Raw genomic sequence first — 111,284 nt, 5'->3', positions numbered from 1 at the left:
GGGGGGCCCCCGACCCCAGCGCGGAGACCGGGACGGGCGGATCGGGCGATCCGCCGTCAGGCATCCCCGCGCCCGTGTCCCGCGGCGGCCCGGACGGGGCCGCCGATCCAGGGCGGTGCGGGCCTGGCCGCCTCAGGCCGCCTTGTGTCCGAGCTGGATCGCCTTGGCGATCTCCGAGCGCTTGGCGGCGTAGCCCGGGGCCACCATCGGGTAGTCGGCCGGCAGGCCGTACTTCGCCCGGTAACGCTCCGGCGTGAGGCCGTGCGCCGTGAGGTGACGCTTCAGGGTCTTGTAGGACCGGCCGTCGATGAAGCTGATCAGGCCGTCCTGCTGGATCGAAGCCTCGATCTGCGCCGCCGTCGGGCCGGTCCAGCCGGGACCGGATCCCGAGCCGCCGCCCTGCAGCACCGATATGGCCGTGTGCACCTGGTCGATCAGAACCGGCAGGTCGCCCACGCCCACCGCATTCCGAGACACGTAGGCCGCGACCAGTGATGCCGTGCACTTGATCAGGTCTGTGTTCAGGTCCGAGGTCTTTTCGTTCAGATCGATGGTGTTCATGAATCCCCCAGTACCGAAATTCGAGGCATGAAAACCGGCGCATCGATAAAACTGAGGCTAGGATCAGCTTTTACCGCCAAACCATGCGCCGAATTGCTTCGAGTATGCCAAGATTGGCGCGTAACTATACAAAAACTGTCTATTTTGTCTATACTTTATCTTAGGATGTTCTTTGAACATTTTCTGTTCTTGCGAAGCAACATGAGGTTGCCAGGCCGGCGGCGTCTCGCAAACAGTGCGCAGTTTCGGCCTCCGGTCCGTGAGGCTGTCCGCGATGACTGCGAACGGCCGCGCGATGACGGGCTGCAGGGGCGCGAATCAGCGGCGGAGACAGGGACGGATCGCGGATGCCGCCCGGTTACGGGTCGATCGGACCGCGGCCCGCGTCCCTGCTGACCATCGGTCGGGCGGCGCGCGACGGGATCCCGGGGGCCGTGGCGCTTCTCCACGGCCTCTCCGCGGGCGCTGGCGCCGCGACCGGGCCGCGATTAACAAAGTTCTCAGGCAAGGCGTGGATCGTGCGCGCCGGGCGCGTCGCGAAACGCTCGCGCGTCGGGAGCCTCGTTCCGGCCGTGACGGCACGGCGGCATCCGTGCGAGAGGCCCGTCGACGCGCGCTATCGAGGGCGACCCCTATGTCCGGACCCTGTGCGACCACTATCCCGCGCGCGCTCTCCGCGCTCGAAGCGCCCGGACCGGGCGCCGCGGACGCGGTCGGCGGCCGGATGCCGCCCCTCTGGATGCTGCTCGTCGGCCGGGCCGCGGTCCGCCGTCACTGGCACCTCATCGCCGCCACCGGCCTGCTGTGGTCGTCGCTCGGCCTCCTGGTGGTGATCGATTCCCTCGACGGTGCGCTCCACGTCCCGGACCGGTGGTTCGGCCTGATCCTCCTGGCCGAGGGCGTGAGTTCCCTCCTCGTCGGCGCGTCCGCGATCGGCGCCGCGCGCCGCCTGCGCCTCGCCAAGGGCGCGCTGCTGTCGGTCATGGCCGTGCTGATCATGATGGCCACGAAGCACAGCACCTTCCTGCTCGCCATGATCTTCGGCGTCGCCTTCGTGGTCGACGGCCTCGTCCGGATCACGATCGCCGGCCTGCTGAAATTCGCTGGCTGGCGGATGTCGGTCGCCCTCGGCGGCCTCAGCATCGCCTTCGGCCTGTTCCATCTCCAGCCCTGGCCGACCTGGTACGCCGGCACGGTCGGCTACTGCATCGGCATGTTCCTGATCCTGAACGGCGCCAACCTCGCGCTGGTCGGGCTGCGCACCCGGCGCTTGGGCACCGCCGAGCCGGCCGTGTCGGTCGTGTCGGTCGGCGGCGACGAGCCCGGCAGCCTGACGGTCTATGTCTGGACGCCCACCGGGCAGGCGACCACCCCCGCCGGCCAGCGGCTGATCCGGCGCTACGTCGCCTCCGTCGACAAGGCCGGGCGCTTCTCCACCGGCCACGCGGCCCTGCAGCAGGGCGACGACCTCTACGTCAGCCACTACCCCGCGGTGGAGATCGACCGCTCCCCCGCCAACCTGCGCTCGAGCCTGCGCGCGGGCCCGGAGAACGACGTGCCCGGGCGCTTCCTGCCCTCGCACGCCGCGGAGGTGGCGGACTGGTGCCCCGCGACGGTGGCGGTGACGCTGAACGGCATCGACGCCGCCCGGCTGCGGGCGTTCTGGGCGCAGTACAGCCGCGACACCACCTACAACTTCATCAGCCGCAACTGCTCCACCACGGTGGCGCGGGCGCTGGACATCGCCGTGGAGGGCGCGTTCAGCCGCGGCGGGCATCCCTGGCGGCGGCTCGCGGCGGCGCTGACCACGCCGGAGTTCTGGGCGGCGGCCTTCCTGCGCAACGGGGCGCGGTCCATGACCTGGACCCCGGGCCTCGTGCTCGATTACACGCGGGCGCTGAGCGCCCTCGTGGATCCGGCCTCGCCGGTGCCGTCGATCGCCTGGAAGCGGGTCGGCTGGCGGCTCCTGCGCAACTGGCGGGCGCGGGACCTCGCGCCCCTGAGCCCGATCGCCCGGCAGCCCTCCGTGCCGGGAGCCGGCCCGACAGAAGCCTGATCCCGGCCCGATCCCGGCCCGATCGGGACTCGGGACCGCGGTCGCCCGCTCAGGGGTCCTTGCGGGCGGCGGGGCGGCCGGCGGCGAGGTCGCCCGCGATGGCCTGCATCACCGCCAGCGTGTCGACCTCGTCCTGCTCGGCGCCGTGGTCGCTGAGCTTCACGATCACCGTGCCGGTCGCGCGGTTCACGTAGATGTACTGGCCGTAGACGCCGATCGCCGAGATGTCGTCGTCCTCGCCGCCCGGGGCGTGCCACCACTGGGCCGAGTACTGCCAGCCGTCGACGTCGCGCCGGGCCGGCGTCATGATCCGCTCGATCCAGCGGCCCGGGATGATGCGGTGATCGCCCGACCGGCCCTGGTCGGCCACCAGAAGGCCGAGGCGGGCGAAGTCGCGGGCCGTCGCGTTGATGCAGCAGAACGCCTTCTCGATGCCGCCGGGCCGGTCGAGGTTCCAGGTGGCGTCGGCCTGGGCGCCCATCGGCTTCCAGATCCGCTCCGAGAGGATGTCGGCCAGCGGCTTGCCCTCGACCCGGGCGAGGATCAGGCCGAGCAGCTCGGTGTCGATGCTGCGGTAGCGGCCCTTGGTGCCGGGCTTGAACGCCAGGTGGGCGTTGTCGCGCACGAAGGCCGTGAGATCGCGCGTCAGGTACATGCCGGCGGTGCCGGTCAGGGGATGCCGGGGGTCGTAGTTCTCCGGCACGGCGATGCCGCTCGCCATGTCGAGGAGGTTGCGCACGGTGATCTGGCCGAAGACCGCGCCGTTCCGCAGCTCGGGCAGGAGGGTGGAGACCCGGTCGGTCTCGGCGAGCTGACCCCGCGCCACCGCGGCGCCGACCAGCAGCGAGACGATGGACTTCGCCACCGACCACGAGGGGAACAGCGTCTCCGGTCCGGTGCCCGCGCGCTGCCACTCGTGGATCAGGACGCCGTCCTGCAGCACCAGGAACGCGTTGGTGTGGGTCGCCTCCAGCACCGTCATCAGCGGGACCGTCTTCCCCTTCCAGGGGACGCGGTCGAGGATCGGGCGCGGCCGCGCCGGCAGGTCGCTCGCCCGGGCCGGGGCCTGGACGATCCGGCTCGGGAACCACGTGCCCACCGACGACGGCTCGATGACCGCGAGCGCCGTCAGGGTGACGGGATCGGGGACGTTGATCAGCGCGGCCGCGGTCCAGGCGCAGCCCGCGATCGCGGCGCCGCCCGCCGCGGCGATCGCGCCCCAGCGGCGGCCCCGGCGCGCGCGGGCCGGGGAATCCGGGATCGCCAAGGACGCGGTCATGCTGGATCTGTGTCGCTCTGGATCGTCGCTGTCGCGCGGCCGGCCCCGGGGCGGGACGGCGCGCGGTCACCATGATCAGCAGGCCTTAACGAAAGCCCCAATCGGCCCCGGCGCCGGGCCGGTCCGTCGCCCGCGAAGCGGCGAGCCGCCGGTTCGGAAATGTTCACGGATCTGTGGCCTTGTGTCCGGCGGCCGCCGACGTCCGCGGCCGTTTCGACGCGGATCCGGGCCGGCCCAGCGCCGCCCCGTCCGCGCGGGCGTCCGATTCGAACCTGGTTCTACACGCCTCGACCGCCCGACTCACCCAGCCCGCGCAGCCCGAAAGTCCGCCGTGCCATGAATCCGTACCTGATCCTCGGGCTCGCCATCGGCGCGGAGGTGACCGCCACCCTGGCGCTGAAGGCCGCCGACGGCCTCACCCGCCCGGGGCCGACGGTGATCGTGGCGCTCGGTTACGGCACCGCCCTGTGGCTGATGTCGACCAGCATGGACATGCTGCCGATCGGCGTGGTCTACGCGATCTGGTCGGGGATCGGCATGATCGGCGCGGCGCTCGGCGGCGCGTGGCTGTACGGCGAGGCGCTCAACCCGACGATGCTGGTGGGCATCGGGGTGATCGCCCTGGGCGTGACCGTCCTGGCCGCGGGCCAGGGCCAGCACTGAGGCTCCCGGTCCGGTCCCGAAACGGGACAGCCTCGCCACATCCTCGCCGCGAACGTGCCGTCAAGCTTGGCCTTCGTCCGGCCGGAGCGGAACACCGCCCGGCTGGTCAGGCTGGAGGAGCACGGAGCGCGGATGCATGCGGGGTAGCGAGAGGACGAAGGTCGGTCCTGCACTGATCGTTCTGGCGGCGGCCGGCGGCCTGGGGGCCTGCAACACCGCGTCGCCGGTGCTCACGACGGGATCGATCCCCGACCGCAAGCCGCCGATGGTCGTCAGCGACGCCGAGCGCGATTGTCTGGGCCGCGCCATGTACTTCGAGTCGAACAGGAGCGACAGCGACGGGCTGGTCGCCGTCGGCACGGTCGTGATGAACCGGCTCGAGAACGCGATCTTCCCGGGCGGCATCTGCGCGGTGGTCGGGCAGCCGGGCCAGTTCGCGCCGGGCGTCCTCACCAAGCCGATGCAGGAGAAGGACCTGCAGAAGGTCGCCGACGCCGCCGACGCCGTCCTGGCCGGCGAGCGGCACCCGAAGGTCGGGAAGGCGATGTTCTTCCACACCGCGGGCCACCGCTTCCCCTACACGAACATGCACTACGTGGCCGTCGCCGGCGGCAACGCCTTCTACGAGAAGCGCGACAGGCGAACGGCCAAGCTGGAGAAGCCGGAGAAGCCGGCTCAGCAGGACAGGCCGGCCACGCCCGCCCTGCCCGCGACGGCCCTGACCTTCGCGGCCGTACCCGCGCCGCCCGCCGCGGGCCCCTGATCGAGACGGCCCGATCCGACAGCCGCGTCCCGGATCTGCGCGCGGTGAGCTCCGGTCAGCCGGCCGCCGCGTCCTCGGCGCGGCTCGCCCGCAGGGTTCGGGCCTCCTGCCGGGCGGCGGCCAGCACCCGCTCCCGGCGCACCGGCTCCCGCAGCGATTCCCACAGACGGAGCAGCTCCAGCGTCGGCAGCGCGTCGCAATCCGGCGACGCGTCCCCGGATGTGCGCCCGGTCGCCGGCGCGCATTCGGCGAAGAAGATCTCGACCGGGCTCCCCAGGGCCTCGGCCAGTCTCCCCAGGAGCGCGTCGGCCTGGACGGTCGGGATCATGGGAAATCCTGTTTCTGCGCGGGCGGTCGAACCGGATCCTTACCTTTAAGTTGTATGCTCGGCATTCAACCAGGTTACTGCACCGCCATGTCCGACGACGACGGTTTTGACCGCATGGTGGAGGCGACGATCCTGGCCCATCAACTCGTGGCCGCGCACGGCACGGCGACGATGCAGCTCCTGTCCCGATTGCTGCTCATGGAGATCGGTACGGAGATCGCGGCGCGGCGCGATCCCGATCCGGCCGCCAACGACAATCCGGACGCCCTGGAGGATTAGAGCGCGCTTCGCCGGCATTCCGGTCGGATCGGGTCTCGGCGGAAGAACCGGCCTGGCCCGTAATCCTTGGCGCGATGCAATGGAGCGGGCGGCAAATCTGTTGATCGGCCCATCGATCCGAGCAGGCGGCATTTACAAGGATGGATAACGGTCTAGCTTCTGGGTAGAAACTACCCACGAATCACGGATCCCTCGCCGATGATCGCCGAACGGGTAGCGCTTGCTGGTGCGCTCCTCCTGCTGAGCATCACGCCCGCGGTCCCCCAGCTGCGCCGTCCGATGACGTGTACGGTGGAGGCGTCGACCAGTCTCGATGTCGCCGCACCCGAAGGCGCCAAACCGCAATCCCAGAAGGCCCGGACATTCTCGCTGGTCTCCAGCGGCGGCCTGCTGACCGTGATCTCGGCCGGGCGCTCCGACTATTACGAGTGCCAGACGGCCTCGCCGCGGCTGAACGAGCGCACGCCGCGCAACGCGATCAAGTGTCAGAACGGCGTCTACTTCCTTCTGATCGACCTCAACAAGATGAATTTCGTCGAGGCGCAGCTCAATCCCGAGGAGCGCAACGACGTCAAGGTCAGCTACGGGAATTGTCGGACCCTGTAGGGGCGTCGCCGGGCAACCTAGTCCATGTGGATCAGGACGTAGGCGGCGGCGGCAACGGCCGTGAGAGTGAGGACCACCAGCAGCGCCGTTTTCCCGGGCGGTCCTTCCGGCGGGTCTGGGGCGTCGGTCATGCGGCTCCTCCGGGCCGGTGACGGGGCCTCTGCCGAAAGGGCCCGGTCCTTCGGTTGGTTCCCTGGCCGGGCCCGGTCCGCATTCTTCCGCCCCGGCCGGGACGATCACCGGCAGAAATGCGCCGCGGCCGGCGTCCACTGGCCGAAGCCCGTGGCGACCATGTTGGCCACGACCCGGCAGATGTAGATCTTCTGCGCGGCGTTGTTGTGCGGGCCGGCATGATAGCGCGCCACGGCCATCGTCCAGCTGCCCTCCCGCCGCTTCAGATCCCGAAGAAATTGCGTCGCGTAGTCCACGTTCGCGCGCGGGTCGATCATGGCCTCGACCGAGGCGAACTTTTCGCCGTGATAGTGGTGGTTGATCTGCATGCAGCCGAGATCGATCAGGCGCGCGCCCCGGCGGCGCGCCGCGGCGAAGTGGGCCAGCACGTCCTGGGGCCCGGTCGCGAAATAGGCCGCCCCTTCGATGTTCATGGCGTAGGGCTGGAGCGAGCCGCGCTTACCCGTCTCCGTGAGGCCGACCGCGTAGAGCACGCCGAGGGGCACGCCGTAACGGGCCGCGGCACGGCCCATCTCGGCCTCGCACACGGTCCCGGCGACCGGGGCGGCGCTACAGATAAACGCCGCCGTCGCGAGGACGTACCGTCTCATCTGTCCGCTCCCCGTCGCGCCTGCCGAGCGTCGGCCGCTGCGCCGCGCGCTGGTCTGCCTGCCGCTGCCCGTCCCCGCCGTGACCCGGCCGGGCGCCGCCGTCGGTGAGCCCGGATTGGCCCTGGGACGGTGATCCGCCCGCGGAGAACCCGGCGTCGCCGGGGCGAACCGGCTCGACAATGATCTCGGGCCGGTAATGCGCGTGCTTGAGCAGTTCGGTGAGGATCGCCGAATCCCGCTGCAGCATCGCCGCCGTCTCGGGACGCGCGGCGCGCAGATGGGTCTCGAGCTGACCGTCGACGAGCCGCAATTCCACCGTGACGATCCCGAGGCTCTCCGGCCGGAGCTGGATCTTGAGCACCCGGAGCGGCCCGTCCTGAGCCGCGGGGATCGCCGGATCGGCGCCGACGCGACGCTCCGGTCCGGCCGCGGTCGCGCGCTCGATCTCCTCCGTGATGGCCGCCGCGATCGTCGGCAGGACGGCGGCGAGTCGGGCCGGCTCGGTCCCGGATCCGTTGCCGGGACCCGGGATGGGGACGCCCGCCGGCCCCTGCCGGCCGGTGGGGGCGAGGAGGAGTCCGGCGATGCCGGAGCGGGGACGGTTGTCCTCGCGTGCCGTGAAGCCCCCCGGCCCATCGATCCCCGTCGCGGTGCGGGCCGACGCATCGGCGCGGGCCGACGCATCGCCGGCTCGAGGCTCGGGATCGGTCGCGAGGGCGACCGTCGCCTTCGGCGGCGCTGCGTTCACCTTCCCGGCGACCGTCCCGGCGATCTGGGTGGCGACTTGCGCGGCAATCTGGGCGGCCGGCGCGATCGGAGCGGGATCGGGCCCGGCGACGGCCGGAGCCACCGGTCCGGGGCGGACGGGTCGAGGCTGAGCGTCCGCCGCGTTCGGGACGGCCCGCAACGGGGACGTTGCCGCTGCGGCGGCCGGGAGGGCGTGGCGGGCCGCCTCGGGCAGGACGGGCTTGAAGTGAACCGCCCGGTCGAGGACCTCGACCTGCGGGGGGCCGCCCTGCAGCAGGGTGCCCGGGCTCGGCCCGGCGCGCGGCGACGCGTCCGCGCGGGCTGCCTCGAGATTTCCCACGAGGCTGGTCTCCGGGGCCGCGTCGGGGCCCGCCGGGGATGCGGCGGATGGGGCCGGTCCCGGAGCACCGGTTCCGTGTCCCGCGGGCAGTTCCGGACGGGCCGACAGGACGGCCGCGCTCAGGATCTCGGCGAGCGCCGCGGCGGCGCTGCCGGGATCGCCCGGTGACGGCGGCGGCGCGGGCGATGCGCCGGCTTCGGGCCGCCGATCCTCCCCGGTCGCGCCCTCCGGTTCGTCCATCTCACCCCCGTCGGTCTCGGGTCGGGCCGCGGGAGTTCCCCCTGAGACCGCGCGCAGGACCAGGTCGAAGGCGCCCCGCACCGCCGGATCCGGCAGCGCCTGAAGGTCGGCCGCCGGATGCGGGGACGGTGCGACATCCCGATCGGGTTTGGGGACGGGTTTCTGGACCGCGGTGGAGATCGTGTTCACGGGGTCGCCTTGCTGAGCATCAGATCGATCCGGTCGATCGTGGCCTGCGCCTTCGGGATCAGGCTCGCGGGCCCGTCGGCGGGATCCGGCGCCGCCCGCGCCGGCTTCGCGGCGGCGTCGGCCTCCGGCAGGCCGGGCCGGCCGGCGAGCCCGCGTCCGATCGCCTCGGCGGTCGAGAGGGCCGTCTCGAGGAGGGGCATGTCGCGGGCCGTGAGCTTGGCCCTGTCGAGCGATCTCAGCGTCCGCGACCCGGACTCGAACGTCGCCAGGCTCACGATCTCGGCGGCAGCCCGGTAGAGCTGGCCCCGGGTCGCCTCCGCGCTTCCGGGCGCGCACAGCGCGAGGGCCTTCTCGCTGGCGCGGAGCGCGGCGGCCGTCTGACCCGCCTGGATCGCCGTCTGGGCGACCACCAGATACAGGTCGCGCCGGCTCTCGGGACCGAGCTCGTCCAGGATCCTGTTGAGGGTCGCGAAGCGCTCCGCGTCGTGGCCGATATCGAACTGCGTCAGCTGATAGGCCAGTCGCTGCCGGAAGTTGCCCGCGTAGATCGAGTGCGGGAAGCGGCGCAGGTACTGGATCGCCAGCGCCTCGAACGTCTTCAGGTCGCCGATCTGACCGAGGGTGAAGATCTCGCGGCGCAGGGCGCCCTCCTCGGTCAGCGTGCCCGGCAGCAGCACCCGGACGCGGTCGAGCAGGGCGATCGCCCGGATCGGCTGGTCGGGCACGGCGAGCGACGCCTGCGTCAGGCCGATGGCGCCCGCGAGCGTCGGCGGCAGATCTGTCGTGTCGACGTCCTGGAGCAGGCGCCGCGCCTCGGCCTCCCGCCCCTCGACATAGGCGAGCGCCCCGCGCGCGAGCGTCGCTTCGGGCTCGCCGAGGCCGTCCTGCGCCGTCAGCCGGCGCAGGACGGAAGGACCGCCGCCGCTGAGGGCGAACGTGATCGCGGCCCGGATATTGCTCCGGCGGCCCCAGATCTCGGGCGGGACGGCCAGGAGATCCGCGTTGATCCGGGCGATCAGCAGCGGCTGGCTCTCGTGGGCGGCCCGGGAGCCGGCGGCGACCCGATCCTGCAGCAACTGGAGCGTGCGCACCCACTGCACCGGATCGCCCGTCGGCGCCTGCGGCTCTGCGGCCGGGGCGGCGGGAGGGCCGCCCGCCGGTTCCGCGGCGACGGGGGCGGCCCTCCCCGCGATGAGCAGGCCGAGGGCGGCCGCCACGATCCGCCCGGTCCGGGACACCTTCATCCTGGAGATCCCTGCAGGAGAATCTCGATCCGCCGGTTCTCCGGAGCCTTCGGATCCGCGGCGTTGCGCGGCGTCCGGTCCGCGGCGCCCTCGACGCGCCAGATCCGCGCTTCGTCGATCCCGGCCCGGGTGAGCATGTACGCCGCTCGATCTGGGACCGCATCTCCAACGGGTCCGAGACCGCCCTGGCGGGCTACCTGATCAAGGAGCATCCTCAGACCGCGGCGCTCGTGCTGTCCAAGGTCAAGCCGGCCTGCGCCGCCAAGGTGATGGCGCAATTGCCGGCGCCGCTGCGCAACGGCGTCATGCGGCGGATGCTGACGTTCAAGCCGATCGTCGACGCGACCATGAAGATGATCGAGCAGACCATCCACGAGGACTTCATGATCAACCTGGCGCGCAATGCCGCGGCGGATACCCACTCGCGCATGGCCGACATCGTCAACAAGATGGAGCGCCAGAGCATGGAGGAGGTCCTGGACAACCTCACGCAGACGCGCCCGAAATCGGCCGAGATCCTGAAGAGCCTGCTCTTCACCTTCGACGACATCATTCACATGACGCCGCGGGCGCGGACGACGCTCTTCGATCAGGTCCCGCACGAGAAGGTCATCCTCGCCCTGAAGGGCACGAACGGGCCGTTGCGGAACGTCGTGCTCAGCGCGCTGACCGCCCGCGCCCGGCGCCTCGTCGAGCACGAGCTGGAGGGAGGCGAGCCCGCCGCCCAGCGGGACGTGCTCGACGCGCGCCGCGCGATCACCGACCAGGCGCTCGAGATGGCGTCGCGCGGCGAGATCGAACTCACCCCGGCCGACTCGGATGAGACCTACTTCCGCTAGCACCGTCCCCGGTCGGGGACGGCTCCGGGGCGCCGCTCCGGCGGACGCGTCCCGCCGGGCCGACCGGGGCGGTGCCGTCGGCGGCCCGAGTTCGGGGCGCCGCGATGTCTGAGGACAGGGAGAGCAAGACCGAGGCGGCGAGCGAGAAGAAGATCAGCGACGCGATCGCGGAAGGAAACACGCCGTTCTCGCGGGAAGCGCCCGTCTTCGCCTCCATCCTGGGACTGCTGATCTTCCTGGTCTTCGTGGCGCGGGATCAGGGGCTGCCGCTGGTGCAGAGGCTCGCGCTGATCTTGGAGCAGCCGCGCAACTTCAGCGTGGAGACGAGCCACGACGCGATGCGCCTCGTCCACGCCCTCGCCCTGGAGATGGGCCGCTTCCTGCTGCCGGTCCTGGTCATCCTGCTCGTGGCCGGCATCGCCGCCTCGATCTTCCAGAACGCGCCGCGCGTGGTGTTCGATCGGATCCAGCCGAAATGGTCCCGCATCTCCCCCGTCGCCGGCTGGAATCGGCTCTTCAGTCTGCAGGGGTTCGTCGAGTTCGGGAAAAATCTGTTCAAGTTCTTCGCGATCGGCGGCATGTCCTACATGGTCCTGCACGCGGATCGCCACGAGATCGTCAATGTCATGTTCGTGGATCCAGTCGGGTTGCCCGAATTCCTGCTGACCCTGTCGGTGCGCCTCGTCTCGGCCGTGAGCGTCGCGACGATCGCGCTGGTCGCCGGCGACCTGGTCTGGACCCGCGTGCGCTGGCAGCGCGACCTGCGGATGTCGCGGCAGGAGGTGAAGGACGAGTTCAAGCAGCTCGAGGGCGACCCGCTCGTGAAGGCGAAGATGCGCTCGCTGGCGCAGGACCGGCTGCGCAAGCAGATGATGGCGGCGGTGCCCCGCGCCACCATGATCCTGGCGAACCCGACGCACTACGCGATCGCGCTGCGCTACGACCAGAGCGAGAACGACGCCCCGACGGTTCTGGCCAAGGGCGCGGACCTGATCGCCCTCCGCATCCGCGAGATCGCCGAGAAGCACCGGATCGAGGTCGTCGTCGACAAGGCGCTCACCCGGGCGATGTACGACCATGTCGAGGTCAACCAGGCGATCCCGGCGGAATTCTACCGGGCGGTGGCGAACCTGCTGGTCTACGTGATGACGCGCAAGCGCCGCTGACCGGCGCGGCGTGGCCGAGGCATGGCAGCGGCTTGGCAGCGGCGTTGACCGGTCGGCCCGTCCCGACCGGCAGAGGCCGCGGACCCTGGCAGATCCGCGGCGCGGCGTTTCAGGCCGCACAGGCCGTCGGCCGGCCCGGGGCGGTCTTGGGGCGGTCTCGGGGCGGTCTCGGGGCGCTGCGCGTCCGGGATCCGGGAGCGGCCTCAGGCCGCCCGTACGCGGGCGTCCAGCCGCTTCGCCTCCCGGCGGAACCGGTGCAGCACGAACTCGGTGTAGCCGTTCGGCTGGCCGGCGCCCTCGAAGACCAGGGCCTCGGCGGCGCGGAAGGCCGGCCCGTCGAAGCCCGGGGCCATCGGCCGGTAGGCCCGGTCGCCGGCGTTCTGGCGATCGACGACCTCGGCCATGCGCCGCAGGGCCGCGGCGACCTCGTCGCGGTCCACGATCCCGTGGCGCAGCCAGTTGGCGATGTGCTGGCTGGAGATCCGCAGGGTGGCGCGGTCCTCCATCAGCCCGACCTCGTGGATGTCCGGCACCTTGGAGCAGCCGACACCCTGGTCGACCCAGCGGACCACGTAGCCCAGGATCCCCTGGCAATTGTTGTCGAGCTCCTCCCGCACCGCCTCCGGCGCGAACGCGCCCTCGGCGAGGGGCAGGGTCAGCATGGCGGCGCGGGTCGCGGGCGCCCGGCCGGCGAGCGCCGCCTGGCGGGCGCGGACATCCACCTGATGGTAGTGGAGCGCGTGGAGCGTCGCGGCGGTCGGCGACGGCACCCAGGCGGTGTTGGCGCCCGCCTCCGGGTGGGCGCCCTTGGCGTCGAGCATCGCCGCCATCCGGTCGGGGGCGGCCCACATGCCCTTGCCGATCTGCGCGTGGCCGGGCAGGCCGCAGGCGAGGCCGGCATCGACGTTGCCGTCCTCGTAGGCCTGGATCCAGGCGGTCGCCTTCATGGCATCCTTGCGGACCACGGGGCCGGCCTCCAGCGAGGTGTGGATCTCGTCGCCGGTCCGGTCGAGGAAGCCGGTGTTGATGAAGAACAGCCGGTCCGACGCCGCGGCGATCGCCGCCTTGAGGTTGAGCGTCGTGCGCCGCTCCTCGTCCATGACGCCGATCTTGAGCGTCCGCTGCGCGAGGCCGACCAGCGCCTCGACCCGCCCGAACAGCGCCACCGCGAAGGCGACCTCGTCGGGACCGTGCAGCTTGGGCTTGACCATGTAGACCGAGCCGGTCCGGCTGTTGCGGAGCGGACCGGTGCCCTTCAGGTCGTGCAGGGCGATCAGCGCGGTGACGGCCGCGTCGAGGATCGTCTCCGGGATCTCGGCGCCGTCGAGGGTCACGGCGTCGGTGTACATGTGGTGGCCGACATGCCGGACCAGCATCAGCGACCGTCCCGGCAGGGTCAGGCGCCCGCCATCGGGGGCCGTGAAGGTCCGGTCCTCGGCGAGCCGCCGCTCGACCGTGCGGCCGCCCTTGGACAGGGTGGCGGTCAGGTCACCGCGCATCAGGCCGAGCCAGCTCCGGTAGACCGCGACCTTGTCGGCCGAGTCCACGGCCGCCACCGAATCCTCCATGTCCATGATGGTCGAGAGGGCGGCCTCCAGCACCACGTCGGCGATGCCGGCCGGGTCGGTGCGGCCGATCGGGCTCGCGCGGTCGATGACGACCTCGATGTGCAGGCCGTTGTGGCGCAGCAGGAGCGCGGTCGGCGCCGCGGCGTCGCCGGTGTAGCCCGCGAAGGCGGACGATCCGGTCAGGCCGGCGCTGCGGCCGGCGCCGAGATCGGCGGCGAGGCGGCCGTCCGTCACCGAGAAGCCCACGGCATCCGCCCAGGAGCCGACGCTGAGCGGCGCGGTCGCGTCGAGGAACGCCTTGGTCCTGGCCACGACGGCGGCGCCGCGGGCCGGGTTGAACCCGGCGCCGGGCGCGAGCTCGCCGTCCTGCGGGATCGCGTCGGTGCCGTAGAGGGCGTCGTAGAGGCTGCCCCAGCGGGCATTGGCGGCGTTCAGCGCGTAGCGGGCGTTGGAGATCGGCACCACGAGCTGCGGCCCGGCGATAGCGGCGATCTCCGCGTCCACGTTCTCGGTGGTCACCCGCACGGTCTCGGGCTCCGGCTGCAGGTAGCCGATCCGCGTCAGGTAGGCCGCGTAGGCCGCCGGGTCGTGCGGCGCTCCGCGATGGTCGCGGTGCCAGGCATCGATGTCGGCCTGGAGGCCGTCGCGCCGGTCGAGCAGCGTCCGGTTGTGCGGTGCGAGATCGCGGACGATCGCGGCGAAGCCCGACCAGAACTGGTCGGCCGAGAGACCGGTCCCGGGCAGCGCTTCCTCGGAGACGAAGGTGCGGAGATCCTCGGCGACGACGAGCTTCGACATGGTGATCCTCGGGGATGCGTGCGACGCGCGTCAGAAAAAATCGAACGCGCCGTGAAAAATTTTTGATGTCCCCTCGATAGATCGCTTGGCATCCGCGAGAAAGGCGGCAAAAGGGATTTGATTTTTTCCGCAGCGTTGACAATGCACGACCAGAGCGACCTGGAGATCTTCGCCCGGGTGGTCCGCACCGGCAGCCTCACCCAGGCCGGCTCGGAGCTCGGCCTGTCGGTCGCGGTGGTGTCGAAGCGGCTGAAGCGGCTGGAAGAACGGCTCGCCGTGCGCCTGCTGCATCGCACCACGCGGCGGGTGGCGCCCACGGATGTCGGGGCGGCCTTCTTCGAGCGGATCGCGCCGATCGTCGACGCCATCGCGGAGGCCGAGAGCCTCGTGTCGCAGACGGCGACGCGGGCGCGGGGGACGCTCCGGGTCACGGCGCCGAGCTCCTTCGGGCGCCTGCACATCGTCCCGCACCTGCGGGCCTTCTTCGCCCTCCATCCCGGCATCGTGCTCAACTTGGAGCTGAGCGACGATTTCGAGTCGATCGTCGAGCGCGGCTACGACCTCGCGATCCGGGTCGGCGCGCTGGAGAGTTCCGGGCTGACGGCGGTGCGCCTCGCGCCGGTGCAGCGGGTCCTCTGCGCGCGGCCGAGCTACCTCGACGCGGCCGGGCGGCCGCGGAGCCTCGACGACCTGCGCGGCCATGTCTGCCTCGCCACCGAGAACCAGAATCCCTGGCGGCTGGTCGGGCCGGAGGGCCCCTGCACGGTCGGCGCCTCGGGGCCGCTGCGCACCCATTCCAACGAGGTGGTGCGCGAGGCCGTGATCGGCGGCCTCGGGATCGCGCTGCGCTCCACCTGGGACGTGCACGCGGAGCTGCGCGACGGCCTGCTGGAGGTGGTGCTGCCGGCCTACGCGGCGGCGGCCTCGGCCGGCATCTTCGCGGTCTACCCGAGCCGGGCCTTCGTGCCGGCCAAGACCCGGGCCTTCATCGCGTTCCTCAAGCAGACCTACCGGTCGAGCGGGGCCTGGGCAGACGGGTGAGGTGCGTGCTGCGGCGTCTCGCTCCTGCTGAGCGGGAGACGCCCGCTCGACGTCTCACGCCGTCGCCGATCGCGGCACCGCCGTCGTTGCGGGTGGAGCGAAGCAGTCCGGTCGGCGTGACGAGGTCGGACGTCGCGCTGCCCTGGGTCGCTTCGCCGCGCTCGCGATCACGGAGAGCGGCGCATCGACCGAACGGCTCAGCCGGCGGCCGTGCCGCCCTCAGCCGTTCGCGAAGAAATCCGGATCCGTCCGCGCCAGCATCCGCTTGAACGCCGCCCACTCGTTGTCGGGCGCCCCCTGGACCACGACGCGGTCGTAGCCGGCGGCGTACTGCCCGGCGGTCTTGGTGGCGATGGCGGAGGAGGGCCGGATCACCGGCGCGCCCGCCGCCTGGATCGCCAGCTGCGCCCGGCACGAGCGCTCCATGTTGTGCATCAGCCGGAACGCCTCGCCGACCGTGCGGCCGCAGGTCAGCAGGCCGTGATTGCGCAGCACCATCACGGGCTTGTCGCCGAGATCGGCCACCAGCCGCTCCCGCTCGTCGAGGTCGAGGGCGATGCCCTCGTAGGCGTGGTAGGCGACGCGCCCCGTGAACTGCATCGACCACTGGTTCAGGGGCAGGAGCCCCTCCTCCTGGCAGGAGACCGCCACGCCCGCGACCGTGTGGGTGTGCAGCACGCAGATCGCGTCGTGGCGCGCGGCGTGGATGGCGCTGTGGATCGTGAACCCGGCCGGGTTGATGCCGAGCCCCATCGGATCCTCGAGCACCTTCCCGTCGATGTCGACGGTGACGAGGTTCTCCGGCGACACCTCCTCGAAGCGCATCCCGTAGGGGTTGATCAGGAAGCGGTGCCCGGCGCCCGGCAGCCGGGCCGAGATGTGGGTGTAGATGCTGTCGTCGAGGCCCAGCCGGTGGATCAGCCGGTAGGCGGCCGCGAGGTCGACGCGCATCGCGCGGATCGCGGCGCGATCGGCGGGGTCCGTATCCCGGTCCGCGACGGTCGACGGTGTGGCTGCGCTCATGCGACGGCTCCCTGCCGGTCGGCCCTGTCGGCCCTCCGGGATCGCCGCCCGGCGCAGGCGGTCCCGCGATCCCCGGGCGCCCGAGGCGGGGGCTCGGGGCGAGGTCCGGGAATCGCCGGCAGGGTGCACCAGGGCGGGCGGCCCGGCAATCCGGTGGGATGCGGCGGGACCTCCGGGGGAGCGACGGCCGCGTCCCACCGGATTGCCGGGCCGCGCGGGCGGTCGCCCGAGCCGTCTTCCAGTCCCTTACTTGGACGGGCGGTCGCCGGGCGGAAAGAGCGCGAGCGCCTCCTCCGCCAGGACGCCGCCCGTGATCGCGATCGGGCGGAACGCCGACCGGTCCGCGACCTCCGTGCAGGTGATCATGATCTGGTCGATCTTCGTGGCGAGCTGCTGCAGCGAGGCGGCGAAGACGACGCGCGAGATCCCGCACCAGACGATCGCGCCCATGCACATCGCGCAGGGTTCGCCGGACGTGTAGCGGGTCGTCCCCCGCAGCGCCTCCGGCCCGTGCTCCGCGAGGAAGCGGCGGATCGCCACCATCTCGCCGTGCGCCGTGGGATCGCGCTGCTGCTTCCCGAGATTCAGGCCCCGGGCGCGGATCTCGCCCTCCGCGACGATGACGGCGCCGAACGGGAAGTCGGCGCGGCGCGCCTCGGCGATGGCCGCCCGCATGAAGGTCTCGTCCGCGGCCGTGGCCGGCGCGGCGGTGGTCGCCGACGCGGGGCGCGCGCCCGTCGTCAGCGCCACGCCGAGCGCCGCGGCCCCGAGGAACGCGCGCCGGCCCGCATCGGGCGCGACGGGCGGTGCGTGGCCGTGCTGCCCGGTGCCGCGGAGCTTGCTCGTCATGATCGGTTCCGCTGAGCTGTCTCGAGGGGCCGTCCCGGCGGCCGCGACCGCGGCCCGGGGCCGTCCTGGAAGCGCTGCCTGGAAGCGCTGCCTAGAAGCGCTGATCGGTGCGGCCGGGGTTGGGGCCGCGGCCGTGATAGGACGCCATGCACAGGTGCCAGATCTGCGAACCGAGGTCGTAGAGGCTGAGGTTGTTCGGGTTGGGGTAGCTGAAGATCTGGGCCCGCGCCTGCTCGCGGCAGGCGGCGTCCTGCGGGCTCTGGATGGGTGGCTCCGGCACGGATTGCGCCGCCGCCCCCGTGGTCAGGGCAATCGCGGTCGCGAAGGCAATCAGCGGGAGGCGCATCGTCACAGGTCTCCGAATACGGCGCCGCGGTGGCCGCTGTCCGGCCGGCCGCGGATCTGGGAAGCGGTATGTGGGGCCGGCGGCGCTCCGGGCGAGACCGTCCGGAGCGCCGCCGGCGCGTTCGTCAGCGGCGACGCCAGTGGTAGCTGCGATGCCAATGATAGTTGCGGTGCCAGCGATAGTTGCGATGCCAGCGGTAATTGCGGTGCCAGCGATAGTTGTAGGTCCGGTAGAAGCGCCGGCCTCCGTAGTAGCGGGCTCCGTAGAAGGCCGGGCCCGGGCCGTAGAACCGGCGGGCGTTCGGGACGCACCGGCCCCACGGGTTGAGGTGGAATCCGGGCCCGCACCAGTAGCCGACCCGGGTCAGCCCGCTCGCGTCGCCGGCCAGCGGCGCCGGTGAGAGCGGGGCCGCCGACGCCGGGCCCGCCAAGCCCAGGCCGCTCAACACAAGGGCCACGAGCCCCATCATCCGCATGAAATGCACGGCGTGATCCTCCCGCGACCGGCGCGCTGTCCGCGTCCGGATCGTGCATCATGCTGCTTGCGAGCCAAGATTAATGTCAATGGCCCGCATTCAGTCAATACCTGTATCAACTACGCATCATCATTTATGAGCCGCGCGATTTCCGTTCTGTATTCAGTGTTCGTCAATGCATCCGTTCCAATCTGACGCACCCGGCGCGCCGGTGACGGATCGGGAGGAGGACCATGAACAGCACGGATCGTCGGGCCGGCGGACGGTCTCGACCCATCGTGACGGCCGGCCTCGCCGCCCTCGTCCTCGCGCTCGCCGCCGGTCCCGGCGGCGCGCAGGACGGCTTCGGTGAGGGGGCCGGGCGCCCGGCCGACCTCGCGGCCGGCGCGGAGGTGGACGCGCTGCGGCCGGTCGTCGAGCGCTTGGCCGGCGCCTGGGTCGCGCGCGGGGCGATCCCGGGCCTGATCGTGGGCGTGAGCCACCGGGGGCGGCGCAGCTACTTCGGGTTCAACGGGGCCGGCGGCGCGCCCTACCGGTCCGACACGATCGTGGAGATCGGCTCGATCACCAAGGTGTTCACGACCGCACTGTTCGCCGAGGCCGTCGATGCGGGCCGCCTGCGTCCCGACACGCCGCTGCAGGAGCTGTTGCCGAACCTGCGGCTCCGGCCCTGCACGGCCCAGATCACGCCGCTGCAGCTCGCCGACTTCACCTCGGGGATGCCGACGCTGCCGGGCGACCTGCCGCGTGCCCTGGCGGAGCGCAGCGTCCGGACCTACCCGCCGGAAGCGTTCCTGGCCTGGGTGTCGCGCTGGAGCCCGGAGGGATCCGAGGCGGGCGGCTGCGCCCTGCCCGCCCCCTACCGGTACTCGAATGCCGGCATCGGCCTGCTCGGCTACGTTCTCTCCGAACGTCTCGGCGCGCCGTGGGAGAGCCTCGTGCACGAGCGGATCACCGGGCCGCTCGGGATGACCAGCACGGCGGTCACCGTGAAGCCGGCCGACCGCGCGCGTCTCGCGCAGGGCTACGGGATGGAGGGCCAGCCGGTCATGCCCTGGCCGGTCTTCGCGTGGTACGCCGCGGGAGCGCTCCGCTCGACCGCCACCGACATGCTCGCCTTCGGCGAGGCGGCGCTCGGGCACGAGGCGGTGAACGGCGCGCCCGTGCCGCCAGCGCTCACCCGGGCGCTGCGCGAGGCGATGACGCCGCTCTACCAGCCGGAGGGACAGACCTTCCGGCAGGGCATGGCCTGGATCGAGGAGATCGGCGACCCGGACGCGGGCCAGCGGCCGGTCTTCCTGAAGGTCGGGGGGACCGACGGCTTCAACAGCGTGGTCGTCGTCAATCCGGGCAAGGATCTCGTCGTCTTCGTGGCCGGCGGCCAGCCGAAGATCGGCGCGGAGCGCCTCGGCGTGGCGCTGTCCCGCCAGATCCGCTGAGCGGGCCCGGGCCGCGCGGGGCGCTCACCCCGCCAGCGCGGCCTCGATCCCGGCCCCGATCGCCAGGAGCCGGCGGTCCTGTCCGTGCCGGGCCAGCAGCATCAGGCCCGCCGGCCGGGGCAGGCCCGGCATCGGCAGGGACAGGCCGGTGAGATCGAAGAAGTTGCCGAAGGCGGTGTTGCGCAGCATCAGGCGATTGGCCGCCAGGAAGGCCGCGTCGTCCGCCGCCACCGGGGCGGTGAGCGGCGCCGTCGCGGCGGTCGCCGGGAGCGCCAGCACGTCGAGCGGGGCGAGGTGCCGGTCGAAGGCGGCGATCAGCGCGGCCCGCCGGCGCATCGTCCGGATGTAGCCCGCGGCCGTCGCATTCCGGCCGGCCACGATGCGGCGATGCACCCGCGGGTCGTAGCGGCCGGCCGCGCTGTCCAGCCAGTCGGCGTGGATCGCCGCGGCCTCGATCGCCGCGAGGGAGCCGTCCGGGAGCGCCGCGTCCATGGCGGCGAGGTGGTCGTCGATCGGGTGATCGGCGATCCGGGCGCCGGCCCGGGACAGGCGGGACAGCACCCGCTCGAAGGCCTCGGCGACCGGCGCCTCCGTCTCGGTGAACAGCAGGCCCCGCGGCACGCCGATGCGCAGGCCGGCGACGGCGAGCGCCTCCAGCGGCGCGGGCTCCTCGCCCGCCATCACGGCGTCGGCGGCCGCGCAATCCGCGACCGTCCGGGCGAGCGGCCCCAGGGAATCGAGGGCGTAGGACAGCGGGAACGCCCCCTCCAGCGGCACGCGGCTCGCGGTCGGCTTGAAGCCGACGACGCCGTTCAGCGAGGCCGGGATCCGGACGGAGCCGCCCGTGTCGGACCCGATCGCGATGTCGCTCGTCCCCTGCCCCACCGAGACCCCGGCGCCGGAGGACGAGCCCCCCGGGATGCGCGCCGGATCGGCGGCGTTGCCGGGGGTGCCGTAATGCGGGTTGAGGCCGAGCCCCGAGAAGGCGAACTCGGACATGTTGGTCTTGCCCAGGATCACCGCGCCGGCGCGGCGCAGGCGGGCGACCACCGGGGCGTCGGACCGCGCCGGCGCCGCGTCGGCCAAGAGGACCGAGCCGGCGCGCGTCGTCTCGCCCGCCACGTCGAACAGGTCCTTGATCGAGACCATCGCGCCGTCGAGGGGGCCGAGGGAGATCCCGTCCCGGCGGCGCGCATCGGCGGCGTCCGCCGCCGCGCGGGCCTGCTCCGGGTAGAGGCGGGTGAAGACCGCCGGGTCCCCCGCGGCGATCCGGGCCAGCCGGGCCTCGAGGGTCTCGCGTACGCTCATGGTCCTCACCGCATGATCTGATCCGGCCCTGCAAGCGGAGGGCCGGTCGGGCCGGTCCGCGTCAGAACGTGCCGGGATAGGCGCCGCCATCCATCAGCAGGTTCTGCCCGGTGATGAAGCCCGCCTGCTGGCTGCACAGGAACGCGCAGGCGGCGCCGAACTCGTCGGGGTGGCCGAAGCGGCCGGCGGGGTTGTCGCGGGCCCGCGCCTCCAGGAACGCCTCCACGGAGGTGCCGGCCTTGGCGGCCCCCGCGACGGCGTTGCCGCGGATCCGGTCGGTGTCGAAGGGGCCGGGCAGCAGGTTGTTGATCGTCACGCCGTGCCGCACGGTCTTGCGCGCCAAGCCGGCCACGAAGCCCGTCAGCCCCGAGCGGGCGCCGTTCGACAGGCCGAGATGCTCGATCGGCGCCTTCACGGCGCCGGAGGTGATGTTGACGATCCGGCCGAACCCGCGGTCGATCATCCCGTCGACCGTCGCCTTGATGAGCGCGATCGGCGCCAGCATGTTGGCGTCGAGCGCCCGGATCCAGGCGTCGCGGTCCCACTCGCGGAAATCGCCGGGGGGCGGGCCGCCGGCATTGTTGACCAGGATGTCGGGCTCGGGGCAGGCGGCGAGCGCGGCGGCCCGGCCGGCCTCGGTGGCGATGTCGCCCGCGACGGCGGTGACGGTGACGCCCGTCGCGGCGCGGATCTCGTCCGCGGTCCGCTCCAGCGTCTCCGCGGTGCGGGCCGTGATCGTCACCGCGACGCCCTCCCGGGCGAGCGCCAGGGCGCAGCCCTTGCCCAGTCCCTTGCTCGCCGCGCAGACGAGCGCCCGGCGTCCGCTCAAGCCGAGATCCATGGGAAGCCTCCGTGAGCCGGCCCTCGCCGCGAGGGCGTCCGGCGCGTCATAGCGCGCCGGGTGCCGTCCCCGGAAGCGGCCCGGGACGGGGCGCGGGACCTCTCGGGGTCTCTCCGCCTCCGGAGGGCCGGTTCGGCGGGCGCCTCACGGCCGGAACCGGGATCCGGCGCTCACCACGTGCGCAGGTCGCGGGCGCCGGGCACGTCCGGACGCTCCTCCCGCTCCGGAGCGACGAAGCCCGCCCACAGCAGGGCCACCGCCCCGGTGAGGAGCGGAAGGGACGTGCTGAGGACGAGGCTGAGGGTCACGGCGATCCTGCCAGGCGGACGGTGTCGAGGCGACGAGATCAGAATTCCATATCCTGAGAATTGTTTTCGACGACTTAAGGCGAGTGCTCGTAATTGCGGGACCCCGGAGGAGATCTGCGCGGCCGGCCCGCGTCGCGGCGGCCATCGCGCGTCATGGTGGCGTCGGACGCTCGGCCGAGGCCGACGCATCGCGGGTCCGCGCGATCCCGGCCGGATGTCCGGGCGACCGGGGCCGGCGCGCGCCGGCTCAGGGCTGATCCGCCGCTCCGGACAGGGCGCCGAACTCGTTGACCATGCACTCGTGCATCCGGCGCAGCCACGCCCGCGCCTCGGCCCGCTGGGCCTCCGCCCGTTCGGCCCGCTCGTCCGACGCACGGGCCTGCGCCTCGGCCCGCTCGGCCCGGGCGAGCGCCGCCTGCAGGAGCGCCTCGGCGTGGCGGGCCCGCTCCTCGGCCGCGCGGAGCGCCGTCTCGGCCGCCCGCACGGAACTCTGAGCCTCCCGGACGGAGTCGCGGGCGCTCGCCTGCAGGGCGCGGACCCGCGCCGCGGCGCCGCGCACGGCGGTCAGGGAGGTCGACCAGTCGTCCTCGGCCGCCGGGGAGGCGGGCGCGGGGGATGCGGCCGCGGCGCCGGAGAACAGCGCCACGACCCGGTCGATCGGGTCGGCGTGGCCGTCGCGCGGCAGGGCCGGGTCGGACAGGGGATGGGGCGCCGTCGGCTCGGCCCACGCGCGGGCGGCGCTCATGCCGCGGCCTGCTCGGTGAGGTCCGAGAACTCGGACAGGATCGCCTGCTGGACACGGTCCAGCCAGTCCTCGGCCTGCCGGGCCCGATCCTCGGCGGCGCGGGCGCGGGCCTCCGCCGCCTTGGCGCGCTCCTCGGCGGCGACGACCTGCGCCTCGGCGCGCAGCTGGGCCTCGCGCGCCTGCATCTCGGCCATCCGGGCGCGCTCGTTGGAGGCGTGGACCTCCTCGCGGACCTGATCCAGCACCTGCTCGATCCGCGCCTCCCGCTCGCGCGCCTGGGCCTCGATCACGCGCGCTTGGCGGGCGGCGGTCTGCACCCGGTGGATCAGCGCGTCCCAGTCCCTCGGCGCGGCCGGCGGTGTCGGGGACTCGGCCCGCGCGTGCAGCGACGCGACGGCGCGCAGGACGTTGCCGAGGTCGGGTTCGGACGCGGCGCCGCGCTTGGCCTTGTCTGCGGGCCGGAACCGAGGATCGCTCAGAAGCCTCTGCAGCTCGCTCACGGATCCCCTGCTCCCTGTGTACGCGATTCTGACCCGACTAAGCTGTTTAGAATGGTTAACGAAGGATTAAACGACGGACGATCGGGTATTGGACAATTGATGACGGCGGCCGATCCGCGCGCGGCGGCCACGGCCGGGCGGGCCTCGCGCCGGGCCCCGGATCGCCGGATCGAAGCCGGCGGCAGGATTGCCGGCGCGCTCGCCGGATGTGCTGTTTGATACGGAATTCGCGCCCGGAATGACCGCGTATTCAGCTTATCGGTACGGGCTGAAATGGTTGTTCTGCAGGAGATCGCGATGGCCGGGAACCGCATGGAAGAGGCCTGGAGGCCGGCCTTCAAGACCGGACAGATCTTCTTCGGGCACCCGCAGGAATGCTGTGACTGCCTGATCTGGGAGCTCAGGACATCCGGCGCGCGGATCGAGGTCCAGCCGGAGGCGGTGCCACCGCAGGCCGTCCGGCTCGTCTCGATCGCCCTGCTGCTGAACCAGCCCTGCGAGGTCGTCGCGCGCGAGGGCCGGACGATCGAGCTGAGGTTCTCCCCCCGTCCGGAACCCGCGGGCGGTGCGCCCGACGCGACGCGGCCCGTGCTCGGCCGCACGCTGTTCCCGCCGCACCGGCCATAAGTCTCCCGCATCACCGCGAAGCACCCGAGGAGGTGCGTCATGACCGCTCCGCAAGTCATCGCAACGATCTTCTTCCTGGTCTCGGTCGGTTCGGCGACGACGTTGGCCCTCATGGCGGCGGCCTCGGCCGTGCTGGACACGGTCGCGAAGACCTGCGACCGCGCGCGGCCGGACGCGGGACGGGACCGCTCGCGCCGTGTCACGGAGGCCGCCTGTCGGCTGCGCCGCGCGGCCCTCGCCCGCGCCGCGATCCCGTAGGATCCCGGTCCCGCCGACGGGTCGGGCATCGGTTCTGCTCGAGCCTCGTCGTCTCGCCACGCGAGAGGAGGCACGAGCGACGCCGTCAGGGAGGAGCGGGCAGGCGCGATGCCGGAGGCCGCGACGGGTTCGGAGAACCCCTCTCGGTGGGCGATCCTGCCGTGACGTCAGTCTGGGGCGTTCAATCTGGAGACGGGCCGGGAGTCACGGCGTCGAATGGTGGAGACGACAGGGATCGAACCTGTGACCTTTCCCATGTCAAGGGAATGCACTACCGCTGTGCTACGTCTCCGTATCGACCGCGATCAGGTTCGACGAACCTGCAAGCCATCGAAATAGTCCAGACTGCTCAGTAACTTATGAGAGTGCCGACTACCGTGTCAAGGTAGTGCTCTCCCGCCGAGCTGCGCGTCCGGGCCGGCGCCGTTCGGGCTCCGGTGGGCGGGGCCTATAGCGGCTGCCCGGCGAGGGCGCAAGCGGAACCTGCGTGACCAGGCCGATCGATCGCGTCCCTCAATGGTCCGGCCGCGGCGCGCGCCGACCCGATCGCCCCGCGCCGCGCGCGGATAGCGCATTCTGCGTCAATGGCTTAGAGACGGGTAGAACGAGCCGGCGGGGGCAACCCGCCGGGATCCGTCTCCGGGCCGAACGCGCCATGGTGCACGCCGACGGGAAAATGCGCTATGGCCCTGCCGCTCGGCATCCGGCCGCGCCGCGACACATGGCGGACACTCGGCGCCGGCATGCCGCCGCCTCACGCTTCAGGACATGCGCTACTTCATCGACCACGATCAGGGCGACTCGATCCGCGGCTGGATCGTGCCGGACAATCCCCTCGCCATCAGCCGGGTCGTGGTCGCGGTCGACGGCCGACGCGTGGCCGAGGTCCCGGCCAGCGTCATCGACGAGGCGTTCAAGCGCAACGGCTGGCACGCCACCGGGCAATGCACCTTCGTGGTCAGCGAGGCCGAGGTGCCGGGCCTGTCCGAGATCCCGCGGCTCGAACTCTACGATGCCGACACCAACGTGCTGGTCTACCGCCGCATGCCGGTCGAGGGTCAGATCCGGCTGCGGACCATGCTGATCAACACCGGCATCGAGCCCGAGACCGTCCTCCAGACGGCGCTCTTCCCGTATTTCCAGCACTGCTACTTCGGCATCCACAAGCTGCCGGACGAGATCCTGAGCTGCGTCCTGGCCGGCCCGGCCGCCCCGTCGGCCTTCCTGTCGGGCGCCGTGACCATCCCGCGCTACGAGAACTTCATGACGCCGGACCTGATGGTCACGGCCATTCTGCTCCAGGAACCGCAGATCGAGATGGCGGCCCGGATGCGCTGGCTGAAGGCCCGGGCCGCGGATGCGGCCGATCCGGCGCGCAGCTGGCGCCTGGGGCCGCTGGCCGAGGCCGCCGCCTTCGCGGACGGGTACGACTTCTCCGACGTGAAGAGCCTCAAACGCTTCTTCCGGATGCTGCCCGAGCCCGCCTACCGGCTGCTCTACAACCCCCTGACCCGCCAGCTCGGGACCCGCATGCCGGACGACCGGCTGCATCCGGGCAACTCGATCGCGGCGATCGAGATTCTCGCCCGGGTCGGGATCGTCGGCCACAAGACCCGGTTCCCCGCCTTCGCGTCGACGCTGTTCGACCGCCTCGGGATCGGCGCGCCGATCCCGACGCTGCCGCCGGTGCCGGCCGAGACGCTGGCGCTGGCCGAGCGCCTGAAGAGCGTCAAGGCGGTCGAGGACATGATCGTGTTCGACGTGGCCATGTCGGATGCCGTGAAGGCCTCGGTCGACAAGAGCTGGAGTTGATGGTGCGTTCGACCGGGCCGGCGGTGCCCGAATTCCGCCTCCCGACGGCGCAGGTCACGGGGCTCTGGGGCAAGCGGCGCGCCCTCCCGGCGCGGGCGGGCTCCGACGGGTTGCGCGTCGCGCTGCCGGATCTCGCGGGCCGCTGGGTCGAGATCATCCTGTCCAACGACCCGGCCGAGGCCCGCGACACCCTCCCCGACATCAGCTTCGTCGGTCCCGACGGACGGGCGGGCACGCTGCTGCCGCAGGAGGCCCGGGGCGGCGGCGCCTTCGCGTGGATCGGCTGCCTGCCCGAGGACGTCGTCGAGCTGCGCGTCGCCGACCCGGCCGGGCGCGTCCCGGTCCGGCTGCGCCGGATCGCCGTGCGCCGCCTCGCCCGGCCGGTCCTGGCCGCCCGCGGGCTCCTGCGCGATCCCGGCCTGACCGTGCAGGCCTTCACTTGGCGGATCCTCGGCAAGAAGGTGCGCGCGCGGGGCTTCCTCGGCCGGGCGCTGCGCCACCGGCGCGTGAGCGGCTACGAGGCCTGGCTCGGGACCCACACCCTGCGCCGCGCGGAGCGGGACGGGATCGCCGCCGAGATCGCCGCCTGGACCGATCCGCCCCTGATCTCCGTGCTGATGCCGGTCCACGATCCGGACCCGAAGGTGCTGCGCGCGGCCCTGGCCTCGCTGCGCGCGCAGCTCTACCCCCACTGGGAACTGTGCGCCGTAAACGACGCCTCCACGCGCCCCGAGATCCCGCGGATCCTGAGCCGGGCGGCCGAGGCCGACCCGCGCATCCGCGTCCTCGCCCGGACGGAGAACGGCCACATCGCCCGGGCGACCAACGACGCGCTGGGCATGGCCCGGGGGGCGGTCTGCGCCTTCATGGACCACGACGACGCGCTCACCGAGGACGCCCTCTACGAGGTCGCCCGGGCGCTGCGCCGCGACCCGGGCCTCGTGCTGATCTACAGCGACGAGGACAAGATCGACGGGCGCGGCCGGCGGTTCGACCCGCACTTCAAGTCCTGCTTCGACCGCGAGCTCCTCTACGCCCAGAACTACATCAACCACCTCACGGTCGTGCGCACCGAGGCGCTGCGCGCCGTCGGCGGCCTGCGCCCCGGCTTCGAGGGCAGTCAGGACCACGACCTGCTGCTGCGGCTGACCGACGGGCTCGACCCCGCCCGCATCCGCCACATCCCGCGGGTGCTCTATCACTGGCGCGCCGCGCAGGGCTCCGGGACCTTCTCGGACCGGGCGCTCGCCCGGGCGGAGGCCGCGCGCCTGCGCGCCCTGGAGGAGGTCGTGGCGCCCTGGGGCGGCCGCGCGGAGCGCGGTCCCGGCGGCTTCAACCGCCTGGTCCGGCCGCTGCCGGCGTCGCCGCCGCGGGTCTCCGCGATCATCCCGACCCGCGACCGGGCCGAGATCCTGTCGGTGACCCTCGACGGGCTGCTCGGCGCGACCGACTACCCCGACATCGAGGTGATCATCGTCGACAACGACAGCCGCGAGCCCGAGACCGCCGCCCTGTTCGCCCGCTACCGGGACGATCCGCGGGTGCGCGTCGTGCCGGTGCCGGGGGCGTTCAATTTCTCGGATCTGTCGAATCGCGGCGCCGCCGCGGCCACCGGCGCGGTGCTCCTGTTCCTCAACAACGACATCGAGGTGCTCGAGCCCGGCTGGCTGGCCGAGCTGGTCCGCCACGCCGTGCGGCCGGAGATCGGGGCCGTCGGGGCCAAGCTCCTCTACCCGGACCACACGATCCAGCACGGCGGCATCGTCCTCGGGATCGGGGGCGTGGCCGGCCACAGCCATCTCGGCGTCGCGGACGCGGATCCGGGCTATTTCTGCCGCATGGTCATCGCCCACGAGGTCTCGGCGGTCACCGGCGCGTGCCTGGCCATGCGGGCGGACGTGTTCGCCGAGGTCGGCGGCTTCGACGCGCAGGCCCTGAAGGTCGCCTTCAACGACGTCGACCTCTGCCTGAAGATCCGCCGGTCCGGCTACCGGATCGTCTGGACCCCCTTCGCGAAATTGATTCATCACGAGTCGAAGAGCCGCGGGGCCGAGGACACGCCGGAGAAGCAGAAGCGCTTCGAGGGCGAGGTGCTGACCATGCTCGACCGCTGGGGCCCGGAGCTGCGTGCCGACCCCTATTACAACATCAACCTGTCACGGAATTCCGCCCATTACCGCGTGTGAGCGGTCCTCACCAGGTGGCGACACCGGTGGTCGCGACCGCGCGGTGCTATGCATGCGTCAGTGGGTAAACTTGCGTCCGGAGCCGGTTGCGGTACCTCTGGACATGCCGCAAGAGGCAGTTCCGGCCAAGGCGTCCCCACGGGCGCGCGGCGAGGGCGACAATCAGAGATGAGTGCGAACACCCCTACGGTCGCGGGCCTGGAGCGCGACGCCCAGCAGGCGATGGGAGACCACAAGGTCCACCCCAACGAGATCGCTATCGGCGTGGTGATCGGACGCGCGTCCGAATACTTCGACTTCTTCGTGTTCGGCATCGCCTGCGTGCTGGTCTTCCCGAAGGTGTATTTCCCCTTCGTCGACCCGTTGAAGGGCACCCTCTACGCCTTCTCGATCTTCGCCCTCGCCTTCATCGCCCGGCCGCTCGGCACCGTGCTGTTCATGGCGATCGACCGGCGCCACGGCCGCAGCGTCAAGCTGACCACGGCCCTGTTCCTGCTCGGCGGGTCGACGGCGGCGGTGAGCTTCCTGCCGCGCTACGACAGCATCGGCATCTCGGCGGTCTACATCCTGGCCGGCCTGCGGATCCTGCAGGGCCTCGCCCTCGGCGGCGCCTGGGACGGCCTCGCCTCGCTGCTCGCCATGAACGCCCCGCGGGAGCGCCGCGGCTGGTACGCGATGATCCCGCAGCTCGGCGCGCCTCTGGGCTTCATGGTGGCGAGCGCCCTGTTCGCGTTCTTCATCGTCAATCTCGACGAGGCCGATTTCATCGACTGGGGCTGGCGCTTCCCGTTCTACTGCGCCTTCACCATCAACGTGGTCGCGCTGTTCGCCCGGCTGCGCCTCGTCGCCACCGACGAGTTCGCCCGGATGATGGACCTCGACCGGCTGCGCCCGGTCCCGGCCCTGGAGCTGTTCCGCCACCACGCCGGCGACGTGGTCCGCGGCGCCTTCGTGCCGCTCGCCGCCTTCGCGCTGTTCCACCTCGTGACGATCTTCCCGATCGCGTGGCTCGCGCTGAACAGCACGACCCGCTCGCCGGGCGAGTTCCTGATCGTGCAGTTCTCCGGCGCGATCGTGTGCGCCGGCGCGGTGGCGGCCTCGGGGCTGATCGCCGACCAGATCGGCCGCCGCAACTGCCTGATCATGAGCAGCTCGCTGATCGGCTTCTTCGCCGTCGGCAGCATCATCGCGCCGCTCCTGTTCGGCGAGAGCGCCATCGGCCAGACCATCTACGTCACGATCGGCTTCATGCTGCTCGGCCTCGCCTACGGCCAGACCGCGGGAGCGGTGAGCGCCCGCCTCGGCAACCGCTACCGCTACACCGGCGCGGCGCTGACCTCCGACTTCGCGTGGCTGATCGGGGCCGGTTTCGCGCCCCTGGTGGCCCTGTTCCTGTCGCAGCGCTACGGCCTGGCGATGATCGGCGTCTACCTCCTCTCCGGCGCGGTCTGCAGCCTCGTGGCCCTGTTCACCGACCGGTCGGAACTGCGCCAGATGTGAGTCGGCGGCCGGCGGCGCAGGCCGCCCGGCCCGCCCGTGAGCTGACTGGAACGCCGCCTCGCGCGGCACGGCAGAAGCGCCGCGGCAGCGGCATGGCAGAAGTGCCGCGGCAGCGGCCTGGGATGACGAGACGCGTGCTGTGACATCCACGATCCATCGACCGGACAGGACCGACACCGCGACCCGCCGAGGCGGTCGCGCTCGGCGCCTCCTGCCGCTCCTCGCCCTGCCGCTCCTGACCCTGCTCGGCGGCTGCAACTTCGTGGTCCTGCACCCGGCTGGCTACGTCGCCGAGCAGCAGCGCAACCTCGTGCTGGCGGCGACCGGGCTGATGCTCCTGATCATCGTCCCGGTGATCGCCTTCACGCTGATCTTCGCGTGGCGCTACCGCGCCAGCAACCAGGACGCGGTCTACGATCCCGAATGGCACCACTCGACGCAGCTCGAGGTGCTGATCTGGACGGCGCCGCTGATGATCATCATCGCCCTGGGCGCCCTCACGTGGATCGGGACCCACACCCTCGATCCGTTCCGGCCGCTCAGCAAGATCGACCCGAAGCGCGACGTCCCGGCCGGGACGGTGCCGCTCGAGGTCGAGGCCGTGGCCATGGATTGGAAGTGGCTGTTCCTCTACCCGCAATACGGGATCGCCACGGTCAACGAGCTGGCCGCGCCGGTGGACCGGCCGATCCGGTTCAAGATCACCGCCACCGACGTGATGAACACGTTCTACGTGCCCACGCTGGCCGGCATGGTCTACGCGATGCCGGGCATGCAGACCCAGCTCCACGCGGTGATCAACCGCGAGGGCGCCTACGAGGGCCGCTCGGCGCATTACAGCGGCGCCGGCTTCTCCAACATGTTCTTCAAGTTCCACGGCCTGACCACCGACAAGTTCGACCAGTGGATCGCCAAGGCCAAGGCCGAGGGCGGCGAGCTGACCCAGGAGGCCTACCTGAAGCTGGAGGAGCCGAGCGAGGCCGAGCCGGCGCGGTTCTACAAGTCCTACATGAAGGGCCTGTACGACCGGATCATCGGCATGTGCCCCCGGCCCGACCAGATGTGCGTCGGCGAGATGGCGAAGATCGACGCGCAAGGCGGCGCCACCGGCGCGGAGGCCGCGGAGAACTACGCGCGTCTCCGGTACGACAACCGCCTCGCCGAGCGCGGCGTCGAGGGGCCGGGCGCGACGGCGCCGGCCTCCGGAACGGCGCCGCACGGCCAGACGCAGCCGCAGGGCATGCAGCCGCGACCCGACATGGGCAACCCGGACGTCCGGGGCCAGACGACGCCGCCCGACGCCACGGGCCAGGGCTCCGGCGGGGGTCGGAGCGGGGGCATCCAGATCGCCCCGAAGCAGCTGAACCAGTGAGGCCGCGCGTGCTGACAGCGGACTCCACACACACAACCGGCGGTCGCCGTCGAACCCACTGAACGGGCCGATCCCATGTTCGCAAACCTGGACCTACAGCAGCTGCTCGTCGGGCGATTCACGATCGAGCAGATCCCCTATCACGAGCCGATCCTGCAGGGGACGTTCGCCGGCGTGGCCGTCGTCGGCCTCACCGTGCTCGGCGTCATCACCTACTACCGCTTCTGGGGGCCGATGTGGCGTGACTGGATCACGTCGATCGACCACAAGAAGATCGGCATCATGTACTGCATCTTCGCGGGCATCATGCTGCTGCGCGGCTTCGCCGACGCGATCCTGATGCGCTCGCAGCAGGCGGTCGCGTTCGGCGACCAGCAGGGCTTCCTGCCGCCGCACCACTACGACCAGATCTTCACCGCCCACGGCATGATCATGATCTTCTTCGTGGCGATGCCGTTCGTCACGGGGCTCATGAACTTCGCCGTGCCGCTGCAGATCGGCGCCCGCGACGTCGCCTTCCCGTTCCTGAACAATTTCAGTTTCTGGATGACGGTCGCCGGCGGCATGCTGGTGATGGTCTCGCTGTTCGTCGGCGAGTTCTCCCGCGCCACCTGGCTGGCCTACCCGCCCCTCTCGGGGGCGGCGATGAGCCCCGGCGTCGGCGTCGACTACTACATCTGGGCCCTGCAGATCGCCGGCATCGGGACGCTGCTCTCAGGGATCAACCTGATCGCCACCATCGTGAAGATGCGGGCGCCCGGCATGACCATGATGAAGCTGCCGATCTTCGTCTGGTCGTCGCTGTGCACCAACATCCTGATCGTGGCCGCCTTCCCGATCCTCACGGCCGTTCTCGCGATGCTGTCGCTCGACCGCTACGTCGGCACGCACTTCTTCACGAACGACCTCGGCGGCAACGCCATGCTGTACTTCAACCTGATCTGGATCTGGGGTCACCCGGAGGTCTACATCCTGATCCTGCCGGCCTTCGGCGTGTTCTCGGAGATCACCTCGACCTTCTGCGGCAAACGCCTGTTCGGCTACACCTCGATGGTCTACGCGCTGGTGGTGATCACCATCCTCGCCTACCTCGTGTGGCTGCACCACTTCTTCACGATGGGCTCGGGCGCGGACGTGAACTCGTTCTTCGGGATCACGACCATGATCATCTCGATCCCGACGGGCGCGAAGATCTTCAACTGGATGTTCACGATGTACCGCGGCCGGATCCGGTTCGAGGTGCCGATGCTGTGGGTGGTGGCGTTCATCGTCACCTTCGTGATCGGCGGCATGACCGGCGTCCTGCTCGCTGTGCCCCCGGCGGACTTCGTCCTGCACAACTCGCTGTTCCTGATCGCGCACTTCCACAACGTGATCATCGGCGGCGTGCTGTTCGGCATGTTCGCCGGCGTGACCTTCTGGTTCCCCAAGGCCTTCGGCTTCAAGCTCGACGAGTTCTGGGGGAAGATGGCCCTCGTGTTCTGGGTGACCGGGTTCTACGTCGCCTTCATGCCGCTCTACGTGCTCGGCCTGATGGGCGTGACCCGGCGCATGCAGCACTTCGACGACCCGTCGCTGCAGATCTGGTTCGTGATCGCGGCCATCGGCGCGGCGCTCATCGCCTGCGGCATCGCCTCGCAGATCATCATGTTCGTGGTCTCGATCCGGAACCGCGACAAGCTGCGCGACCTCAGCGGCGACCCGTGGGGCGGCCGGACGCTGGAATGGTCCACCTCCTCGCCGCCGCCGGACTACAACTTCGCCTTCACGCCGGTGGTCCACGATTCCGACGCGTGGTGGGACATGAAGAACCGCGGCTTCGACCGCCCGCTCAAGGGCTACCGGCCGATCCACATGCCCAAGAACACCGCGGCCGGCGCGATCCTGGCGGCGCTGAACTTCACCTTCGGCATCGCCATGGTCTGGTACGTCTGGTGGCTGGCGATCCTCAGCTTCGTGGCGATCTTCGTCGTGGCGATTGCCCACACCTTTAATTACAATCGCGACTACTACATTCCCGCCGACGTCGTCAGTCGGACGGAAGGTCAGCGGACGCGCGAACTGGAGATGGCGTGATCCGATGATGCACGCGGAGACTGCACCCCCCGGCGCCGCGGCGCCGGTCTTCTACCAGACCGACGAGGAGGGCCATCATTCCGAGGGCTCGACCATGCTCGGGTTCTGGCTCTACCTGATGAGCGACTGCCTCATCTTCGCGACCCTGTTCGCGACCTACGGGGTGCTCGGGCGCAGCTACGCGGCCGGCCCCACCCCGAAGGAGCTGTTCGACCTGCCGGGCATCGCGGTGAACACCGCCATGCTGCTGTTCTCGTCCATCACCTACGGCTTCGCCATGCTGGAGATGGACCGGGACCGGGTGAAGCAGACGCAGATCTGGCTCGCCATCACCGGCCTGTTCGGCGTCGCCTTCGTGGCCCTGGAGATCCGGGAGTTCGTCCACCTGTTCCACGAGGGCGCGCCGCCCTGGCGCAGCGCGTTCCTGTCCTCGTTCTACACCCTGGTCGGGACGCACGGCCTGCACGTCTCGATGGGCATCCTGTGGCTCGTCGTGCTGATGGTGCAGGTCAGCAAGCGCGGCCTGATCGTCGAGAACAAGCGCCGGCTGATGTGCCTGTCGATGTTCTGGCACTTCCTCGACCTGATCTGGATCGGCGTCTTCACCGTCGTCTACCTGATGGGAGTGCTCGAATGAGCGCCGACGTTCACAACGCCGCCGCCGGGCACGGCCACCACGACGCCCACAGCGAGGGCGGGCACGGCACCTTCCAGAGCTACATGACGGGCTTCGTCCTGTCGGTGATCCTGACGGTGATCCCGTTCTGGCTGGTGATGGGCAACGTGCTCGACAACAGCCTCGTCACCACCCTGGTGATCCTGGCGCTCGGCGGCGTCCAGATGGTCGTGCACGTCATCTACTTCCTGCACATGAGCACGAAGTCGGAGGGCGGCTGGACCTTCATGGCGCTGATCTTCACCATCACGCTGGTGGTGATCATGCTCGCCGGCTCGGTGTGGGTCATGTACCACCTCAACCACAACATGATGCCGATGGATGCCCACGACGTCATGAAGAACGCCCGCTGAGCGCGCGTTCGGTTTCGAGACCCGCGGGGTCGGGAGGGGGGTCCGATCCGGGCCCCTCCCCGGCCCCGCTCTCGTTGCTGCGGCGCGCCGTGTTCGGCGCCGGCGCGGGCCTCGTCTTCCTGGTGCTGCTGGGGCTCGGGACCTGGCAGGTGGAGCGGCGGGCCTGGAAGCTCGACCTGATCGCCCGGGTCGATGCCCGGGTCCACGCGCCGCCCGTACCGGCGCCCGGCGCCGCCGCGTGGCCGCGCGTCGGCTCCGACGACGCCTACCGGCATGTCCGGCTCTCCGGCACCTTCCTGCACGATCGCGAGACCCTGGTTCAGGCCGTCACCGAGATGGGCGGCGGCTTCTGGGTGCTGACGCCCCTGCGGCGGCCGGACGGGACCGTCGTGCTGGTCAATCGCGGCTTCGTGCCCGGCGACCGGCGGGACCCGGCGACCCGGGCGGCCGGGCAGGTCGCGGGCGAGACCACGGTGACCGGCCTCCTGCGGCTGACCGAGCCCGGGGGGGCGTTCCTGCGCTCCAACGATCCGAAGGACGGCCGCTGGTATTCCCGCGACGTGGCGGCGATCGCCGCCGCCCGGGACCTGACCGAGGTCGCCCCCTACTTCGTGGACGCGGACGCGACACCCAATCCGGGCGGCCTGCCGGTGGGCGGCCTGACGGTGATCGCCTTCCCCAACAACCACCTCGTCTACGCGATCACGTGGTACGGGATGGCGCTGATGCTCGCCGGCGCCGTGATCTACCTGCTGCGGCGCGGCCCGGGGGACCGGGACGCCGAGACGCGCTGAGGCCTGCTGGGGCGCCGGCGCCGCGCGGCCTCCGCGCGAGGCTTGACCGATAGGGGAGTAGCCCGCTCCGAGCGGGTCCCTATAATGGCGTGACAAACGCCACAACGAGTCAACGCCATGACCTCCCGCATCCCGAACTTCGCCGAAGTCCCGTTCTCAGGCGAATCGCTCGCGGTGTCGGCCCCGGCGCTCGGCGAGCCCTGGATGACGCCGGAGGGCATCCCGGTGAAGGGCCGCTACGGGCCGGAGGACCGGGAGGGCATCGAGTTCCTCGACACCTATCCGGGGATCGCGCCGTTCCTGCGCGGCCCCTACCCGACCATGTACGTCACCCAGCCCTGGACGATCCGGCAATATGCCGGCTTCTCCACGGCCGAGGATTCGAACGCCTTCTACCGCCGCAACCTCGCGGCCGGGCAGAAGGGCCTGTCGGTGGCCTTCGACCTCGCCACCCACCGCGGCTACGATTCCGACCATCCCCGCGTCTCGGGCGATGTCGGCATGGCGGGCGTGGCGATCGACTCGATCTACGACATGCGCACGCTGTTCTCCGGCATCCCGCTGGACGAGATGACCGTGTCGATGACGATGAACGGCGCCGTGCTGCCGATCCTCGCCCTCTACATCGTGGCCGCCGAGGAGCAGGGCGTGCCGCCGCAGAAGCTCGCGGGCACGATCCAGAACGACATCCTCAAGGAGTTCATGGTCCGCAACACCTACATCTATCCCCCCAAGGGATCGATGCGGATCATCTCGGATATCTTCGCCTACACGTCGAAGAACATGCCGAAGTTCAACTCGATCTCGATCTCCGGCTACCACATGCAGGAGGCCGGCGCCACGAACGACCTGGAGCTCGCCTACACGCTCGCCGACGGCGTCGAGTACATCAAGGCCGGGCTGGCGGCCGGGCTGACCATCGACCAGTTCGCCCCGCGCCTGTCGTTCTTCTGGGCGATCTCGACCAACTTCTTCATGGAGGTCGCCAAGATGCGGGCCGCGCGCCTGATCTGGGCGAAGCTCGTGAAGGGGTTCGATCCGAAATCGGAGAAGTCGCTCGCCCTGCGCACCCACTCGCAGACGTCGGGCTGGTCGCTCACCGCCCAGGACGTGTTCAACAACGTCACCCGCACCAACATCGAGGCGATGGCGGCGACGCAGGGCGGCACGCAGTCGCTCCACACCAACGCGCTGGACGAGGCGCTGGCGCTGCCGACCGACTTCTCGGCCCGGATCGCCCGCAACACCCAGCTGTTCCTCCAGCAGGAGAGCGGCACCACCCGGATCGTCGATCCCTGGGGCGGCTCCTACTATGTGGAGAAGCTCACCGCCGACATGGTGGCGCGCGCCTGGGAGCACATCCGCGAGGTCGATGGGCTCGGTGGCATGGCCAAGGCGATCGAGGCCGGCATCCCGAAGCTGCGCATCGAGGAGGCCGCGGCCCGGGCCCAGGCCCGGATCGATTCCGGCCGCCAGACCATCGTGGGCGTGAACAAGTTCCGGGCCGACGACGAGATGGCGATCGAGCTGCTGCGGGTGGACAACGGCAACGTCCGCCGGCTCCAGATCGACAAGCTCAAGCGCCTGCGCGCCGAGCGCGACGAGGCGACGGTCGCGGACCGGCTCGACGCGCTCACGAAAGCCGCCGACGGCACCGGCAACCTGCTCGAACTCGCCGTCGACGCGGCCCGCGCCAAGGCGACGGTGGGTGAGATTTCCGAGGCCCTGGAGAAGGCCTGGGGCCGGCACCGCGCCGAGATCCGCTCGATCTCCGGCGTCTACAAGCGCGAGGTGGGGGGCATGTCGCCTGTGGTCGAGGAAGTCCGGGCGCTGGTCGAGGCGTTCGAGGAGAACGACGGCCGCCGGCCGCGCATCCTGGTCGCCAAGATGGGCCAGGACGGTCACGACCGCGGCCAGAAGGTGATCGCCTCGGCCTTCGCGGATCTCGGCTTCGACGTGGATATCGGGCCGCTCTTCGCTACGCCGGCCGAGGCCGCCCGGCAGGCGGTGGAGAACGACGTCCACATCGTCGGCGTCTCGTCGCTGGCGGCCGGCCACCTGACGCTGGTGCCGGAGCTGAAGGCGGCGCTCACCGAGCAGGGCCGCGACGACGTGATGATCGCCATCGGCGGCGTCATCCCGCCGGGCGACTACGAGGCGCTGACGGCGGCCGGCGCGGCGGCGATCTTCCCGCCCGGCACGGTGATCGCCGAGGCGGCCGCCAAGCTGATCCGCGCGCTGAACGAGCGGCTGGGCTACGCGGCCCGGCAGGCGGCGGAGTAGGGCGAGCCTCCCGCGGCGGCCGGGCTGGCCGCCGCGGACCTTGTGCCGAGGCGCCTCAGTTCAGCGCCTGCGGGTCCGCCTCCGTGAGGAACGCCCCGACGGCGTGGAGGAACTGCATGCGGTTCTTCTCCATCATCACCGTGTGGGTGCCCTCCCCAAGCTCGACGAAGCGCTTGTACGGGGCGTGGGTGAGCTTGGTGAAGTATTCCTGCGCCTGGTAGCTCGGCAGGTCGGCGTCCCACTCGGCGTGGATGATCAGCACCGGCACGCGGATCTCGCCCGGGTCGTAGAGCGGCTTGCCGGCCGCCCAGTAGGCGTCCTTGTCGGCGACCGTGCCGTTCGGCGCGCGCAGGACCGGCGGCGACCGCTTCGCGCCGGCCGCGTCGGTCGCGAAGGTCGCGTCGGCCCACTGGTCGAACCAGCCCGCCGGGATCAGGTCGGCCTTCTTGTCCTCGGGCACCCCGGTCAGCCAGCGGGCCCGGGCGCTGTCCCGGCTGACGGTGCGGTAGGCCCCGACCTTGCCACCGCCGCCGATCAGGCCCGGCGTGCGCGCGAGCCATTGCGGCGCGTAGAGGACGAGGCGGTTGACGCTGTCGTTGTGGGTGCTGGTGTAGAGCCCCATGGTGGAGGTCCCCCAGGACCAACCCATCAGGTCGATCTTCTCGACGCCGTGCCGCTTCTTGATGAAGTCGACGACCTGCCCCACCACCTTGGCGGCGTCGGGCGTGCGCATCAGCGGCGGGTTGTCGTCCGGCGGCGCGTCCATGGCGGCCGGGCGCCCCGACAGGCCGTACCCCGGCAGGTCCACGCAGTAGACGTCGAAGCCGAGGCCCGCGAGGTAGTCCATGGCCGACATCCCGCCGAGCGGCAGGTCGAAGGCCGTGGAGGACGGGTAGGTCGAGCCGTGCACGTAGAGCAGGATCCGGTCGCCCGGGAACGTGTCGGTGCCGGCCGGGCGCTTGTTGCGCACGTAGATGTCGACGCCCGGCTCGCTCCAGGGCAGGCGGAACTCTTCCGTGGCCAGCCGGGCCGCGGGAGCCGCGACGGCAGGGGCCGCCGCGGCCGCGACCGCCGCCCCGGCGGCGAGCGCCCCGACCAGCTCGCGCCGGGCCAGGCCCCGGCCCGGTCGTGCCCCGTTCGGATCTGTCCGCATCGGTCTGTCCGCCATGGTTTCCTCCGGTCCGCCTTGTCCGGCGGCTCGGGCGATTGAACCGGCGGGTGCCGGCGGGCGCAACGCTCCGGGGCGGCCGGCGGCGGACAGGCGGCGGGTTCCGTCGCCCGATCCGGCGAAACCGCGTGATAAAAGCCCGCCCCTGTCGCCGGGGCTGGTGACGCCGCGCCTCCGGGCGGGCATTGAGGCGCAGGATCCCGGGAGACGCCCGCTTATGACGACTCCGACCACTGTCGCCACTACGCCCTTCCCCGACCAGAAGCCGGGCACCTCCGGCCTGCGCAAGAAGGTGCCGGTGTTCCGGCAGCCGAACTACGTCGAGAACTTCGTCCAGGCGATCTTCGACACCCTGCCCGACAGGGCGGGCGCCACCCTGGTGCTCGGCGGTGACGGCCGGTTCCTCAACCGCGAGGTGGTGCAGAAGACGCTGCGGCTGGCCGCCGGAAACGGCTTCGGCCGGGTCCTGGTCGGGCAGGGCGGCCTGCTCTCGACGCCGGCCGCCTCCTGCGTGATCCGGAAGGCCAAGGCGCTCGGCGGCATCGTCCTCTCGGCGAGCCACAACCCAGGCGGCCCGGAGGGCGATTTCGGCATCAAGTTCAACGCCGCCAACGGCGGCCCGGCGCCGGAAACCGTCACCGACGCGATCTTCGCGCGGGCCAAGGCGCTGACCGAGTACCGCGTCGTCGAGGCCCCGGACCTCGACCTCGACACGCTCGGCGACACCCGCCTCGGCGCCATGACGGTCACGGTGATCGACCCGGTGGCCGACTACGCCGAGCTGATGCGCACGCTGATCGACTTCGACGCGGTGTCGCGGCTGTTCGCCTCCGGCTTCCGCATGCGCTTCGACGCCATGAGCGCGGTGACGGGGCCGTACGCGACGGCGATCCTCGAAGGGATGCTCGGCGCCCCCGCCGGCACGGTGGTCAACGCCGTGCCGAAGGAGGATTTCGGCGGCCACCACCCGGACCCGAACCCGGTCCACTGCCACGACCTGTTCGACCTGATGCAGGGCCCGGCCGCGCCGGATTTCGGCGCGGCCTCGGACGGCGACGGCGACCGCAACATGATCGTGGCGCCGGGCCTGTTCGTGACGCCGAGCGACAGCCTCGCCCTGCTCGCCGCCCACGCCCACCGGGCGCCGGGCTACGCCGGCGGGCTCGCCGGTGTCGCGCGGTCCATGCCCACGAGCCGCGCCGCCGACCGGGTCGCCGCCGCCCTCGGCATCGAGGCCTACGAGACACCCACCGGCTGGAAGTTCTTCGGAAACCTGCTGGATGCGGGCCTCATCACCCTGTGCGGCGAGGAGAGCGCCGGCACCGGCTCGAACCACGTGCGCGAGAAGGACGGGCTCTGGGCGGTGCTGCTCTGGCTCAACATCCTGGCCGCCACCGGCGAGCGCGCCGACGCGCTGGTGCGGGCGCATTGGCGCGCCTACGGGCGCGACTACTACGCCCGCCACGATTACGAGGAGGTCGATTCCGACGCCGCCAACGGCCTGATGGACGCGCTCCGCGAGAAGCTCGCCGGGCTGCCGGGCACGCGGATCGGCGACCTCACGGTGTCGACGGCCGACGAGTTCGCCTACCGCGACCCGGTCGACGGCTCGCTCACCGAGCGCCAGGGCATCCGGATCGGCTTCGCCGAGGACGCGCGGGCGGTGTTCCGGCTCTCGGGCACCGGCACCGCCGGGGCGACGCTGCGGGTCTACCTGGAGCGCTACGAGAACGCGCCGGACCGGCTCGACTTGGCCGTGGCCGAGGTGCTGGCCCCGGTGGCCGCCGCAGCCCGCGCGATCGCCGAGATCGCGCCGCGCACCGGAAGGCCTGAGCCGAGCGTGGTGACCTGAGGGGAGCCGGCAGACGTCCCGTCTCTGCGTGGGGAGCGAAGCGACCCAGAGGCGCCATGCTCGACGGCGGCGCGACTCCGGGTCGCTTCGCTGCGCGCGCGATGGCGGCAGGGCCGGCGCCGATTTCCTCAAACCAGGTCCTTCACCATGTGCACGGTGACGTCGTCGTCGCGGGTCCGACCCGGTCCGTCGTAGAGCTCCTCCCGCTCCACCCGGTAGCCGAGTGCCCCGTAGAGGCGCAGGTTCGCCGTGTACTTCTTGTTGGTGTAGAGGCGCAGTCGCGTCAGCCCGGCCTCGCCCGCGACCGCGTCGGCGCGTCCCATCAGCCGGCTGCCGAAGCCCCGGCCCTGGAAGGCCGGATGCACCGCGACGTTGACGACCAGAAGGTGATCGGCCTCGGTCCGCGTCTCGATCAGGCCGGCGAGATCCGGGCCGGCCACCAGCAGGTCGAAGCGGTGGTCCCGCAGAGCCTGCGCGTAGTCCGCCCGCATGGGGATCGGCAGGCGGCCGATCACCGGGATCCACTTCGTGTAGGCCGCCTCCACCAGCGCCCGGATCGCGTCCGCGTCCGCGGGCGCACCGCGCCGGAGCGCGACTGACTCGTTCATCTGACCTCTCCCGGTTGACCGCGGCGCGTCCGTCCCCTAAAGACCCGCCCGTCGATGGGGCTCCGCACGGGGCCCCGTCGCGTTTTCACGCGCACCCGTGGGCGGGATCCTCCCGCCCTGTCGTCCCGGACCGCGAAGGGCCGGGAAAAGGAGGGCGCGTTCCTCATTCTCGTCACGAGAGGACGCGGAAGATATGTCGAAGCGGATTCAGGCGAAGCACAAGCTCGACCGCCGCATGGGCCAGAACATCTGGGGCCGCCCGAAGAGCCCCGTCAACCGCCGCGAGTACGGCCCCGGCCAGCACGGCCAGCGCCGCAAGGGCAAGATGAGCGACTTCGGCACGCAGCTGCGCGCCAAGCAGAAGCTCAAGGGCTACTACGGCAACATCACCGAGAAGCAGTTCCGCCGCTACTACGCCGAGGCGATCCGCCTGCGCGGCGATTCCGGCGAGAACCTCGTCGGCCTGCTCGAGCGCCGCCTCGACGCCGTGGTCTACCGGGCGAAGTTCGTCGCGACCCCGTTCGCCGCGCGCCAGTTCGTCAACCACGGCCACGTCAAGGTGAACGGCGTCCGCGTCAACATCCCGAGCTACCAGGTGAAGGCCGGCGACCTCATCGAGGTCAAGGAGTCGTCCCGCCAGCTCGAGATCGTCATCGTGGCGACGCAGCTCTCCGAGCGCGACGTGCCGGACTACATCGAGGCCGACCACGCCAAGATGACCGCCCGCGTCACCCGCATCCCCAGCCTGTCCGAGGTGCCCTACCCGGTGCAGATGGAGCCGAACCTCGTCATCGAGTTCTACTCCCGCTGATCCTGTCGCCCCGGCGACCGATGGAGGGGCTGCCCGTTCGGGCGTCCCCTTCGCGTTTCGATACCCTCGTCCCGAAGGCCGGCCTCCGGCACCCGGGACGGGGCGCGGGCCTCAGCAGCCGTGGCAGATCGAGCCCATCGTGTGCCGCATCTTGCTGTCCCAGGCCTTCGAGCGGGCCTCGGCGGCCTTCTGAGCCTTGATCATCTCGGCCTGGCTCACGGGCTGCGGCAACCCGGTGGCCGCGGCGTTGCCCGTCGGCTTGGTCTGGCTCATGGGGGTGACCCGGCGGCCGCCCACGATGGGGCCGGCCGGGGCGGCGGGGCCTGGGCCCGCGCCCGGAGCCGGGCTCTGGGCCAGCGCCGGCGTCGCCCCGAGCAGGAGGCCGAGAAGCAGCGCGGGACGAAGAATTGCCATGGACGTGATCTCCCCGGCGGAGGATCCTGTGCCGGCCCCGCCTCATCTGGCGGCGATCCTACCCGATCACACCTTTAAAATCATGCCGACGGCAGATCCCCGGTGAGCGCCGGTCCGCCCCTGAACCGCCGGGAGGCCGTCGCCGCGGCCCTAGCCCGCCTCGCCCCGCGCCTGCCGGATTTCGAGGCGGAGGCCGCCCTCGACCGGGCGCTGGCGAGCCCCGGCCTCCGCCGGGCCGCCCCCGAGACGGCGGCCCGCCTCGCCTTCGTGGCCTACGCGCGCCACGTCTTCACGGATTACGACGAACTCCTCGCGGAAGGCTACGACCGGGACAGCGCCCGGCACTTCGTCCTCGAAGACCTCAACGCCGCGCTCGCCGCCTGGGGCGCCGCGCCGGTCCCCGAGGACGAGCCCGGCGCGCCCGGGGCCGATCCGCGCTGAGGCGGTCGCGCCGGGCTCCGCCATGCTGTAGGAGACCGGCCCGGGGCCGCCCCGCGGCCCGTTCCGGTGCCGCTCGTGGAGATTGGCAGAAGACCATGAAGATCAGCGCGCGCAACGTTCTCAAGGGTACGGTCGTCTCGGTGGAGAAGGGGGCGACCACCTCCCACGTGAGGATCGAGATCAGCCCCGGCCAGGTGGTCACCGCCTCGATCACCAACGAGGCCGTCGAGGCCCTCAAGCTCGTCGCCGGCGGTCCCGCCTACGCGGTGATCAAGGCCTCCGACGTCATGGTCGCCGTCGACTGACGACGGCTCGCGCGCCGCCCTCCTGGACGGAGGGCGGCGCGCATCCACCACGCTCCGGGTCCGGGCGGGGACCGGCCGCCTTCGCGCCGCCGCCGCCGCCGGATAGGATGAGCCCGGACCAAGGAGTTCCGCGCGTGCAGAAGACCGTGCTCGGCATCGAGACCACCTGCGATGAGACCGCCGCCGCGGTGGTGTCGGTCGACGAGGAGGGGGGCGCTCAGATCCGCGCCAACGAGGTGCTCAGTCAGATCGCCGAGCACGCGGCCTACGGCGGCGTCGTGCCGGAGATCGCCGCCCGCGCCCATGTCGAGGTGCTCGACCGGCTGATCGCCCGCGCCCTCGACCGGGCCGGGACCGGCTTCCGGGACCTCGACGGCATCGCGGTGGCGGCCGGGCCCGGGCTGATCGGCGGCGTGCTGGTCGGCCTCGTCACCGCCAAGACCCTGGCGCTCGTGACCCGCAAGCCCCTGCTCGCCGTCAACCACCTGGAGGCCCACGCCCTCACGGCGCGGCTCACCGACGGCATCGCATTCCCCTACCTGCTGCTCCTGGTCTCGGGCGGCCACACCCAGCTCGTCGCCGTGCGCGGCGTCGGCGACTACGTGCGCCTCGGCTCCACCGTCGACGACGCCATCGGCGAGGCCTTCGACAAGGTCGCCAAGCTCCTGGGCCTCGGCTATCCCGGCGGCCCCGAGGTCGAGCGCGTGGCCGAGGCCGGCGATCCCGAGCGCTTCGCCCTGCCCCGGCCGATGCTCGGCCGCCGCGAGGCCGACTTCTCCCTCTCGGGCCTCAAGACCGCCGTGCGGATCGAGGCCGAGCGGATCGCCCCGCTGGCCGAGCGCGACGTCGCCGATCTCTGCGCGAGCTTCCAGGCCGCCGTGGTCGACGTGGTGGTGGACCGCGCCCGGGTCGCCCTGCGCGCCTTCTCGGACGTCGCCGGACGCCCGACCGCCCTGGTGGCGGCGGGGGGCGTGGCGGCCAACGGCGCCGTCCGGCGGGCGCTCGCGTCCCTCGCGGGCGAGGCGGGCCTGAGCTTCGTGGCCCCGCCCCTGCCCCTCTGCGGCGACAACGGCGCGATGATCGCCTGGGCCGGGCTGGAGCGCCTGCGCCTCGGGCTGGTGGACGACCTCACCGCCCCGGCGCGGCCCCGCTGGCCGCTGGCGGCCGCCCCGGCCCGCGCGGCGGTCCCGGCCGGATGAGCGCGGCGGACCGGCGCGCCCACTGGCGGGACCTGGTGGAGCGCCGCCTGCCCGGGGCCGCCCGGCCGGGCTGGCCGGTGCGGCTCGACCATTGCTTCGCCCGCATCCTCCTGGACCACGCCTGCGGCGGTGCCTGGCGCGACCATGTCCGCCCGCCCGCCCACGCCACCATGCCCCTCGCGCAGCTGGAGCTGGCGATCGCGCTCGGCGAGGCGGTGCTCGCGGGGCGCGCGGATCTCGCCCTCCTCAACCGCCGCTCGCTCGCGTGGCGCGGCAAGATCGCCCTGGCGCCGGTGCCCGCGGCTCTCCGCGACGGCGACCTGACCCTGCGCCGCTGGCGCCCGGAGGACGCGGCGCCGTTCGCGGCGCTCAACGCCGATCCGGCGGTGATGGCTCACTGTCCCCGGACCCGGACCGCGACGGAGAGCGAAGCCGAGGCCGGCCTCCTCGACCGCCGCTTCGTGGCGGACGGGTTCGGCCCCTGGGCCCTGGAACACGCGGGCCGGTTCGTCGGCTTCGCCGGCGCGATGCGAATCCTGCGGCCCCTGCCCTTCCCGGGCGGCGACCGGCCCGGTTCGACGGTCGAGCTGGCCTGGCGCCTCGCGCGCGACTCCTGGGGCCGCGGCCTCGCCACGCGCGCCGCGCGGCTCGCCCGCGCCGACCTCGCGGAGCGCTGCGGGATCCGCAGCGTCGTGGCCTTCACGGCGGCCGGCAACGGCCGCTCCCGCGCCGTGATGGAGCGCCTCGGCATGCGCGCGGCCGGGACATTCCCGCACCCGGCGGTGCCGGAGGGGCCGCTGCGCGAACACGTGCTCTACCGGCTGGACTGCGCCGACAGGGAGGAAGCGGCATGAGCGCCGAGACCCCGATCAACGTCGTCGGCGGCGGGGCCTGGGGCACGGCGCTGGCCAACGCCGCCGCCGGGGCCGGCCATCCCGTCACCCTCTGGCTGCGCGACGCGGGGGCCGCCGCCGCCCTGCAGGCCCAGCGGGAGAATCCGCGCTACCTGCCGGGCGTGCCGCTCCACCCGGCGATCCGGGCGACGGGCGAGGCCGCCGACCTCGCCTGTGCCCGGGCGACGCTCCTGGTCGTGCCCGCCCAGACCGTGCGCGGCGTGCTGGAATCCCTGCGCGGACCCCTGGCGACGGCCGGGCCGGTCATCCTCTGCGCCAAGGGGATCGAGCGCGGCAGCGACAGCTTCCTCAGCGCGGTGGCCGAGCAGGTCTTGCCGCCGGGAACGCCCGTGGCGGTCCTGTCCGGCCCGAGCTTCGCGATCGACGTCGCCCGCGGCCTGCCCACGGCCGTGACCCTGGCGGCGGCCGATGCCGGCCGCGCCGCCGCCCTGAGCGCGCTGCTGTCGGGACCGAGCTTCCGCCTCTACCACACCGACGACGTGCGCGGCGTCGAGATCGGCGGCGCCGGCAAGAACGTGCTCGCCATCGCCTGCGGGATCGTGGCCGGGCGCGGGCTCGGCGAGAGCGCCCGGGCGGCGCTGATCGCCCGGGCCTTCGCCGAACTGATGCGCTTCGCCCGCACCTTCGGGGGCCGGCCCGAGACGCTGATGGGGCTCTCCGGCCTCGGCGACCTCGTGCTCACCGCCTCCTCGCCGCAATCGCGCAACTTCGCCTTCGGCCAGCGCCTCGGCGCCGGGGCGAGCCCGGCCGAGGCCGCGGGCGGCAAGCTCGCCGAGGGGGCGTTCACGGCCGCGGCGCTGGCCGGGCTGGCCGCCGCCAGGGGCATCGAGATGCCGGTGGCGGCGGCCGTCGCCGCCATCGTGGCGGGCACCGCCAGCGTCGACGACGTGATCGCCGGCCTGCTGGCCCGTCCGCTGCGCGGGGAGACCGACTGACGCCGGCCCCGGCCCGCAACCCGCGTCACGCCACCGAGGCCGCCGGCACAGCGTGGCCTTGTCCTTGTCCTTGGCCGTGGCCGTGGGTGTGGGCCGCGAAGCGCGCGATCGGCGCCGGCCGACCCAGCAGGTAGCCCTGAGCGAGGTGGCACTGCTCGCCGGCCAGGAAGGACAGCTCCTCGGCGGTCTCCACGCCCTCCGCCACCACGGCGAGCCCGAGGCCGCGCCCCAGCCCCAGGACGGAGCGCACGATCGCGGCCCCCTGCGGGTTGCTGTGGACCGCCCTGATGAACGAGCCGTCGATCTTGATCCGGTCGAACGGGAAGGCGCGCAGGTTCGACAGCGACGAGTAGCCGGTGCCGAAATCGTCCATGGCGATCCGCACGCCGAGGGCCTTGAGCTGGCGCAGGGTGAGGAGCGCCCGGGCCGGATCCCGGATCAGCGCGGTCTCGGTGATCTCGATCTCCAGGCGCTCCGCCCGCAATCCGGATTCGTACAGGGTCCCGTGGACGAACGGGACGAAGTGCGGGTTGTGGAGCTGCACCGCCGAGACGTTGACGGCGATCGCCAGCGGGTTCGGCCAGCCGGCCGCCGCCCGGCAGGCCTCCCGCAGCACCCAGGCGCCGATCTCGAGGATCGCCCCGGTCTCCTCGGCGATCGGGATGAACACGGCCGGCGAGATGCCGCCCCTGTCCGGATGGTGCCAGCGCAGCAGCGCCTCGAAGCCCGTGACCGTGCCGGACTCGATCTGGCTCTGCGGCTGGTAGACGAGCTCCAGCTCGCCCCGCGCCACCGCGTGGCGGAGGTCGTGCTCGAGCTGGCGCCTGTCGCGGATCTCGGCGCCCATGCTGGCGTCGTAGCGCCGGCAGGTGCCGCGCCCCTCGCTCTTGGCCCGGTAGAGGGCGGCGTCGGCGTGGCTCAGGAGCGCGCGCAGGTCCGCGGCGTCGTCGGGATAGACCGCGATGCCGATGCTGGTGGCGATCACCGGGCCGGAGGCGGCCGGTACCGCCGCCAGGGTGGCGAGGATCCGCTCGGCCAGCCGCTCCGCCTGTCCCTCCGCCTGCGGCGTCAGGATGGCGAACTCGTCGCCGCCGAGCCGCGCCATCAGCTGCTCGGGATCGAGGAGACCGCCGACCCGCAGCGCGAGGTCGCGCAGCATCGCGTCGCCGGCGGCGTGCCCGAACAGGTCGTTGACCTCCTTGAAGCGGTCGAGGTCCAGGCACAGCACCGCGAGCCGGCCGCCCTGGGCGTCCGCGGCGCGCATCGCGCGCTCGAGCCGGGCGTGGAAGCTCGTGCGGTTGGCGAGGCCGGTGAGCGCGTCGTGGTGGGCGAGGTAGTGGATCTCGCTCTCGGCCCGGCGCCGCGCGCGCAGGTCGCGCACCGCCACGGCGTGGTGCGGCAGGCGCCCGTACTCGGCGACCGGGCGCATGATCACCTCGACGGGAATGGGGGCGCCCGCCGCCGGGACGAGTTCGGTCTCCAGGGGCTGGTCGGCCGTCCCTGAGCCGGGCACGAGGTCCGGCAGGTAGGTGCTGAGGCTCCGGCCCGTCAGGAGGGCCGCCTCCAGGCCCGCGAGCCGGGCGAAGGCCTCGTTGGCGCTGACGATCTCGCCGCCGCGGCAGACGACGAGGCCCTCCACGGCCGCGTTGGCGAGGCTGCGCAGGCGCTCGCGCTCGAGGTCGGCGCGGCGGCGCTCGCGCAGGTCGACCACGAGGGCGGCGCCGGCGAGCAGCAGGATCAGGCAGCTCGCCACCGCCACGGCCGCGGCGAGCCACCCGCTCCGGATCGCGCCCGAGGGGATCGCCACGGTGGGGTCGGGATGCAGGGTCACCGCGCCCATGCCGGCGAAGTGGTGGCCGCAGATCGCCAGGATCAGCAGCGCGGCGCCGCCGTACCGGCCCCGGAACGTGGTGGCCGACAGGCCGACCACCAGGGCGGCGGCGCCGAGCCCCGCCCCGAGGCCGACCGAGACCACGACCAGCGCGGGAGTCCAGGCGAGGTGTCCTGCCACCTGATAGGCTGCCATGCCGGTGTAGTGCATCGTCGCGATGCCGCCGCCGACCACGGCGCCGCCGAGGCCCGCCTGGACCGCCCGGCCGGAGACGGCCAGGGCGAAGCCGAGCCCGGTGATCGCGACGGCGTCCACGTAGGAGAGGAGCGTCAGCCCGACGCCGTAGCCCGACGGCAGCCCGGGCTCGAAGGCGAGCATCGCCAGGAAATGCGTCGCCCAGATCCCCGATCCCCCGGCGGCGGCGGCCACCGCGACCCAGACGTAGCGGCCGCGGCCGCCGGTCCGGCCGGCATGGGTGAGGAGCTCGATCGCGGTGCCGCTCGCCAGCGCGCAGACCAGGGCCGCGAGGCCTACCAGCCACAGGTTGTGTTCACCGATAAAGCAACCGATGACTGAGATCATGTATGCAACCGGCGATTGGTGCGTGACGCGCTATACGGCTATTTGCATGCAGAATTTAATATTTGCCCAAGGCTTGCGATAGCAGAGCTGCGGCGTTCTACGCGGGTTCTGCTTGACCGCCGGTCCCGCGCGCGGCCGGGGCCGGACCGGCCTGTTCCTGGGAGGCGAAGCTGGGCTATGGCGGGGCGCGCCGCCCGGCCGGGCGGTCTACTGGGACTTCAGCGATGGCGTACTGGCTGTTCAAATCCGAGCCCGCGACCTGGTCGTGGGATCAGCAGGTCGCGGCCGGGGAGGCCGGCACGCACTGGAACGGCGTGCGCAACCACCTCGCCAAGAAGCAGCTGATGGCCATGCAGGTCGGCGAGGAGGGCTTCTTCTACCACTCGAACGAGGGCAAGGCGGTGGTGGGCATCGTGGCGGTGATCCGCGCCTACTATCCCGACCACACCGACGAGACCGGCCGCTTCGGCATGGTCGACGTCAGGGCCGTGCGGGCGCTGCCGAGCCCGGTCACGCTCGAGGCGATCAAGGCCGACGCGGCGCTCGCCGACATGGTGCTGGTCAACAATTCCCGGCTGTCGGTGCAGCCGGTGACCGAGGCCGAGTGGGCGCGGGTCTGCGCCCTCGGCGGGCTCGGCTGAGCCGGGGCGCGCGGCCCGACGGGCCGCTCAGGCGGCGCGGTTGAGGGGGCCGCGCACGGGGCCCACGAAGTCCGGCTCGACCTCGACCGGCGGCAGCGTGTCCATGACCCGGGCGGCCGGCAGGGTCACCACCACCTCGGTGCCCTCGCGGGGCTTGGAGGACAGCTGGAACTGCCCGCCGTGCAGCTCCACGAGGCCCTTCACGATCGGAAGGCCGAGGCCGGAGCCCTGCTCGGCGGTCTTGATCGCGAGCGAGCCGCGCCCGAACGAGGACAGGACCGTGCCGAGCTCGTCCTCGGGGATGCCCGGGCCGCTGTCCTTCACCGAGACGTACTGCCCGCCCGAGGCGGTCCAGCCGACCTTCAGCCAGATCTCGCCGCCCGGGGGCGTGAACTTCACGGCGTTCGACAGGAGGTTCAGGACGATCTGGCGCAGAGCCCGCTCGTCGGCCCAGAGCCGCGGCAGCGAGCCGTCGACGAGGTCGTGGAAGGTCTGGTTCTTCGCCTTGGCCCGCAGGCCCATCATGTGGCGGCACTCCTCGACCACGTGGGCGAGCTGCACCGGCTCCTCGTTCAGCTCGTAGCGCCCCGCCTCGATCCGCGACAGGTCGAGGATCTCGTTGATCAGGTTCAGGAGGTGCATCCCGCTGTCGTGGATGTCGTGCGAGTACTCGCGGTAGGACGGCGCCGTATGGGTGCCGAACACCTCGTTCTTCATCACCTCCGAGAAGCCCAGGATGGCGTTGAGCGGCGTGCGCAGCTCGTGGCTCATCGTGGCGAGGAAGCGCGACTTGGCGAGGTTGGCCTCCTCGGCCCGGCGGCGGGCCTCGTCCGAATTGGCCTTGGCCTGCTCCAGCTCGCCGAACACCGCGTCCTTCTCGGCGCGGGAGCGCAGGGCGCCCACCGTCGAGGTGTAGAGGCGGCGGGACAGGCCGAGGAAGAAGACCTGCGCCCCGCCGGCCATGACCACCAGCATCAGCAGGTCCATCCCGCGGGAGAAGGCCGCGAGCGAGGCGGTGGCGAGGGCCAGCGGCACCAGGGCGGCGACGGCGGCGAGCGGCACCGTCGCGGCCAGCATGGTGGTGACCGCGGAGGCGATGACGAGGCCGAACAGCGCGAAGGTCCAGCCGCCGGTGGTTCCGAGCCCGATCATCGCGGCCCACGACAGGCTCTGCAGCACCTCGCCGACCAGGAAGCGGCGGCGCCAGCGGGCGAGCGGGATCGTCGCCGGGTCGGCGCGGAGGAAGCGCCGGCTCAACGTCGTGTTGAGCGAGATCATCAGGACCACGCCGAGCGCCCAGATCGCCGCCACCGGCGGCGCGATCCAGAAGGTCGACGCCGCGGCCAGCACCGCCGCGAACCCCACCAGCGGGATGCCCGCGCCGACCCGGTACTGGGCGTAGTGGCGCAGCAGCTCGTAGTCGAAGGCTCGTTCGAGGCCGGTCCGCGAGGTCAGCTTCTCCCGGGCCGAGCGGATTTCCCGGGCGACCCCGCGGCGGCGCGCCGCCTCCTCCGTCGAGGGGCCGCGACCGCGCTGGACCATCTCGACGGTGAGATCGGACATGCGCGTCTTCAAACTCGGCTCGAATGCGCGGACGGGCGGCGGTGGCGGGGAAGCACTCCGTTAGGATGGGGCGGATATGTTAAGAAGCGGCTGCCGACATCCCTGCAATCTTAAGCATCGCGGGCTGTATCGAGACTGTCGTGCCGCCGGATCGACGTGCGGTGCCGCACATCGTGTCGGGGCCCGCGCCCGCTAGTTTCGGGTGGAGGCCCGCCGGCCCGAGCGCGGTCGCACGCCGCGATCCGGGGCGCCCGGACACGCGCGTCGAGTAGAGGGTCGCCGACCATGCCGAATCTCACCGTCAACGGCGTCGCGCACGCGATCGACGCCGATCCCGACATGCCCCTGCTCTGGGTGCTGCGCGACCGGCTCGACGCCACCGGCACCAAGTACGGCTGCGGCATCGCGCAGTGCGGCGCCTGCACGGTCCACCTCGACGGCCAGCCGGTCCGCGCCTGCCAGACGCGGCTGGGCGATGTCGGCGCCGCGCAGGTGACGACCATCGAGGGCGTGTCGGGCCGGGTGGCCGAGGCCGTCCAGGCGGCCTGGCGCAAGCTCGACGTGGTCCAGTGCGGCTACTGCCAGTCCGGCCAGATCATGTCGGCGATCGGCCTGCTCTCGGGCAACGCCAAGCCCACCGACGCCGACATCGACGGTGCCATGGACGGCAACATCTGCCGCTGCGGCACGTATCAGCGCATCCGCGCGGCGATTCACGAAGCCGCGCGCAGCCTCGCCTGATCCGTCCCGGCGCCCACCTTCCCGCCCTCCCCCGCGGTCCCGACCGGAGCCTCGCCGCCATGCTGAACGCCCGTCGACCGAACCCCCTCCCCGTCCGTCCGAGCCGCCGCGGCCTGCTGGCGGGCGCCGGCGCCCTCGTGGTCGCGTTCCGGCTCGACCCGAAACCCGCCCGCGCCGCGCCCGGCCCGAACCTCGCCGACGTGAAGGCGCAGCCCAACGCCTTCGTGCGGATCGGCGCGGACGACACCGTCACGGTGGTGATCAAGCACCTCGACATGGGCCAGGGGAACACGACCGGGCTCGCCACGATCCTGGCCGACGAGCTCGGCGCCGACTGGCGACACGTCCGCACCGAGTTCGCGCCCGCCGACGCGGCGCTCTACAACAACACCCTGATGGGCCCGATCCAGGGCACCGGCGGCTCGACCGCGGTGGCCAATTCCTGGTTCCAGCTGCGCAAGGCCGGCGCGGCCGCCCGCGAGATGCTGATGGCCGAGGCCGCCTTCCGCTGGAAGGTGCCGGTCTCCGAGATCACGGTCGCCGACAGTCTCGTGCGCCACGCCCCGTCCGGTCGGCAGGCCCGGTTCGGGGAGCTCGCGGCCTCGGCCGCCTCGCTGCCGGTGCCGTCCGAGCCGCGGCTCAAGGATCCGAGCGAGTGGACGCTGATCGGCCAGACGGTGCCGCGCCTCGATTCCGTCGCCAAGACGAACGGCACGGCGGTCTACTCCCTCGACATCCGCCGCCCGAACCAGGTCACGGCCCTCGTCGCCCGGGCCCCGCGCTTCGGCGCCACCGTGAAGAGCTTCGACGCCGCGGCCGCCCGGAAGGTCGCGGGCGTCCTCGACGTGGTGCAGGTGCCGACCGGCGTGGCGGTGATCGCCCGCGACACGTGGTCGGCCATGAAGGGCCGCGAGGCGCTGACCGTCGCCTGGGACGACAGCACCGCCGAGACCCGCTCGTCCGACGCGATCCTGGCCGAGTACCGCGAGCGCGCCAAGGGTCCCGGCCTGACGGCCTCCGAGCGCGGCGACCCGCAGGCGGCGCTCAAGGGCGCCGCCAAGGTCGTCGAGGCCGAGTTCACCTTCCCCTACCTCGCCCACGCGGCGATGGAGCCCCTGAACGCCACGATCGAGAAGGGGGCCGACGGCGGCTACGACGTCTACGCGGGCTTCCAGTTCCAGACCGTCGAGCAGGCCACCATGGCGGCGATCCTCGGCGTGACGGCCGACCGGGTCCGGCTGCACAGCAACTGGGCCGGCGGCTCGTTCGGGCGCCGGGCGACGCCCACCGCCGACTACCTCGCGGAAGCCGCCACCGTCTTCAAGGCGTCCGGCGAGAAGGCCCCGCTCCACCTCGTCTGGACCCGCGAGGACGACATGGCCGGCGGCTATTACCGCCCGACCGTGCTGCACAGGGTCCGGGCCGGCATCGACGGCAAGGGCGCGGTGGTCGGCTGGGACCACGTGATGGTCGGCAAGTCGATCATGATCGGCTCGCCCTTCGAGGCGATGATCGTCAAGAACGGCATCGACGCCACCACCGTGGAGGGCGCCTCCGACACCGCCTACGCGCTGCCGGCCTACCGGTTCGGCGTCCATAACGGCCGCGAGGGCGTGCCGGTCCTGTGGTGGCGCTCGGTCGGCCACACCCACACGGCCCACGTGATGGAGGTGATGATCGACGAGCTGGCCCACGCCGCCAACGTCGATCCGGTCGCCTACCGGCTCTCCCTCCTGACCCAGGCGCCGCGGCTGTCCGGCGTGCTCAAGCTCGCCGCCGAGAAGGCCGGCTGGAGCGCCAAGCCGCAGGACCAGGGCCGCGGCCTCGGGGTGGCGGTCCACGAATCCTTCGGCTCCTACGTCGCCATGGTGGCCGACGTCACGGCGCACGACGCCGCGATCCGCGTCAACCGGATCGTGGCGGCGGTGGATGTCGGCGTTCCGGTCAACCCGGACGTGATCCGCGCGCAGGTCGAGGGCGCGGTGGGCTTCGCCCTGTCGGCGGTGCTGCGCAACCGCATCACCCTCAAGGACGGGCAGGTGCAGGAGCACAATTTCGACGCCTACGAGCCGACCCGGATGAGCGAGATGCCGAAGGTGGAAGTGCACATCGTGCCGAGCCAGGCGGCGCCCACCGGGATCGGTGAGCCGGGCGTGCCCGTGCTCGGGCCGTCGATCGCCAACGCGGTCTTCGCCGCGACCGGCCGGCGCCTGCGCTCGCTGCCGCTCGACCTCTCCGGCGTGAAGGGCGCGTGAGGAAACGCACGTTCCGCCGGCCCGGATCGGCGTAGGAAGGGTGGGCCTTCCCCCCAAGGCAAGAGACCCGACTGACGACGGCGCGGCGCGACACCGCGCCGTTTCTTTTTCGGGCGCCGCGACGCCATCTCCGGGCCATGCCCGCCTTCGACGACACCGCCGCGCGCCTGCGCGCCTGCCGCCTCTGCCGCGACACGCCGCGCTACGGGCCGCCCCTGCCCCAGGAGCCCCGGCCGATCGTCCAGGGCTCGGCCACGGCCCGCCTGTGCATCGCCAGCCAGGCTCCCGGTACCCGCGCCCATCGCACCGGGCAGCCCTTCACCGACCCGTCGGGCGTGCGGCTGCGCGCCTGGCTCGGCCTCGACGCGGCGCGGTTCTACGATCCCGCCCGGGTGGCCATCGTGCCGATGGGGTCGTGCTTCCCCGGCCTCGACGCCAAGGGCGGCGACCGGCCGCCCCGCCGGGAATGCGCCGAGCGCTGGCGGGCGGAACTCTTCTCCGGCCTGCCGGACCTGGAGCTGATCCTGGTGATCGGCCAGTACGCGCAGGGCTGGCACCTCGGACGGATGGAGGGCGGCCTCACCGGGACGGTGCGGCGCTGGCGGGAGATCCTGGCCGAGCCGCGCCGCCCCCGGGTCCTGCCCCTGCCCCACCCGTCCTGGCGCAACAACGGCTGGCTGAAGCGCGAGCCCTGGTTCGAGGCGGAGCTGCTGCCGGTGCTGCGCGCCGAGGTGGCGCGGGTGATGGCGGGGTGATGGCGGGATGAGGGGCCATCGGGGCCTCGTCCCGACAGCGACGACATGCGCATCCCATATCCCTCGGGACTGAAGGGTCGCGCCCGTCTTTGCGAGCGCAGCGAAGCAATCCAGCGACACATCAAATCCGAGACCGGCGCGCCGCCCTGGATTGCTTCGCTGCGCTCGCAAGGACGGCGCGCGGGTCGGGGCGCGCACGGCGGGTCGGGGACGGCGTCGCCCGGACCCGCCCGCATTGACAGGCATCGCCGGCGCGTGATCCGTGCCGCGACCCCCGAAGGACGCGCCGATGACCGAGATTGCCGACCCCCGCGACCGCCTGATCGTGGCCCTCGACCTGCCGAGCGTGCAGGCCGCCGAGGCGCTGATCGACCGGATCGGCGACGCCGCGACCTTCTACAAGATCGGCTACCAGCTCGGCTACGCGGGCGGCCTCGCCCTGGCCGAGCGGCTGGCGGCCCGCGGGCTCAAGGTCTTCCTCGACCTGAAGCTCCACGACATCGGCAACACCGTCGAGGAGGGCGTGCGCTCGGCCTCGGGCTCCGGCGCCACCTTCCTCACCGTCCACGCCTACCCGCAGACCATGCGGGCGGCGGTCCGCGGCCGGGGCGCGGGACTCAGGATCCTCGCCGTGACGGTGCTCACCTCCTACGACGACGCCGACGCCGCGGAGGCCGGCTACGGCCTGCCGGTGGCGGAGCTCGTCGCCAAGCGCGCCGCGCAGGCGGCCGAGATCGGCATCGACGGCCTCGTCTGCTCGGCCGCCGAGGCGGGCGCGGTCCGGCGCGTCGTCGGTCCGGACCGGCTGATCGTCACCCCGGGCATCCGCCCGGCGGGCGCCGCGGCCGGCGACCAGAAGCGGGTCATGACGCCGGGCGACGCCCGCCGGGCCGGGATCGACCACGTGGTGGTCGGCCGCCCGATCACCGGCGCCGCCGACCCCCGCGCGGTGGCGCGGGCGATCGTGGCGGACCTCGCCTGATCCGAGCGGGATTGCCTTCGGGCGGAGCGGTCCCACTTCGCTCCGCAGGGCAGGAGACGCAGCATGACCAAGGGCTACTGGATCGCGCGGGTCGATGTCCGCGACGCGGAGGCCTACAAGGACTACGTGGCGGCCAACGGCGCGGCCTTCGCCAAGTTCGGCGGCCGGTTCCTCGTGCGCGGCGGCGCCCACGAGGCGGTGATGGGCCCGGCCCGGTCCCGCAACGTGGTGATCGAGTTCCCGAGCTACGCCGACGCCCTCGCCTGCTGGAACTCCGACCTCTACCAGGCCGCCAAGGCCAAGCAGCGCGGCGGCGTCGAGGCCGAGATCCTGGTGATCGAGGGCTATGACGGGCCGCAGCCCAGCGCCTCCGAGCCGGCGCCGGAGGCGGGACCGGCCTCCGAGTAGGCGGCGCGCTACGGGAGCGACCCGCGCGGCGCGAGGCTCCGCAGCAGGAACGCCGTCATCGCCGCCATGGGCGGCACCGGCTGGAGGGTGGAGCAGCCCACCAGCAGCGGGTGGGTGTAGCGGGCGATGGCGACGTGGACGCAGGCGGCCGCCTCGGCGGGATCGGCCGCCTCGAACTCGCCCCGCGCCACCCCGTCGCGGATGATCCGCTCGAACCCGGCGGTGATCCGGGCGACGTGGTGGCGACAGACGTCCCAGCTCTCCGCCATCGCCGCCTCGATCATCTCGTGCAGGCGGGGAAACGTCTCGCAGCGCCGGGTGGAGTCGCGATGCAGGGCCTCGATCGCCGCCGCGAGGCGCGCGGTGGCGTCGAGGCCCGGCCGGTCGGCGATGCCGAGGATCACCGCCTCGCTCTCGCCGATCAGCCGCTCCAGCACCGCCTCGTTGATCGCCTTCTTCGACTCGAAGAAGCGGTAGACGTTGGCCGGGCTCATCTTCAGCGTCCGGGCGATGTCGGCCACGGTCGTCTTCTGGTAGCCGATCTCGCGGAAATACGTGCCCGCCGTCGCGAGGATGCGGCTCCGCGTGTCGGGCGCGCACTCCTCCGCGAGCGAGCGGGTCGTATCTTCGAGGGACATGCGACCTCACTAGGCCATGCGGCGGCGGGGCGTCAAAGACGCGAACCCGGATCGGGTTCCCCTGCGGCGGCTGCGCGCGCCCGGAACCGGCCCGGGCGGCGCCCATTGCCCAGGCACCCCGCCGCGACGGCGGCGTCAGCGAGAGATCCGCGATGCGCTTCACCGACACCCGCGCCCTGGTCACCGGGGCCGATTCCGGCATCGGGCAGGCGACCGCGGAACTGCTCGCCCGCGCGGGCGCCGACGTGGCCATCACCTATCACAGCGACGCGGAGGGCATCCGCGAGACCGCCGCGCGGGTGGAGGCCGCGGGCCGGCGGGCGCTGGTGCTCCAGCTCGACGTCGGCGACCCGGCGGCGGTGACGGCGGCCTTCGACCGCATCGGCAGCGAGTTCGGCACCCTCGACATCCTCGTGGCCAATGCCGGGCAGGCCATGAGCGGGATGCCGGTCGCCGAGATGGACGACGCGGTGCTGGAGCGGATCCTGCGGGTGAACCTCATGGGACCGCTGTTCTGCGCCCGCCCCTTCATCCGGATGCGCCGGGCCCAGGGCGGCAACGGAAAGATCGTGTTCGTCTCCTCCGTGGCCCAGCACCTGCCCACGCCGGAGAGCGCCCCCTACGGCATGTCGAAGGCCGGGCTCGGCTCCCTCTGCCGGTCCCTGTCGCGCGAACTCGCGGAGGATCGGATCAACGTCAACAGCGTCGCCCCGGGCCTGATCGAGACGCCGATGACCGCCGACCGGTTCGAGAAGCCGGAGGTTCTCGACGAGTCCCTGGAGCGGATTCCGTGGCACCGGGCCGGCCAGCCCGAGGAGATCGCCCGGGCGATCCTCTACCTCGCCTCGGAGGACGCCGCCTACGTCACCGGCCACACCCTGGTGGTCGATGGCGGCCTGACGATGCAGTGGGGCGGCGCCTGAGCGGCGCCCGGAACGACGAAGCGCGGCGCAGGGGTCACGCCCGGCGCCGCGTCGAAGGGTCTGCGATATGCGGCTCGCGCGTGACCGCGCCTCAGGAACCGAACTGCGAACCCAGGCGCTCGAGGTACTCGGCCAGATCGACGCCCCCGACGCGCTTGCCGTAGTCGAAGCGCATGCCCTGGCGGATGTCGACGCTCGCGTCCCGCGTGGTCAGGGTGAAGGGACGGACGCAGACCCAGGCCCCGTCGCGGCGGTGCTCGAAGTAGCCGAGGATCTCGTGCTTGGCCATAACCTTTCCTCCGGAACCCTGTTCAGGAACATAACGGTCTCACCGGCCACCGGTTCATGCGCCGCGACTGTTTTTCGCGTGCGCGGCCGCACGGATCGAGTGTTCGTGAGCCGGGGTGGCCGGCGGAGCCGGGCCGAGAACTCGCCTTGAGCTTGGCCATTACAGATCGGATGCTCGGGCGCGGCGGGAGGGCGCGCGGCCGGCTCAGTGCCAGCGGTCGAGGATCTCGGCGGTCGTCATCGTCTCGACCTGGTGGCCGTAGCGCATCCGGTACATCAGCAGGAGGGCGTCGTGCGCCTCGTCGCAGGAACTGCACAGGCCGTCGGTGGCCAGCACGATCCGGTAGCCGAGATCGACCCCGCCGAGCACGGCGGCCAGCACGCAGACGTCGGTCTCGGCGCCCGTGACGATCAGCGTGTCGACCCCCCGCGCGCGCAGGCGCGCGTCGAGGCCCGTCTCCAGCCAGGGCGAGTAGACGGTCTTGTCGACGATCTCGGCGGGCGGAGCCAGTCGGGCGAGGTCCGGGACGAGGTCGATCAGGCCCGGGTCGAGGCGCTCCCGGGTCATGCCGGCCCAGCGCCGCGAGTAGGTCGCCCAGGTCCCGCGGCCCTCGCCCGGCCGGGCGGCCGGGATGAAGCGGGTGAAGACGGTCCGCTCCGGATGCGCCGCCGCGAGGCGGCAGACATGGGGCAGGACGCGATTCATCCACGGGGTCTGCCAGTCGGTGGGCTCGGCGAACATGCGCTGCATGTCCACGCAGAGGTGGACGCACCCCCGCCCCAGGGCCCCGCCGGCGGTTTCCGGCTCCGGCCGGGGACTGTCCGTCGATGGGCGGCTTCCGATGTCCATGGGCGCGCGATCAGACCGGGTCAGCGTGGCTCGGGTAGCGGGCGAAGGTGGACGAAGGGCCGTCCCCGCCCGGTCTCGGGGCGGGGACGACGGGACCTCAGCGGTCGGCCTTGGCGCCGGATACCGTCAGGGAGAGGTAGCGCTCGGTGGTCGGGCGGATCAGCTTGCGCACCGCCTCCGCCATGGCCTGCTCCTCCTTGAGGGACTGCTCGAACGCCGTCCGGTGGCCCTGCTGGCCGGCGGCGTCGCCGATGGTGAGCAGCGACTCGTAGGCGGCGATCTCGAAATTCTCGAAGGCGTGGTTGGCGTAGGTGTTCTTCAGGATCTCGTCCTGGGCCGGCGTGTGACCCAGCGCCATCATGTTGCCGACGAAGCCCAGGAAGCCCTCCTTGAGGGTCGAGGGGCTGTCGCCCAGGCTCTGGAGCGCCTCCTCCAGCCGGTGGCGCTGCCCGTGCGTCTCCTCGATGTGGCGGCGCAGGGCCTGCTCCATCTCGGGATAGCGCTCCAGGCGCTCGACCTGCCGCTCCATGATCTGCAGCGCCTGCATCTCCACAGCATGGGTGTTCTTCAGGGCCGTGACGTAGATCTCGCGGGCGTCCATGGTCATGGCGTTCACCTCTCAGCAGTTGTGAGCGCGGGGCTCATTCAACCGGCAAACACGGGTGCCGCACGGCCAAGTTCCGGTCGGAAGGTCGCAGGCGCGGGGGGCGCCGGTCCCGGACGGGCCGCACGAGACCGGACAGCCGGTGCCGGTCGACGAAGCCGGGGCGGCGCGCATCGAGCGGACGATCCGCGACCTCCGGCAGCTGCCCCGCTCAGTGCAGACCGCCGCTGCGCTCGGCGCGCTGGCGCTCCGCGAGCCGCTTGCCGATCTCGAGGAGCAGCGTCTCGGTCAGCGCCACGAGGGCGGTGTCGCCGAGCACCGAGACCGTGTTGTGCAGCGACAGGCAGAGGTCGGCGGTGCGGCTGAGGGCGTCGTCGATCGTGTCCCCGTCGCGCTCCGCGAAAGCCGCGCCGGCCGCCTTGCTGTCCGAGATCTCGACGATCACGCCCCGTCCGGTGGTCGGTCGCCCGTCCTGGTCCAGGTAGAAGTGCCCGCGGGTGAACAGCCACCGCAGCCGCCCCTCCGGCGAGCAGACGCGGTACTCCGCCGTGTAGGAGCCGCCGGTCCGGACGCAGTCCAGAATGACCTGCGAGATGTGGGGCTGATCGTCCGGATGGACGGCCTTCAGGAGCTCCGCGAGGCTGACCCCGACCCGCGACCGGGCCGGGCTGATGTTGAACAGCAGGGCGCTCACCGGATCGGCCCGCGCCTCGTCCCGGAGGATGTCCCACATCCAGAAGCCGACGCCGCCCGAGGCTTCGAGCGCCGCGACGAGCGCCGCCTCGGATACGACGTCGTCCGCGTGGTCCATCCGAGACCTCCCCGATCTCACCGCAACCAGAGGCGACGCTGCGCGACGATTGTGATCCTGCAAAATCCGTTATAGCCCAATACAAATTCCCGTAAAGATCTTGTATTCAAATATATGTGTTGTCTCGCCGTGCCCGGTTCGCCCGCCCTAGGCTTCCGTCAGAGTTGAGCGGCGGACTCGAAGGGAATTTTCTTCTGCTGGCCGCCGCGACGTGCCGTCCCTCCACTGGCCGACACCTGACTCCGCCGGCGGGGACGGCGCGACGCCCCGCGTCCAAGCCCCGCATGCAGGCCCCGCGTCCTGGCCGAGGGGCCCGGGACGTCCCGGTCCGGGCCGGAGCTTGCGCGCCCTGCGCGTCCGCGTGAGCGCTGGACGCGGTTCGTCAGCGCAGCGAGCGCATCAAATGAGGGCGACCGGCGAGCGGGCCGACGCGATCAAGGACGGGTTGGTTCTGCCGACCTCCACGTCCGCTGCCTGGTGGGCCCCACATCTTGTCGGGACGCGGACGTGGATGCAGAGCCGCGCGCGGGCCGGCCCGTTCCTCCGATCCGCAGGGTCTCCGCGCGGACCCATCCGCCGCCGCGCCGTGAACCCATAGCCCCCTTCGTCCCGGCGGCCTGTGCAGTAATGGCGCAACTTGCGCCATCTTGTGCAGCTATTTATCCAGATGAATGATTGACGAATCCGACTCTATCGGCTCAGATAATGCGCCTGATGGCGTTCGGACCGGCTCTCAGGTGTCGTCTGGCTCGGGTCGGCAAGGTTCGGTCCCATGAGCTACATGTTCAAGGTCCCCTCCGGCGCCGTGGCGGGGGCGATCGCGCAGCAGATCACGTCACAGGGCTACGCGGTTCTCGAGGACTACGTGAGCCCGGAGGACCTGCGCGTCGCGCAGGCTTTCGTCGCGCGGGCGGTCGCCGCGAAGGGCGGTGAGTACGCGGGTTTCACCGGGACGAAGGATCTCGGCGGCACGTTCCTGGCCGCCCTGCCGGACGACCCGACCTTCAACGCCCTGTGCCGCGGCATCTACGAGAGCGCCGTGGGACGGCCCGCGCCGGATGTCGGCTACTACCAGATCCTGCGCTGTCTGGCGGGACATGGCGCCAGGACGCACTCGATGCGCTTCCACTTCGACTCGTACGTGCTCACGGCCCTCGTCCCCGTCACGATGCCGGACCACGGTACTCCGGGGCGCCTGATCATCCACCCGAACACCCGCGCACTGCGTCGGAGCTACCTCCGCAACCTTGTCGACAAGGCGCTGGTCGACAATCCGCTCGCGCAGAAGCTCCTGACCCGCGCCTACGACCGCGGCAGCGACCGCGTGATCCGCCTGTCGCTGAAGCCGGGAAGCCTGTACTTCTTCTGGGGCTACCGCTCGCTGCACACGAACGAGCCCTGCGCGTCCGACGCGATCCGGGCCACGGCCCTGCTGCACTACGTCGATCCGCACGCGGGCAGCCGGCTCAAGCGGGTGCTGCGGCGGCGCTAGTGTCGGCCCTTCCAGGGCACCAGCACGCGCTCCAGGCCCCGCATCCCGAGCTCGAACAGGCCCGCGAACAGGCCGATCAGCAGGATGCCCATCACCACCACGTCGGTGCGCAGGAAATTGGAGGCGTTGAGGACGAGCTGGCCGAGCCCGGCCTGGGCCGCCACCATCTCGGCGGCCACCAGGGTGGTCCAGCCCACGCCCATGCCGATCCGCAGGCCGATCAGGATCTCCGGCAGCGCCGCCGGGAAGACCACGTGGCGCAGGACCTGCCAGCGGCTCGCCCCGAGGGCGCGCGCGGCGTTGATCTGGTCGACCGAGGCGGAGCGCACCCCCGCCCGCGCGGCGAGCGCCACCGGGGCGAGGCAGGCGAGGAAGATCAGCAGCACCTTCGACAGCTCGCCGATCCCGAACCAGATGATCATCAGGGGCAGGTAGGCGAGCGGCGGCAGCGGCCGGTAGAACTCGATCGGCGGGTCGAGGATGCCCCGGGCGATCCGGCTCGTGCCCATGGCGAGCCCGGCCGGGATGCCCACCAGGGCGGCGAGCGCGAAGGCGCCGAGGACGCGCAGGAGGCTGTCGCCGACGTGGAGCCCGAGCGGGGCGCCGTCGATCTCCCCGCGCCAGGCCTGACCGAAGGCCGCCAGGACCGCCTCCGGCGGCGGCAGGAACAGCGGCTTCACCCAGCCGGCACGGGTGGCGGCCAGCCAGAGGCCGAGGGCTGCCAGCACCGTGGCGGCGCTGACCGCCGGCACCAGGATCCCGCGGCGGCGGCGGATTCCGGTGCGCGCCAGCGGGGCCGTCGCCGGAGCCGGGGCCGGGGCCGTGTCCGGGATCACGTCCGGGATCACGTCCGGGACCGCGTTCGGCGCGGCGCGGGGCAGACCGCTCATCGGACGGCCTCGGACGCCGCGCCGGCGCCGCCGCGGATGCGCGCGAGCACGCGCTCGCGCACGGCGATGAAGGCGGGGTCCGACTTCACGGCCCGCGCGTCGCGGCCCTCGACGAACGCCCGGGAGAAGGGCAGGTCCAGCGTCTCGACGATGCGGCCGGGCCGCGGGCTCATGATCACCAGCCGGGTGGCGAGGAACACCGCCTCCTCGACGTCGTGGGTGATGAAGAAGGCCATCTTGCCGGTCCGGTGCCAGATCCGGAGGATCAGCTCCTGGATCTGCTCGCGGGTGAAGGCGTCCAGCGCGCCGAGCGGCTCGTCCATCAGCAGGGCGCGCGGGTCTCCGGCGAGCGCCCGGGCGAGGCCGACCCGCTGCTGCATCCCGCCCGAGAGCTCGTAGACCTTCCGGTCGGCGCAGTCGGGCAGGCCGACGAGGTCGAGCGTCGCCAGGGCGATCCGCCGCCGCTCCGCCCGGGGCACGCCCCGCATCTTCGGTCCGAAGGCCACGTTCTCGGCGACGTCCAGCCAGGGCATCAGGGCGTGGCGCTGGAACACCACGCCCCGCTCGGCCCCCGGACCCCGGACCGGCGCGCCGTCGAGGAGGATGCGGCCCTCGGTGGGCGCCAGGAATCCCGCGATCGCCGAGAGCAGGGTGGTCTTGCCGCAGCCCGAGGCGCCGAGCGCCACCACGAACTCCCCGGGACCGATGGTCAGGTCGATCCCCGACAGCGCGGCGACCGCGTCGGCGCCCTGCCCGTAGCGGACGCTCAGGTTGCGGATCTCGATCATGGGCCCTCCGGTCCGGGGACAGGCTATTTCCGGGCCGCGTCCACGACCTCCGTCGTGACGAACCGGGCGTAGTCGGGCGCCAGCGCCTGCACGCGCCCCTGCGCCTTCAGGAAGGCGGCGGTCTCGGTCAGGGCCTTGGCGGCGCCGCCGCCGAGCCAGGCCGGGGAGGCCTGCGCCTCCAGGGTCGGGAACCGGTAGGCCGCGAGGCTCGCGGGCACCTCGGCGGGCGCCGAGCCGCTGATCCGGGCCACCGCCGCCACCTCCGGCGCGTCGGCGCCCCAGGGCCTGGCGGCGTAGGCCGCGTCCTGGGCGGCGATCAGCCGGACGAGCGTCACCAGGAAGTCCCGGTTCCGCGCCGCCCAGGCCCGGTCGACCACGAGGCCGTCGAAGGTCGCCTTGCCCCGGCGGGCGAGGTCGCCGGCCGAGACCACCACGGTGCCGGACTTCTTCACCCGGGCGAGCACCGGGTCCCAGATGAAGGTCGCGTCGATGTCGCCCCGCTCCCAGGCGGCGGCGATCTCGGGCGGCCGCATGTTGAGGATCCGGACATCGGCCTGCGTCAGCCCGGCCTCCGCCAGGGCGGCGATCAGCTGGTAATGCGCGGTCGACACGAACGGCACCGCGACCGTCTTGCCGCGCAGGTCGGCCACGCCCGTCACGCCGCTGCCGGCGCGGACCACGAGCTGCTCGGCGTCGGCGATCTCGTCGAGGATCCAGAACAGCTGGATGTCGAGCCCCTGCGACGCGGCCGCCGCGATCGGGCTCGACCCCGCCTCGCCGATCTGGACGCTGCCCGAGGCCATGGCGCGGATCACGTCGCCGCCGCCGCCGAACTTGCGCCAGTGGATCGTGTAGCCGGTCGCCTTCTCGATCGCCCCGGAGGCCATCAGGGCGCGGAACGGCACCACCATGTCCTGGTGGGCGAAGGTGACCTCCCGGTCGGCCGCGCGGGCGGTGCCGGGGAACGGCGCGCCGAGAACCAGGGCGGCCAGGGCGGCCAGCGCGACGGCGCGGCGGTGCGGACCGGCAGATGTCATGAGATGTCCCCCATTCCGGCCGGCCCGGCGCGGGGCGACTCGGGCGGCCGGGCGCAGGGTCGACCGAGCTCGGCCACGAAGGCAAGGGCCCGTGCCCTGCCCCGGTCGCGCCCGGGATCCGCCTCGCGCCGCGGCCCCCGCGGCGGTGCGCGGGTCGCGGGCAGCCGCCCGCGGCGGTGCGCGGACCGCGCGCGCCGGAATATCCATCTCCCCGGACGCGCGCGATAGCCGGTGCCGTTCTCCGAACCGCCCTCGCCGGAGGCGCCCGCCATCGTCGTCCCGGAGTCGCGGCCCGGCGGGCGCGCAGCCGGCGCGGGACCGCCGGCTGGGAAGATCGTTCCTCGCCGCCGCGTGGCTGGGAGACGAGAATTTGGGCGTGCAAAACCCGCGGGCCGGCTCCGGCGCCCCCGCTCAGGCCGCGCGCAGCGCGGCGATCTCGTCGATCGTGGCGGCCGCCTGGGCCCGGAGCGCGGCCAGCAGCGCGGTGACGTCCTCGCCCGCGCGGCAGGCCGTCTCGAAGGCCCGGCAGGTCGCGGCCAGATCCAGGAAGCCGATCATGCTGGCCGCCGACACCATGGCGTGCGCGTCCCCCATCAGCCGCGTCCGGTCGCCGTCGGTCGCCGCCGGCCCGAACCGCTCGGCGAGCTCCTTCGCCAGCATCGCCAGGAGGTCGCCCATGCGCGCCTGGCCGACCATCGCGGTCATCTCGTCCAGGGTGGCCCGGTCGATCGTCCCCGCGCGGCGCGGCGGCTCGGCGCGAGGGGCCGCCCACCGGTCGATCGCGGCGAGCAGCGCGTCCGCGCGGAACGGCTTGCCGATATGGTCGTCGAGCCCGGCGGCGCGCAGCTCGGCCACCTGCTGCGGCAGGACGTTCGCCGTCATCGCGAGGATCGGCAGGCGGCCGGCGGCGCCGCCCAGGGCGCGGATCCGCCGGGTCGCCGCGATGCCGTCCATCACGGGCATCTGCACGTCCATCAGGACGAGGTCGTAGGATCGCGCCTGGACGGCCGCCACCGCGGCGACCCCGTCGGCCACCACGTCCACCGCGTGCCCGGCGCGCTCCAGGATCATCCGGGCGAGGTCCTGGTTGAGCGGCACGTCCTCGGCCAGGAGCAGGCGGCGGCCGGTCGCGCGGGCGATCGCCGAGGCCGGCGCGGTCGCGCGGGCCGGCGGGACCGCCGCGGGCAGGTCGGCCTCGAACCAGAAGGTCGAGCCGTGCCCGACCGTGCTCGCGACGCCGATCGTCCCGCCCATCAGCGTGACGAGGGATTTCGAGATGGCGAGCCCCAGCCCGGTGCCGCCGTACTCGCGGCTGATCGAGCCGTCGACCTGCGAGAAGCGCCGGAACAGGCGGTCGCACTTGTCGGTCGGGATGCCGATGCCGGTGTCGCGGACCGCGAAGCGCAGCCGCGTCCCGCCGATCGCGTCCGGGCTGACCCGGACCGACAGGTCGATGCCGCCCGACGCGGTGAACTTCACGGCGTTGTTGAGCAGGTTGAGCAGGATCTGCCGGAGGCGGTCCTCGTCGCCCTCGACCCAGTCGGGCAGGCCCGGGCCTTGGGCGAGCGTGAGGGCGAGCCCCTTGCGCTCCGCGGAGGGGCGCACGATCGACACCGCGTTGTCGATCAGCGCCTCTAGGGCGAAGGGCCGGGGCACGATCTCGATCTGCCCGGCCTCGACCTTCGAGAAGTCGAGGACGTCGTTGACCACGGTCAGGAGCGCGGCCCCGGCGGTGCGGATGCGGTCGGCGTTCCGGCGCGCCGACGGTCCGAGATCCGTCCCGTCGAGGAGCAGGTCGGCGTAGCCGATCACCCCGTTGAGCGGCGTGCGGATCTCGTGGCTCATGGCGGCGAGGAACTCGCTCTTGGCCGCGCTCGCCCGCTCCGCCTCCAGGCGCGCGGCGTCGGCCGCCGCCTTGGCGGCGAGGAGCGCCGCCTCGGCGGCCTTGCGGGCGGTGACGTCGATGTTGAGGCCGATCATCCGCCGCGCCTGCCCGGGCGCGCCGCGCCCGACGCCGTTGATCCAGCGCACCCCGCCGTCCGCGGTGGGGACCCGGAACTCGATCGAGAAGGTCTGCCCGGCGGCCGCGGCCCCGGCCGCGATCCGCAGCGCCCGCTCGCCGTCGGCGCGATCGATCAGGGCGAGCCAGTCCCGGGTGTCGAGGGCGTGGTTCCGGTCGGTCTCGATGCCGTGGAGCCGCGCGCTCTCGGGGGACCACTCGATCCGGCCGCTGTCGAGGTCGAGGTGCCACGTCCCGGCATGGGCGGCCTGCTGGGCGAGGTGCAGCAGGCTGCTGGCGTCCTCCACGGCGCGCCGGGCGGTGACGATCTCGTCGATGTCGAGGGCGGTGCCGAGCATGCCCACCATGCTCTCGCCCTGCCAGATCGGCAGGAGCACGATCTTGTGCCAGCGGTAGGCGCCGTCGTGCCGCTGCAGGCGGCCCTCGACCTCGTAGGGCGCGCGGCGGGCGGGCGCCTCCGACCACAGCCGCTCCATCCGCTCCGTGTCGTCGGGATGCGTCCGAGCGATCCGGGCGGCGCGCGTCGGGCCGATCGGGCCGTAGTAATCCTCGAAGCGCCGGTTGACGTAGGAGGCGTCGCCGGTCTCCGTGCTGGCGATCCAGACGAGCTGCGGCAGCGCGTCCGCCAGGGCGCGGTAGCGGGCCTCGCTCAACCGCAGGGCGTCCTCCGCGGCCTTGCGGGCGCTCACGTCGCGCAGGGTCGCCACGTAGCCGTCCGGGGCGCCGGTCGCCCGATCGTGGGTCAGGCTGAACGAGATCTCCACCCAGACCCAGTGCCCGTCCCGGTGCCGGTAGCGCTGGGAGGTCAGGGCGCGGGACGCGCGGCCGCCGGTGAGGTCGTCGAGGACGCGGCGGTACGCGCCGACCTCGTCGGGATGGACGAAGTCGAGGGGATGGGTGCCGATCAGCTCCTGCGGGTCGTAGCCCAGGACGGCGCGCACCGCCGGCGAGACGTAGCGGCGGCGGGCGGTCAGGTCGGACCAGATGATGATGTCGGTGGCGTTCTCGGCCAGCAGCCGGTAGCGGCGCTCGCTCTCCTCCAGGTCCCGCTCGGCGATTCGGTTCTGGGTCACGTCGCCGAAGGTCAGGACCGTGCCGCCGTCCGGCAGGGACGCGCACCGGACCTCCAGGATCGGGCCGCCGGGCAGGCGCCAGTCGAACAGCGGCGGCAGCCCGGCGCGCGCGCCCGTTCCGAGGCCCGGATCGGACCCGGCCGCCGCGCAGTCGCCGCGGGCCCGCTGGTAGGCGCGGATGTCCGGGAGGGCGACGCCCGCCCGCAGGACGTCGTCCGGCAGGTCGAGCAGGTCCGCGGCGCTCCGGTTGAACGCGCGCACCCGCTGGTCGGCGTCGAGGACGACGAGGCCCTGGTCCAAGCTGTCCAGCGTGCCGCGCAGGATCATGTCGGTCTCGCGCGCCCGCCGCTCCGACCGGACGAGGTCGGTCACGTCGAGGATGAGGCCGTGCAGGGCGACGAGCGCGCCCTCGGGCCCGAACTCGGGCAGCCCCTGGATGATCGCGTCCAGCACGGTCCCGTCCGGGCGGACGATGCGGGCCCGCGCCTGGTAGGGGATTGCCGGCCGGCTTCCTCCCAGGATCCCCTCGAGCCGCGCGACCAGGGCGGCGCGGTCGTCCGGATGATAGCACGCGACGTGCTCGGCGAGCGGCAGGTCGCACGCGCCGGGCGTCCCGAGCAGCCGCGCGAGACTCGCCGATCGGGTCACCCGGCGGGTCCGCGGATCGAGACGCCACTGCCCGAAGCCGGGGCCCCCGTCCCAGGGTGCAGGCTCGCCCGCGGCCCGGTGCGGAGCGGGATCCGGCGGCGCGGCCGGGCGGGTCGCGTCAATCTGCATCGGCCCCAGGGTTCCCCACCACCGGCGCGGACCGCGCCCGGGCGCGCCCTCGGCACGCATCGGGGCGAACCTGCTCGCGCGACGGTTGCTGATTCCTTGCCGGCACCGTGCGGCATTCGGCACCTGTCCGGCCGGCGATCACGATCGCTTGAGGGGCCGGCACGCGGCGTCCCCGGCCCGGTGGGGGGCGGGTGCGGGGGCGGGTGCGGGGACGGGTGCGGCCCTACCGCACCAGCCGCTCCACGATCGCCCGCACCTGCGCCCGATCCGCCGGCTGCGGGTCGACCGAGCGGTGGATCGTCAGGCCCTCGATCATGGCGTCGAGGGCCTTGGCGGTCTCCGGCGCGAAGTGCCGTTCCAGGGCGGCCCGGCTCTTGGCCATCCAGTCCTGCATGACCCGGCGCAGCGGCGGGTTCCGGGCCGCGAAGGCGTAGAGTTCGTAGCTCAGCAGCATCGTGCGCGGGCTCGCCCAGAGGTCGCTCACGATCAGGTCGACCACGGCCTCGCAGGCCTCGTCGACGGTCGCGGCCGCGGCGAGCCGGTCGGCGAACCGCGCCGAGACCGTGTCGGCGAGCCCGGTGAACGCCTCGGTCAGAAGCGCGTCGAGGCTGTCGAAATGGTAGGTCATGGAGCCCAGCGGCACGTCGGCCGCCGCCGCGACCCGGCGGTGGGTCGTGCCGGCGACGCCGTGCTCGGCGACGACGTCGAGGGTCGCCCGGATGATGCGCGCCCGGCGATCCGGGTCGAAACGGCGCTGGGCGGCGGGCAAGGGGACCTCCTCGGATCCGGTTCAGGGCAGCCGGGCCGTGACGCGCGCGGCCTTGATATGTACATCTGTACGCATAGCTAGGGTCCGACGCGGCCGGAGGGAGGTCCCCACCATGAACACAGAGATCGTGAAGACCCAGAAGCAGAGGATGCTGGCGGGCGAGCTGTACTGCGCCGACGACCCGGAACTGGCCGCCGACAACCGGCGCATCTCGGAATGGATGGACCGGTATAACGCCGCGCAGACGCGGAGCCAGCCCGAGCGGCAGGCGCTCCTGGAGGAGGCCTTCGCGCGGGTCGGCCCGGGCTGCAACATCCGGCCGCCGTTCCACTGCGACTACGGCTACAACATCAGCCTGGGCCGCGGCGTGTTCCTGAACTTCGGGTGCAGCATCCTCGACGTGATGTCGGTCACGATCGGCGACCTGACGCAGATCGGCACCGCCGTGCAGATCCTGACCCCCGATCATCCGCGCGACCCGGCCCAGCGCCGGCAGATGCTGGAATTCGCCCGCCCGGTGGTGATCGGCGCCAATGTCTGGATCGGCAGCGGCGCGATCATCCTCCCCGGGGTCACGATCGGCGACGACGCGATCGTCGGGGCGGGCAGCGTGGTGACGCGCGACGTCCCGGCCGGCGCCACCGTGGTGGGGAACCCGGCCCGGCCGCGGCCGTGAGGGGGTGCGGGCGCGCGGGGCGCGTGCTGCGTGGGGGAGCGGTCCGGCCGCGTCGGCCCTCCGTCGAGCGTGCCGGCGCTCCCGTCCGGGCCGGAACTCCCGTCCGGGCCGGACCTGCCGGGGACGCCGACGACCGGTCGCGGCCGGTTCACGCGGCCGCGCGGCCAAGCTGAGCGGCCCCGCGGCGTCGCTGCCGCGGGCCGGGTGGGGCCGATGCCGGGATCGAGGCACCGGAATCGAACGGCCGGCGCGGCCCGTCCCCTGGCCTGCCGCGCCCGCGTTCGGGCGCGGCGTGGCGGCTGGATCAGTCCTTGCGGATCGGGGCCGCCGGAGCGCCTGTCTCGCCGAAGCCGAAATCGGCCAGCCGGTAGGAGAGCTGCGCGAAGCCGCCGTAGCGACCGGTCTCGAACTTCATCGGGCTGGGCGGCGAGAACGGGAAGGCCGTCGTGTGCGCCTTGTCGGCCTGGAGCTGCCAGTAGCGGCCGCCGACGCCGACGCTGACGGACGGCGTCAGGTCGTACGAGATGATCCCCTCCAGGAAGTAGCCGTCGCCGCGGCCGCCTTCCGGCCCCGGATTGATGTCGGGCCGCAGCCAGTGCCGGTCGACGCCGCTCAGGCTCACGACCGGCAGGTAGGCGCCTTCCAGGCTCAGCCGGACCCGGTCGAACCGCGCTTCGCCGATCACGCCGACGCGCAGCGCGTTCCACTGCATGCTCTCGCCCAGCGTCTTCATGCTGGTCGGGTAGGGTCTGGCGCAGGGAGTCCCGCCCGCCACCTGACGGCAGCCGTAGCCGTTATACAGTTCGGACGCGAACTGGTAGCCGAGGAAGCCGCCGAGCTTGTACCCGTCCCGGCGCAGCACGTCGTAGCCGAGATCGATCACGCCGTAGCCGATGTCGCCGTCCTTGATCGGCGACAGCGTCTTCGAATAGCGGCGCAGGGCGGGCGGGAAGTCCTCGTCGGCGAGGCGGCCGCCGGTGACGCCGCCCGAGCCGAGGAAGCCCTTGGCGAACAGGCCGGTGGGGTTGTGCTCGAGCCGTGCGAAGCTCTCGCCGGCATGCGCCTGGGTGTTGTTGTAGGTCAGGCGCGAATTGAGCTGGCCGGGCGCGTCGGGGTCGCCGAGCTTCTCGCGCGGTGTCCCGGCGCTGAAGACGTAGCGCAGGCCGCCCTCGAAATCCCAGGTGGCCGGGCCTGCCGACGCGATCGGGGCCAGGGTGGGAAGCCCGGCTCCGAACCGGTAGTTGAGGCCGACGCGGGCCAGGAAGCCGTCCGTCGCGACCCGCGCGCCGGCGTGGTAGCCGGTCAGCACGGGGTACGACGGAGCCGGGAGGACCGCCCGGGAGCCGAGATCGTAGTAGAGACCCTCGACCTTGGCGGAGAGGTGCTCGCTGAAGGCGTGCTCGATGCCGGCGCCGGCCACGTAGCCCAGGCGCACCGCGCCCTGGCGCCCGTCGAACAGCGGGAAACCGGCCAACGACAGGTTGTTGTCGGTCCGGACCGTGCCCGCGGCGAGGCCGCCCGTGGCGTAGACGAGGGTGCGATCGACGGCGAAGCCGATCCTGCCGCGCAGGGTAGCGAGTTCGTCCAGCCTCTGGCCGGAATGGGCGACGCTGCGGCGATAGAAGCCGCCGCCCGCGGCCGGAAAGGCGCCCTCGCGGCGATCGTAGCCCCACAGCCGGGTGAATTGGTAATCCGCGGCGGCGCCGGCGACGAAGCCGGAATTCACCTGCCAATCGTAGCCGACCTCGGCGCCGCCGACGAAGCTCCCGTCCGAGGCCCGCTTCGATGGAATGACCGGGCAGTTCCGGGCTCCGGGCTGCCCGTCCGGACCTGTGCAGACGAACTGCGTGGCCCGATCGAGGGTCCCGTAACCGGCGAACAGGCCGGCATGCGCTCCGGTCCAGGAGAAGATCGGCACGGCCGTCGCCGCCGGCGGAAGGGCCCGCCGCGGGAGGTCCGCCGCCATCGCGGTCTGCGACAGCAGGCACAGGAGAAGTCCGGAACTCGAGATGCGGTACATGTAGTGTCCCCCGCCGCGCGTCGTCGAAGGCATGAGCGTCAAGGTCTCTTCGCCGGTAAGGCTTCGGATGCCGAAGCGGAGCTTCTGCTGATCTCGCGCGGTTCGCATGATGCGTTCTCATGATTAGGTCATGATGTCTCGATTCTGAAGCGTGGATTTTCGAGATGTTTCCTCAAATTTGACTGGTTCTGCAATCGTTGAGACGAGGATGATATTTTATAGATCTCACGGATTTTATAGAATGAGTATTTTGATGATGTATTCGAGTCATTGTGGGCGGAGATGTTGCTCTGATCTTCGGTCGTGCCGCGGCTTGGTTCCGTTCGCTTTTGCGGCCGGGTGATGCGTTCGTGCATCACCTGCGCCCTGCCCGGTCCAACCCAGGGCGGCCACGGGGCCCGGCCGCCGGCCCGACGCGATGCCCGTCGCGATACCGCTCCGGCGCGTTCCTGGCGGGGCGGCCCGGTCCGGGGAACCATCCGGGCGGCCCGAGCCTTCCTGGGCGGGATTGCGGGCGGATCCGGCCGCGAGTCCCCTGGAAACGCCCGCCCGTCTTCCCGGGCGGCGAGAGAGGAAACCTCACGTGCGTTCAACGATCATTGCCGCCGCCCTGCTGGCGGCCCTCGGTTCCGCCGTCGCGATCCCGGCCTCCGCCGCGCCGATCGGCCCCGGCACGGGCGTGTCGGCGCCCGCCGGCATGGTCTCGACGGTCCAGATGGATCCCGTCGAGCGCCACATGATGCGCCGTCGCATGGAGCGCCGGATGATGCGCCACCGGATGGAGCGCCACATGATGCATCGGGAGATGCGCCGCGAGATGCGCCACCGCGAGATGCGTCGCGAGATGATGCGCCGCATGTGACGCGCATCCGCGCCGGGGCTGCGTCCGCCCCGGCGCGGGCCGGGGCAGAGCCGCGAGGCGGGCTTCCCGCATCGCGGGGGCTGGGCTCGGGCTGGCCGGGGGTGCCACGTCCGAGGCGATCGAACCATCCGCGCCCCGACGCGTTTCTGGCCACCGACAAGGGAGGATTGGTACGATGAAGGCGATTCTGGCAGCGGCCGCGGTGAGCCTCGGCATTCTGGGCGTGGTCGGCCCGGTCTCCGCGCAGCCGCGCCCCGACTACGACGATTACGGCGGCCGGGGCTACCGCGACCGCGGCGACTACGATTACCGGGACCGCGGCTACCGCGACCGGGACGATTACCGCGGCCGCGCCAATTACGGGTTCGACGAGCGCGAGTACCTGCGCTGCAATCCGGATGTCCGCCGCGCCGTGGCCAACGGCCAGATGGAATCGGGCGCCGCCCACTACAAAGTGTTCGGGCGTCGCGAAGGCCGGCGGCTGAGCTGCTGACCGGATCGGCCGGCTCCCAGCCGGGCGCGCCTATCGCGGGCGTGCCCGGTCACGCAGCAGGTTGATGATCAGGGCCGTCCAGCCGGTCTGGTGCGCGGCGCCGAGGCCCCGCCCCGTATCCCCGTCGAAGAACTCGTGGAACAGCAGCGCCTCCTCGGCACCCGGCGCCGGGGCGATCGGCGGCCGGGTCCCGAAGGCCGGCCGGCGCCCGGTCCCGTCCTTGGCGAACAGCGCGATCAGGCGGTCCTCGAGGGCGTCCGCGATGGCGCTGAGCGTCAGCATCGCGCCCGAGCCCGTCGGGTACTCCACTAGGAAGTCGTCGCCGTAATAGGTGTGGAAGCGCCGCAGCGCCTCGACGATGAGGAAGTTCATCGGCATCCAGACCGGGCCGCGCCAGTTCGAGTTGCCGCCGAACATGTTCGAGGTGGAATCGGCCGGGTCGTACCGGACCGTGAAGGAGGCGCCGAGCTCGTTGAGCACGTAGGGCGCGTCGCGGTGCACCTTCGACAGGGAGCGCACGCCGTAGGGCGAGAGGAACTCGGCCTCGTCGAGCATGCGGCGCAGCAGCGCCTTCATCCGGTGGCCGCGCAGCAGCGACAGCAGCTTGCGGTCCTTCACGCCCCCCTCGGTCCAGCGGGAGACCAGGCGGGCGAGGTGGGGCCGGTTCTCCAGCACCCAGTTCAGGCGCCGGGCGAAGTCCGGCAGCCGGTGGAGCACGGAGGGCTCGATCACCTCGACGGCGAAGAGCGGGACCAGCCCGACCATCGAGCGGACCCGCAGCGGCAGCATCCCGCCGCCGGGGATGTCGACCTCGTCGTAGTAGAATTCGTCGATCTCGTCCCACAGGCCGTAGCCCTGCCCGTCTCCGCCCGACCCGCCCATGTCGGTCATGGCCTCGGCGATCAGCAGGAAGTGCTCGAAGAACTTGGAGGCGGTGCTCTCGTAGACGTCGTTGTGGAGGGCGAGCTCCAGGGCGATGCGCATCATGGTGAGCGCGTACATCGCCATCCAGGCGGTGCCGTCGGCCTGGTGCACCACCCCGAAGCCCGGGGGCGGGCGCGAGCGGTCGAACACGCCGACATTGTCGAGCCCCAGGAAGCCCCCCTGGAACACGTTGCGGCCCTGCGCGTCCTTGCGGTTCACCCACCAGGAGAAGTTGATCAGGAGCTTGTGGAACACGCCTTCCAGGAAGGCGAGGTCGCCGCGCCCGCCCCGCCGGTCCCGGTCGATCTCGAACACCCGGTAGGTGGCCCAGGCGTGGACCGGCGGGTTGGCGTCGCCGAACTCCCACTCGTAGGCCGGGAGCTGGCCGTTCGGGTGCATGTACCATTCGCGGGTGAGCAGCAGGAGCTGCTTCTTGGCGAAGTCCGGGTCCAGCAGGGCGAGCGGCAGGCAGTGGAAGGCGAGGTCCCAGGCGGCGAACCAGGGATATTCCCAGGTGTCGGGCATCGACAGCACGTCGGCCGCCGCGAAGTGGCGCCACTGGCCGTTGCGGCCGCCCGCGCGCCCCCGGGGCGGCGGCGGCTGGAGCGGGTCGCCCTCCAGCCAGCGCCGCACGTCGTAGCTGTAGAGCTGCTTCGACCAGATCAGGCCGGCGGCGGCCTGGCGGAAGATCGCGCGGGAATCCGCGCTCGCGATGCCGTCCTGCAATTCCTCGTAGAACGCGTCCGCCTCGGCCACCCGGCGGCGGACCAGGGACCCGTCGTCGACGGCCCGGGCGCGCAGGCCCGCCGACAGCCGCAGGCGGATCCGGGCGGTCTCCCCGGGCGCCAGCCGCAGCGCGTAGTGCAGGCCGAGCTTGGTGCCCGCGTCCCGGCGCACCGAAGCGGGATCGCCGTCGACGATCGCCGCGTGGAGACCGTCCTTGAACGGCCCCGCGGCGTCCGGCTGCCCGCCGTGCAGCCGCAGGTTGGTGTCGTTCTCGCAGAACAGCAGGTCCGGCGTACCGTCGAAGGCGAGCCGGTACGGCCCGAGCCGCTCGTGGGTGCAGACGGCGCCCCCGTCGGGCGCGCGGGCGATCCGCGGGCGCGCCTGCCCGGCCTCCCACGACCACGTGTTGCGGAACCAGAGCTGCGGGACGAGGTGGAGGTCGGCGGGCTCGGGCCCCCGGTTCAGCGCGGTGATCACCGCGTGGACGTCGTCGGCGTCGGCCTTGGCGTACTCCACGGTGACGTCGAAGAACCGGTCCCCGTCGAAGACGCCCGTCTCCTCGATCTCGTACTCGGGCTGCTCCCGCCCGCGCCGCCCGTTCTCGTCGACGAGCTCCGCGTAGGGGAAGGCCGCCTGCGGGTAGCGGTACAGCATCTTCAGGTAGGCGTGGCTCGGGACCGCGTCGAGGTAGTGGTAGACCTCCTTCACGTCCTCGCCGTGGTTGCCCTCCTGGTTGGTCAGGCCGAACAGCCGCTCCTTGAGGATGCGGTCGCGCCCGTTCCAGAGGGCGAGGGCCAGGCACAGGTTGCCGCGCTCGTCGCAGATCCCGGCCAGCCCGTCCTCGCCCCAGCGATAGGCGCGCGAGCGGGCGTCCTCGTGCGTCAGGGCGGCCCAGGCGTTGCCGCAGGGGCTGTAATCCTCCCGCACGGTCCCCCATTGCCGCTCGCTGAGGTAGGGGCCCCAGAGCGACCACGCCCGGTCGCCCCGTCCCTGCTCGGCGATCCGGCGGCGCTCGGCCCAGTCCACCGACGCGTCTCGACCCTCGCCCCGATCCCTGTCCCGATCCCCGTCCCGATCCTCGTCCGCGCGCGGCCCCATCAGCCGCGTCCCGGACGCGGGCCCGGTCGGCCGGGGCTGGGGGTGCGGCGGGGACGGGAGGCGGTCATCGGTCACGGCGGTTCGCTGCGGATGCGCCGGCCCGATGCATCATCGGCGCCATCCCGACCCGTCGGGCCTTCGGGCCGCCGCACGGCTCCGTGAGCGCCCGCCGGCCGATCGCGCGCCCGCGCCGGTGACCGTCTCGGCCCACCCCCAAACCTTGACCCCGGTGAAGGTGAGCGACAGGATCGCGCCGGGTGATCTGCGACTCGACGCGCGGGGATCCGCGTTGATCTATCCGAATTCAGCGTTCGTCGGCGATCTGTCCGGCCACATCTTGGGGGAAAGATGACGCGACTATTGATGGCCGGCCTGGCCGGGCTGCTGTTCATGACCGCGGCGCAAGGTCAGGAGGGCGGCGCGCCGGTGAAGATCGGCGTCGCCGCGCCCATGACCGGGCCGAACGCGGCTTTCGGCGCCCAGATCCGGAACGGCGTGAGCCAGGCGGTCGAGGACATCAACAGGGCCGGCACGCTGAAGGGCAGGACGCTGACCGTCACGGTCGGCGACGACGCCTCCGACCCGAAGCAGGGCGTCTCGGTGGCCAACAAGTTCGCCAGCGACGGCGTGAAGATGGTCGTCGGCGACTACAATTCCGGCGTCACGATCCCGGCCTCCGACGTCTATCTCGACGCCGGCATCATCCAGGTCACGCCGGCCTCCACGAGCGTGAAGTTCACCGAGCGCGGCATGTGGAACACGTTCCGCACCTGCAGCCGCGACGACCAGCAGGGCGCGGTGGCGGGCAGCTACCTGGCCGCGCACTTCCCGGGCAGGAAGATCGCCTTCGTCCACGACAAGACGCCCTACGGCAAGGGGCTGGCCGACGAGACGCTGAAGGCGTTCAGGGCCAAGGGCGGCAAGGAGGTGCTGTTCGAGGGCATCAACCCGGGCGAGAAGGACTACTCGGCGCTCGTCTCCAAGATGAAGTCCGCCAACGTCGACGTCGTCTATTTCGGCGGCGTGCACACCGAGGCCGGGCTGATCATCCGGCAGATGCGCGATCAGGGCCTCGCCGCCCGCATGATGAGCGGCGACGCCATCCCCGACAAGGAATTCGTCCAGATCGCCGGCCCGGGCGCGGCCGGGACCCTGATGACCTTCGCGCCGGACGCCCGCAAGAACCCGAACGCCAGGGGCGTGGTGGCGGCGTTCAACGCCCGGGGCATCGATCCCGAGGCCTACACGCTCTACGCCTACGCGGCCGTGCAGGTCCTGGCCAAGGCGATGGCCGAGACCGGCTCCAGCGACGGGAAGACGCTCGCCGACTGGCTGCACCGGGGCAAGCCGGTGGACACGGTGGTCGGCCCGATCGCCTACGACGGGAAGGGCGATCTCACCCGCCCCGACTACGTCATCTACGAGTGGACCAAGGGGCCGGACGGCCGGATCGACTATGCCGGGCACGAGGTGACCCCGTAGGCCGGTCGGGCCCGGAGGCCGCCGCCTTACCTAATTGGATGAGGGCGGCGATCTCAACGTGGCCGCCGCGAAGGCCTTATGCTCCCGCCCGACTGCGCCGCGGTCCGGGAGAGGGAGCCTTCATGTTCGACTTCAGCCAGCTCCGGTGCTTCGCCGCCGTGGCGGAGGAGCTGCATTTCGGGCGTGCGGCCGCCCGGCTGAACATGACGCAGCCGCCGCTGTCGCGGCAGATCCAGGTCCTGGAGCGCGTCCTCGACGTGCAGCTCCTGGAGCGCACCAGCCGCACGGTCCGGCTGACCGCCGCCGGTCGCAGCTTCCTGCCCGAGGCGCAGCGCATCCTGCGGCTCGCCGAGACCGCGACGCACGTCACCCGGCAGGTCGCGGCGGGGCGCGCGGGCGTCCTCAAGTTCGGCTTCACGGCGGCCTCGGCCTACGACTTCCTGCCGCGCCTCGTCACCGCGTTCCGGCGGGCGCTGCCGGACGTGACGCTCGCGCTGCGCGAGATGGTCAGCAAGGACCAGATCGAGGAGCTGCTCGCCGGCCGGATCGACGCCGCGCTGGTGCGCCCGCCCGTGACGCACCCGGACCTGATCGCCGTCCGGGCGCTGGCCGAGCCCCTGGTGGTGGCCCTGCCGGCCGGGAACCCCCTGGCCCTGCGCGACGGGCTCACCCCCGCCGATCTCGGGCGCGAGCCGCTCATCGGCTACGCGCCCAACGAGGCGCGCTACTTCCACGACCTCGTCCTGGGCCTGCTCGCCGAGGCCGAGATCCGGCCCCCGACGGTCCAGCAGCTCACGCAGATCCACTCGATCCTGGCCCTCGTCCGGGCGGCGCTCGGCATCGCCCTGGTGCCGGCCGCCGCCGAGCGCCTGCGCTTCGAGGGCGTGGTGTTCCGCCCCCTCGTCCTGCCGGCGCCGCGCCCGGTGGAACTGCTCCTCGCGTGGCGGCGCGACGCGGACGACCCCCTCATCGCCCAGCTGGTCTCGATCGTGGCCGAGATGCCGCCCGCGTGAGCCCGCACGGTCGATCGATGCGCGATCCGCATCGATCGATCCAGTGTTTGGCTTTGACCTCGCGGCGGAAGGCTGCGCGTGATGGGGCGGACGGCGCGCAGACGCCGCGACGCCCCCAGGGAGGATCGTGATGGACAGCCTCACCAACCGCTTCAAGGCGGCCCTCGCCGAGGGGCGCCAGCAGATCGGCCTGTGGTGCAGCCTCGCCAGTCCCATCTCCACCGAGGTGGTCGCCGGGGCCGGGTTCGACTGGCTGCTCCTCGACATGGAGCACTCGGCCAACGACCTCCGGGACATCTACGCCCAGCTCCAGGCGATGATGGAGGGCGACACGCACCCGATGGTGCGGGTGCCGAGCGACGACCCGATCACCATCAAGCGGATCCTCGACGCCGGCGCCCAGTCGCTGATGATCCCCAACATCGACGACGCCGCGCAGGCCGCCCGGGTGGTCGCGGCGACGCGCTACGCGCCCCGCGGCATCCGCGGCTTCTCGCAGGCGCCCCGCGCCGCCCGGTTCGGCCGGATCAAGGACTACCACACCCGCTGCGAGGCCGAGATCTTCGTGGCGGTGCAGGTCGAGTCCCGCCGCGCCCTCGACAATCTGGACGCGATCGCCGCCGTGGAGGGCGTGGACGGCGTGTTCATCGGGCCCGGCGACCTCTCCACCAGCCTCGGCTATGTCGGCCAGCAGGGCCACCCGGAGGTGGTCGCCACCATCGAGGCGGCGGTCGCCCGGGTCGTCCGGGCCGGCAAGCAGGCCGGCATCCTCACGCCGAGCGAGGAGCTGGCCCGCCGCTACATCGCGGCCGGCACCCGCTTCACCGCGGTGGGCTCCGACATGGGGCTCCTCGCCCGCAGCTCCGAGGCGCTCGCCGCCCGCTTCCGCGCCTGAGTTCCGCAACCGGGATCGTATCCATGAACATCGGATTCATCGGCCTCGGCATCATGGGCACGCCCATGGCCGGACACCTGATCGCGGCGGGCCACAGCCTGTTCCTCAAGACCCGGCGCAGCGTGCCCGAGGCCCTGCTCGCGGCGGGCGGCACCGCCTGCGACACCGCCGCCGAGGTCGCCGAGCGCGCCGACACGATCATCCTGATGCTGCCCGACACCCCGGACGTGGAGCAGGTCCTGTTCGGCGCGGGCGGCGTCGCCGAGGGGCTGTCGCCCGGCAAGACCGTGATCGACATGAGCTCGATCGCGCCGCTCGCCACCAAGGATTTCGCCGCCCGGATCGTCGAGCGGGGCGGCGCCTATCTCGACGCGCCGGTCTCGGGCGGCGAGGTCGGGGCCAAGAACGCCGCGCTCTCGATCATGGTCGGCGGCGAGGCCGGGACCTTCGCGCGCGCCGAGCCCCTGTTCGCCGCGATGGGCAAGACGGTCACGCATGTCGGCCCGGTCGGGTCCGGACAGGTGGCCAAGGTCGCCAACCAGATCATCGTCGCCCTGACCATCGAGGCGGTGGCCGAGGGGCTGCTCTTCGCCTCGAAGGCCGGCGCCGACCCCGCCAAGGTGCGGCAGGCGATCACCGGCGGGCTGGCCACCTCGCGGATCCTGGAGCTGCACGGCGCGCGGATGATCGAGCGGACCTTCGATCCCGGCTTCCGCATCGGCCTGCACCAGAAGGACCTGAACCTCGCCCTGGACAACGCCCGGACGCTCGGCCTCAGCCTGCCCGCCACGGCGCTGGCGCAGCAGCTGTTCTCGGCCTGCGTGGCCCAGGGCGGCGCGGCCTGGGACCACTCCGCCATGGTGAAGGCCCTGGAGGCCCTGGCGAACCACGCGGTCGGCGACGCCGCCTGATCCCGACAGGAGCCCGGACGGGCGCGAGACGGAAGGAGCATCCGATGCAGGCCGAGATCGAAGCCCCGACCCGCCCGCACCCGGCCGGCGCGGGGGCCGGAGGGGCCGCAGGGGCCGCCGGCGACGTGCCGCGCACGATCCGCCTGAGCGACAGCGACAACGTCGCGATCGTGGTCAACGCCTTCGGGCTGCCGGCCGGCACGGTGTTCCCGGACGGGCTGGAACTCGTCGAGTTCGTGCCGCAGGGCCACAAGGTGGCGCTCACCGACATCCCGGAGGGCGGCGCGGTCCGCCGCTACGGCGAGGTGGTGGGCATCGCGACGCAACCGATCCCGCGGGGCGCCTGGGTGGAGGAATCCCGCGTCGCGACGCCGGTCGCCCCCGCCCTCGACGCCCTGGAGATGGCCACCCGCGTGCCGGCCCCCCTGCCCCCGCTCGAGGGCTACACCTTCGAGGGCTACCGCAACCCGGACGGGTCGGTGGGTACCAAGAACATCCTGGCGATCTCGATCAGCGTGCAGTGCGTCGCCGGCACGCTCGACGTGGCGATCCGGCGGATCAAGCAGGAGCTGCTGCCGCGCTTCCCCAACGTCGACGACGTGGTCGGCCTGACCCACGCCTACGGCTGCGGCGTCGCCATCAACGCCCCCGAGGCGGTGGTGCCGATCCGGACCCTCCAGAGCCTCGCGCAGAACCCGAATTTCGGCGGCGAGGTCATGGTCGTCGGCCTCGGCTGCGAGAAGCTCGTCTCGGAGCGGCTCCTGCCCGACAGCGGCGCGGCCGGCGACGGGGTGGTGCGGCTGCAGGACGAGCGCCACCACGGCTTCTCGGCCATGATCGACAGCATCCTGACCATGGCGGAGGCCCGCCTGGAGGTGCTGAACCGCCGGACGCGCGAGGCCTGCCCGGCCTCCGAGCTGGTGGTCGGCCTGCAGTGCGGCGGCAGCGACGCCTTCTCGGGCGTCACCGCCAACCCGGCGCTCGGCTTCGCGGCCGACCTGCTGGTCCGCTGCGGCGCCACCGTGATGTTCTCCGAGGTGACCGAGGTGCGCGACGCGATCCACCTCCTCACCCCGCGGGCGAAGAGCCCGGAGGTCGCCGCGGCGCTGGTCCGCGAGATGGCGTGGTACGACGCCTACCTCGCCAAGGGCGAGGCCGACCGCCGGGCCAACCCGTCGCCGGGCAACAAGAAGGGCGGGCTCAACAACATCGTCGAGAAGGCGCTGGGCTCGGTCGCCAAGTCGGGCACGAGCGCGATCTCCGGGGTCCTGGCGCCCGGCGAGCGCGTCCGCGAGAAGGGCCTGATCTTCGCCGCGACGCCGGCGAGCGACTTCGTCTGCGGCACGCTGCAGCTCGCCTCGGGCATCACCCTGCAGGTCTTCTCCACCGGCCGCGGCACGCCCTACGGCCTCAGTCAGGCGCCGGTGATCAAGGTCGCCACCCGCACGGAGCTGGCCGAGCGCTGGTCCGACCTGATCGACCTCGATGCCGGCCGCATCGCCACAGGCGCGGCGACGATCGAGGAGGTCGGCTGGGAGCTGTTCCACCTGATCCTCGACGTGGCGAGCGGGCGCAAGCGCCCCTGGTCGGACCGGTGGGGGCTGTTCAACGACCTGACCCTGTTCAACCCCGCGCCGATCACCTGAGACTCACCGGCGGGACGGCGTTGCGTCCCGCCGCGTCGTCAGCGTGGCCGGACTCTGCTAGGCAGCCGGCACCGCCATGACGCTGCCGATTCCCTCCCTCCGGACCCTGCTCTTCCGCCTGCACTGGGCGCTCGGCCTCACCGCCGGCCTCGTCCTCGCCCTGATGGGCCTGACCGGGGCGCTGATGAGCTACGAGGAGGCGGTCACCGCCTTCGCCAACCGCGACCGGCTCGAGGTCGCGCCCGGCGGGCGGACGGCGCTGCCCCCCGCGGCGCTGGCGGCGCGGATCGACGCGCAGGCGGGCGGCCGCGTCGCCAACGTGCTGACCCTGTCGGACGACCCGCGCGCGAGCGTCCACGTCCGCTTCGCCCGCGACCCCGAGACCCGCGCGCGGCCGCCCGCCGCCTACGCCGACCCCTACGACGGCGCGCTGCTCGGCCCGGTGCGGCTGGAGGGCGCCTTCACGACGGTGCGGGACCTGCACCGCTGGCTGCTGCTGCCCGGCGGGTCCAAGGGCTGGGGCCGCACGGTCACGGGCGCCTGCACCCTGGCGCTGCTGGCCTTCCTGGCGACCGGCCTCTACCTGCGCTGGCCCCGGATCCACCGCTGGCGGATCTGGCTGAAGCCGGCCCTGTCGCGGCCCGGCCGGCCGCGCTGGTGGTCGCTGCACGCCGTGGTCGGGACCTGGCTCCTGCCGGTCTACCTGGTCATCGCGCTGAGCGGCCTGACGTGGTCCTACCCGTGGTTCAAGGACGGCGCGACGCGGCTGCTCGTGGGCGCCCCCGACGCCGCGAAGCCGGCCGGCCGCAGTGCCGCCGGAAAACCGGCCGATCCCATTGCCGACGGCGCGGCCGTCGACCGCGCCTGGGCGGATTTCCGGGCGCGGACCGGCGCGGAGGCCGGGACGGCGGTCCTGACCCTGCCGGGCGCCGACACGAAGGCGATCCGCATCCGCTGGCTGCCGAAGGGCGTCGACGCGCCGAGCGCCCGCAACGAGATCCGCTACGACCCCGCCACGGGCGCGCTGCTGGCCTCCGAGCGGGCCGCCGACGCGCCGCTGGGCCGGCGCCTCCTGGACAACGTCCTGGAGGTGCATCGCGGCCGCTTCTTCGGCGACCTCGTCGCGCTGCTTTTCTGCCTCGCGGCGCTGGCCATGCCGGGCTTCGCGGCGACCGGCCTGACGCTCTACGTCCTGCGCCGCCGCGCCGGCGCCTGCCGCAGGACCGTCGCGGCCGGGGCGCCGGCGGGCGCGGTCCGCACGGCGAGCCCCTGACGGCGGGCCTCCGGCGGCGCCAGCGTTCGATGACACCCACCCCGTCGCGCGGACGGCGGGGCGGCGATCCGCGTCCCGACGGGCCCGGCCGCTCGGGCGATGCGGCCCGCCCGTCAGAGCCGGGCGGTGATCGTCGCCAGCACCGTGAACGGCGCCCCGGGGGTGTTGTTGGTCGCGTTGGTCGGCGCCTCGATGTAGCGCGCGTTCGTCAGGTTGCGCATGTTCACCGACAGGCGCCAGTGGGCGTCGAAATCGTAGTACACGAGCGCGTCGAGCCGGTTGTAGGCGCCCACGGTGAAGCTGTTGTCGAGGTCGCCGTAGCGTCGGCCGACATGGGTGACGCCGAAGCCGAGCCCGAGCCCGCGCAGCGGGCCGTCCTGGAACGCGTAGGTCGTCCACAGGCTGCCGCTGAACACCGGCACGCCGGTGAGCCGGTTGCCGACCGCGAAGGTCGTGTCCTTGGTGATCCGCGCGTCGATCAGGCCGACACTGCCGATGATGCTCCAGCCGGGCAGGATCTCGCCGGCCAGATCGGCCTCGACACCCCGCGACCGCTGCTGGCCGGTGATGACCGAGAAGGTGGGATTGCGCGGGTCGGTGGCCGCGACGTTGTCCCGGACGATCTGGAAGGCGGCCGCGCTCAGGGTCAGGCCGGGCGTGAGATCGACCCGGGTGCCGGCCTCGACCTGCTCGCCCGTGCTGGGCGGGGGGCTCGCCACGTTCAGCACGCTGGCGGTCTGCGGCAGGAACGACGTGGCGTAGCTCGCGTAGAAGGTCAGCGGCTCGAACGGCCGGTAGATCAGCCCGACCCGCGGCGAGGCGCCGAACAGGGTCTGCTCGGGCGGCTGGGTCCGCGAGGCCGGCTGCCGGTTGAAATAGTACTGGCTGCCGAGATCGAACCGGGCCCCGACGACGAGCTGCAGGCCCGGCGCCAGCACGATCTGGTCCTGGACGTAGAGCCCGAACACCTCCAGCTTCTGCTTCAGGTCGGCCTGGAACTGGAGCGGCTGGAAGGCCGCGCCGAACATCGGGTTGAGGAAGCTGACCGGGGCGAGGTTGCCCTGCTGGGAGAAGGCGTGGCGGAAGCCGTTCGAGTACTCGAACCCGAGGAGCGCCGTATGGGCGAAGCCGAAGGTGTCGAACTTCATCACGGCCTCGGTCTGGCTGTCGACCGCGGCGAAGCGCGAGTTGACCGTGGCTTCGCGCCGGCTCAGCAGCGTGCCGGCATTGTTGACCGATAGGGCACGGGCGGCGAACACGTCGAACGTGCCCCATTGCCCGGCGATGACCTGCCGGAGCGTCAGGTTCTCGTTGACGTCGTGCTCGGCCCGCATGGTGATCGTGTTGAACGCGCCGAAGTAGCGCGAGGACGGCTCACCGTAGAACCGGCCGATGTTGTCGAGCGGGACGCGGCCGCGGAAGGCCACCAGCCCCTCGTCGTACTGGGTGTGCTGGTTGGTGAATTCCGAGTTCACGTAGACCCGGGTGTCGGCGCTCGGCGTCCAGCTGAAGGCCGGCGCCACGAAGACGCGCCGGTTCGTGTCGCCGCCGTAATTGCGGAAGGTCGGATCCTCCTGGGCGGCGAAGCTGAGACGCGCGGCGAGGCCCTCGACGGCGGGCAGCGCGCTCGACACGGAGCCCTGGAAGCGCCGGAAGCCGAAGCTGCCGCCCTGCACGCTCGCGTCGGCCGTGGGCTCGAAGGTGGGCCGGCGGGTCACGATGTTGATGACGCCGCCGGGATCGCCCCGGCCGAACAGCACCGAGGCCGGGCCCTTGATCACCTCGACGCGCTCGGCGTCCACGAGGTCACGCGTGACCGGGTAGAAGTTGATGGCCGGATCGACCAGCACGCCGTCGACGGCGAAGACCTGCGTGGAGAAGCCGCGGATCAGGTAGTTCTGCGACCGTCCCTGCACCGTGCTGCCGAGAACCACGTTGCTGACGTTGGTCACGGCATCGGTGAGCCGCAGGTCCTGCTGGTCGGTGATCACCGAGCGGGACACGACGTTGATCGATTGCGGCGAGTCGCGCACCGGCGTGTCGGTGCGCGTGGCGGTCGCCGAGCGCGTCGCCCGGTAGCCCACGACGGGACCGTCGGCCCGCTCGCTGGCCGGGCCCGTGCCCGCAACGCTGAGTTCGGAGAGCACGACCTCGTCGGCGGCCGGGTCGGATTGCGCGCGGATCTCCGTCGGCGCGAGCAGGAGGAGCGACGTCGCGAGTCCGGTGCTGCAGATATTCAGGCGCGACCGGCAGTATTTGATGCGATCGACTGCGTCGATCCGGGCGGCGTGCATGATTTAAAATCGTTCTCAAGAGCGGCGTATCGACGCGGTGCGGTGTTTCTAGAGTGCAAACGCCGTCCTTTCTCAACGCCGATCCCGAAAGCCGCGGGTGACGCGCGCATCCTCGGCCCGGATGTGGCGCGGAAGGCACGCTTTGAGGGGCAATGCTTTGAAATCATTCAAAGATGCCAACTACAGAGTGTGTAATGCGTGGCCTTCGCAACCGGCTGAATCCCGGGCCGCGGGCCGACTCACGCCGTCGCGTCTGTCAGGGGACCGCGCGGGATCGCCCGGGAGAACGGCCGGCCGGCCCGCGCGAGGGGGGAAACGCGGACCGGCCGGCGTACCGCGCGCCGTGTCCGGCGCGCGATCGTCGATGGCGGTTCGACCGGCGCGCCGCCGGTGCTTCCCGAGGGCGCGGCAGCAGCGGTGCCGGGATCAGCGGCCGGCGTGTCGGCCCGCGTGCGCCGGGGCCGACAGGCGACCGTCGAGCCCGGCGTCGAGGAGCACGTGGAGCTGGGCGATCGCCGCGGCGACGTCGTAGTCGGGCAGCGCGGCCCGGCCGACGACGATCCCCTTCATCAGCGGCGCGAGCAGGGCGTAGAGCCCGGCCGGATCGCATCCCGGCGCGGTGGCGAGCGCCGCCAGGGTCGCCACGAACCAGTCGCGGCTCTCCGCCTCGGTCCGCGCCGTCATGGCGGCGATGTCCGGGTTGCGGGTCGATTCCGACCAGATCTCCACCCGCAGGGTCGCGGCCTCGCGGGTGATCGACGCGAAGTAGCGGGCGATGATGCCCAGCAACGTCCCGCGCGGGTCGCCGCTGCCCTCCATCTCGGCGACCAGGAGCGTGCCGCGCTCGCGCTCGCGCTCCACCAGCCCGAGGACCAGGGCCTCCTTGGATTCGAAGTAGCGGTAGAAGTTGCCCGGACTCATCGCGGCCTCGCGGGCGAGGTCCTGCATGGTGGTGCGATGGAAGCCGTTGCGCGCGAAACAGGCCTCGGCGGCGTCGAGGATGTGCGCGCGCCGGGCGGACGGGTCGCCGCGGGCCTCCGCCCTCCTGTCCGCCGCGACGGTCACGATCCCGGCTGCGCCGTGACGGCGACCGGGGCGACGCGGCTCTGGTCCTTGCCCAGGCTGGCGACCGCGCAGGATTGCGGTCCCTGATGCAGGTCCGCGCAGATCCGGGCCTGCCAGCCGTCCGGGCCGGCGCCCGTCCAGTTGATCAGGGCCAGCCAGGCGAGGGCCAGGACGGCGCCGAAGGTCAGGTTGGCGGGGGTGCAGACGGCGCGGACGAGGGCGAGGGCGCCCGGGCCGCGGGCGCCGAAACGCTCGGCATCGAGATCGGACCAGCGGCCTTCGAGGGTGAGAGCCATCGCGCGCTCCTGTTTGCCTCACCCTTATAATGAACGTTCATTCTCATGTCAATGAACGTTCATTCTCATCGGGGGCGATGGGTTGCGACGGCAGCGCACCGCTGGGGCGGGGATATGCGAGGGCGGGAATCTACCGGGCGTGCCGGCGCGAGCGCGGCCGGGTCTCCGGCGGCGGTTCCGGTTTTCTCGGAACGGCCGTTCGGATCCACGCGTGGGCGGGGAGCTCTTCCGGGGCTCGGATCCCTCGCGCCGCGGCCCGGCCGCCCGGGATCGGCGCGCGGCTCCGGTCAGGGCAGGGCCGCGACCCGCATTCCCCTGCCCTGCCGCCGCGGCCTCGCGGTCCCGGCGCGTCCGGAAGCGCCGTCCCGGACGCGCGCGGCCTTTCGTCAGCCGAGCGTGGCCGGCTTGAGGGCGCCGGTCCGCTCGTGGAAGTCCGGGCCGTTGGTGGTCCGCGCCACGTGGCCGGCGCGGATCAGGTAGTCGCCGAAATGCTCGCCCGGCTGCCGGCCCTGCGCGTAGTCGGCGAAGAGCGGGTCGAGGGTGTCGCGGATCTCGGAGGCCGCCACGTCCTCCCGGTAGAGCTTGCTGAGCCGCGAGCCGTCGTGGGCGGCGCCCAGGTAGAGGTGGTAGCGCTCGGGGCCGCGGCCGACGAGGCCGATCTCCGAGATGAACGGCCGGGCGCAGCCGTTCGGGCAGCCGGTGGAGCGGATCGTGATCTCCTCCTCGGCGAGCCCGTGGGACGCGAGGCTCTCCTCCAGCTCGGTCATCAGGTCCGGCAGGTAGCGCTCGCTCTCGGCGAGCGCGAGGCCGCAGGTCGGCAGGGCCACGCAGGCGATCGAGCTGCGCCGCAGCGCGCTCGCGCCCCGGGTCAGGCCGTACTCGTCGACCAGCGCGTCGATCTCGGCGCGCTTCTCGGCCGGGACGTTGGCGATGATGACGTTCTGGTTGCCGGTGAGGCGGAAATCGCCCTGATGCACCTCGGCGATGCGGCGCAGGCCCGAGAGGAACTGCGCGCCGCCCGCGATGTCCTTGATCCGGCCCGAGGGCACGTAGAGGGTCAGGTGGTGGCGGCCGTCGTCGCCCTCGACCCAGCCGTAGCGGTCGCCGTTGCCCGTGAAGGTGAAGGGCTTGGGCGCGCCGAGCTTCTTGCCGGCGCGCTTCTCGACCTCGGCCCGGAAGGCGTCGAGGCCGTAGCGCTCGATCGTGTACTTGAGCCGGGCGTTCTTGCGGTTCTTGCGGTTGCCCCAGTCGCGCTGGACGGTCATCACCGCCTCGGCGACCTTCAGGGCGTCCTCGGGCTTCACGAAGCCCATCACGTCGGCGGTGCGCGGGAAGGTGTCGGGCTCGCCGTGGGTCATGCCCATGCCGCCGCCCACCGTCACGTTCCAGCCGGTGACCTGGTTCTTCTTGTCGAGGATCGCGATGAAGCCGAGGTCGTGGGCGAAGATGTCGACCTCGTTGGAGGGCGGCACCGCCACGACGGTCTTGAACTTCCGCGGCAGGTAGGTCCGGCCGTAGACCGGCTCGACCTCGGCCTCCTCCTCGCCGCCGACCACGCGCTCGCCGTCGAGCCAGATCTCCCGCCACGCGCTGGTCTTGGGCAGCAGCGAGTCGGAGATGTCCTTGGCGAGCTGGTAGGCGGCCTTGTGGGCGCCGGTCTGAGCGGGGTTCGTCGCCGCCATGACGTTGCGGTTGACGTCGCCGCAGGCCGCGATCGTGTCGAGCAGCGCGCCGTCGATGGCCGCCATCGTGCGCTTCAGGTTCGACTTGATCACGCCGTGGTACTGGAAGGTCTGGCGCGTGGTCGCGCGCAGCGCCCCGCCCGCGTAGGTCCGGGCGATGTCGTCGAGGATCAGCCACTGCTTCGGGGTGATGACGCCGCCGGCGATGCGCAGGCGGATCATGAAGCTGTAGGCCTTGTCGAGCTTCTTCTTGGTCCGCTCGGGGCGCAGGTCGCGGTCGTCCTGCAGATACATCCCGTGGAACTTCACGAGCTGCCCGTCATCCTCCGAGATCGCCCCGGTGGCGTGCTTGAGGAGGCCGTCCGCCAGGGTGCCGCGGAGGTAGCCACTGGCGATCTTGATGTGCTCGTTCGCCGCGAGCTTCTCCGCGCGCGCGGCCTCGGCATCCGTGATCGGGCGCGTCGTCGGCGGGGTCTCGTAGACGCGCTTGGCCGGGGCGGTGGTCGGGCCGGGGGCCGGGGTCTCGGCGGCGTCGCGGGGGCTGTGGTCGTCCATGGGGTGAATCCGTCTGTCTGAACGCGTCTCCCAGCCCCCGCGTCAGGGGTGGGTGTCGAGCGGAGCGCGCGCCGGTTCACGGAAGGGGCGGGATCCGCGACGGTTCCCCTCTCCCCGGCGGGAGAGGGTCGGGGTGAGGGACGCGCCCTCTCCGGAAAGACCTGGATCCCTCACCCTGTCCCTCTCCCGCCCGGGAGAGGGGACCCGCGCCCCGTCCTGCTCCGCTGCAATCTCGATCCTGTGGCCTCGGAAGGCCGATCCGTCAGTAAACGTCCTGCTGGTAGCGGTGGCTGCGCTCCAGCGCCGCGACCTGCGCCTCGGCTTCGGCGGCGCTGAGGCCCTTCGCGCTCTGGTACGCGCCCACCACGGCGGCGCGCACGTCCTTGGCCATGGCCTTGGCATCGCCGCAGACGTAGAGATGCGCGCCCCCGTCCAGCCAGGAGACCAACTCCTGCGCGTGCTGGGTGATCCGGTCCTGAACGTAGACCTTCTCCGGCTGGTCCCGCGAGAAGGCCACGTCGATCTTCGTGAGCGACCCGTCCTCCAGGGCGTCCTGCCACTCGAGCTGGTACAGGAAGTCGTGGGTGAAGTGCCGGTCGCCGAAGAACAGCCACGACCGCCCCGGGGCCTCCACGGCCCGGCGCTCCTGCACGAAGGCGCGGAACGGCGCGACGCCGGTGCCCGGGCCGACCATGATGATGTCGGTGGCCGGATCCTGCGGCAGGCGGAAGTGGCGGTTCGGCTTCAGCCGCACCCGCAGCTTGGCGCCGTCGCGGATCCGGTCGGCGACGTGGACCGAGGCGACGCCCGAGCGGGCGCGGCCGTGGGTCTCGTAGCGCACCGCCGCGATCGCGAGGTGGACCTCGTCGCCCACCTCCTTGCGCGAGGAGGCGATCGAGTAGGCCCGCGGCGGCAACGGCCGGGTGATGGTGCCGATGTGATCGGCCGTGAGCTTCGCCGGGTAGGTCTCCAGCAGGTCGATCAGGTGGCGGCCCTCGATCCAGGCCTTGGCCTCGCCGCTGTCGATGAGCGTCTGCGCCTCCGCGTGGCCGGTCGCCTTCACGAAGCGCTCGATCGTGGCGGCCGACAGCGTGGTGATGTCCCGCTCGGCGAGCAGCGCCCGGCGCAGGGCCTCGTCGCCGGAGAGCCCGGCGGCGTTCAGGATCTCGTCCACGAGCTGCGGGTCGTTCTCGGGATAGATCTCCAGCGAATCGCCGGGCTCGTAGGCCGGCGCGCCGTCCTCGAAGGCGAGCGCGAGGTGGATCGTCTCCTTGTCGGAGCGCGACGAGTTGAGGTTCACGTGCTCGACGACCTCGACCACGACGGGCTCGCGGCTCGGCTCGGCGTCGTCGTCCTCGCCGGCGCCGGCGCGGGCGAAGTCCACCGCCACGACGTTGTCGGGCTGCTCGGCCGGTGCGAGCGCCTTCAGCGCGCCCTTGATCCAGTCGGCGGCCGGCTTCTCGAAGTCGAGATCGAGGTCGGCCCGCTCGGCGGCGCGCTTGGCGCCGAGCGCCTCGAAGCGCGCGTCGAGCGCCTTCCCGATGGCGCAGAACTCCGCGTAGGACGTGTCGCCGAGCGACAGGACCGCGAACTCGACGCCGTCGAGGCGCGGGGCGCCCTCCCCCATCAACTCGCCGTAGGCCCGCACGGCCCGGGCCGGGGGCTCGCCCTCGCCCCAGGTGGCCGCGATGGCGATCAGCTTGCCGGCCTTGGGCAGGGTCGCGACGTCGAGGTCGGCGAAGTCCACCACCTTCGGCTTGAAGCCCTGCTTGCGCGCGAGCTTGGCGACGTTGCCGGCGAGCGCCTCGGAGTTCCCCGATTCGCTGGCGTAGATCACCGTCAGCGGCGCGGCGGCCTTGGGCGGGGCGGCCGGCACCGCGGCCGGCTGGCCGCCCGCGGCGTCGAGGCCCGCCAGGAAGCCGGCGAGCCAGGCGCGCTGCGTGGGGCTCGCGGTGCCGAGCACCGCGTCGAGGCTGGCGCGCTCGCCGTCCCCGAACGGGGCGGTGCGCGGGAGGAGATTCTGGCGGGACATCACGGGACCATGTCGGGGCCGGCGCGGCCGGTGTCAATCGAGAAACGTTCGTTTTGCAGAACGGGCGGCGTATAGGACATCACGTTCGCTGCACTGCGAAAAAAGAGAATATCATTCTCCAACCACAGCGAGGACGGGGGCCGTCCCCGGCAGGTGCCGCCCGTTCTTCGGGGGCGCCGGCAGCGGCAGGGCCGTGGTGGATTTCACCTTCTCCATCGCGAAGCGGGAGGTGACGTTCTTGAGCGGCAGCACCGCGATGAGGTGCTTGTAGAAGCTGTCATAGGCTTGCATGTCGGCGACGACGACCCGCAGCATGTAGTCCACGTCGCCGGCCATCCGGTAGAACTCCAGCACCTCCGGCATGGCCGAGACGGTTGCGGCGAAGCGCTGCAGCCACTCCTGGGAATGGTCCGCGGTCTCGATGGAGACGAACACGGTCAGCCCGAGGCCCAGCTTCACCGGATCGAGCACCGCCACGCGCCGGTCGATGACCCCGTCGGCCTCCAGCTTCTGGATGCGCTTCCAGCACGGGGTCTGCGACAGGCCCACGCGCTCGCCGATCGCCGCGATGGAGAGCGTGGCGTCCGTCTGCAGCAGGGCGAGAATCTTCAGATCGATCGCGTCCAAAGCTGTCTCCGTGGGCTTCCGCCGCGCGCGGGGCGCGAGCGCATATACGTGTCTACCGGGACCGGTGAGAAGAATCTTTTACCTCGGGCCCATGCTGCCCGCGCCGGAAGCTGTGCGCAACCGCACGCCGAACCGCCGGTCCGACCCCGCCAAGCGCGCCGGGGCGCCTTGACTTCGTTCGGTATAGCGAACATTTCGACCGCTCGACAACAGGCACGGCGCTGGCCGTGGCCTTTCCACCACGCGAACCCCGGGACATGGCGCGATGACCCGTCCGGACCGACAGGCGGCCGACTCCCTCGCGGAGCGGCTGTCCGGGCTCGACCTTCCAGGCCGCCTCCACCTGATCGCCGCCGAGATCCCCGGCCGCCTCGTCTTCACGACGAGCCTCGGCGTCGAGGACCAGGCGCTCACCCACGCGCTGGCCATGGCGGGCCTCGCGAAGGGTCGCGTCGAGATCGTCACCCTCGATACCGGCCGCCTCTTCGCCGAGACCTACGACACGTGGACCGAGACCGAGTCGGCCTACGGCATCCGAATCACCGCCTACGCCCCCGAACGCGCGGCCGCCGAGGATTTCGTGCGGAGCGAGGGCATCAACGGCTTCCGGCGCTCGGTGGCGGCCCGTCAGGCCTGCTGCGGCTTCCGCAAGGTCGAGCCGCTGGGCCGCGCGCTCGCCGGCGCGAGCGGTTGGCTCACCGGCCTGCGGGCCGGCCAGTCGGCCAACCGCGCCGCGACGCCGCTCGCCGCGTTCGACGCGGAGCGCGGCCTGATCAAGCTGAACCCGCTGGCCGACTGGTCGCGGGAGCAGGTCGACCGCTTCGTGCGCGACAATTTCGTGCCCTACAACGTCCTGCACGATCGCGGCTTCCCGTCGATCGGCTGCGCCCCCTGCACCCGCGCCGTGAAGCTCGGCGAGCCCGAGCGGGCCGGCCGCTGGTGGTGGGAGCAGGAAGACAAGAAGGAGTGCGGCCTGCACGTCGGACGCCCCGGTGCGGCCGTGCAGCCGGGCCAAGAGCCCGCGATCCTCGAGCCCGCCGCCTTCGAGACCACCCCGAATCAGACAGCCCGCCAGCCGGAGTTCGCCCGATGAGCGCCGCCCTCGCCGCCGCCGTGCAGCCGAGCGCCCCCACGCCCGCACCGACCGCCGCCGACCGCCTCAGCCATCTCAAGCGGCTGGAGGCCGAGAGCATCCACATCTTCCGGGAGACGGTCGCCGAGACCGAGAACCCGGTGATGCTCTACTCGATCGGCAAGGATTCCTCGGTGCTGCTGCACCTCGCCCTCAAGGCCTTCGCGCCCGGGCGGCTGCCGTTCCCGCTGCTCCACGTCGACACGACGTGGAAGTTCCGCGAGATGATCGCCTTCCGCGACGCCCGCGCCAAGGAGCTCGGCCTCGACCTCCTGGTCCACACCAACCCGGACGGGCTCGCCCGCGGTGTCGGGCCGGTGAGCCACGGCTCCGAGGTGCACACCGACGTGATGAAGACGCAGGCCCTGCGGCAGGCGCTCGACAAGCACAAGTTCGACGCGGCCTTCGGCGGCGCCCGCCGCGACGAGGAGGCGAGCCGCGCCAAGGAGCGGATCATCTCCCTGCGCACCGCGCAGCACCGCTGGGACCCGAAGCGCCAGCGCGCCGAGCCCTGGCACCTCTACAATCTCAAGAAGAAGCGCGGCGAGTCCCTGCGCGTCTTCCCGCTGTCGAACTGGACCGAGCTCGACATCTGGCTCTACATCGAGCAGGAAAACATTCCGATCGTGCCGCTCTACTTCGCCAAGGAGCGGCCGGTCGTCGAGCGCGAGGGCCAGCTCATCATGGTCGACGACGAGCGCCTGCCGCTCGCGCCGGGCGAGACCCCGCAGCAGCGCCTCGTGCGCTTCCGGACGCTCGGCTGCTACCCGCTCACCGGCGCGGTGGAGAGCGACGCGGCCTCGCTGCCCGAGATCATCGGCGAGACGCTGGCGGCGCGCACCTCGGAGCGGCAGGGCCGGGTGATCGACAAGGACGGGGCCGGCGCCATGGAGCGCAAGAAGCAGGAGGGCTATTTCTGATGACGCTCCACCAGGCTCCCACGGCCTTCACCGACCGGGCCTCCGGCTACGCGGCGTTCCTCACCGCCCACCGCAACAAGGCGGTGCTGCGCTTCATCGCTTGCGGCTCGGTGGATGACGGCAAGTCGACCCTGATCGGGCGGCTCCTGCACGACACCAAGCAGATCTTCGACGACCAGATCTCGGCGCTCCAGCGCGACTCGCGCAAGCACGGGACGCAGGGGCAGGAGATGGACCTCGCGCTGCTCGTCGACGGCCTCCAGGCCGAGCGCGAGCAGGGCATCACCATCGACGTCGCCTACCGGTTCTTCTCCACCGACAAGCGCTCCTTCATCGTGGCCGACACCCCCGGCCACGAGCAGTACACCCGCAACATGGCCACCGGCGCCTCGACGGCCGACGTGGCGGTGATCCTGGTCGACGCCCGCCAGGGCCTGACCCGGCAGACGCGGCGCCACGCGCTGCTCGTGTCGAATCTCGGGATCCGCCGCGTCGTGCTGGCGGTGAACAAGATGGACCTCGCCGGCTGGGCGCAGGGCACCTTCGACGGCATCGTGTCGGGGTTCTCGGACTTCGCCCGCGGGCTGAATTTCTCCGAGGTCAAGGCGATCCCGCTCTCGGCCAAGAACGGCGACAACGTCGTGGACGCGGGCGTCGCGGCGCCCTGGTACACGGGCGGCACCCTGCTCCACTACCTCGAGACCGTGCCGGTCCGCGCGGAGGCGCTGAACGCGCCGTTCCGGATGGCGGTGCAGTGGGTCAACCGGCCCAATTCCGAGTTCCGCGGCTACAGCGGCCGGATCGCCAGCGGCCGGGTGCGGCCGGGCGATTCGGTGACGGTGCAGCCCTCCGGCCGGACCTCCACGGTGGCGCGGATCTACACCGCCGACGGCGACCTGCCCGAGGCCGGCGAGGACGAGTCGGTGACCCTGGTGCTGGCCGACCAGATCGACGCCTCCCGCGGGCAGGTGATCGTGGCCACCGACGCGCCGATGCGGGTCACCGAGACCCTCGACGCGCGCCTGTTCTGGGCGGCCGAGACCGATCTCAGTCCGGGCGCGAGCCTGCTCGCCAAGATCGGCACCGCCACGGTCACCGCGACCGTGGAGCGGATCGCCTCGCGGATCGATCCGGAGACCGGCCAGCCCGGCCCGGCCGAGCGCCTGTCGGCGAACGACATCGCCGACGTGGCGCTCCGCCTCGACCGGGCGGTGGCGGTCGACGCCTACGCGGAGAACCGCGAGACCGGCAGCCTGATCCTGATCGACCGCGAGACCACCGATACGGCAGCCCTCGGGCTGGTCCTGGCGCCGAAGGCGGGGGCCGCGCATGCGGCGACGCCCGGTGCGAAGCCCGCGGACGGGGGCGGCTTCCTCGCCCGTCTCGGTCGCCTGTTCGGGCGCTGAGGACGGGCGCGGGCCCCTCTCCCGCACGGGAGAGGGGTCGGCCGCGCTTCGTATCCGTGATGACGATGCGGGTCGCATCGATCGGAGGACGGATCAGGCCAGCTTGAAGCGCAGCTCAACGAGCCCTTCCAGCTCCGACACGACCTCGTCGCCGGGCTTCAGCCACGCCCGGTCCTAGCGCGGGATCTTCTCGCCGAAGATCACCCCCTGCGGGGTGCCCGTGTAGAAGATGTCCCCCGGCTTGATCGTCATCACCTTCGACGCGAAGCTGATCAGCTGGCGGCAGTTGAAGATCATGTCGTTGGTGCTCCAGTCCTGGCGCACCTGGCCGTTGACCAGCGTCTTGAGCTTCAGGTTGTTCGGGTCCTTCACCCGGTCGGCGGTCACCAGGTAGGGGCCGAGCGGCGCGAACCCGTCCGAGGTCTTGCCGATCATGAACTGCGAGGTCAGCGTCTGGAGGTCCCGGGCGCTGAAATCGTTGCCCGTGCAGTAGCCGGCGACATAATCGAGGGCGTCCGCCTCGGACACGTTCCGGCACTCGCGGCCGAACACCATCACCAGCTCGGTCTCGTAGTCGAATTCCCGCGCCGCCTGGGTCGGCAGCGCGATCGTGCCGCCGTGGTGGTTCAGGGCGTTGTTGTATTTGTTGAACAGCGGCGGATCCTTCGGGATCGGCGTGCCGGTCTCCTCCGCGTGGTGGCGGTAGTTGAAGCCCATCATGATGATCTTCTCGGGCCGCGTGACCACCGGCGCGTAGGCGATGCCGGATTCCGCCAGCAGGAAGCGCCCGTTCTGGAGGAGGTCGTCCATGTCGGCGGGAGCCGGCATCCCGAGGGCCCGGCCGGCGGCTTCGACGTCGAGCACGCCGTCCTTCGTCTTCACCCCCAGGGCGTAGCCGTCGCCACGGCGCATGTTGAGCAGCACCATATCCCGGGGCATGCCGAAGGGCGCGGGCGCGGGCGCGGGCGCGGGCGCGCTCGGCTTGCCGGGCCCGGGCGCCGCCGTGCGCTCCTCGGCGGCCCGGGCCGGCGCCGCGGCGGCGGCGAGGCCCGCGGCCGTGGCGGTCAGGAATTCGCGTCGGTTGCCCATGCTGGCTCTCCTCCGGTCGGCCCGTCTGGTCGCGGGCGTGATCCGGGCGGGAGCCTGCACGGCTGGCGCCGCCGCCGCCAGGACCCGGGCGGGCGCCGGGTGACGGCTCAGGCCGCCTGTGAGGCGGCGCCGAGCCCCCAGGCCTGCGCGAGCCGCGCGTAGGAATCGTGCCGCGCCGCCTGGTCGGGGATCGCCGAGACGATCATCAGCTCGTCGGCCTGCGTGCGCGCGACCATCTCGGCGAGCCGGGCCCGCAGGGTCTCGGGGCCGCCCACGTGCAGGCGGTCGCGGCCGCGCTCGATCTGCACCCGCTCGCCGTCGGAATACGGGTAGTCCAGCGCCTCGGCGAGGCTCGGCAGAGGCCGGTACTCGCCGCGCTCCCGCCGCAGCGTCGCGAGCCGCGCGCTGGAGGCGAGGCGCTCGGCCTCCGCGTCCGTGGCGGCGCAGATCGCCGCCACCGCCAGGATCGCGTGGGGCTTCGCGCCGAGCCGCGTCGGCCGGAACCGGGTCCGGTAGTCCAGCATCGGCGGCTCCGCGGGCATCCCGGAGAAGTGCTGCGCGAAGCCGAAGCCGCAGCCGATCTCGCCGGCGAGGCGGGCGCTGTAGTCGGAGGAGCCGAGCAGGAAGATCGGCGGCAGCGGCACCCCCGCGGGGCTCGCCTCGATCCGCGCGAACGGGTGCCCCTCCGGGAAGCCGCCGTCCCAGAACAGCAGCTCCTGAAGGCGGTCGAGGAAGTCGTCCCCGCCCCCGTGGCCGCCGCCCTCCCCCGGCGCTTCCCGGCGGCGCAGCGCCCGCGCGGTGATTCCGTCCGTGCCGGGCGCGCGCCCGAGACCGAGGTCGATCCGGCCGGGGAACAGGGCCTCCAGCACCCGGAAGCGCTCGGCCACCATCAGCGGCGCGTGGTTCGGCAGCATGATGCCGCCCGAGCCGACCCGGAGGTTGCGGGTCGCGGCGGCGATCTGGCCGATCATGATCTCGGGCGCCGGGCTCGCCACGTTGGGGAGCGCGTGGTGCTCGGCGAGCCAGTAGCGCCGGTAGCCGAGGTTATCGACGTGGCGGGCGAGGGCCAGCGTGTCGTGCAGCGCCCGCGCCGGGGTCGAGTCAGCGCTGACGAAGGAGAGGTCGAGGACGGAGAGCGGGGTCATGCCGGAGAGATGGGGGTCTGGGCCGGCCGGTGCGAGGGCAGTTCGTCAGGACGGGGGCTCCTGAGCTTCTTCCGTGGTATCGCCTGGATAGACCGCCTCGAAATCGCGGCCGCCATAGAAGATATTGAGGATCCTCACGGATCCACGTTCCACGCGATAGGCGATCACAGCCGATCTCTCGAACGCCACCGTTCGCAAGCCTTCCAAGAGATCGTCACGGGGTCGGCCCGCATGCGGTGCGTGGCCGATTCGGTCGCACCGATCCTTGATCCGCTGCGTGAAGCGCTGCGCCGTCGCGACGTTCTGACTCCGCTGCAAGACCGTTCGGAAGATGCCGGCCAGATCGGCCTGCGCTTGAGGGCGAAACGCAACAGGCAGTCTACGCACGGCGGGTGTCGTGCCGCGCTTCAGCGAACATCCTGTCGAGATCCTCTTGAACCTCTTCGATGCTCAGATCCGGCCGCGGATCGTCCAGGGAACGCCGGATGCGGGCGCGGATGTCATCGAGACGCTCGGCATCCTCGCGTCGCTGGCGTTGCAGGGCGTGCACGGCCTCGTCGAGCAGCGCGTCCACCGAAGCGTACTCACCGGCCTCGACGCTCTCCCGCACGGCGCGGAGCGTGTCCGGTGCCAGGGTGATGCTGATCGTCTCGCCCATCGGCAGGGCCTCTCGTTCCGTCCCGATTCCGAGGATCATAGCAGAAACGTCGCTCCCGCGCGCCGCCGCGGCGTCTCACGCTTGCCGGCTCAGCGTCCCGGGCCTAGGGTCCGCCGCGCCGCGGGGAAGCGGCGCCTGATCGCAAAAATCCGGAGCACCGCACGCCATGGCTCTCCTCGCCGACGTCCTCTCGCGGGTGAAGCCGTCCGCGACCATCGTGATGACCCAGAAGGCCCGGGACCTGAAGGCCTCCGGCGTCGACGTCATCAGCCTGTCGGTGGGCGAGCCCGACTTCGACACGCCCGAGCACATCAAGCAGGCCGCCATCGCGGCGATCCACCGGAACGAGACCCGCTACCCGCCGGTCTCCGGGATCGTGCCCCTGCGCGAGGCGATCGTGCGCAAGTTCAAGCGCGAGAACGGGCTCGACTACAAGGTCTCGCAGACCATCGTGGGCACCGGCGGCAAGCAGGTGCTGTACAACGCGTTCCTCGCCACGCTGAACCCCGGCGACGAGGTGGTGATCCCCCGCCCCTACTGGGTGTCCTACCCGGAGATGGTCGGGCTGTGCGGCGGCACGCCGGTCTTCGCCGACACCGACATGGCCAACGGCTTCAAGCTCCAGGCCGAGGAGCTCGACCGGGTCCTGACCCCGAAGACCAAGTGGATCGTCCTCAACTCGCCGTCGAACCCGTCGGGCGCCGCCTATTCCCGCGCCGAGATGAAGGCGCTCACCGACGTGCTGCTCCGCTACCCGGACGTGCACATCCTCACCGACGACATCTACGAGCACCTCACCTACGGCGACTTCGCGTTCGTCACGCCGGCCCAGGTCGAGCCGCAGCTGATCGAGCGGACGCTGACGATGAACGGCGTCTCGAAGGGCTACGCCATGACCGGCTGGCGCATCGGCTACGCGGCCGGGCCGGAAGCGCTCATTAAGGCGATGGACTTCGTCCAGGGCCAGCAGACCTCCGGCGCCAGCACGATCGCGCAGTGGGCGGCGGTGGCCGCCCTCGACGGGCCGCAGGACCACCTCGCCACGTTCCGGGCCGCCTTCCAGGGCCGGCGCGACCTCGTCGTGTCGATGCTCAACCAGACCAACGGGCTGACCTGCCCGACGCCGGAGGGCGCGTTCTACGTCTACCCGTCCTGCGCGGCGCTGATCGGCAAGCGGACCGAGGCCGGCAAGACCATCGAGACCGACGAGGACTTCGTCATGGAGCTGCTCCAGGCCGAGGGCGTGGCGGCGGTCCACGGCTCGGCCTTCGGCCTCGGCCCGAACCTGCGCATCTCCTACGCGACGTCGAACGCGGTGCTGGAGGAGGCCTGCCGGCGCATCCAGCGCTTCTGCGGCTCGCTGCGGTAGCGGCCCCGAGGTCCCGGAGGCGTCCCGTGCCCACGATCGCGGTGATCGCCCCGGGCGCCATGGGCAGCGCCGTCGGGGCCCGGCTCGCCGGGCACGGCGCCCGGGTACTGACCTCCCTGGACGGGCGCGGGGCGGCGAGCCGCGCCCGGGCCGCGGCCGCCGGCATGGCGCATGCCGGGGACGGCGAGCTCGCCGCCGCCGATCTCCTGCTCTCCATCGTGCCGCCCGCCGACGCGGAGGCGCTGGCCCGCCGGCTCGCGCCCGCCCTGGCGGCGGCCCCGCGCAAGCCGGTCTACATCGACGCCAACGCCGTCAGCCCGGAGACGGTCGGGCGCGTCGCCAGGATCGTCGCGGCCACCGGCGCGCCATTCCTCGACGGCGCGATCCTGGGCCTGCCGCCGAAGCCCGGCGCCAAGGGGCCGCGCGTCTACGTCTCGGGTCCCGAGACGGCCCCGGCCCTGGTCCTGCGCGACCTCGGCCTCGACCTGCGCGTCTGCCCCGGCGCGGTCGGCGCCGCCTCCAGCCTCAAGATGAGCTATGCCGGCCTCAACAAGGGCCTGACGGCGCTCGCCGCGCTCGTGATCGGCGCCGCCGAGCGCGCCGGCGCCGGGGAAGCGCTGCTGGCCGAGCTCGCCGAGAACGAGCCGTCGCTGCTGGCCCGGTTCGCCAGGGGGCTGCCCGACATGGTGCCGAAGGCCTATCGCTGGGCGCCCGAGATGGAGGAGATCGCCGGGTTCCTCGGGCCCGACGCGGCCGGGCGGCAGGTCTTCTCCGGCTACGCCGCGCTCTACCGGCGCCTCGCCGCGGAGGACGGCGCGGACGAGATCGCCGCGCTGATGCGCTTCGTCGCGCCCGCGGCGGAGCACTGATCGCCGCGGGGTCCCGGAAACGGCCCCGCCTCTGTTGCCGGCTCGGCTGTCACCCTCTACACGGGCTGTCCCCAGCGGCCGATGCGCCTGAAGGTTTCGCGAGCCCGCTCGGGCCTGCATGGCGGCGGGGTCGGCAGTGACGGGACGGTCCGGACCAGTTCTCTGGGCCGTTCCTGTGAGGCTCAGTGGGCCGAGTCGCTGCAGGAGTGTCGGGAGCGCGGGGAACAGGAACCGCGGGTCCGGCGCATGGCCCACATGATTTCCCACCCGATTCCGCCCGCGAGACGGGTCGCGGGCGCGGGTCCCTGACCCGTTCCGGGACAGGGGCGCACGGGGCCGTTGCGGCTTCGTTCACGCTCCCGCGCGATGATGCGTCCGGGCCGGGGATCCGGTTCCGCGTAACCGCGTTCTCTCGGGCCTGACGACCATGCGAGCCCTGCTCACCAGCGGCATCAAGGCGATTCTCGGCATCGCCGCGCTCTCCACCGCCGCGCACTGGACCCTCCGGGTCCAGCGCGAGTCCGCCGCCCCCGCGGTCGCGACGGCGAGCCTCGCCGAGCCCGCCGCGACCGGCTCCATCGAGCCGCGCCGGGTCGAACGGGCCGCTGCGCTGGCGCCCGCGCCGGTCGCCGCGGCGGCGCCTGTTCCCGCTGCGCCCGCGCGCGCCGCCGCGGGGCTCGACCAGTCGCACCTCGCCGCCCTGATCGCCGGCGCGACGCCGCCCAAGCCGAAGCTCGCCAAGGCCGCCACCAAGACGGCCTCCGCCGAGAAGGCCCCCGTTGCCGAGAAGGTCGCGGCGAAGCGCTGAGCCGCCGCCGTCGCGGGCGACCGTGCCGGCTGCATGGTTCCCCTGCGCGCCGGCCGGTACCCGCACGGCACCGGGCGTGGCAGGGATTTCGGCCTCTACCGAGATTGGTCAGGCATGAGCACGCAGGTCGCGACCTCCGTCCCCGACGACAGCGCCGCGCCGCGCGCCGCTCCGGAGGCCGACCTCGCCGGCCGCCGGCGGATCGTCGGCATCGCCCTGATGTGCGGGGCCGTCGCCTTCTTCGCGAGCCTCGACGCCTGCGGCAAGACCCTGGCCCGGGCCGGCGTCGATCCCCTGGTCACCACCTTCATGCGCTACGCGGCGAGCGTCGCCATGATCTCGCTGTTCATCAACCCGGTACGCACGCCGGGCGTCGTGAAGAGCCGGCGCCTGCCGCTGCAGATCGCGCGCTCCCTGCTGCTCTTCGCCTCCACGGCGCTCAACTTCCTGGCCCTGCGCTACCTGCAGCTCGCCGAGACGATCTCGATCCAGTTCGCCGCGCCGCTCACCGTGGCGCTGCTCGCCGGGCCGCTGCTCGGCGAGTGGTCGTCGCGGGCGCGGCTGGCGGCGATCGGCGTCGGCTTCCTGGGCGTGCTGGTGATCGTGCGGCCGGGCGCCGGCGGCATGCATCCGGCCGCGCTGCTCTGCGTCGCCAACGTGGTGGTCTACGCCTTCTACGCGATCATCACGCGCAAGCTCGCGGCCTACGACTCGACCGCCACGACCATGTTCTACACGGGCCTCGCGGGACTCGCGCTGATGGCCCCGCTCCTACCGTGGATCTGGACGAGCCCGGCGAGCCTGACCCACTGGGCGCTGCTGTTCGGGGTCGCGCTGTTCGGAACGCTGGGCCACTGGCTGCTGGTGATGGCCCATGCCCGGGCCCCGGCCAACGTGCTGGCGCCGTTCATCTACACGCAGCTGCTGTGGTCGGTGACGCTCGGCTTCCTGCTGTTCGGCGACGTTCCGAGCCGCTGGACCGTGGCGGGCGCCATGATCGTCGTCGGCTCCGGCCTGTACCTCCTGGCGCAGGAGACGATCCGCCGGGAGGCGCGGCCGGCCGCCTGAGGCGACCGGCCGGACCCTGTTACGGGACCCTGTCAGCGGCCGAGGCGCTCCTGGCGCTCCATCCGCTCCTCGCGGCGGTTCTCGCGCGCCCGGCGGGCCGGGTCCGGATCGGTGCCGAGCACGCCGCCGACGGTGCCGGTCGCCGCGCCGACCGCGCCGCCGACGACCCCGCCCACGGGGCCGGCCGCGGCCGTGCCGTCCTCGACGCCGCGCTGGGCGCCGCGCGCCGTGCCCTGGGCCTCCGCGGCGCCCGCGTAGGCCAGCGGCGCGAGGGCGAGGGTCGCGATCAGAAGCTTCTTCATGGGGCTACTCCCGGATGTCTGTCCGAATCGGCTCCGCGCCGCCGCGGCGGGCGGAGGGTGTGTCGGTCAACGGTTCAGACGCCGATTGGTCCCATCCGCGGTCACGGGCGCGTGATCCGCGCTGCCGCTGGCCTCCGGCCGGGGCGGCTGGTAGAGAACCCGTCATGCACGCTTCGCGCGCCCTGCGCGGCCCCGGCCGCCCGATCCGAATTACCGGCCCGGCCTCCGCCTGAGGGCCCGCTCCAGCGCGGCCGCGCGGAGGTCCGGGATCCTCCTGCCGCCCGACCCGATTCCGCCGGCCCGACGCTGCCGGCCCGACCGCCGATGCGAGATCCGATGACCGCCCCCGAGACCGCGCCCGCCCGCGACTATTCCAAGACCCTGTTCCTGCCGCAGACCGAGTTCCCGATGCGCGCCGGCCTGCCGGTGCGCGAGCCGCTCTTTATCGAGCGCTGGAAGCGGATGGACCTCTACGGCAAGCTGCGCGCCCGCGGTCAGGGCCGGCCAAAATTCGTGCTCCACGACGGCCCGCCCTACGCCAACGGCAACATCCACATCGGCACGGCGCTCAACAAGATCCTCAAGGACGTGGTGGTCCGCTCGCAGACCGCCCTCGGCTTCGACGCCAACTACGTCCCGGGCTGGGACTGCCACGGCCTGCCGATCGAGTGGAAGATCGAGGAGCAGTACCGCGCCAAGGGCCGCAACAAGGACGACGTGCCGGTGATCGAGTTCCGGCAGGAATGCCGGACCTTCGCGGCCCAGTGGCTCGACGTGCAGCGCGAGGAGTTCAAGCGGCTCGGCGTCACCGGCGACTGGGACCATCCCTACGCCACCATGGCGTTCCCCGCCGAGGCCGTGATCGCCGACGAGCTGATGAAGTTCTCGATGAGCGGCCAGCTCTATCGCGGCTCCAAGCCGGTGATGTGGTCGGTGGTCGAGAAGACCGCGCTGGCCGAAGCCGAGGTCGAGTACGAGGAGCACGTCAGCGACACGATTTTTTGCGCGTTTCCGATCCGGTCCGGCGCCGAGGGCGATCTCGCGCAGGCGCGGGTGGTGATCTGGACGACCACTCCGTGGACGATCCCGGGCAACCGCGCCGTCGCGTTCTCCAAAAAAATTGCCTACGGCCTGTACCGGGTCACGGAGGCGCCGGCCGACAACTGGGCGGTGCCCGGCCAGACCTACCTGCTCGCCGACAGCCTCGCCGCCACGGTGTTCAAAGCCGCCCGGGTCGAGGCGTTCGCGCGCGTCGCCGACGTGAGCCCTTCGACGCTCGCCGGCCTGACCCTGGACCACCCGCTGGCGAAGCTCGGCTACGGCTTCGCCGTGCCGATGCTCGACGGCGACCACGTCACCGACGAGTCCGGCACGGGCTTCGTCCACACGGCGCCGAGCCACGGCCGCGAGGATTTCGAGCTCTGGATGGCGAGCGGCCGGCTGCTGCGCGAGCGCGGCATCGACGCGACCATCCCCTACACGGTCGACGCCGACAGCGTGCTCACGGAGGCCGCTCCGGGCTTCACCGGCACCCGCGTGCTCACCGCCAAGGGCGAGAAGGGCGACGCCAACAAGGCGGTCATCGCCGCGCTGACGGAGGCCGGGGCGCTGATCGCCCGCGGGGTGCTGCGCCACCAGTACCCGCATTCCTGGCGGTCCAAGAAGCCGGTGATCTTCCGCAACACGCCGCAATGGTTCATCGCCATGGACCGGCCGGTGGATTCGCTGGGCAACCGGTCGCTGCGCGAGGTGGCGCTCCAGGGCATCGACGACACCCAGTGGGTGCCGACGCAAGGAAAGAACCGCATCACCGGCATGGTCGCCAACCGGCCGGACTGGGTGGTCTCGCGCCAGCGCGCCTGGGGCGTTCCGATCACCGTCTTCGTCCACCGGGAGACCGCCGAGATCCTCAAGGACGATGCCGTCAACGCCCGCATCCGCGACGCCTTCGCCGCGGAGGGCGCCGACGCGTGGTTCCGGGACGATGCCGCGCAGCGCTTCCTGGCGCCCGACCACGACCCGGCCGCCTACGAGAAGGTCACCGACGTCCTCGACGTCTGGTTCGATTCCGGATCGACCCACGCCTTCGTGCTCGACGATCCGGAGGCCTTCCCGGGGCTCGCCGGGGTGAAGCGCGTCCGCGACGGCGGCCAGGACCGGGTCATGTACCTGGAGGGCTCCGACCAGCACCGCGGTTGGTTCCAGTCCTCGCTGCTCGAATCCGCCGGCACCCGCGGCCGGGCGCCCTACGACATCGTCCTGACCCACGGCTTCGTGCTCGACGGCAAGGGCCTGAAGATGTCGAAGTCGAAGGGCAACGTCGTCGCGCCGCAGAGCGTCATCAAGGATTCGGGCGCCGACATCCTGCGCCTCTGGGTCGCCGCCTCCGACTACACCGACGACCTGCGCATCGGCCCGGAGATCATCAAGACGTTTGCCGAAACTTACCGGAAGCTGCGCAACAGCTTGCGCTGGATGCTGGGCTCCCTCGCCCACCGGGTGCCGGGCGACGACGTGGCGTACAAGGAGATGCCGGAGCTGGAGCGGCTGATCCTGCACCGGCTCGCCGAGCTCGACGGCGAGATCCGCGAGGCCTACGCGGCGTTCGACACCAAGCGGGTGGTGGCGCTGCTCAACGGCTTCATGACTGGCGACCTGTCGTCCTTCTACTTCGACGTGCGCAAGGACGCCCTGTACTGCGATCCCGTGTCCTCGGTCCGCCGGCGGGCGGCGCTGCAGGTGATCGACGAGGCCTTCCGCCGGGTGACGATCTGGCTCGCCCCGGTGCTCGCCTTCACCGCCGAGGAGGCGTGGCTCGACCGCTACCCGTCCGAGGACGGCTCGGTGCATCTCCAGACCCTGCCGGAGACCCCGGCTGACTGGCTCGACGCCCCCCTCGCGGAGCGCTGGCAAAAAATCCGGCGGGTGCGGCGGGTGGTCACCGGCGCCCTGGAGATCGAGCGCGCGGCCAAGCGCATCGGCGCGAGCCTGGAGGCGGCGCCGACGGTCTACGTGGCGGATCCGGAGCTTCTCGCGGCGCTCGAGGGCTGCGACTTCGCCGATACCTGCATCACCTCGGACATCGCCGTTGTGGCGGGCGAGGGCCCGGCCGAGGCCTTCCGCCTCGACGAGGTGCGCGGCGTGGCGGTGGTGCCGAGCCCGGCCGAGGGTCGCAAATGTGCCCGGTCCTGGCGGGTCAGCCCGGAGGTGGGCAGCGACCCGGACTACCCGGACGTGACGCCCCGCGACGCCCAGGCCCTGCGCGAGTGGGACGCGGCGCATCCGGAGGCGAGCGCGGCGTGAGGGCGTTCCGCGTCGTCGGCGGCGCCACCCCCTCTCCCCGCCCGCGGGGAGCGGGGGGCGCCGGCCCGGGCCAGGCGCGCCGCCCGTGACGCCCTTCCGCGCCGGCCTCCTGGCCCTCGTCCTCACACTGGTCCTCGACCAGGCCAGCAAGCTCGGCCTCTATTTCGGCACCGACCTCGTGCTGACGCAGCCCTGGCGGCTGGCGCCCTTCGCCGACTTCGTGGTGGTCTGGAACCGGGGGGTCTCCTACGGGCTGTTCCAGCAGGAGGGCGGGATCGGCCGCTGGCTCCTCGTGGCCCTGTCGCTCGCCGCCGCGATCGGCCTCGGGATCTGGATGCGGCGGGCCTCGTCGCGCCTTCTCGGCGTCGCCCTCGGGTTGATCGTCGGGGGCGCGCTCGGCAACGCCATCGACCGGGCCGCCTACGGCGCCGTCTTCGATTTCGTCCACCTGCATGCCGGCGGCTGGTCCTGGTACGTGTTCAACGTCGCCGACGCGGCGATCGTGGCCGGCGTGATCGGCCTGATCCTCGACAGCCTGTCCCCGGACGGCCGCAGGGGCCGGGCGTCCCCGCCGCAGGGCGACCCGGCGCCGCGCCTGTGATCCCTGCAACACACAGGTCCTCCCGCGTCCCCCTCCTGGCGCGACGCAGTCAAGGCGCCATACGATCGCCGGAAACCGGTCTCAGGCCGGGACCTGTCGGATCGGGCCGCGCCGCGGCCTTCCCAGAGCCGGACGCTCCGTCCGGAACCCGTGAGGCAGCATGACCGGGCATCGCAGGCTTCGTCCCCTCCTCTCCGCCGCGGTGGCCCTGGCTCCGCTCTGCGTCGTCGGTGCCGCGCACGCGCAGGAGCGCGGCGAGTTCATGCGCGACGCCCTGTCGGGCATCGGCCTCCTGGAGAAGCGCCAGGATCCGATCGACTATCACGAGCGGCCGCCGCTGGTGATGCCGCCCAAGATCGACGGCAAGGCCCTGCCGCAGCCGAGGGCGCGCTCCACCAGCACCGCCTGGCCGAAGGATCCCGAGATCGTGGAGCGCGAGCGCGCCGCCGTGGAGCGGCGCAATCCCAAGGGCTCCCAGGCCCAGGGCCGCTACGACGACAACAACGCGACGCTCTCCGTGGAGGAGATGCGCGGCGGCCGCCGTGCCGGCGCGGGCCTGACGACCACCGCCGAGCGCAAGCCCGGCGACAACAACCGCGACGACAGCCTGCTCAGCCCCTTCGAGCTGCTCAAGGGCAAGAGCGCCAACGCCGAGCCCTCCGACATCGAGCCGAGCCGCGACACGCTCACGGACCCGCCGACCGGGTACCGGCAGTCGCCCAAGCAGCTGGCCCGGCCGCCGTCGAGCGACCCGATCAACAACGCCAGCCGCGAGCGCGAGGAGTCGGATCCCCGCGCGTATCTCCGTCAGCGCGCGCAGCAGTGACGGGGGCGCCGTGTCGCCGTTGCAACGGCGACACGGCGTGGCAACATGAGATGATCGTCCCGGTGCGGTTCTTGCGCCCCGGTGACCAGGACGGCCCCGATCCGCGCGCGCATCCCGACGCGGGACGCTTCGATCCGGGGCCGGCAGAAGGAAAGCGGAATGCACCTGTTCAGGAAGGCGACGCCCACCCTCTTCCCGCTGCGTCCGGGCTCGCCCTACGGCGGCAGCGCCGGCCGGGGCGAGGCCGCGCCGTTCGGGCGTTCCGAGGCGGGCGGACCGGAAGTGACGGCCTTCACCCTCGACAACGGCCTCGACGTGGTGGTCGTCCCCGACCACCGGGCCCCCGTCGCCACCCACATGATCTGGTACCGCAACGGTTCGGCCGATGATCCGCTCGGCCAGTCGGGCATCGCCCACTTCCTCGAGCACCTGATGTTCAAGGGCACCGAGAAGCACCCGGTCGGGGCCTTCTCCAAGGCGGTGTCGGGCCTGGGCGGCCAGGAGAACGCCTTCACCAGCTACGACTACACCGCCTACTTCCAGCGGGTCGCCCGGGATCACCTCGGCACCATGATGGAATTCGAGGCGGACCGCATGAGCGGCCTCGTCCTCGACGACGCCGTCGTCGCCCCCGAGCGCGACGTCGTGCTGGAGGAGCGGCGCATGCGGGTCGAGACCGACCCCTCCGCCCAGCTCTCCGAGGCGATGGCGGCCGGCCTGTTCGTGCACCATCCCTACGGCATCCCGATCATCGGCTGGATGCACGAGATCGAGGGCCTGAACCGCGAGCACGCGCTGGCCTACTACAAGCGCTTCTACACCCCCGAGAACGCCATCCTGGTGGTGGCCGGCGACGTCACGCCCGACGAGGTCCGGCGCCTCGCCGAGACCACCTACGGCCGCGTGACGCCCCAGGGTGCCCGGCCCGAGCGCCTGCGGGCGCGGGAGCCGGAGCCGAAGGCCCTGCGCCGCGTCGCCGTCGCCGACCCGAAGGTCGAGCAGCCGACCCTGCAGCGCCTCTACCTGACCCCGTCCTGCATCACCGCCCGGGACGGCGGCTGCCACGACCTCGAGCTGCTGGCCGAGGTGCTGGGCGGCGGCTCGACCTCCTACCTCTACCGCAAGCTGGTCATGGAGACCGGCCTCGCGGTGAATGCCGGCGCCTGGTACATGGGCTCGGCGATCGACGACACCCGCTTCTCCGTCTACGCGGTGCCCGCCGAGGGCGTGCCGCTGGAGAAGCTGGAGGAGGCCGTCGACAGGGTGCTGCGCCGCGCCCCCGCGGAGGCCCTGGACGCCGAGGCGATCGAGCGCGCCAAGACCCGCCTCGTGGCCGAGACCGTCTACTCCTCCGACAGCCAGTCGTCGCTCGCCCGCATCTACGGCTCGGCGCTGGCGATCGGCGAGACCATCGAGGAGGTCCGCCGCTGGCCGACCGACATCGAGGGGGTGACGCAGGCGCGTCTCAAGGGCGCCGCCGAGCGCTGGCTGACGCCGGCCCGCTCGGTCACCGGTTACCTGACCAAGGCGCAGGATCCCGACGCCCCGGTCGCGATGGCCGCCGAGTAACCCCGGGTGCGTCCCGCCGGACCCGTGACGGGTCCGGGCGGGGCGTTCTGCCGAACGGGAGCCCTGGCCCGCTCCGCCGTCGCCCGAGATAGAGACACGAGGTTCCCATGAGCTTGGCCGAGACTCTGGTCGAGACCACCGCCCAAACCGTCAGCTCGCCCACCACGGCGCTGCCGGTGACGACCGCCCCCGGCATCGAGGCGTGGCACGTCGAGTCGCCGGTGGTGCCGATGATCGCCCTGGCCTTCACCTTCGAGGGCGGCGCCGCCCAGGACCCGGCCGGCAAGGCCGGCTGCGCGCAGATGCTGGCGCGGCTCCTCGACGAGGGCGCCGGCGATCTGACTTCCGACCTGTTCCAGGAGCGGCTCGCCGCCCGGGCAATCGAGCTGTCGTTCCACGCGGGGGCCGACGCGGTCGGCGGCTCGCTGAAGATGCTGGTCAAGCACGCCGACGAGGGTATCGCGCTCCTCGCCCTGGCGCTGGCCAAACCCCGCCTCGACCCTGACGCGATCGAGCGCGTCCGCGCCCAGATCATCGCCGGCCTGCGCTACCAGCAGAACGATCCGGGCGTGCTGGCCTCCCGCCGCTTCTTCAAGGAGGCGTTCGCCGGCCATCCCTACGCCCGCCCGTCCTCCGGCACCGTGGAGAGCGTGACGGCGATCACCCGGGACGACCTGCTGGCGATGCACGCCCGCATCATCGGCCGCGGCCGGGTGAAGGTGGCGGCGGTCGGCGCCATCGGCGCCGAGCAGCTCGCCGAGGGCCTGAACCGCGCCTTCGGAACCCTGCCGGAGGCCGGGGCGCTGAAGGCGGTGCCGCGCACCGAAGTGCACGATCTCGGCAAGCGCGTCGTCGTCGACCTCGACGTGCCCCAGTCGGTGATCCGGTTCGGCATGGCCGGCGTGCCGTGGCGCGACCCGGACTTCATCCCGGCCTACGTGCTGAACCACATCCTCGGCGGCGGCGCCTTCACGTCCCGCCTGTTCCAGGAGGTGCGCGAGAAGCGCGGCCTCGCCTACTCGGTCGGGACCTCGCTCGTCAGCCACCGCTCGGCCGCGATGACCTGGGGCTACACCGCCACCAAGAACGAGCGCGTCGGCGAGGCCCTGTCGGTGATCGGCGACGAGATCGGCCGGCTGATCACGGACGGCCCGGACGACGACGAGCTGCAGAAGGCCAAGGATTACCTGACCGGCTCCTACGCCCTCGGCTTCGACACCTCGACCAAGATCGCCCACCAGCTGGTGCAGATCGCCTTCGAGGAGCTGGGCATGGACTACATCGCCCGGCGCAACGCGATGGTCTCGGCCGTGACCCAGGCGGATATCCGCCGGGCCGCCGCCCGCACCTTCGCGGACGGCAAGATGCTGGTGGTCGCCGCCGGCCGGCCCGTGGGGCTCTGAGAAGCGGGCCTCGGGACCGCGGTTCGGCGAAATCCGCCGCGCCCGGGTACCGATCGCCGCGTAGCGGCCGCGCCGCCGGTCCGGGGCGCGGCGCCTCTCGGGCGGCGATCGCTGCGGGCCGACCGCGGCGCGGCCCCGGAGGAACGGGTGCCGGCCGCCCGATCCGCGGGCCGCTCGCGAAGCCGCCGCCGCTCCCCACCTGAGGCGCGACGCGGCGAACCCCAGGACCGACATGCAGCTCACCGGCATCCACCATCTCACCGCGGTGACCGCCCGCGCGGCGGAGAACGTCGCCTTCTACACGGGCACGCTCGGCCTGCGGCTCGTGAAGAAGACGGTGAACCAGGACGACGTCTCGGCCTACCACCTGTTCTACGCCGACGGGCTGGCGAGCCCCGGCACCGACATCACCTTCTTCGACTGGCCGGCGCCCCGGGAGCGGCGGGGCTCCGGCAGCATCACCCGCACGCACCTGCGCGTCCCGGGCGAGGGCGCGGTCGCGTGGTGGCACGCGCGCCTGCGCGAGGCCGGGATCGTCGAGGCCGAGCCCGCCGCGCGCGACGGGCGCCTCACCCTCGATTTCGAGGATCCGGAGGGCCAGCGCCTCGCCCTGGTGGACGATGGCGGGACCGGGCCGGAGCATCCCTGGGACGGCTCGCCCGTGCCGGCCGCCTACCAGATCCGCGGCCTCGGCCCGATCCGGCTGTCGGTGCCGGACCCGGCCCGCACCGCCGCCGTGCTGACCGAGGTGCTCGGCCTGCGCCGGGACCGCGCCTTCGAGACGGGCGACGGCCCGGTGGAGGTCTACGCGATGGGACCCGGCGGCCCGGCCGCCGAGCTCCAGCTCCTGGCCGACCGGTCCGCGCCGGCCCGCCAGGGCGCCGGCGCGGTCCACCACGTCGCCTTCCGCATCCCGGACGGGGATTACGAGGCCTGGTCCGACAGGCTCCGGGCGGCGCGGGTGCCGAGCAGCGGGCCGGTGGACCGCTACTACTTCCGCAGCCTCTATTTCCGCGAGCCCAACGGCATCCTGTTCGAGATCGCCACCGACGGGCCGGGTTTCACCGCGGACGAGCCCCTGGAGACCCTGGGCGAGCGCCTGGCCCTGCCGCCGTTCCTGGAGCCGCGCCGGGCCGAGATCGAGGCCGGGCTCGCGCCGCTCCGGCCCGCCGCCCCCCTCTGAGGGCGGCGCCCGGGGCCGGCTCTGCGGCAACCCTCCCATGTCCGGAACGGCGCTGCGGAGCGTCCGCGAAGACGCTAAATCTTCGAACGATTCCAGGCCGTTCACTTCTTTCGCCAGTGTGATCCCGGCACGCCTTGACGGACGTGCTGCAACTGCGAAAGAAGCGGCGCGCGTGTGTTTGCAACCGGATCCGGGCGGGTTCCCTGCCGAGGATCCACCCCCGCCCGAGCGGGGCGGCGGGGATCCCCCGCACCACGGGCCCCGAATCGTCGGGGCCGTGTGCCGAGCGTCAGAGGATTCGAGGACTGATCCGTCGATGAGCAAGTTCTACGAGGAGCGCGTTCTGTCGGTCCACCACTGGACCGACAACCTGTTCTCGTTCCGCACGACGCGGGATCCGGCGTTCCGGTTCCGCAACGGCGAGTTCACCATGATCGG

101 protein-coding genes, 1 tRNA gene and 2 pseudogenes are annotated in these 111,284 nt (G+C 72.2%); 58 read left to right on the top strand and 46 right to left on the bottom strand.

Annotated features, from left to right (window positions below):
- Positions 1-132: 132 nt before the first annotated feature.
- The gene (locus tag BMY19_RS14295) at positions 133-561 is read right to left on the bottom strand and encodes a Ros/MucR family transcriptional regulator (protein ID WP_020093268.1); all 429 of its coding nucleotides are present in this window, start codon (positions 559-561) and stop codon (positions 133-135) included.
- Positions 562-1,195: 634 nt separating this feature from the next.
- Here BMY19_RS14295 and BMY19_RS14290 point away from each other — a divergent pair.
- Positions 1,196-2,617, top strand: a complete 1,422-nt coding sequence (locus tag BMY19_RS14290) for a DUF4105 domain-containing protein (protein WP_020093267.1) — start codon at positions 1,196-1,198, stop codon at positions 2,615-2,617.
- A 49-nt stretch (positions 2,618-2,666) separates the two neighbouring features.
- Here BMY19_RS14290 and BMY19_RS14285 read toward each other — a convergent pair whose 3' ends face one another.
- Positions 2,667-3,896 carry a serine hydrolase domain-containing protein gene (locus tag BMY19_RS14285; RefSeq protein WP_020093266.1) on the bottom strand — a complete coding sequence of 410 codons (1,230 nt, stop codon included), beginning with the start codon at positions 3,894-3,896 and terminating at the stop codon, positions 2,667-2,669.
- Positions 3,897-4,232: 336 nt separating this feature from the next.
- Between BMY19_RS14285 and BMY19_RS14280 the strand changes: the two genes are divergently transcribed.
- Positions 4,233-4,559 (top strand): DMT family transporter, encoded by a 327-nt coding sequence (locus BMY19_RS14280; protein ID WP_020093265.1) that lies wholly within the window; start codon positions 4,233-4,235, stop codon positions 4,557-4,559.
- 136 nt (positions 4,560-4,695) lie between these two features.
- Entirely contained in the window at positions 4,696-5,322 is a 627-nt protein-coding gene (locus tag BMY19_RS14275; protein WP_056523258.1) for a cell wall hydrolase, read from the top strand.
- Between the two features lie 55 nt (positions 5,323-5,377).
- Here the strand turns inward: BMY19_RS14275 and BMY19_RS14270 are convergent, their stop codons facing one another.
- Positions 5,378-5,650, bottom strand: a complete 273-nt coding sequence (locus tag BMY19_RS14270) for a hypothetical protein (RefSeq protein WP_020093263.1) — start codon at positions 5,648-5,650, stop codon at positions 5,378-5,380.
- Positions 5,651-5,737: 87 nt separating this feature from the next.
- On the opposite strand from BMY19_RS14270, the gene BMY19_RS14265 reads away from it, so the two are divergent.
- Together BMY19_RS14265 and BMY19_RS14260 are read left to right on the top strand one after the other, a co-directional pair.
- Positions 5,738-5,929, top strand: coding sequence for a hypothetical protein (locus BMY19_RS14265; protein ID WP_091677546.1), 192 nt, complete (start codon positions 5,738-5,740; stop codon positions 5,927-5,929).
- Positions 5,930-6,127: 198 nt separating this feature from the next.
- Positions 6,128-6,535 carry a hypothetical protein gene (locus BMY19_RS14260; protein ID WP_042670689.1) on the top strand — a complete coding sequence of 136 codons (408 nt, stop codon included), beginning with the start codon at positions 6,128-6,130 and terminating at the stop codon, positions 6,533-6,535.
- 236 nt (positions 6,536-6,771) lie between these two features.
- Here BMY19_RS14260 and BMY19_RS14255 read toward each other — a convergent pair whose 3' ends face one another.
- The 4 genes from BMY19_RS14255 to BMY19_RS14240 are packed head-to-tail and all read right to left on the bottom strand — an operon-like array spanning position 6,772 to position 10,214.
- On the bottom strand, positions 6,772-7,317 hold the full coding sequence (locus BMY19_RS14255) for a transglycosylase SLT domain-containing protein (RefSeq protein ID WP_042670687.1): 546 nt from the start codon (positions 7,315-7,317) through the stop codon (positions 6,772-6,774).
- On the bottom strand, positions 7,277-8,833 hold the full coding sequence (locus BMY19_RS14250; protein WP_100252093.1) for a flagellar hook-length control protein FliK: 1,557 nt from the start codon (positions 8,831-8,833) through the stop codon (positions 7,277-7,279). The genes BMY19_RS14255 and BMY19_RS14250 overlap by 41 nt, the downstream gene beginning before the upstream one ends.
- On the bottom strand, positions 8,830-10,077 hold the full coding sequence (locus BMY19_RS14245; protein WP_100252092.1) for a chemotaxis protein: 1,248 nt from the start codon (positions 10,075-10,077) through the stop codon (positions 8,830-8,832). The genes BMY19_RS14250 and BMY19_RS14245 overlap by 4 nt, the downstream gene beginning before the upstream one ends.
- Positions 10,074-10,214, bottom strand: coding sequence for a hypothetical protein (locus BMY19_RS14240; protein WP_020093256.1), 141 nt, complete (start codon positions 10,212-10,214; stop codon positions 10,074-10,076). Before BMY19_RS14240 ends, BMY19_RS14245 begins: the two co-directional genes overlap by 4 nt.
- A 6-nt stretch (positions 10,215-10,220) precedes the next feature.
- Between BMY19_RS14240 and BMY19_RS14235 the strand changes: the two are divergent.
- A pseudogene (locus BMY19_RS14235) lies at positions 10,221-10,916 on the top strand (FliG C-terminal domain-containing protein); the annotation flags it as partial.
- Positions 10,917-11,020: 104 nt separating this feature from the next.
- Positions 11,021-12,082, top strand: coding sequence for a flagellar biosynthesis protein FlhB (gene flhB / locus BMY19_RS14230; protein ID WP_091978276.1), 1,062 nt, complete (start codon positions 11,021-11,023; stop codon positions 12,080-12,082).
- Positions 12,083-12,285: 203 nt separating this feature from the next.
- Here flhB and BMY19_RS14225 read toward each other — a convergent pair whose 3' ends face one another.
- A complete protein-coding gene (locus BMY19_RS14225) occupies positions 12,286-14,448 on the bottom strand; it encodes a malate synthase G (RefSeq protein ID WP_100252091.1) in 2,163 nt (720 codons plus the stop codon).
- Positions 14,449-14,589: 141 nt separating this feature from the next.
- Between BMY19_RS14225 and BMY19_RS14220 the strand changes: the two genes are divergently transcribed.
- A complete protein-coding gene (locus BMY19_RS14220; RefSeq protein WP_042670683.1) occupies positions 14,590-15,489 on the top strand; it encodes a LysR family transcriptional regulator in 900 nt (299 codons plus the stop codon).
- Positions 15,490-15,708: 219 nt separating this feature from the next.
- On the opposite strand, the gene BMY19_RS14215 is transcribed toward BMY19_RS14220, so the two are convergent.
- The 4 genes from BMY19_RS14215 to BMY19_RS14200 all read right to left on the bottom strand — a co-directional run bounded on the left by BMY19_RS14215 (position 15,709) and on the right by BMY19_RS14200 (position 18,182).
- Positions 15,709-16,512 carry a class II aldolase/adducin family protein gene (locus BMY19_RS14215; RefSeq protein WP_091677564.1) on the bottom strand — a complete coding sequence of 268 codons (804 nt, stop codon included), beginning with the start codon at positions 16,510-16,512 and terminating at the stop codon, positions 15,709-15,711.
- A gap of 246 nt (positions 16,513-16,758) precedes the next feature.
- Positions 16,759-17,361 (bottom strand): nucleoside deaminase, encoded by a 603-nt coding sequence (locus tag BMY19_RS14210; protein ID WP_100252090.1) that lies wholly within the window; start codon positions 17,359-17,361, stop codon positions 16,759-16,761.
- A gap of 91 nt (positions 17,362-17,452) precedes the next feature.
- The gene (locus BMY19_RS14205) at positions 17,453-17,707 is read right to left on the bottom strand and encodes a hypothetical protein (protein WP_042670699.1); all 255 of its coding nucleotides are present in this window, start codon (positions 17,705-17,707) and stop codon (positions 17,453-17,455) included.
- Between the two features lie 124 nt (positions 17,708-17,831).
- Positions 17,832-18,182 (bottom strand): GCG_CRPN prefix-to-repeats domain-containing protein, encoded by a 351-nt coding sequence (locus tag BMY19_RS14200; RefSeq protein WP_234082999.1) that lies wholly within the window; start codon positions 18,180-18,182, stop codon positions 17,832-17,834.
- A 233-nt stretch (positions 18,183-18,415) separates the two neighbouring features.
- Between BMY19_RS14200 and BMY19_RS14195 the strand changes: the two genes are divergently transcribed.
- Positions 18,416-19,621, top strand: coding sequence for a serine hydrolase domain-containing protein (locus BMY19_RS14195; RefSeq protein ID WP_081636480.1), 1,206 nt, complete (start codon positions 18,416-18,418; stop codon positions 19,619-19,621).
- Between the two features lie 24 nt (positions 19,622-19,645).
- On the opposite strand, the gene BMY19_RS14190 is transcribed toward BMY19_RS14195, so the two are convergent.
- The 5 genes from BMY19_RS14190 to BMY19_RS14175 form a co-directional block, all read right to left on the bottom strand.
- On the bottom strand, positions 19,646-20,929 hold the full coding sequence (locus BMY19_RS14190; RefSeq protein WP_100252089.1) for an amidase: 1,284 nt from the start codon (positions 20,927-20,929) through the stop codon (positions 19,646-19,648).
- Between the two features lie 61 nt (positions 20,930-20,990).
- Positions 20,991-21,770, bottom strand: a complete 780-nt coding sequence (locus BMY19_RS14185) for an SDR family oxidoreductase (RefSeq protein WP_056523289.1) — start codon at positions 21,768-21,770, stop codon at positions 20,991-20,993.
- A 170-nt stretch (positions 21,771-21,940) separates the two neighbouring features.
- The gene (locus BMY19_RS30905) at positions 21,941-22,078 is read right to left on the bottom strand and encodes a hypothetical protein (protein ID WP_020093244.1); all 138 of its coding nucleotides are present in this window, start codon (positions 22,076-22,078) and stop codon (positions 21,941-21,943) included.
- A 247-nt stretch (positions 22,079-22,325) separates the two neighbouring features.
- Positions 22,326-22,823, bottom strand: coding sequence for a hypothetical protein (locus BMY19_RS14180; RefSeq protein WP_056523291.1), 498 nt, complete (start codon positions 22,821-22,823; stop codon positions 22,326-22,328).
- The gene (locus BMY19_RS14175) at positions 22,820-23,323 is read right to left on the bottom strand and encodes a hypothetical protein (protein ID WP_020093242.1); all 504 of its coding nucleotides are present in this window, start codon (positions 23,321-23,323) and stop codon (positions 22,820-22,822) included. Before BMY19_RS14175 ends, BMY19_RS14180 begins: the two co-directional genes overlap by 4 nt.
- A 297-nt stretch (positions 23,324-23,620) precedes the next feature.
- On the opposite strand from BMY19_RS14175, the gene BMY19_RS14170 reads away from it, so the two are divergent.
- A complete protein-coding gene (locus BMY19_RS14170) occupies positions 23,621-23,950 on the top strand; it encodes a hypothetical protein (RefSeq protein ID WP_100252126.1) in 330 nt (109 codons plus the stop codon).
- Between the two features lie 39 nt (positions 23,951-23,989).
- On the top strand, positions 23,990-24,208 hold the full coding sequence (locus BMY19_RS14165) for a hypothetical protein (RefSeq protein WP_100252088.1): 219 nt from the start codon (positions 23,990-23,992) through the stop codon (positions 24,206-24,208).
- A 217-nt stretch (positions 24,209-24,425) separates the two neighbouring features.
- Here the strand turns inward: BMY19_RS14165 and BMY19_RS14160 are convergent.
- Positions 24,426-24,500, bottom strand: a tRNA-Val gene (locus BMY19_RS14160).
- A 476-nt stretch (positions 24,501-24,976) separates the two neighbouring features.
- Between BMY19_RS14160 and BMY19_RS14155 the strand changes: the two genes are divergently transcribed.
- The 9 genes from BMY19_RS14155 (at position 24,977) to scpA (ending at position 37,260) form a co-directional block, all read left to right on the top strand.
- Positions 24,977-26,020, top strand: a complete 1,044-nt coding sequence (locus BMY19_RS14155; protein WP_020093239.1) for a hypothetical protein — start codon at positions 24,977-24,979, stop codon at positions 26,018-26,020.
- Positions 26,020-28,206 carry a glycosyltransferase family 2 protein gene (locus tag BMY19_RS14150; RefSeq protein ID WP_100252087.1) on the top strand — a complete coding sequence of 729 codons (2,187 nt, stop codon included), beginning with the start codon at positions 26,020-26,022 and terminating at the stop codon, positions 28,204-28,206. The genes BMY19_RS14155 and BMY19_RS14150 overlap by 1 nt, the downstream gene beginning before the upstream one ends.
- Positions 28,207-28,374: 168 nt before the next feature.
- Positions 28,375-29,706 carry an MFS transporter gene (locus tag BMY19_RS14145; protein ID WP_020093237.1) on the top strand — a complete coding sequence of 444 codons (1,332 nt, stop codon included), beginning with the start codon at positions 28,375-28,377 and terminating at the stop codon, positions 29,704-29,706.
- A gap of 139 nt (positions 29,707-29,845) precedes the next feature.
- Positions 29,846-31,078: a ubiquinol oxidase subunit II gene (cyoA, locus tag BMY19_RS14140; RefSeq protein ID WP_042670818.1), complete on the top strand. Its 1,233-nt coding sequence runs from the start codon at positions 29,846-29,848 to the stop codon at positions 31,076-31,078.
- Between the two features lie 75 nt (positions 31,079-31,153).
- Complete coding sequence (cyoB, locus tag BMY19_RS14135) at positions 31,154-33,154, top strand: cytochrome o ubiquinol oxidase subunit I (RefSeq protein ID WP_100252086.1); 2,001 nt, start codon at positions 31,154-31,156, stop codon at positions 33,152-33,154.
- Between the two features lie 4 nt (positions 33,155-33,158).
- Positions 33,159-33,791 (top strand): cytochrome o ubiquinol oxidase subunit III, encoded by a 633-nt coding sequence (gene cyoC, locus BMY19_RS14130; protein ID WP_020093234.1) that lies wholly within the window; start codon positions 33,159-33,161, stop codon positions 33,789-33,791.
- Entirely contained in the window at positions 33,788-34,183 is a 396-nt protein-coding gene (gene cyoD / locus BMY19_RS14125) for a cytochrome o ubiquinol oxidase subunit IV (protein ID WP_020093233.1), read from the top strand. The genes cyoC and cyoD overlap by 4 nt, the downstream gene beginning before the upstream one ends.
- Before the next feature lie 74 nt (positions 34,184-34,257).
- Positions 34,258-34,977 carry an SURF1 family protein gene (locus BMY19_RS14120; protein ID WP_100252085.1) on the top strand — a complete coding sequence of 240 codons (720 nt, stop codon included), beginning with the start codon at positions 34,258-34,260 and terminating at the stop codon, positions 34,975-34,977.
- Between the two features lie 117 nt (positions 34,978-35,094).
- Positions 35,095-37,260 carry a methylmalonyl-CoA mutase gene (scpA, locus tag BMY19_RS14115; RefSeq protein ID WP_056523306.1) on the top strand — a complete coding sequence of 722 codons (2,166 nt, stop codon included), beginning with the start codon at positions 35,095-35,097 and terminating at the stop codon, positions 37,258-37,260.
- A 55-nt stretch (positions 37,261-37,315) separates the two neighbouring features.
- Here the strand turns inward: scpA and BMY19_RS14110 are convergent, their stop codons facing one another.
- Complete coding sequence (locus BMY19_RS14110; protein ID WP_100252084.1) at positions 37,316-38,428, bottom strand: alpha/beta hydrolase; 1,113 nt, start codon at positions 38,426-38,428, stop codon at positions 37,316-37,318.
- A 217-nt stretch (positions 38,429-38,645) separates the two neighbouring features.
- Between BMY19_RS14110 and BMY19_RS14105 the strand changes: the two genes are divergently transcribed.
- Complete coding sequence (locus BMY19_RS14105) at positions 38,646-40,280, top strand: alpha-D-glucose phosphate-specific phosphoglucomutase (RefSeq protein ID WP_091926352.1); 1,635 nt, start codon at positions 38,646-38,648, stop codon at positions 40,278-40,280.
- A gap of 128 nt (positions 40,281-40,408) precedes the next feature.
- Here the strand turns inward: BMY19_RS14105 and BMY19_RS14100 are convergent, their stop codons facing one another.
- Entirely contained in the window at positions 40,409-40,888 is a 480-nt protein-coding gene (locus tag BMY19_RS14100; protein ID WP_020093228.1) for a GNAT family N-acetyltransferase, read from the bottom strand.
- A gap of 193 nt (positions 40,889-41,081) precedes the next feature.
- Between BMY19_RS14100 and rpsD the strand changes: the two genes are divergently transcribed.
- Positions 41,082-41,699: a 30S ribosomal protein S4 gene (gene rpsD / locus BMY19_RS14095; RefSeq protein ID WP_010686187.1), complete on the top strand. Its 618-nt coding sequence runs from the start codon at positions 41,082-41,084 to the stop codon at positions 41,697-41,699.
- A gap of 111 nt (positions 41,700-41,810) precedes the next feature.
- On the opposite strand, the gene BMY19_RS14090 is transcribed toward rpsD, so the two are convergent.
- A complete protein-coding gene (locus tag BMY19_RS14090) occupies positions 41,811-42,113 on the bottom strand; it encodes a hypothetical protein (protein WP_020093227.1) in 303 nt (100 codons plus the stop codon).
- Between the two features lie 102 nt (positions 42,114-42,215).
- Here BMY19_RS14090 and BMY19_RS14085 point away from each other — a divergent pair, with 102 nt between their 5' ends.
- From BMY19_RS14085 to BMY19_RS14065, 5 genes are all read left to right on the top strand, one after another.
- Complete coding sequence (locus tag BMY19_RS14085; protein WP_100252083.1) at positions 42,216-42,554, top strand: DUF2293 domain-containing protein; 339 nt, start codon at positions 42,216-42,218, stop codon at positions 42,552-42,554.
- 95 nt (positions 42,555-42,649) lie between these two features.
- On the top strand, positions 42,650-42,859 hold the full coding sequence (locus BMY19_RS14080; RefSeq protein WP_020093225.1) for a TOBE domain-containing protein: 210 nt from the start codon (positions 42,650-42,652) through the stop codon (positions 42,857-42,859).
- Between the two features lie 134 nt (positions 42,860-42,993).
- Positions 42,994-44,058 (top strand): tRNA (adenosine(37)-N6)-threonylcarbamoyltransferase complex transferase subunit TsaD, encoded by a 1,065-nt coding sequence (tsaD, locus tag BMY19_RS14075; protein WP_091978264.1) that lies wholly within the window; start codon positions 42,994-42,996, stop codon positions 44,056-44,058.
- Entirely contained in the window at positions 44,055-44,912 is an 858-nt protein-coding gene (locus tag BMY19_RS14070) for a GNAT family N-acetyltransferase (RefSeq protein WP_100252082.1), read from the top strand. The genes tsaD and BMY19_RS14070 overlap by 4 nt, the downstream gene beginning before the upstream one ends.
- Positions 44,909-45,907, top strand: a complete 999-nt coding sequence (locus BMY19_RS14065; RefSeq protein WP_100252081.1) for an NAD(P)H-dependent glycerol-3-phosphate dehydrogenase — start codon at positions 44,909-44,911, stop codon at positions 45,905-45,907. Before BMY19_RS14070 ends, BMY19_RS14065 begins: the two co-directional genes overlap by 4 nt.
- Before the next feature lie 25 nt (positions 45,908-45,932).
- On the opposite strand, the gene BMY19_RS14060 is transcribed toward BMY19_RS14065, so the two are convergent.
- Positions 45,933-48,320 carry a bifunctional diguanylate cyclase/phosphodiesterase gene (locus BMY19_RS14060; protein ID WP_100252080.1) on the bottom strand — a complete coding sequence of 796 codons (2,388 nt, stop codon included), beginning with the start codon at positions 48,318-48,320 and terminating at the stop codon, positions 45,933-45,935.
- A 224-nt stretch (positions 48,321-48,544) separates the two neighbouring features.
- Between BMY19_RS14060 and BMY19_RS14055 the strand changes: the two genes are divergently transcribed.
- Positions 48,545-48,961 (top strand): EVE domain-containing protein, encoded by a 417-nt coding sequence (locus BMY19_RS14055; protein ID WP_020093220.1) that lies wholly within the window; start codon positions 48,545-48,547, stop codon positions 48,959-48,961.
- A gap of 27 nt (positions 48,962-48,988) precedes the next feature.
- On the opposite strand, the gene BMY19_RS14050 is transcribed toward BMY19_RS14055, so the two are convergent.
- A complete protein-coding gene (locus tag BMY19_RS14050; protein ID WP_020093219.1) occupies positions 48,989-50,524 on the bottom strand; it encodes a sensor histidine kinase in 1,536 nt (511 codons plus the stop codon).
- 285 nt (positions 50,525-50,809) lie between these two features.
- Here BMY19_RS14050 and BMY19_RS14045 point away from each other — a divergent pair, with 285 nt between their 5' ends.
- From BMY19_RS14045 to BMY19_RS14025, 5 genes are all read left to right on the top strand, one after another.
- The gene (locus tag BMY19_RS14045) at positions 50,810-51,265 is read left to right on the top strand and encodes a (2Fe-2S)-binding protein (protein WP_020093218.1); all 456 of its coding nucleotides are present in this window, start codon (positions 50,810-50,812) and stop codon (positions 51,263-51,265) included.
- Between the two features lie 59 nt (positions 51,266-51,324).
- The gene (locus BMY19_RS14040) at positions 51,325-53,520 is read left to right on the top strand and encodes a xanthine dehydrogenase family protein molybdopterin-binding subunit (RefSeq protein WP_100252079.1); all 2,196 of its coding nucleotides are present in this window, start codon (positions 51,325-51,327) and stop codon (positions 53,518-53,520) included.
- 137 nt (positions 53,521-53,657) lie between these two features.
- Positions 53,658-54,275, top strand: coding sequence for a uracil-DNA glycosylase family protein (locus BMY19_RS14035; RefSeq protein WP_056523320.1), 618 nt, complete (start codon positions 53,658-53,660; stop codon positions 54,273-54,275).
- A 289-nt stretch (positions 54,276-54,564) separates the two neighbouring features.
- Positions 54,565-55,257 (top strand): orotidine-5'-phosphate decarboxylase, encoded by a 693-nt coding sequence (gene pyrF / locus BMY19_RS14030; protein ID WP_056523322.1) that lies wholly within the window; start codon positions 54,565-54,567, stop codon positions 55,255-55,257.
- 63 nt (positions 55,258-55,320) lie between these two features.
- A complete protein-coding gene (locus BMY19_RS14025; RefSeq protein WP_020093214.1) occupies positions 55,321-55,665 on the top strand; it encodes a DUF1330 domain-containing protein in 345 nt (114 codons plus the stop codon).
- A gap of 8 nt (positions 55,666-55,673) precedes the next feature.
- On the opposite strand, the gene BMY19_RS14020 is transcribed toward BMY19_RS14025, so the two are convergent.
- Positions 55,674-56,303 carry a TetR/AcrR family transcriptional regulator gene (locus BMY19_RS14020; protein WP_020093213.1) on the bottom strand — a complete coding sequence of 210 codons (630 nt, stop codon included), beginning with the start codon at positions 56,301-56,303 and terminating at the stop codon, positions 55,674-55,676.
- Between the two features lie 152 nt (positions 56,304-56,455).
- On the opposite strand from BMY19_RS14020, the gene BMY19_RS14015 reads away from it, so the two are divergent.
- The gene (locus BMY19_RS14015; RefSeq protein WP_020093212.1) at positions 56,456-57,226 is read left to right on the top strand and encodes an SDR family NAD(P)-dependent oxidoreductase; all 771 of its coding nucleotides are present in this window, start codon (positions 56,456-56,458) and stop codon (positions 57,224-57,226) included.
- Positions 57,227-57,317: 91 nt separating this feature from the next.
- On the opposite strand, the gene BMY19_RS14010 is transcribed toward BMY19_RS14015, so the two are convergent.
- The 4 genes from BMY19_RS14010 to BMY19_RS13995 form a co-directional block, all read right to left on the bottom strand.
- The gene (locus BMY19_RS14010) at positions 57,318-57,515 is read right to left on the bottom strand and encodes a hypothetical protein (protein WP_012318739.1); all 198 of its coding nucleotides are present in this window, start codon (positions 57,513-57,515) and stop codon (positions 57,318-57,320) included.
- A gap of 204 nt (positions 57,516-57,719) precedes the next feature.
- On the bottom strand, positions 57,720-58,364 hold the full coding sequence (locus BMY19_RS14005) for a cysteine hydrolase family protein (RefSeq protein WP_082557760.1): 645 nt from the start codon (positions 58,362-58,364) through the stop codon (positions 57,720-57,722).
- 97 nt (positions 58,365-58,461) lie between these two features.
- Positions 58,462-58,971, bottom strand: coding sequence for a ferritin-like domain-containing protein (locus BMY19_RS14000; RefSeq protein WP_091677612.1), 510 nt, complete (start codon positions 58,969-58,971; stop codon positions 58,462-58,464).
- Between the two features lie 208 nt (positions 58,972-59,179).
- On the bottom strand, positions 59,180-59,779 hold the full coding sequence (locus tag BMY19_RS13995) for a PAS domain-containing protein (protein ID WP_100252078.1): 600 nt from the start codon (positions 59,777-59,779) through the stop codon (positions 59,180-59,182).
- 772 nt (positions 59,780-60,551) lie between these two features.
- Between BMY19_RS13995 and BMY19_RS13990 the strand changes: the two genes are divergently transcribed.
- Positions 60,552-61,271, top strand: coding sequence for a phytanoyl-CoA dioxygenase family protein (locus BMY19_RS13990; protein ID WP_020093208.1), 720 nt, complete (start codon positions 60,552-60,554; stop codon positions 61,269-61,271).
- Here BMY19_RS13990 and BMY19_RS13985 read toward each other — a convergent pair.
- From BMY19_RS13985 to BMY19_RS13965, 5 genes are all read right to left on the bottom strand, one after another.
- Positions 61,268-62,161, bottom strand: a complete 894-nt coding sequence (locus tag BMY19_RS13985; RefSeq protein ID WP_100252077.1) for an ABC transporter permease subunit — start codon at positions 62,159-62,161, stop codon at positions 61,268-61,270. The genes BMY19_RS13990 and BMY19_RS13985 overlap by 4 nt on opposite strands.
- Entirely contained in the window at positions 62,158-62,949 is a 792-nt protein-coding gene (locus BMY19_RS13980) for a taurine ABC transporter ATP-binding protein (RefSeq protein WP_091926361.1), read from the bottom strand. The genes BMY19_RS13985 and BMY19_RS13980 overlap by 4 nt, the downstream gene beginning before the upstream one ends.
- A 23-nt stretch (positions 62,950-62,972) precedes the next feature.
- Positions 62,973-63,986 carry a taurine ABC transporter substrate-binding protein gene (gene tauA, locus BMY19_RS13975; RefSeq protein ID WP_100252076.1) on the bottom strand — a complete coding sequence of 338 codons (1,014 nt, stop codon included), beginning with the start codon at positions 63,984-63,986 and terminating at the stop codon, positions 62,973-62,975.
- Positions 63,987-64,397: 411 nt separating this feature from the next.
- Positions 64,398-67,856, bottom strand: coding sequence for a PAS domain S-box protein (locus tag BMY19_RS13970; RefSeq protein WP_100252075.1), 3,459 nt, complete (start codon positions 67,854-67,856; stop codon positions 64,398-64,400).
- Positions 67,857-68,079: 223 nt separating this feature from the next.
- Positions 68,080-68,625: a TetR/AcrR family transcriptional regulator gene (locus tag BMY19_RS13965; RefSeq protein WP_020093203.1), complete on the bottom strand. Its 546-nt coding sequence runs from the start codon at positions 68,623-68,625 to the stop codon at positions 68,080-68,082.
- 112 nt (positions 68,626-68,737) lie between these two features.
- On the opposite strand from BMY19_RS13965, the gene BMY19_RS13960 reads away from it, so the two are divergent.
- Positions 68,738-69,301: a sugar O-acetyltransferase gene (locus BMY19_RS13960; protein WP_056523342.1), complete on the top strand. Its 564-nt coding sequence runs from the start codon at positions 68,738-68,740 to the stop codon at positions 69,299-69,301.
- Between the two features lie 304 nt (positions 69,302-69,605).
- Here BMY19_RS13960 and BMY19_RS13955 read toward each other — a convergent pair whose 3' ends face one another.
- Positions 69,606-71,354: an outer membrane beta-barrel protein gene (locus BMY19_RS13955; protein WP_244534919.1), complete on the bottom strand. Its 1,749-nt coding sequence runs from the start codon at positions 71,352-71,354 to the stop codon at positions 69,606-69,608.
- Positions 71,355-71,904: 550 nt separating this feature from the next.
- Between BMY19_RS13955 and BMY19_RS13950 the strand changes: the two genes are divergently transcribed.
- Positions 71,905-72,183: a hypothetical protein gene (locus tag BMY19_RS13950; protein WP_012318753.1), complete on the top strand. Its 279-nt coding sequence runs from the start codon at positions 71,905-71,907 to the stop codon at positions 72,181-72,183.
- A gap of 175 nt (positions 72,184-72,358) precedes the next feature.
- Positions 72,359-72,676: a hypothetical protein gene (locus BMY19_RS13945; RefSeq protein WP_020093199.1), complete on the top strand. Its 318-nt coding sequence runs from the start codon at positions 72,359-72,361 to the stop codon at positions 72,674-72,676.
- Positions 72,677-72,706: 30 nt separating this feature from the next.
- On the opposite strand, the gene BMY19_RS13940 is transcribed toward BMY19_RS13945, so the two are convergent.
- Entirely contained in the window at positions 72,707-75,424 is a 2,718-nt protein-coding gene (locus BMY19_RS13940; RefSeq protein ID WP_244534918.1) for an MGH1-like glycoside hydrolase domain-containing protein, read from the bottom strand.
- 348 nt (positions 75,425-75,772) lie between these two features.
- Here BMY19_RS13940 and BMY19_RS13935 point away from each other — a divergent pair, with 348 nt between their 5' ends.
- From BMY19_RS13935 to BMY19_RS13910, 6 genes are all read left to right on the top strand, one after another.
- A complete protein-coding gene (locus BMY19_RS13935; protein WP_026604934.1) occupies positions 75,773-76,906 on the top strand; it encodes a branched-chain amino acid ABC transporter substrate-binding protein in 1,134 nt (377 codons plus the stop codon).
- A gap of 122 nt (positions 76,907-77,028) precedes the next feature.
- A complete protein-coding gene (locus BMY19_RS13930; RefSeq protein ID WP_020093196.1) occupies positions 77,029-77,919 on the top strand; it encodes a LysR family transcriptional regulator in 891 nt (296 codons plus the stop codon).
- A gap of 130 nt (positions 77,920-78,049) precedes the next feature.
- On the top strand, positions 78,050-78,814 hold the full coding sequence (locus BMY19_RS13925; protein WP_020093195.1) for an HpcH/HpaI aldolase family protein: 765 nt from the start codon (positions 78,050-78,052) through the stop codon (positions 78,812-78,814).
- Between the two features lie 23 nt (positions 78,815-78,837).
- Entirely contained in the window at positions 78,838-79,725 is an 888-nt protein-coding gene (locus tag BMY19_RS13920; RefSeq protein ID WP_100252072.1) for a 2-hydroxy-3-oxopropionate reductase, read from the top strand.
- Positions 79,726-79,769: 44 nt separating this feature from the next.
- A complete protein-coding gene (gene garD, locus BMY19_RS13915) occupies positions 79,770-81,371 on the top strand; it encodes a galactarate dehydratase (RefSeq protein WP_100252071.1) in 1,602 nt (533 codons plus the stop codon).
- 76 nt (positions 81,372-81,447) lie between these two features.
- Complete coding sequence (locus BMY19_RS13910) at positions 81,448-82,644, top strand: PepSY-associated TM helix domain-containing protein (RefSeq protein WP_100252070.1); 1,197 nt, start codon at positions 81,448-81,450, stop codon at positions 82,642-82,644.
- A 113-nt stretch (positions 82,645-82,757) separates the two neighbouring features.
- On the opposite strand, the gene BMY19_RS13905 is transcribed toward BMY19_RS13910, so the two are convergent.
- The 6 genes from BMY19_RS13905 to BMY19_RS13880 form a co-directional block, all read right to left on the bottom strand.
- On the bottom strand, positions 82,758-84,938 hold the full coding sequence (locus BMY19_RS13905) for a TonB-dependent siderophore receptor (protein ID WP_100252069.1): 2,181 nt from the start codon (positions 84,936-84,938) through the stop codon (positions 82,758-82,760).
- Between the two features lie 426 nt (positions 84,939-85,364).
- Entirely contained in the window at positions 85,365-86,003 is a 639-nt protein-coding gene (locus BMY19_RS13900; RefSeq protein ID WP_100252068.1) for a TetR/AcrR family transcriptional regulator, read from the bottom strand.
- A complete protein-coding gene (locus BMY19_RS13895) occupies positions 86,000-86,299 on the bottom strand; it encodes a hypothetical protein (RefSeq protein ID WP_020093189.1) in 300 nt (99 codons plus the stop codon). Before BMY19_RS13895 ends, BMY19_RS13900 begins: the two co-directional genes overlap by 4 nt.
- Before the next feature lie 386 nt (positions 86,300-86,685).
- Positions 86,686-88,536, bottom strand: a complete 1,851-nt coding sequence (locus tag BMY19_RS13890) for an NADPH-dependent assimilatory sulfite reductase hemoprotein subunit (RefSeq protein ID WP_100252067.1) — start codon at positions 88,534-88,536, stop codon at positions 86,686-86,688.
- 262 nt (positions 88,537-88,798) lie between these two features.
- Positions 88,799-90,568 (bottom strand): diflavin oxidoreductase, encoded by a 1,770-nt coding sequence (locus tag BMY19_RS13885; RefSeq protein WP_100252066.1) that lies wholly within the window; start codon positions 90,566-90,568, stop codon positions 88,799-88,801.
- Positions 90,569-90,679: 111 nt separating this feature from the next.
- The gene (locus BMY19_RS13880) at positions 90,680-91,195 is read right to left on the bottom strand and encodes an Lrp/AsnC family transcriptional regulator (protein WP_010686224.1); all 516 of its coding nucleotides are present in this window, start codon (positions 91,193-91,195) and stop codon (positions 90,680-90,682) included.
- A 265-nt stretch (positions 91,196-91,460) separates the two neighbouring features.
- Between BMY19_RS13880 and BMY19_RS13875 the strand changes: the two genes are divergently transcribed.
- From BMY19_RS13875 to cysN, 3 genes are read left to right on the top strand one after another with little or no spacing between them, the layout of a single operon-like run.
- On the top strand, positions 91,461-92,288 hold the full coding sequence (locus tag BMY19_RS13875; RefSeq protein WP_100252065.1) for a phosphoadenylyl-sulfate reductase: 828 nt from the start codon (positions 91,461-91,463) through the stop codon (positions 92,286-92,288).
- Positions 92,285-93,247 carry a sulfate adenylyltransferase subunit CysD gene (gene cysD, locus BMY19_RS13870; RefSeq protein WP_091926378.1) on the top strand — a complete coding sequence of 321 codons (963 nt, stop codon included), beginning with the start codon at positions 92,285-92,287 and terminating at the stop codon, positions 93,245-93,247. The genes BMY19_RS13875 and cysD overlap by 4 nt, the downstream gene beginning before the upstream one ends.
- On the top strand, positions 93,247-94,653 hold the full coding sequence (gene cysN, locus BMY19_RS13865) for a sulfate adenylyltransferase subunit CysN (protein WP_100252064.1): 1,407 nt from the start codon (positions 93,247-93,249) through the stop codon (positions 94,651-94,653). The genes cysD and cysN overlap by 1 nt, the downstream gene beginning before the upstream one ends.
- Positions 94,654-94,827: 174 nt before the next feature.
- Here the strand turns inward: cysN and BMY19_RS13860 are convergent, their stop codons facing one another.
- The 4 genes from BMY19_RS13860 to BMY19_RS13845 all read right to left on the bottom strand — a co-directional run bounded on the left by BMY19_RS13860 (position 94,828) and on the right by BMY19_RS13845 (position 97,545).
- A complete protein-coding gene (locus tag BMY19_RS13860) occupies positions 94,828-95,742 on the bottom strand; it encodes a fumarylacetoacetate hydrolase family protein (protein ID WP_244534917.1) in 915 nt (304 codons plus the stop codon).
- Positions 95,743-95,849: 107 nt separating this feature from the next.
- Positions 95,850-96,887, bottom strand: a complete 1,038-nt coding sequence (locus BMY19_RS13855; protein WP_100252063.1) for an LLM class flavin-dependent oxidoreductase — start codon at positions 96,885-96,887, stop codon at positions 95,850-95,852.
- 45 nt (positions 96,888-96,932) lie between these two features.
- Positions 96,933-97,274, bottom strand: coding sequence for a type II toxin-antitoxin system RelE/ParE family toxin (locus BMY19_RS13850; RefSeq protein ID WP_026604932.1), 342 nt, complete (start codon positions 97,272-97,274; stop codon positions 96,933-96,935).
- Positions 97,267-97,545, bottom strand: a complete 279-nt coding sequence (locus BMY19_RS13845) for a ribbon-helix-helix domain-containing protein (RefSeq protein WP_326491885.1) — start codon at positions 97,543-97,545, stop codon at positions 97,267-97,269. The genes BMY19_RS13850 and BMY19_RS13845 overlap by 8 nt, the downstream gene beginning before the upstream one ends.
- 166 nt (positions 97,546-97,711) lie before the next feature.
- Between BMY19_RS13845 and BMY19_RS13840 the strand changes: the two genes are divergently transcribed.
- The 4 genes from BMY19_RS13840 to BMY19_RS13825 all read left to right on the top strand — a co-directional run bounded on the left by BMY19_RS13840 (position 97,712) and on the right by BMY19_RS13825 (position 101,659).
- Positions 97,712-98,914: a pyridoxal phosphate-dependent aminotransferase gene (locus BMY19_RS13840; RefSeq protein ID WP_020093181.1), complete on the top strand. Its 1,203-nt coding sequence runs from the start codon at positions 97,712-97,714 to the stop codon at positions 98,912-98,914.
- A 26-nt stretch (positions 98,915-98,940) separates the two neighbouring features.
- A complete protein-coding gene (locus BMY19_RS13835; RefSeq protein ID WP_100252062.1) occupies positions 98,941-99,783 on the top strand; it encodes an NAD(P)-dependent oxidoreductase in 843 nt (280 codons plus the stop codon).
- A 427-nt stretch (positions 99,784-100,210) separates the two neighbouring features.
- Complete coding sequence (locus tag BMY19_RS13830) at positions 100,211-100,591, top strand: hypothetical protein (protein ID WP_020093179.1); 381 nt, start codon at positions 100,211-100,213, stop codon at positions 100,589-100,591.
- 114 nt (positions 100,592-100,705) lie between these two features.
- Positions 100,706-101,659 carry a DMT family transporter gene (locus BMY19_RS13825; protein ID WP_020093178.1) on the top strand — a complete coding sequence of 318 codons (954 nt, stop codon included), beginning with the start codon at positions 100,706-100,708 and terminating at the stop codon, positions 101,657-101,659.
- A gap of 32 nt (positions 101,660-101,691) precedes the next feature.
- Here BMY19_RS13825 and BMY19_RS13820 read toward each other — a convergent pair whose 3' ends face one another.
- Positions 101,692-101,961, bottom strand: coding sequence for a hypothetical protein (locus BMY19_RS13820; RefSeq protein ID WP_012318778.1), 270 nt, complete (start codon positions 101,959-101,961; stop codon positions 101,692-101,694).
- A 336-nt stretch (positions 101,962-102,297) separates the two neighbouring features.
- Here BMY19_RS13820 and ileS point away from each other — a divergent pair, with 336 nt between their 5' ends.
- The 7 genes and pseudogenes from ileS to BMY19_RS13785 form a co-directional block, all read left to right on the top strand.
- Complete coding sequence (gene ileS / locus BMY19_RS13815; RefSeq protein ID WP_100252061.1) at positions 102,298-105,264, top strand: isoleucine--tRNA ligase; 2,967 nt, start codon at positions 102,298-102,300, stop codon at positions 105,262-105,264.
- Between the two features lie 85 nt (positions 105,265-105,349).
- A complete protein-coding gene (lspA, locus tag BMY19_RS13810) occupies positions 105,350-105,865 on the top strand; it encodes a signal peptidase II (RefSeq protein WP_091677673.1) in 516 nt (171 codons plus the stop codon).
- 160 nt (positions 105,866-106,025) lie between these two features.
- Complete coding sequence (locus BMY19_RS13805; RefSeq protein WP_020093175.1) at positions 106,026-106,691, top strand: hypothetical protein; 666 nt, start codon at positions 106,026-106,028, stop codon at positions 106,689-106,691.
- A 159-nt stretch (positions 106,692-106,850) separates the two neighbouring features.
- Positions 106,851-108,260, top strand: a complete 1,410-nt coding sequence (locus BMY19_RS13800; protein ID WP_020093174.1) for a M16 family metallopeptidase — start codon at positions 106,851-106,853, stop codon at positions 108,258-108,260.
- Positions 108,261-108,367: 107 nt separating this feature from the next.
- The gene (locus BMY19_RS13795) at positions 108,368-109,663 is read left to right on the top strand and encodes a M16 family metallopeptidase (RefSeq protein WP_100252060.1); all 1,296 of its coding nucleotides are present in this window, start codon (positions 108,368-108,370) and stop codon (positions 109,661-109,663) included.
- A gap of 232 nt (positions 109,664-109,895) precedes the next feature.
- A complete protein-coding gene (locus BMY19_RS13790) occupies positions 109,896-110,846 on the top strand; it encodes a ring-cleaving dioxygenase (protein ID WP_100252059.1) in 951 nt (316 codons plus the stop codon).
- Positions 110,847-111,162: 316 nt separating this feature from the next.
- Positions 111,163-111,284: pseudogene (locus BMY19_RS13785) on the top strand (ferredoxin--NADP reductase); the annotation flags it as partial.

This window comes from Methylobacterium sp. UNC300MFChir4.1 (genome assembly GCF_900110155.1).
Classification (GTDB): Bacteria; Pseudomonadota; Alphaproteobacteria; order Rhizobiales; family Beijerinckiaceae; genus Methylobacterium.
The sequence above is the reverse complement of the archived record's forward strand: the minus strand, read 5'-3'. Positions and strand labels throughout refer to the sequence as shown.

Excerpts from the sequence above, each read along its gene's own strand:
- BMY19_RS14295 (WP_020093268.1), bottom strand. The coding sequence starts at position 561 with ATGAACACCATCGATCTGAACGAAAAGACCTCGGACCTGAACACAGAC.
- BMY19_RS14290 (WP_020093267.1), top strand. The coding sequence starts at position 1,196 with ATGTCCGGACCCTGTGCGACCACTATCCCGCGCGCGCTCTCCGCGCTC.
- BMY19_RS14285 (WP_020093266.1), bottom strand. The coding sequence starts at position 3,896 with ATGACCGCGTCCTTGGCGATCCCGGATTCCCCGGCCCGCGCGCGCCGG.
- BMY19_RS14280 (WP_020093265.1), top strand. The coding sequence starts at position 4,233 with ATGAATCCGTACCTGATCCTCGGGCTCGCCATCGGCGCGGAGGTGACC.
- BMY19_RS14275 (WP_056523258.1), top strand. The coding sequence starts at position 4,696 with ATGCGGGGTAGCGAGAGGACGAAGGTCGGTCCTGCACTGATCGTTCTG.
- BMY19_RS14270 (WP_020093263.1), bottom strand. The coding sequence starts at position 5,650 with ATGATCCCGACCGTCCAGGCCGACGCGCTCCTGGGGAGACTGGCCGAG.
- BMY19_RS14265 (WP_091677546.1), top strand. The coding sequence starts at position 5,738 with ATGTCCGACGACGACGGTTTTGACCGCATGGTGGAGGCGACGATCCTG.
- BMY19_RS14260 (WP_042670689.1), top strand. The coding sequence starts at position 6,128 with ATGATCGCCGAACGGGTAGCGCTTGCTGGTGCGCTCCTCCTGCTGAGC.
- BMY19_RS14255 (WP_042670687.1), bottom strand. The coding sequence starts at position 7,317 with ATGAGACGGTACGTCCTCGCGACGGCGGCGTTTATCTGTAGCGCCGCC.
- BMY19_RS14245 (WP_100252092.1), bottom strand. The coding sequence starts at position 10,077 with ATGAAGGTGTCCCGGACCGGGCGGATCGTGGCGGCCGCCCTCGGCCTG.
- BMY19_RS14240 (WP_020093256.1), bottom strand. The coding sequence starts at position 10,214 with ATGCTCACCCGGGCCGGGATCGACGAAGCGCGGATCTGGCGCGTCGAG.
- flhB (WP_091978276.1), top strand. The coding sequence starts at position 11,021 with ATGTCTGAGGACAGGGAGAGCAAGACCGAGGCGGCGAGCGAGAAGAAG.
- BMY19_RS14225 (WP_100252091.1), bottom strand. The coding sequence starts at position 14,448 with ATGTCGAAGCTCGTCGTCGCCGAGGATCTCCGCACCTTCGTCTCCGAG.
- BMY19_RS14220 (WP_042670683.1), top strand. The coding sequence starts at position 14,590 with ATGCACGACCAGAGCGACCTGGAGATCTTCGCCCGGGTGGTCCGCACC.
- BMY19_RS14215 (WP_091677564.1), bottom strand. The coding sequence starts at position 16,512 with ATGAGCGCAGCCACACCGTCGACCGTCGCGGACCGGGATACGGACCCC.
- BMY19_RS14210 (WP_100252090.1), bottom strand. The coding sequence starts at position 17,361 with ATGACGAGCAAGCTCCGCGGCACCGGGCAGCACGGCCACGCACCGCCC.
- BMY19_RS14205 (WP_042670699.1), bottom strand. The coding sequence starts at position 17,707 with ATGCGCCTCCCGCTGATTGCCTTCGCGACCGCGATTGCCCTGACCACG.
- BMY19_RS14200 (WP_234082999.1), bottom strand. The coding sequence starts at position 18,182 with ATGCGGATGATGGGGCTCGTGGCCCTTGTGTTGAGCGGCCTGGGCTTG.
- BMY19_RS14195 (WP_081636480.1), top strand. The coding sequence starts at position 18,416 with ATGAACAGCACGGATCGTCGGGCCGGCGGACGGTCTCGACCCATCGTG.
- BMY19_RS14190 (WP_100252089.1), bottom strand. The coding sequence starts at position 20,929 with ATGAGCGTACGCGAGACCCTCGAGGCCCGGCTGGCCCGGATCGCCGCG.
- BMY19_RS14185 (WP_056523289.1), bottom strand. The coding sequence starts at position 21,770 with ATGGATCTCGGCTTGAGCGGACGCCGGGCGCTCGTCTGCGCGGCGAGC.
- BMY19_RS14180 (WP_056523291.1), bottom strand. The coding sequence starts at position 22,823 with ATGAGCGCCGCCCGCGCGTGGGCCGAGCCGACGGCGCCCCATCCCCTG.
- BMY19_RS14170 (WP_100252126.1), top strand. The coding sequence starts at position 23,621 with ATGGCCGGGAACCGCATGGAAGAGGCCTGGAGGCCGGCCTTCAAGACC.
- BMY19_RS14165 (WP_100252088.1), top strand. The coding sequence starts at position 23,990 with ATGACCGCTCCGCAAGTCATCGCAACGATCTTCTTCCTGGTCTCGGTC.
- BMY19_RS14155 (WP_020093239.1), top strand. The coding sequence starts at position 24,977 with ATGCGCTACTTCATCGACCACGATCAGGGCGACTCGATCCGCGGCTGG.
- BMY19_RS14150 (WP_100252087.1), top strand. The coding sequence starts at position 26,020 with ATGGTGCGTTCGACCGGGCCGGCGGTGCCCGAATTCCGCCTCCCGACG.
- BMY19_RS14145 (WP_020093237.1), top strand. The coding sequence starts at position 28,375 with ATGAGTGCGAACACCCCTACGGTCGCGGGCCTGGAGCGCGACGCCCAG.
- cyoB (WP_100252086.1), top strand. The coding sequence starts at position 31,154 with ATGTTCGCAAACCTGGACCTACAGCAGCTGCTCGTCGGGCGATTCACG.
- cyoC (WP_020093234.1), top strand. The coding sequence starts at position 33,159 with ATGATGCACGCGGAGACTGCACCCCCCGGCGCCGCGGCGCCGGTCTTC.
- cyoD (WP_020093233.1), top strand. The coding sequence starts at position 33,788 with ATGAGCGCCGACGTTCACAACGCCGCCGCCGGGCACGGCCACCACGAC.
- scpA (WP_056523306.1), top strand. The coding sequence starts at position 35,095 with ATGACCTCCCGCATCCCGAACTTCGCCGAAGTCCCGTTCTCAGGCGAA.
- BMY19_RS14110 (WP_100252084.1), bottom strand. The coding sequence starts at position 38,428 with ATGGCGGACAGACCGATGCGGACAGATCCGAACGGGGCACGACCGGGC.
- BMY19_RS14105 (WP_091926352.1), top strand. The coding sequence starts at position 38,646 with ATGACGACTCCGACCACTGTCGCCACTACGCCCTTCCCCGACCAGAAG.
- BMY19_RS14100 (WP_020093228.1), bottom strand. The coding sequence starts at position 40,888 with ATGAACGAGTCAGTCGCGCTCCGGCGCGGTGCGCCCGCGGACGCGGAC.
- rpsD (WP_010686187.1), top strand. The coding sequence starts at position 41,082 with ATGTCGAAGCGGATTCAGGCGAAGCACAAGCTCGACCGCCGCATGGGC.
- BMY19_RS14090 (WP_020093227.1), bottom strand. The coding sequence starts at position 42,113 with ATGGCAATTCTTCGTCCCGCGCTGCTTCTCGGCCTCCTGCTCGGGGCG.
- BMY19_RS14080 (WP_020093225.1), top strand. The coding sequence starts at position 42,650 with ATGAAGATCAGCGCGCGCAACGTTCTCAAGGGTACGGTCGTCTCGGTG.
- BMY19_RS14070 (WP_100252082.1), top strand. The coding sequence starts at position 44,055 with ATGAGCGCGGCGGACCGGCGCGCCCACTGGCGGGACCTGGTGGAGCGC.
- BMY19_RS14065 (WP_100252081.1), top strand. The coding sequence starts at position 44,909 with ATGAGCGCCGAGACCCCGATCAACGTCGTCGGCGGCGGGGCCTGGGGC.
- BMY19_RS14060 (WP_100252080.1), bottom strand. The coding sequence starts at position 48,320 with ATGATCTCAGTCATCGGTTGCTTTATCGGTGAACACAACCTGTGGCTG.
- BMY19_RS14055 (WP_020093220.1), top strand. The coding sequence starts at position 48,545 with ATGGCGTACTGGCTGTTCAAATCCGAGCCCGCGACCTGGTCGTGGGAT.
- BMY19_RS14050 (WP_020093219.1), bottom strand. The coding sequence starts at position 50,524 with ATGTCCGATCTCACCGTCGAGATGGTCCAGCGCGGTCGCGGCCCCTCG.
- BMY19_RS14045 (WP_020093218.1), top strand. The coding sequence starts at position 50,810 with ATGCCGAATCTCACCGTCAACGGCGTCGCGCACGCGATCGACGCCGAT.
- BMY19_RS14040 (WP_100252079.1), top strand. The coding sequence starts at position 51,325 with ATGCTGAACGCCCGTCGACCGAACCCCCTCCCCGTCCGTCCGAGCCGC.
- BMY19_RS14035 (WP_056523320.1), top strand. The coding sequence starts at position 53,658 with ATGCCCGCCTTCGACGACACCGCCGCGCGCCTGCGCGCCTGCCGCCTC.
- pyrF (WP_056523322.1), top strand. The coding sequence starts at position 54,565 with ATGACCGAGATTGCCGACCCCCGCGACCGCCTGATCGTGGCCCTCGAC.
- BMY19_RS14025 (WP_020093214.1), top strand. The coding sequence starts at position 55,321 with ATGACCAAGGGCTACTGGATCGCGCGGGTCGATGTCCGCGACGCGGAG.
- BMY19_RS14020 (WP_020093213.1), bottom strand. The coding sequence starts at position 56,303 with ATGTCCCTCGAAGATACGACCCGCTCGCTCGCGGAGGAGTGCGCGCCC.
- BMY19_RS14015 (WP_020093212.1), top strand. The coding sequence starts at position 56,456 with ATGCGCTTCACCGACACCCGCGCCCTGGTCACCGGGGCCGATTCCGGC.
- BMY19_RS14010 (WP_012318739.1), bottom strand. The coding sequence starts at position 57,515 with ATGGCCAAGCACGAGATCCTCGGCTACTTCGAGCACCGCCGCGACGGG.
- BMY19_RS14005 (WP_082557760.1), bottom strand. The coding sequence starts at position 58,364 with ATGGACATCGGAAGCCGCCCATCGACGGACAGTCCCCGGCCGGAGCCG.
- BMY19_RS14000 (WP_091677612.1), bottom strand. The coding sequence starts at position 58,971 with ATGACCATGGACGCCCGCGAGATCTACGTCACGGCCCTGAAGAACACC.
- BMY19_RS13995 (WP_100252078.1), bottom strand. The coding sequence starts at position 59,779 with ATGGACCACGCGGACGACGTCGTATCCGAGGCGGCGCTCGTCGCGGCG.
- BMY19_RS13990 (WP_020093208.1), top strand. The coding sequence starts at position 60,552 with ATGAGCTACATGTTCAAGGTCCCCTCCGGCGCCGTGGCGGGGGCGATC.
- BMY19_RS13985 (WP_100252077.1), bottom strand. The coding sequence starts at position 62,161 with ATGAGCGGTCTGCCCCGCGCCGCGCCGAACGCGGTCCCGGACGTGATC.
- BMY19_RS13980 (WP_091926361.1), bottom strand. The coding sequence starts at position 62,949 with ATGATCGAGATCCGCAACCTGAGCGTCCGCTACGGGCAGGGCGCCGAC.
- tauA (WP_100252076.1), bottom strand. The coding sequence starts at position 63,986 with ATGACATCTGCCGGTCCGCACCGCCGCGCCGTCGCGCTGGCCGCCCTG.
- BMY19_RS13970 (WP_100252075.1), bottom strand. The coding sequence starts at position 67,856 with ATGCAGATTGACGCGACCCGCCCGGCCGCGCCGCCGGATCCCGCTCCG.
- BMY19_RS13960 (WP_056523342.1), top strand. The coding sequence starts at position 68,738 with ATGAACACAGAGATCGTGAAGACCCAGAAGCAGAGGATGCTGGCGGGC.
- BMY19_RS13955 (WP_244534919.1), bottom strand. The coding sequence starts at position 71,354 with ATGCCTTCGACGACGCGCGGCGGGGGACACTACATGTACCGCATCTCG.
- BMY19_RS13945 (WP_020093199.1), top strand. The coding sequence starts at position 72,359 with ATGAAGGCGATTCTGGCAGCGGCCGCGGTGAGCCTCGGCATTCTGGGC.
- BMY19_RS13940 (WP_244534918.1), bottom strand. The coding sequence starts at position 75,424 with ATGGGGCCGCGCGCGGACGAGGATCGGGACGGGGATCGGGACAGGGAT.
- BMY19_RS13935 (WP_026604934.1), top strand. The coding sequence starts at position 75,773 with ATGACGCGACTATTGATGGCCGGCCTGGCCGGGCTGCTGTTCATGACC.
- BMY19_RS13930 (WP_020093196.1), top strand. The coding sequence starts at position 77,029 with ATGTTCGACTTCAGCCAGCTCCGGTGCTTCGCCGCCGTGGCGGAGGAG.
- BMY19_RS13925 (WP_020093195.1), top strand. The coding sequence starts at position 78,050 with ATGGACAGCCTCACCAACCGCTTCAAGGCGGCCCTCGCCGAGGGGCGC.
- BMY19_RS13920 (WP_100252072.1), top strand. The coding sequence starts at position 78,838 with ATGAACATCGGATTCATCGGCCTCGGCATCATGGGCACGCCCATGGCC.
- garD (WP_100252071.1), top strand. The coding sequence starts at position 79,770 with ATGCAGGCCGAGATCGAAGCCCCGACCCGCCCGCACCCGGCCGGCGCG.
- BMY19_RS13910 (WP_100252070.1), top strand. The coding sequence starts at position 81,448 with ATGACGCTGCCGATTCCCTCCCTCCGGACCCTGCTCTTCCGCCTGCAC.
- BMY19_RS13905 (WP_100252069.1), bottom strand. The coding sequence starts at position 84,938 with ATGCACGCCGCCCGGATCGACGCAGTCGATCGCATCAAATACTGCCGG.
- BMY19_RS13895 (WP_020093189.1), bottom strand. The coding sequence starts at position 86,299 with ATGGCTCTCACCCTCGAAGGCCGCTGGTCCGATCTCGATGCCGAGCGT.
- BMY19_RS13890 (WP_100252067.1), bottom strand. The coding sequence starts at position 88,536 with ATGGACGACCACAGCCCCCGCGACGCCGCCGAGACCCCGGCCCCCGGC.
- BMY19_RS13885 (WP_100252066.1), bottom strand. The coding sequence starts at position 90,568 with ATGTCCCGCCAGAATCTCCTCCCGCGCACCGCCCCGTTCGGGGACGGC.
- BMY19_RS13875 (WP_100252065.1), top strand. The coding sequence starts at position 91,461 with ATGACCCGTCCGGACCGACAGGCGGCCGACTCCCTCGCGGAGCGGCTG.
- cysD (WP_091926378.1), top strand. The coding sequence starts at position 92,285 with ATGAGCGCCGCCCTCGCCGCCGCCGTGCAGCCGAGCGCCCCCACGCCC.
- cysN (WP_100252064.1), top strand. The coding sequence starts at position 93,247 with ATGACGCTCCACCAGGCTCCCACGGCCTTCACCGACCGGGCCTCCGGC.
- BMY19_RS13860 (WP_244534917.1), bottom strand. The coding sequence starts at position 95,742 with ATGGGCAACCGACGCGAATTCCTGACCGCCACGGCCGCGGGCCTCGCC.
- BMY19_RS13855 (WP_100252063.1), bottom strand. The coding sequence starts at position 96,887 with ATGACCCCGCTCTCCGTCCTCGACCTCTCCTTCGTCAGCGCTGACTCG.
- BMY19_RS13845 (WP_326491885.1), bottom strand. The coding sequence starts at position 97,545 with ATGGGCGAGACGATCAGCATCACCCTGGCACCGGACACGCTCCGCGCC.
- BMY19_RS13840 (WP_020093181.1), top strand. The coding sequence starts at position 97,712 with ATGGCTCTCCTCGCCGACGTCCTCTCGCGGGTGAAGCCGTCCGCGACC.
- BMY19_RS13830 (WP_020093179.1), top strand. The coding sequence starts at position 100,211 with ATGCGAGCCCTGCTCACCAGCGGCATCAAGGCGATTCTCGGCATCGCC.
- BMY19_RS13825 (WP_020093178.1), top strand. The coding sequence starts at position 100,706 with ATGAGCACGCAGGTCGCGACCTCCGTCCCCGACGACAGCGCCGCGCCG.
- BMY19_RS13820 (WP_012318778.1), bottom strand. The coding sequence starts at position 101,961 with ATGAAGAAGCTTCTGATCGCGACCCTCGCCCTCGCGCCGCTGGCCTAC.
- ileS (WP_100252061.1), top strand. The coding sequence starts at position 102,298 with ATGACCGCCCCCGAGACCGCGCCCGCCCGCGACTATTCCAAGACCCTG.
- BMY19_RS13805 (WP_020093175.1), top strand. The coding sequence starts at position 106,026 with ATGACCGGGCATCGCAGGCTTCGTCCCCTCCTCTCCGCCGCGGTGGCC.
- BMY19_RS13800 (WP_020093174.1), top strand. The coding sequence starts at position 106,851 with ATGCACCTGTTCAGGAAGGCGACGCCCACCCTCTTCCCGCTGCGTCCG.
- BMY19_RS13795 (WP_100252060.1), top strand. The coding sequence starts at position 108,368 with ATGAGCTTGGCCGAGACTCTGGTCGAGACCACCGCCCAAACCGTCAGC.
- BMY19_RS13790 (WP_100252059.1), top strand. The coding sequence starts at position 109,896 with ATGCAGCTCACCGGCATCCACCATCTCACCGCGGTGACCGCCCGCGCG.